The sequence below is a fragment of the Methylobacillus pratensis genome, from assembly GCF_054072455.1.
Genome location: NZ_JBSUSR010000001.1, coordinates 690,345 through 805,687, shown reverse-complemented (window position 1 = coordinate 805,687; position 115,343 = coordinate 690,345). Strand labels below are relative to the sequence as shown.

General features: G+C 56.9%; 108 protein-coding genes. 66 read left to right on the top strand and 42 right to left on the bottom strand.

What is annotated here, in order from left to right:
• The first annotated feature begins 54 nt into the window (after positions 1-54).
• The 6 genes from ACW4YW_RS03650 to ACW4YW_RS03625 all read left to right on the top strand — a co-directional run bounded on the left by ACW4YW_RS03650 (position 55) and on the right by ACW4YW_RS03625 (position 7,357).
• Complete coding sequence (locus tag ACW4YW_RS03650) at positions 55-750, top strand: outer membrane protein assembly factor BamE (RefSeq protein WP_457136313.1); 696 nt, start codon at positions 55-57, stop codon at positions 748-750.
• Positions 751-929: 179 nt separating this feature from the next.
• Positions 930-1,733, top strand: coding sequence for a 4-hydroxy-tetrahydrodipicolinate reductase (gene dapB / locus ACW4YW_RS03645; RefSeq protein WP_457136312.1), 804 nt, complete (start codon positions 930-932; stop codon positions 1,731-1,733).
• Between the two features lie 195 nt (positions 1,734-1,928).
• A complete protein-coding gene (gene carA, locus ACW4YW_RS03640; protein WP_457136311.1) occupies positions 1,929-3,059 on the top strand; it encodes a glutamine-hydrolyzing carbamoyl-phosphate synthase small subunit in 1,131 nt (376 codons plus the stop codon).
• Positions 3,060-3,064: 5 nt separating this feature from the next.
• Positions 3,065-6,271: a carbamoyl-phosphate synthase large subunit gene (gene carB, locus ACW4YW_RS03635; protein ID WP_457136310.1), complete on the top strand. Its 3,207-nt coding sequence runs from the start codon at positions 3,065-3,067 to the stop codon at positions 6,269-6,271.
• Positions 6,272-6,404: 133 nt separating this feature from the next.
• A complete protein-coding gene (gene greA, locus ACW4YW_RS03630; RefSeq protein ID WP_457136309.1) occupies positions 6,405-6,881 on the top strand; it encodes a transcription elongation factor GreA in 477 nt (158 codons plus the stop codon).
• A gap of 20 nt (positions 6,882-6,901) precedes the next feature.
• Entirely contained in the window at positions 6,902-7,357 is a 456-nt protein-coding gene (locus ACW4YW_RS03625; protein ID WP_457136308.1) for a DUF4149 domain-containing protein, read from the top strand.
• A gap of 55 nt (positions 7,358-7,412) precedes the next feature.
• Here the strand turns inward: ACW4YW_RS03625 and ACW4YW_RS03620 are convergent, their stop codons facing one another.
• The gene (locus ACW4YW_RS03620) at positions 7,413-7,709 is read right to left on the bottom strand and encodes a YhbY family RNA-binding protein (RefSeq protein ID WP_457136499.1); all 297 of its coding nucleotides are present in this window, start codon (positions 7,707-7,709) and stop codon (positions 7,413-7,415) included.
• 33 nt (positions 7,710-7,742) lie between these two features.
• Between ACW4YW_RS03620 and rlmE the strand changes: the two genes are divergently transcribed.
• From rlmE to ACW4YW_RS03595, 5 genes are all read left to right on the top strand, one after another.
• The gene (gene rlmE, locus ACW4YW_RS03615) at positions 7,743-8,366 is read left to right on the top strand and encodes a 23S rRNA (uridine(2552)-2'-O)-methyltransferase RlmE (RefSeq protein ID WP_457136307.1); all 624 of its coding nucleotides are present in this window, start codon (positions 7,743-7,745) and stop codon (positions 8,364-8,366) included.
• A gap of 71 nt (positions 8,367-8,437) precedes the next feature.
• The gene (gene ftsH / locus ACW4YW_RS03610; RefSeq protein WP_457136306.1) at positions 8,438-10,330 is read left to right on the top strand and encodes an ATP-dependent zinc metalloprotease FtsH; all 1,893 of its coding nucleotides are present in this window, start codon (positions 8,438-8,440) and stop codon (positions 10,328-10,330) included.
• Between the two features lie 86 nt (positions 10,331-10,416).
• Positions 10,417-11,256: a dihydropteroate synthase gene (folP, locus tag ACW4YW_RS03605; RefSeq protein ID WP_457136305.1), complete on the top strand. Its 840-nt coding sequence runs from the start codon at positions 10,417-10,419 to the stop codon at positions 11,254-11,256.
• Between the two features lie 35 nt (positions 11,257-11,291).
• Entirely contained in the window at positions 11,292-12,653 is a 1,362-nt protein-coding gene (gene glmM / locus ACW4YW_RS03600) for a phosphoglucosamine mutase (protein ID WP_457136304.1), read from the top strand.
• A gap of 181 nt (positions 12,654-12,834) precedes the next feature.
• On the top strand, positions 12,835-13,374 hold the full coding sequence (locus ACW4YW_RS03595) for a phosphatase PAP2 family protein (RefSeq protein WP_457136303.1): 540 nt from the start codon (positions 12,835-12,837) through the stop codon (positions 13,372-13,374).
• Positions 13,375-14,067: 693 nt separating this feature from the next.
• On the opposite strand, the gene ACW4YW_RS03590 is transcribed toward ACW4YW_RS03595, so the two are convergent.
• Positions 14,068-14,901 carry a zinc dependent phospholipase C family protein gene (locus tag ACW4YW_RS03590; protein WP_457136302.1) on the bottom strand — a complete coding sequence of 278 codons (834 nt, stop codon included), beginning with the start codon at positions 14,899-14,901 and terminating at the stop codon, positions 14,068-14,070.
• Between the two features lie 130 nt (positions 14,902-15,031).
• Here ACW4YW_RS03590 and ACW4YW_RS03585 point away from each other — a divergent pair, with 130 nt between their 5' ends.
• The gene (locus ACW4YW_RS03585; RefSeq protein ID WP_457136301.1) at positions 15,032-15,400 is read left to right on the top strand and encodes a diacylglycerol kinase; all 369 of its coding nucleotides are present in this window, start codon (positions 15,032-15,034) and stop codon (positions 15,398-15,400) included.
• Positions 15,401-15,427: 27 nt separating this feature from the next.
• Here ACW4YW_RS03585 and ACW4YW_RS03580 read toward each other — a convergent pair whose 3' ends face one another.
• Positions 15,428-16,129: a hypothetical protein gene (locus ACW4YW_RS03580; protein ID WP_457136300.1), complete on the bottom strand. Its 702-nt coding sequence runs from the start codon at positions 16,127-16,129 to the stop codon at positions 15,428-15,430.
• A 108-nt stretch (positions 16,130-16,237) separates the two neighbouring features.
• Between ACW4YW_RS03580 and ACW4YW_RS03575 the strand changes: the two genes are divergently transcribed.
• Together ACW4YW_RS03575 and ACW4YW_RS03570 are read left to right on the top strand one after the other, a co-directional pair.
• Entirely contained in the window at positions 16,238-17,443 is a 1,206-nt protein-coding gene (locus ACW4YW_RS03575; protein WP_457136299.1) for a glycosyltransferase, read from the top strand.
• A 189-nt stretch (positions 17,444-17,632) separates the two neighbouring features.
• On the top strand, positions 17,633-18,889 hold the full coding sequence (locus tag ACW4YW_RS03570; RefSeq protein WP_457136298.1) for a D-amino acid dehydrogenase: 1,257 nt from the start codon (positions 17,633-17,635) through the stop codon (positions 18,887-18,889).
• A 240-nt stretch (positions 18,890-19,129) separates the two neighbouring features.
• On the opposite strand, the gene ACW4YW_RS03565 is transcribed toward ACW4YW_RS03570, so the two are convergent.
• The 8 genes from ACW4YW_RS03565 to ACW4YW_RS03530 all read right to left on the bottom strand — a co-directional run bounded on the left by ACW4YW_RS03565 (position 19,130) and on the right by ACW4YW_RS03530 (position 28,138).
• Entirely contained in the window at positions 19,130-21,532 is a 2,403-nt protein-coding gene (locus ACW4YW_RS03565; RefSeq protein WP_457136297.1) for a TonB-dependent siderophore receptor, read from the bottom strand.
• 116 nt (positions 21,533-21,648) lie between these two features.
• On the bottom strand, positions 21,649-22,623 hold the full coding sequence (locus ACW4YW_RS03560; RefSeq protein WP_457136296.1) for a FecR family protein: 975 nt from the start codon (positions 22,621-22,623) through the stop codon (positions 21,649-21,651).
• 9 nt (positions 22,624-22,632) lie between these two features.
• Complete coding sequence (locus tag ACW4YW_RS03555) at positions 22,633-23,169, bottom strand: RNA polymerase sigma factor (protein ID WP_457136295.1); 537 nt, start codon at positions 23,167-23,169, stop codon at positions 22,633-22,635.
• A gap of 145 nt (positions 23,170-23,314) precedes the next feature.
• A complete protein-coding gene (gene pstB, locus ACW4YW_RS03550) occupies positions 23,315-24,094 on the bottom strand; it encodes a phosphate ABC transporter ATP-binding protein PstB (RefSeq protein ID WP_457136294.1) in 780 nt (259 codons plus the stop codon).
• Between the two features lie 55 nt (positions 24,095-24,149).
• Entirely contained in the window at positions 24,150-25,088 is a 939-nt protein-coding gene (gene pstA / locus ACW4YW_RS03545; RefSeq protein WP_457136293.1) for a phosphate ABC transporter permease PstA, read from the bottom strand.
• Between the two features lie 2 nt (positions 25,089-25,090).
• Entirely contained in the window at positions 25,091-26,032 is a 942-nt protein-coding gene (pstC, locus tag ACW4YW_RS03540; RefSeq protein WP_457136292.1) for a phosphate ABC transporter permease subunit PstC, read from the bottom strand.
• A gap of 94 nt (positions 26,033-26,126) precedes the next feature.
• Positions 26,127-27,149 carry a PstS family phosphate ABC transporter substrate-binding protein gene (locus ACW4YW_RS03535; protein ID WP_457136291.1) on the bottom strand — a complete coding sequence of 341 codons (1,023 nt, stop codon included), beginning with the start codon at positions 27,147-27,149 and terminating at the stop codon, positions 26,127-26,129.
• 116 nt (positions 27,150-27,265) lie between these two features.
• A complete protein-coding gene (locus tag ACW4YW_RS03530) occupies positions 27,266-28,138 on the bottom strand; it encodes a trypsin-like serine protease (protein WP_457136290.1) in 873 nt (290 codons plus the stop codon).
• A gap of 156 nt (positions 28,139-28,294) precedes the next feature.
• Here ACW4YW_RS03530 and prfB point away from each other — a divergent pair.
• The 3 genes from prfB (at position 28,295) to ACW4YW_RS03515 (ending at position 31,868) form a co-directional block, all read left to right on the top strand.
• Positions 28,295-29,399, top strand: a protein-coding gene (gene prfB, locus ACW4YW_RS03525) for a peptide chain release factor 2 (RefSeq protein ID WP_457136289.1) whose coding sequence is annotated in 2 segments (ribosomal slippage) — positions 28,295-28,375 and positions 28,377-29,399 — 1,104 coding nt in all. Because the reading frame shifts where the segments join, the coding sequence is not laid out codon by codon here.
• 2 nt (positions 29,400-29,401) lie between these two features.
• Positions 29,402-30,931: a lysine--tRNA ligase gene (lysS, locus tag ACW4YW_RS03520; protein WP_457136288.1), complete on the top strand. Its 1,530-nt coding sequence runs from the start codon at positions 29,402-29,404 to the stop codon at positions 30,929-30,931.
• A 379-nt stretch (positions 30,932-31,310) separates the two neighbouring features.
• Entirely contained in the window at positions 31,311-31,868 is a 558-nt protein-coding gene (locus ACW4YW_RS03515) for a bactofilin family protein (protein ID WP_457136287.1), read from the top strand.
• Between the two features lie 68 nt (positions 31,869-31,936).
• Here ACW4YW_RS03515 and ACW4YW_RS03510 read toward each other — a convergent pair whose 3' ends face one another.
• Positions 31,937-33,496, bottom strand: coding sequence for a SulP family inorganic anion transporter (locus tag ACW4YW_RS03510; RefSeq protein ID WP_457136286.1), 1,560 nt, complete (start codon positions 33,494-33,496; stop codon positions 31,937-31,939).
• A gap of 39 nt (positions 33,497-33,535) precedes the next feature.
• Positions 33,536-34,201 (bottom strand): carbonic anhydrase, encoded by a 666-nt coding sequence (locus tag ACW4YW_RS03505; RefSeq protein ID WP_457136285.1) that lies wholly within the window; start codon positions 34,199-34,201, stop codon positions 33,536-33,538.
• A 513-nt stretch (positions 34,202-34,714) separates the two neighbouring features.
• Here ACW4YW_RS03505 and ACW4YW_RS03500 point away from each other — a divergent pair.
• Entirely contained in the window at positions 34,715-36,103 is a 1,389-nt protein-coding gene (locus tag ACW4YW_RS03500; protein WP_457136284.1) for a porin, read from the top strand.
• Positions 36,104-36,205: 102 nt separating this feature from the next.
• Positions 36,206-39,607, top strand: coding sequence for a bifunctional diguanylate cyclase/phosphodiesterase (locus ACW4YW_RS03495; RefSeq protein ID WP_457136283.1), 3,402 nt, complete (start codon positions 36,206-36,208; stop codon positions 39,605-39,607).
• Between the two features lie 18 nt (positions 39,608-39,625).
• Here the strand turns inward: ACW4YW_RS03495 and fdx are convergent, their stop codons facing one another.
• From fdx to ACW4YW_RS03445, 10 genes are all read right to left on the bottom strand, one after another.
• Complete coding sequence (gene fdx / locus ACW4YW_RS03490; protein WP_457136282.1) at positions 39,626-39,967, bottom strand: ISC system 2Fe-2S type ferredoxin; 342 nt, start codon at positions 39,965-39,967, stop codon at positions 39,626-39,628.
• 3 nt (positions 39,968-39,970) lie between these two features.
• Positions 39,971-41,839: a Fe-S protein assembly chaperone HscA gene (gene hscA, locus ACW4YW_RS03485; RefSeq protein ID WP_457136281.1), complete on the bottom strand. Its 1,869-nt coding sequence runs from the start codon at positions 41,837-41,839 to the stop codon at positions 39,971-39,973.
• Between the two features lie 9 nt (positions 41,840-41,848).
• On the bottom strand, positions 41,849-42,382 hold the full coding sequence (gene hscB / locus ACW4YW_RS03480; RefSeq protein ID WP_457136280.1) for a Fe-S protein assembly co-chaperone HscB: 534 nt from the start codon (positions 42,380-42,382) through the stop codon (positions 41,849-41,851).
• Positions 42,383-42,451: 69 nt separating this feature from the next.
• Positions 42,452-42,775: an iron-sulfur cluster assembly protein IscA gene (iscA, locus tag ACW4YW_RS03475; protein ID WP_309564752.1), complete on the bottom strand. Its 324-nt coding sequence runs from the start codon at positions 42,773-42,775 to the stop codon at positions 42,452-42,454.
• A gap of 13 nt (positions 42,776-42,788) precedes the next feature.
• Complete coding sequence (gene iscU / locus ACW4YW_RS03470; RefSeq protein WP_457136279.1) at positions 42,789-43,190, bottom strand: Fe-S cluster assembly scaffold IscU; 402 nt, start codon at positions 43,188-43,190, stop codon at positions 42,789-42,791.
• Positions 43,191-43,304: 114 nt separating this feature from the next.
• A complete protein-coding gene (locus tag ACW4YW_RS03465; RefSeq protein WP_457136278.1) occupies positions 43,305-44,522 on the bottom strand; it encodes an IscS subfamily cysteine desulfurase in 1,218 nt (405 codons plus the stop codon).
• A gap of 11 nt (positions 44,523-44,533) precedes the next feature.
• A complete protein-coding gene (locus ACW4YW_RS03460) occupies positions 44,534-45,679 on the bottom strand; it encodes a cysteine desulfurase family protein (RefSeq protein WP_457136277.1) in 1,146 nt (381 codons plus the stop codon).
• 15 nt (positions 45,680-45,694) lie between these two features.
• A complete protein-coding gene (gene iscR / locus ACW4YW_RS03455; protein WP_457136276.1) occupies positions 45,695-46,165 on the bottom strand; it encodes a Fe-S cluster assembly transcriptional regulator IscR in 471 nt (156 codons plus the stop codon).
• 100 nt (positions 46,166-46,265) lie between these two features.
• Positions 46,266-47,018: a serine O-acetyltransferase gene (gene cysE, locus ACW4YW_RS03450; protein ID WP_457136275.1), complete on the bottom strand. Its 753-nt coding sequence runs from the start codon at positions 47,016-47,018 to the stop codon at positions 46,266-46,268.
• A gap of 41 nt (positions 47,019-47,059) precedes the next feature.
• A complete protein-coding gene (locus ACW4YW_RS03445) occupies positions 47,060-47,812 on the bottom strand; it encodes an RNA methyltransferase (RefSeq protein ID WP_457136274.1) in 753 nt (250 codons plus the stop codon).
• A gap of 119 nt (positions 47,813-47,931) precedes the next feature.
• Here ACW4YW_RS03445 and ACW4YW_RS03440 point away from each other — a divergent pair, with 119 nt between their 5' ends.
• The 3 genes from ACW4YW_RS03440 (at position 47,932) to ACW4YW_RS03430 (ending at position 51,049) form a co-directional block, all read left to right on the top strand.
• The gene (locus ACW4YW_RS03440; RefSeq protein ID WP_457136273.1) at positions 47,932-48,738 is read left to right on the top strand and encodes an inositol monophosphatase family protein; all 807 of its coding nucleotides are present in this window, start codon (positions 47,932-47,934) and stop codon (positions 48,736-48,738) included.
• A gap of 314 nt (positions 48,739-49,052) precedes the next feature.
• Complete coding sequence (locus ACW4YW_RS03435; protein WP_457136272.1) at positions 49,053-50,411, top strand: ATP-binding protein; 1,359 nt, start codon at positions 49,053-49,055, stop codon at positions 50,409-50,411.
• Complete coding sequence (locus ACW4YW_RS03430) at positions 50,408-51,049, top strand: response regulator transcription factor (protein ID WP_309564761.1); 642 nt, start codon at positions 50,408-50,410, stop codon at positions 51,047-51,049. The genes ACW4YW_RS03435 and ACW4YW_RS03430 overlap by 4 nt, the downstream gene beginning before the upstream one ends.
• A 244-nt stretch (positions 51,050-51,293) precedes the next feature.
• Here the strand turns inward: ACW4YW_RS03430 and ACW4YW_RS03425 are convergent, their stop codons facing one another.
• Together ACW4YW_RS03425 and ACW4YW_RS03420 are read right to left on the bottom strand one after the other, a co-directional pair.
• On the bottom strand, positions 51,294-51,932 hold the full coding sequence (locus ACW4YW_RS03425; protein ID WP_309564762.1) for a response regulator transcription factor: 639 nt from the start codon (positions 51,930-51,932) through the stop codon (positions 51,294-51,296).
• Position 51,933: 1 nt separating this feature from the next.
• Positions 51,934-53,274, bottom strand: coding sequence for a histidine kinase (locus ACW4YW_RS03420; RefSeq protein WP_457136271.1), 1,341 nt, complete (start codon positions 53,272-53,274; stop codon positions 51,934-51,936).
• A gap of 328 nt (positions 53,275-53,602) precedes the next feature.
• Here ACW4YW_RS03420 and ACW4YW_RS03415 point away from each other — a divergent pair, with 328 nt between their 5' ends.
• The 3 genes from ACW4YW_RS03415 (at position 53,603) to ACW4YW_RS03405 (ending at position 58,902) form a co-directional block, all read left to right on the top strand.
• Positions 53,603-55,816 carry a TonB-dependent receptor family protein gene (locus ACW4YW_RS03415; RefSeq protein ID WP_457136270.1) on the top strand — a complete coding sequence of 738 codons (2,214 nt, stop codon included), beginning with the start codon at positions 53,603-53,605 and terminating at the stop codon, positions 55,814-55,816.
• 156 nt (positions 55,817-55,972) lie between these two features.
• Positions 55,973-58,543: a DNA mismatch repair protein MutS gene (mutS, locus tag ACW4YW_RS03410; RefSeq protein WP_457136269.1), complete on the top strand. Its 2,571-nt coding sequence runs from the start codon at positions 55,973-55,975 to the stop codon at positions 58,541-58,543.
• A 110-nt stretch (positions 58,544-58,653) separates the two neighbouring features.
• On the top strand, positions 58,654-58,902 hold the full coding sequence (locus tag ACW4YW_RS03405) for a hypothetical protein (protein WP_457136268.1): 249 nt from the start codon (positions 58,654-58,656) through the stop codon (positions 58,900-58,902).
• 106 nt (positions 58,903-59,008) lie between these two features.
• On the opposite strand, the gene ACW4YW_RS03400 is transcribed toward ACW4YW_RS03405, so the two are convergent.
• Together ACW4YW_RS03400 and ACW4YW_RS03395 are read right to left on the bottom strand one after the other, a co-directional pair.
• Complete coding sequence (locus tag ACW4YW_RS03400) at positions 59,009-59,488, bottom strand: FKBP-type peptidyl-prolyl cis-trans isomerase (protein WP_457136267.1); 480 nt, start codon at positions 59,486-59,488, stop codon at positions 59,009-59,011.
• 15 nt (positions 59,489-59,503) lie between these two features.
• Positions 59,504-59,965 (bottom strand): peroxiredoxin, encoded by a 462-nt coding sequence (locus tag ACW4YW_RS03395; protein ID WP_457136266.1) that lies wholly within the window; start codon positions 59,963-59,965, stop codon positions 59,504-59,506.
• Positions 59,966-60,046: 81 nt separating this feature from the next.
• Between ACW4YW_RS03395 and ACW4YW_RS03390 the strand changes: the two genes are divergently transcribed.
• From ACW4YW_RS03390 to ACW4YW_RS03380, 3 genes are all read left to right on the top strand, one after another.
• Complete coding sequence (locus ACW4YW_RS03390) at positions 60,047-61,207, top strand: JmjC domain-containing protein (protein WP_457136265.1); 1,161 nt, start codon at positions 60,047-60,049, stop codon at positions 61,205-61,207.
• A gap of 111 nt (positions 61,208-61,318) precedes the next feature.
• Positions 61,319-62,122: a secretin N-terminal domain-containing protein gene (locus ACW4YW_RS03385; protein WP_457136264.1), complete on the top strand. Its 804-nt coding sequence runs from the start codon at positions 61,319-61,321 to the stop codon at positions 62,120-62,122.
• Between the two features lie 184 nt (positions 62,123-62,306).
• Positions 62,307-62,525: a hypothetical protein gene (locus ACW4YW_RS03380; RefSeq protein WP_407994300.1), complete on the top strand. Its 219-nt coding sequence runs from the start codon at positions 62,307-62,309 to the stop codon at positions 62,523-62,525.
• Between the two features lie 114 nt (positions 62,526-62,639).
• On the opposite strand, the gene ACW4YW_RS03375 is transcribed toward ACW4YW_RS03380, so the two are convergent.
• The 3 genes from ACW4YW_RS03375 to dapA form a co-directional block, all read right to left on the bottom strand.
• Positions 62,640-63,413: an MBL fold metallo-hydrolase gene (locus tag ACW4YW_RS03375; protein ID WP_457136263.1), complete on the bottom strand. Its 774-nt coding sequence runs from the start codon at positions 63,411-63,413 to the stop codon at positions 62,640-62,642.
• A gap of 70 nt (positions 63,414-63,483) precedes the next feature.
• The gene (gene bamC / locus ACW4YW_RS03370) at positions 63,484-64,692 is read right to left on the bottom strand and encodes an outer membrane protein assembly factor BamC (protein ID WP_457136262.1); all 1,209 of its coding nucleotides are present in this window, start codon (positions 64,690-64,692) and stop codon (positions 63,484-63,486) included.
• A gap of 28 nt (positions 64,693-64,720) precedes the next feature.
• Complete coding sequence (gene dapA / locus ACW4YW_RS03365; RefSeq protein ID WP_457136261.1) at positions 64,721-65,593, bottom strand: 4-hydroxy-tetrahydrodipicolinate synthase; 873 nt, start codon at positions 65,591-65,593, stop codon at positions 64,721-64,723.
• Positions 65,594-65,780: 187 nt separating this feature from the next.
• On the opposite strand from dapA, the gene ACW4YW_RS03360 reads away from it, so the two are divergent.
• The gene (locus ACW4YW_RS03360; protein ID WP_457136260.1) at positions 65,781-66,518 is read left to right on the top strand and encodes a hypothetical protein; all 738 of its coding nucleotides are present in this window, start codon (positions 65,781-65,783) and stop codon (positions 66,516-66,518) included.
• Here ACW4YW_RS03360 and ACW4YW_RS03355 read toward each other — a convergent pair.
• From ACW4YW_RS03355 to ACW4YW_RS03340, 4 genes are all read right to left on the bottom strand, one after another.
• Positions 66,506-67,087: a YqiA/YcfP family alpha/beta fold hydrolase gene (locus ACW4YW_RS03355; protein WP_457136259.1), complete on the bottom strand. Its 582-nt coding sequence runs from the start codon at positions 67,085-67,087 to the stop codon at positions 66,506-66,508. The genes ACW4YW_RS03360 and ACW4YW_RS03355 overlap by 13 nt on opposite strands.
• A gap of 16 nt (positions 67,088-67,103) precedes the next feature.
• Complete coding sequence (locus ACW4YW_RS03350; protein WP_457136258.1) at positions 67,104-67,886, bottom strand: TIGR01458 family HAD-type hydrolase; 783 nt, start codon at positions 67,884-67,886, stop codon at positions 67,104-67,106.
• A gap of 111 nt (positions 67,887-67,997) precedes the next feature.
• Entirely contained in the window at positions 67,998-68,774 is a 777-nt protein-coding gene (locus ACW4YW_RS03345; RefSeq protein WP_457136257.1) for an elongation factor-1 alpha, read from the bottom strand.
• A 134-nt stretch (positions 68,775-68,908) separates the two neighbouring features.
• A complete protein-coding gene (locus ACW4YW_RS03340) occupies positions 68,909-69,049 on the bottom strand; it encodes a DUF3149 domain-containing protein (protein WP_309564778.1) in 141 nt (46 codons plus the stop codon).
• Positions 69,050-69,288: 239 nt separating this feature from the next.
• On the opposite strand from ACW4YW_RS03340, the gene ACW4YW_RS03335 reads away from it, so the two are divergent.
• The 7 genes from ACW4YW_RS03335 (at position 69,289) to ACW4YW_RS03305 (ending at position 74,469) form a co-directional block, all read left to right on the top strand.
• Positions 69,289-70,002 (top strand): flagellar brake protein, encoded by a 714-nt coding sequence (locus ACW4YW_RS03335; RefSeq protein WP_457136256.1) that lies wholly within the window; start codon positions 69,289-69,291, stop codon positions 70,000-70,002.
• Positions 70,003-70,143: 141 nt separating this feature from the next.
• On the top strand, positions 70,144-70,677 hold the full coding sequence (locus ACW4YW_RS03330) for an acyloxyacyl hydrolase (protein WP_457136255.1): 534 nt from the start codon (positions 70,144-70,146) through the stop codon (positions 70,675-70,677).
• 75 nt (positions 70,678-70,752) lie between these two features.
• On the top strand, positions 70,753-71,403 hold the full coding sequence (gene rsxB / locus ACW4YW_RS03325) for an electron transport complex subunit RsxB (RefSeq protein ID WP_457136254.1): 651 nt from the start codon (positions 70,753-70,755) through the stop codon (positions 71,401-71,403).
• Complete coding sequence (gene nth / locus ACW4YW_RS03320; RefSeq protein ID WP_457136253.1) at positions 71,400-72,059, top strand: endonuclease III; 660 nt, start codon at positions 71,400-71,402, stop codon at positions 72,057-72,059. Before rsxB ends, nth begins: the two co-directional genes overlap by 4 nt.
• On the top strand, positions 72,056-73,156 hold the full coding sequence (locus ACW4YW_RS03315) for an FIST N-terminal domain-containing protein (RefSeq protein WP_457136252.1): 1,101 nt from the start codon (positions 72,056-72,058) through the stop codon (positions 73,154-73,156). Before nth ends, ACW4YW_RS03315 begins: the two co-directional genes overlap by 4 nt.
• Entirely contained in the window at positions 73,157-74,032 is an 876-nt protein-coding gene (gene thiD / locus ACW4YW_RS03310; RefSeq protein WP_457136251.1) for a bifunctional hydroxymethylpyrimidine kinase/phosphomethylpyrimidine kinase, read from the top strand. It abuts the gene before it with no gap.
• Positions 74,032-74,469, top strand: a complete 438-nt coding sequence (locus ACW4YW_RS03305; RefSeq protein ID WP_457136250.1) for a DUF1841 family protein — start codon at positions 74,032-74,034, stop codon at positions 74,467-74,469. The genes thiD and ACW4YW_RS03305 overlap by 1 nt, the downstream gene beginning before the upstream one ends.
• Positions 74,470-74,508: 39 nt before the next feature.
• On the opposite strand, the gene nadB is transcribed toward ACW4YW_RS03305, so the two are convergent.
• Positions 74,509-76,125 carry an L-aspartate oxidase gene (gene nadB / locus ACW4YW_RS03300; RefSeq protein ID WP_457136249.1) on the bottom strand — a complete coding sequence of 539 codons (1,617 nt, stop codon included), beginning with the start codon at positions 76,123-76,125 and terminating at the stop codon, positions 74,509-74,511.
• 194 nt (positions 76,126-76,319) lie between these two features.
• Between nadB and rpoE the strand changes: the two genes are divergently transcribed.
• From rpoE to era, 9 genes are all read left to right on the top strand, one after another.
• The gene (gene rpoE, locus ACW4YW_RS03295) at positions 76,320-76,937 is read left to right on the top strand and encodes an RNA polymerase sigma factor RpoE (RefSeq protein WP_405029496.1); all 618 of its coding nucleotides are present in this window, start codon (positions 76,320-76,322) and stop codon (positions 76,935-76,937) included.
• Positions 76,937-77,395, top strand: coding sequence for a sigma-E factor negative regulatory protein (locus tag ACW4YW_RS03290; RefSeq protein ID WP_457136248.1), 459 nt, complete (start codon positions 76,937-76,939; stop codon positions 77,393-77,395). The genes rpoE and ACW4YW_RS03290 overlap by 1 nt, the downstream gene beginning before the upstream one ends.
• A gap of 7 nt (positions 77,396-77,402) precedes the next feature.
• Entirely contained in the window at positions 77,403-78,356 is a 954-nt protein-coding gene (locus tag ACW4YW_RS03285; RefSeq protein ID WP_457136247.1) for a MucB/RseB C-terminal domain-containing protein, read from the top strand.
• Between the two features lie 146 nt (positions 78,357-78,502).
• Positions 78,503-79,936 (top strand): DegQ family serine endoprotease, encoded by a 1,434-nt coding sequence (locus ACW4YW_RS03280; RefSeq protein ID WP_457136246.1) that lies wholly within the window; start codon positions 78,503-78,505, stop codon positions 79,934-79,936.
• Between the two features lie 118 nt (positions 79,937-80,054).
• The gene (gene lepA, locus ACW4YW_RS03275) at positions 80,055-81,848 is read left to right on the top strand and encodes a translation elongation factor 4 (protein ID WP_457136245.1); all 1,794 of its coding nucleotides are present in this window, start codon (positions 80,055-80,057) and stop codon (positions 81,846-81,848) included.
• Positions 81,845-82,591: a signal peptidase I gene (gene lepB / locus ACW4YW_RS03270; protein ID WP_457136244.1), complete on the top strand. Its 747-nt coding sequence runs from the start codon at positions 81,845-81,847 to the stop codon at positions 82,589-82,591. Before lepA ends, lepB begins: the two co-directional genes overlap by 4 nt.
• A 31-nt stretch (positions 82,592-82,622) precedes the next feature.
• On the top strand, positions 82,623-82,988 hold the full coding sequence (locus tag ACW4YW_RS03265; RefSeq protein WP_457136243.1) for a DUF4845 domain-containing protein: 366 nt from the start codon (positions 82,623-82,625) through the stop codon (positions 82,986-82,988).
• A 75-nt stretch (positions 82,989-83,063) separates the two neighbouring features.
• Positions 83,064-83,744: a ribonuclease III gene (rnc, locus tag ACW4YW_RS03260; protein ID WP_457136242.1), complete on the top strand. Its 681-nt coding sequence runs from the start codon at positions 83,064-83,066 to the stop codon at positions 83,742-83,744.
• Positions 83,741-84,631 (top strand): GTPase Era, encoded by an 891-nt coding sequence (gene era, locus ACW4YW_RS03255; protein ID WP_457136241.1) that lies wholly within the window; start codon positions 83,741-83,743, stop codon positions 84,629-84,631. The genes rnc and era overlap by 4 nt, the downstream gene beginning before the upstream one ends.
• Here era and pagP read toward each other — a convergent pair.
• Positions 84,628-85,182: a lipid IV(A) palmitoyltransferase PagP gene (gene pagP / locus ACW4YW_RS03250; RefSeq protein ID WP_457136240.1), complete on the bottom strand. Its 555-nt coding sequence runs from the start codon at positions 85,180-85,182 to the stop codon at positions 84,628-84,630. The two genes, era and pagP, sit on opposite strands and share 4 nt — an antisense overlap.
• A gap of 129 nt (positions 85,183-85,311) precedes the next feature.
• On the opposite strand from pagP, the gene recO reads away from it, so the two are divergent.
• The 5 genes from recO to ACW4YW_RS03225 are packed head-to-tail and all read left to right on the top strand — an operon-like array spanning position 85,312 to position 88,893.
• Positions 85,312-86,046: a DNA repair protein RecO gene (gene recO / locus ACW4YW_RS03245; RefSeq protein ID WP_457136239.1), complete on the top strand. Its 735-nt coding sequence runs from the start codon at positions 85,312-85,314 to the stop codon at positions 86,044-86,046.
• Entirely contained in the window at positions 86,040-86,765 is a 726-nt protein-coding gene (gene pdxJ, locus ACW4YW_RS03240; protein ID WP_457136498.1) for a pyridoxine 5'-phosphate synthase, read from the top strand. Before recO ends, pdxJ begins: the two co-directional genes overlap by 7 nt.
• A gap of 21 nt (positions 86,766-86,786) precedes the next feature.
• A complete protein-coding gene (gene acpS, locus ACW4YW_RS03235; RefSeq protein WP_457136238.1) occupies positions 86,787-87,167 on the top strand; it encodes a holo-ACP synthase in 381 nt (126 codons plus the stop codon).
• A 48-nt stretch (positions 87,168-87,215) separates the two neighbouring features.
• Positions 87,216-88,100 (top strand): surface-adhesin E family protein, encoded by an 885-nt coding sequence (locus tag ACW4YW_RS03230; RefSeq protein WP_457136237.1) that lies wholly within the window; start codon positions 87,216-87,218, stop codon positions 88,098-88,100.
• Positions 88,090-88,893: a tRNA threonylcarbamoyladenosine dehydratase gene (locus ACW4YW_RS03225; RefSeq protein WP_457136236.1), complete on the top strand. Its 804-nt coding sequence runs from the start codon at positions 88,090-88,092 to the stop codon at positions 88,891-88,893. Before ACW4YW_RS03230 ends, ACW4YW_RS03225 begins: the two co-directional genes overlap by 11 nt.
• Positions 88,894-88,902: 9 nt before the next feature.
• Here ACW4YW_RS03225 and ACW4YW_RS03220 read toward each other — a convergent pair whose 3' ends face one another.
• From ACW4YW_RS03220 to ACW4YW_RS03205, 4 genes are all read right to left on the bottom strand, one after another.
• Positions 88,903-89,166, bottom strand: a complete 264-nt coding sequence (locus ACW4YW_RS03220) for a hypothetical protein (protein WP_309564798.1) — start codon at positions 89,164-89,166, stop codon at positions 88,903-88,905.
• Positions 89,167-89,283: 117 nt separating this feature from the next.
• Positions 89,284-91,608: a TonB-dependent receptor gene (locus tag ACW4YW_RS03215; protein WP_457136235.1), complete on the bottom strand. Its 2,325-nt coding sequence runs from the start codon at positions 91,606-91,608 to the stop codon at positions 89,284-89,286.
• Between the two features lie 79 nt (positions 91,609-91,687).
• A complete protein-coding gene (locus ACW4YW_RS03210; protein WP_457136234.1) occupies positions 91,688-93,025 on the bottom strand; it encodes an MFS transporter in 1,338 nt (445 codons plus the stop codon).
• The gene (locus ACW4YW_RS03205; protein WP_457136233.1) at positions 93,022-94,353 is read right to left on the bottom strand and encodes an LLM class flavin-dependent oxidoreductase; all 1,332 of its coding nucleotides are present in this window, start codon (positions 94,351-94,353) and stop codon (positions 93,022-93,024) included. Before ACW4YW_RS03205 ends, ACW4YW_RS03210 begins: the two co-directional genes overlap by 4 nt.
• Positions 94,354-94,616: 263 nt before the next feature.
• Between ACW4YW_RS03205 and ACW4YW_RS03200 the strand changes: the two genes are divergently transcribed.
• The gene (locus ACW4YW_RS03200; protein WP_457136232.1) at positions 94,617-95,258 is read left to right on the top strand and encodes a TetR/AcrR family transcriptional regulator; all 642 of its coding nucleotides are present in this window, start codon (positions 94,617-94,619) and stop codon (positions 95,256-95,258) included.
• An 83-nt stretch (positions 95,259-95,341) separates the two neighbouring features.
• Here the strand turns inward: ACW4YW_RS03200 and ACW4YW_RS03195 are convergent, their stop codons facing one another.
• Complete coding sequence (locus ACW4YW_RS03195; protein ID WP_457136231.1) at positions 95,342-97,750, bottom strand: TonB-dependent receptor; 2,409 nt, start codon at positions 97,748-97,750, stop codon at positions 95,342-95,344.
• Positions 97,751-97,937: 187 nt separating this feature from the next.
• Here ACW4YW_RS03195 and htpG point away from each other — a divergent pair, with 187 nt between their 5' ends.
• From htpG to ACW4YW_RS03135, 12 genes are all read left to right on the top strand, one after another.
• Entirely contained in the window at positions 97,938-99,824 is a 1,887-nt protein-coding gene (gene htpG, locus ACW4YW_RS03190) for a molecular chaperone HtpG (RefSeq protein ID WP_457136230.1), read from the top strand.
• Between the two features lie 340 nt (positions 99,825-100,164).
• Positions 100,165-100,782 (top strand): 30S ribosomal protein S4, encoded by a 618-nt coding sequence (rpsD, locus tag ACW4YW_RS03185; RefSeq protein WP_309564805.1) that lies wholly within the window; start codon positions 100,165-100,167, stop codon positions 100,780-100,782.
• Between the two features lie 318 nt (positions 100,783-101,100).
• On the top strand, positions 101,101-101,256 hold the full coding sequence (locus ACW4YW_RS03180) for a hypothetical protein (protein ID WP_457136229.1): 156 nt from the start codon (positions 101,101-101,103) through the stop codon (positions 101,254-101,256).
• A gap of 142 nt (positions 101,257-101,398) precedes the next feature.
• Complete coding sequence (locus ACW4YW_RS03175; RefSeq protein WP_457136228.1) at positions 101,399-102,073, top strand: energy transducer TonB; 675 nt, start codon at positions 101,399-101,401, stop codon at positions 102,071-102,073.
• A 50-nt stretch (positions 102,074-102,123) separates the two neighbouring features.
• Positions 102,124-102,873, top strand: coding sequence for a MotA/TolQ/ExbB proton channel family protein (locus tag ACW4YW_RS03170; RefSeq protein WP_457136227.1), 750 nt, complete (start codon positions 102,124-102,126; stop codon positions 102,871-102,873).
• A complete protein-coding gene (locus ACW4YW_RS03165) occupies positions 102,870-103,295 on the top strand; it encodes an ExbD/TolR family protein (RefSeq protein ID WP_457136226.1) in 426 nt (141 codons plus the stop codon). Before ACW4YW_RS03170 ends, ACW4YW_RS03165 begins: the two co-directional genes overlap by 4 nt.
• Positions 103,296-103,629: 334 nt before the next feature.
• Positions 103,630-106,110: a glycogen/starch/alpha-glucan phosphorylase gene (locus tag ACW4YW_RS03160; protein ID WP_457136225.1), complete on the top strand. Its 2,481-nt coding sequence runs from the start codon at positions 103,630-103,632 to the stop codon at positions 106,108-106,110.
• Between the two features lie 77 nt (positions 106,111-106,187).
• Positions 106,188-106,868, top strand: a complete 681-nt coding sequence (locus ACW4YW_RS03155) for a DUF4197 domain-containing protein (RefSeq protein WP_457136224.1) — start codon at positions 106,188-106,190, stop codon at positions 106,866-106,868.
• Positions 106,869-106,954: 86 nt separating this feature from the next.
• Complete coding sequence (locus ACW4YW_RS03150; RefSeq protein WP_457136223.1) at positions 106,955-107,515, top strand: RBBP9/YdeN family alpha/beta hydrolase; 561 nt, start codon at positions 106,955-106,957, stop codon at positions 107,513-107,515.
• 138 nt (positions 107,516-107,653) lie between these two features.
• Complete coding sequence (locus tag ACW4YW_RS03145; RefSeq protein ID WP_457136222.1) at positions 107,654-108,025, top strand: glyoxalase superfamily protein; 372 nt, start codon at positions 107,654-107,656, stop codon at positions 108,023-108,025.
• A 3-nt stretch (positions 108,026-108,028) separates the two neighbouring features.
• Entirely contained in the window at positions 108,029-108,361 is a 333-nt protein-coding gene (locus ACW4YW_RS03140; protein WP_457136221.1) for a DMT family transporter, read from the top strand.
• A gap of 61 nt (positions 108,362-108,422) precedes the next feature.
• Complete coding sequence (locus ACW4YW_RS03135; RefSeq protein WP_457136220.1) at positions 108,423-108,830, top strand: hypothetical protein; 408 nt, start codon at positions 108,423-108,425, stop codon at positions 108,828-108,830.
• 47 nt (positions 108,831-108,877) lie between these two features.
• Here ACW4YW_RS03135 and ACW4YW_RS03130 read toward each other — a convergent pair whose 3' ends face one another.
• Positions 108,878-110,053, bottom strand: coding sequence for a diguanylate cyclase (locus ACW4YW_RS03130; RefSeq protein WP_457136219.1), 1,176 nt, complete (start codon positions 110,051-110,053; stop codon positions 108,878-108,880).
• A gap of 267 nt (positions 110,054-110,320) precedes the next feature.
• Between ACW4YW_RS03130 and ACW4YW_RS03125 the strand changes: the two genes are divergently transcribed.
• The 3 genes from ACW4YW_RS03125 (at position 110,321) to ACW4YW_RS03115 (ending at position 115,259) form a co-directional block, all read left to right on the top strand.
• A complete protein-coding gene (locus tag ACW4YW_RS03125; RefSeq protein ID WP_457136218.1) occupies positions 110,321-110,830 on the top strand; it encodes a sigma-70 family RNA polymerase sigma factor in 510 nt (169 codons plus the stop codon).
• Positions 110,831-110,866: 36 nt separating this feature from the next.
• Positions 110,867-111,817: a FecR domain-containing protein gene (locus ACW4YW_RS03120; protein ID WP_457136217.1), complete on the top strand. Its 951-nt coding sequence runs from the start codon at positions 110,867-110,869 to the stop codon at positions 111,815-111,817.
• A 178-nt stretch (positions 111,818-111,995) separates the two neighbouring features.
• Positions 111,996-115,259: a TonB-dependent receptor domain-containing protein gene (locus tag ACW4YW_RS03115; protein WP_457136497.1), complete on the top strand. Its 3,264-nt coding sequence runs from the start codon at positions 111,996-111,998 to the stop codon at positions 115,257-115,259.
• The last annotated feature ends 84 nt before the right edge of the window (positions 115,260-115,343 follow it).

Genomic DNA, 115,343 nt, shown 5'->3' with positions numbered 1-115,343 from the left:
GCGCTGCTGTGCGCAGCCTGCAGCTCTGCACTGCCTTCCTTCAAGCCTTACAAGATGGACATCCAGCAAGGCAATGTCGTGACATCGAAGATGATGTTGCAATTGCGGCCTGGCATGACCAAGTCGCAGGTGCGCTTCATCATGGGTTCGCCATTGATCCAGGATAGCTTCCACCGCGACCGCTGGGATTATTTCTACCAGATGCGCAAGGGCGGCAAAGTCATAGAGCAGCGCCGCGTCATCATGGAGTTCGAGAACGATGCCTTGAAGCGTGTGCGCGGCGATGTCGTTCCCGCCTCGCCGGAAGATACCGCGGTGACGGCGGCAACGCCTGCCGCACCCATCGTGGTAGAGCCGAAGGCGCCGGAAAAGAAAGGTATGCTCGATCGCCTGAAATTCTGGAAGAGTGATGACGAGCAGCGCAGCGGAGCCGAATATTACGACATGAAGCCGACCGCCCCGGTCGTGCAGGAAGACCCTGTTGCGCCGAGAAAGGTTGTGCCGGAGCTGGCAGCTCCCGGCGTTGCGCCTGCAGCTGCTCCAGCTACAGTCCAGCCGTCGACACCTCAGTCCGCTACCCAGCCGGCGCCAGCAAAGCCTGCGGCCAAGCCCGCAGTGCAACCTGTCGCCGGTGCAGCTGCGGCAACCCAGCCAACCGTTGATGCGGATGAGGAAGAGGATGATGACGACTTGCCATCTGAGGATGAGCCCGGCTACTTCGAACGCATGCTGGAAAAGATCGGCTTCTAGGTTTGCGGGATAGCTCACTTAAGCTTGCGTGGCAGTTTAGAGTAACTAACAAAACTCTCCTGACGTTGTTGCTCTACCTTGTCGTACTGCTTGTACTGTCTGCGTCAGAGCGCCTAGTCAGGATCGCTTCGCTGAGTTTTGTTAGCCACTCTTAATCAATCAATGAATATGGTTTGAAAATGCAAAAAATCGTCATTGCCGGTTGTTCCGGCCGCATGGGGCATGCCCTGCTCGAAGGAGTGTTTGAGGATGAAGGGCTGAAATTGCATGGCGCGCTCGATCGTGCGGATAGTCCGCAGGTTGGACGCGATGCCGGCGAGCAGTTCGGACGCGAGACCGGCGTCAAGATCACCGCTGATATTGCCGTAGCAATCCAGGGTGCGGACGTACTGGTGGATTTCACCCGTCCGGAACCCAGCCTGGAATACCTCGAAGCCTGTCGCCAGGCAGGTGTAAAGCTGGTGATTGGCACCACTGGCTTCAGTAACGAGCAAAAGCAGCAAATCGAGCGTGCGGCGCACGATGTGGCCATTGTGTTTGCGCCGAACATGAGCGTGGGCGTGACATTGCTGATCAACCTGGTGCAGGCCGCGGCCAAGGTGCTGGACCAGGGCTACGATGTGGAAATCATCGAGGCGCACCACCGCTTCAAGGTGGATGCGCCTTCCGGCACGGCGTTGCGCCTGGGCGAAGCGGCCGCCGAGGCATTGGGCCGCAACTTGGATGAGGCTGCAATCTATGGCCGTCAGGGCGTGACCGGCGAGCGCGATCCTAATACTATCGGTTTTGCCACTGTGCGCGGCGGCGACGTGGTGGGGGATCACACCGTGCTGTTCGCCGGTATCGGCGAGCGCGTGGAACTGACGCACAAGGCATCCAGCCGCGCCACTTTCGCGCTCGGGGCGCTGAGGGCTGCGAAGTTCCTCGCTGACCGTAAGACGGGGCTGTACGACATGCAGGATGTGCTTGGGCTGAAAAAATAATCGATTGGTGCTAGACGGTCATGCGCAATGACCGTGATGTGAAAATTGTTTAAGGCGCGCGTTGAAGACAATGCCGCTTTAGGCTATAATTCTGCAAAAATTAAAGCGGGATGGGCGGGAGCCCGTCCCGCTTTGCACATCCGCTTTCCGTGCTTGTCTTTGTGCGGAATATCAAATAGTTACAAGGAGTTAGAATTGCCGCAAACCCCAGCCGTACTTGTGCTCGCAGACGGGACAGTGTTCAGGGGCATTTCAATCGGTGCCTTGGGTGAGACTGTAGGGGAGGTGGTTTTCAACACCTCCATCACCGGTTATCAGGAAATTCTCACCGACCCATCCTATACCAAGCAAATCGTGACATTGACCTACCCGCATATCGGCAACGTCGGGGTCAATGTGGAGGACGTCGAGTCCGGGCACGTCTATGCAAGCGGCCTCGTCATTCGCGACCTGCCCTTGCTGAGCAGCAGCTGGCGCAGCGAGAAACCCCTGTCAGAATACCTGGCCGAAAACAACGTGGTGGCCATTGCCGATATCGATACCCGCAAACTCACTCGCATCCTGCGTGAAAAAGGCGCGCAGGCAGGCTGTATCATCGCCGGCGAGGTGGACGAGGCGCGCGCGCTGGAGTTGGCGCGCAGCTTCCCTGGCCTGGCCGGCATGGACCTGGCCAAGGTGGTCAGCCGCAAGGACGCCGGCACATTTGATCTGGGCGAATGGAAGCTTGGGGAAGGCTATGCCGCCCAAGATCATGCCAAGTTCAACGTGGTCGCTTTCGACTACGGCGTCAAGCACAACATCCTGCGCATGTTGGTGGAGCGCGGCTGCAAGGTCACCATCCTCCCAGCCCAGGCGACTGCCGAGGAAGCGTTGGCGTTGAATCCCGACGGGATATTCCTTTCCAACGGCCCGGGAGACCCGGAGCCTTGCGATTACGCGATCAAGGCCATCAGCACATTGGTCGATACCGGGGTGCCAGTATTCGGCATCTGCCTGGGGCACCAACTGCTGGCCCTCGCGAGCGGCGCCAAGACCGTCAAGATGAAGTTCGGCCATCACGGCGCCAACCATCCGGTGCAGGACCTGGACGACAAGCGCGTGTTCATCACCAGCCAGAATCATGGCTTTGCGGTCGATCCTGAAAGTCTGCCTGCCAACCTCAAGTCTACCCATGTCTCCTTGTTCGATGGCAGCCTGCAAGGGATCGCCCGTACCGACAAGCCTGCGTTCAGCTTCCAGGGCCATCCGGAAGCCAGCCCGGGCCCTAACGAGATGAGCTACCTGTTTGACCGCTTCATCAACCTGATGGGACAGCAAAAGCAATAAATACCATGGCAAAACGTACCGATATCAAATCCATACTCATCATAGGCGCCGGCCCGATCGTGATCGGCCAGGCCTGTGAATTCGACTATTCCGGCGCCCAGGCATGCAAGGCGTTGCGTGAGGAAGGCTACCGCGTCATCCTGGTCAACTCCAACCCGGCGACCATCATGACCGACCCGGACATGGCGGATGCAACCTACATCGAGCCCGTCACCTGGCAAATCGTCGAGAAGATCATTGCCATCGAGCGCCCGGACGCCTTGCTGCCGACCATGGGCGGGCAGACTGCCTTGAACTGCGCATTGGACCTGGCCAAGCATGGCGTGCTGGAAAAATACAATGTCGAGCTGATCGGCGCTTCCAAGGAAGCCATCGACAAGGCCGAGGACCGCGAGAAGTTCAAGCAGGCCATGACCAAGATCGGCCTGGGCTCCGCCCGCTCAGCAGTGGCGCACAGCATGGAAGAGGCGCTGCAGGTGCAGGCCTCGATCGGTTATCCCGCCATCATCCGCCCGTCGTTCACCATGGGCGGCAGCGGCGGCGGCATTGCCTACAACCGTGAAGAGTTCATCACGATTTGCGAGCGCGGCCTCGAGGCCTCTCCGACCAGCGAGCTGCTGATCGAGGAATCCCTGCTCGGCTGGAAAGAATACGAGATGGAAGTGGTCCGTGACAGCAAGGACAACTGCATCATCATCTGCTCCATCGAGAACCTTGACCCGATGGGCGTGCATACCGGCGACTCGATCACTGTGGCGCCGGCGCAGACCCTGACCGACAAGGAATACCAGATCATGCGCAACGCCTCTCTGGCGGTATTGCGCGAGATCGGCGTGGATACCGGCGGCTCCAATGTGCAGTTCGCGATCAATCCCGACGACGGCCGCATGATCGTGATCGAGATGAACCCGCGCGTGTCGCGCTCATCCGCCTTGGCCTCCAAGGCCACTGGTTTCCCGATTGCCAAGGTGGCAGCCAAGCTTGCGGTTGGTTTTACGCTAGACGAGCTGCGCAACGAGATTACGGGCGGCGCGACACCGGCTTCCTTCGAGCCTTCCATTGATTACGTCGTCACCAAGATCCCGCGTTTCGCGTTCGAGAAATTCCCGCAGGCCGATTCCCGCCTGACGACGCAGATGAAGTCCGTGGGCGAAGTGATGGCGATCGGCCGCACTTTCCAGGAATCGTTCCAGAAGGCCCTGCGCGGCCTTGAAGTGGGCGTGGATGGCTTGGATGAAAAGACTGTCGACCTGGACGAAATTCAGAAGGAACTTGGCGAGCCCGGCCCTGAGCGTATCTGGTATGTGGGCGATGCGTTCCGCGCCGGCCTGACGGTGGACCAGATATTCGACCTTTCCAAGATCGACCGCTGGTTCCTGGTGCAGATTGAGGACATCATCAAGCGCGAGCAGGCGCTCAAGGGCCGCCACCTCGCCGACCTGGATCGCGACGCGCTGTTCCAGCTCAAGCGCCGCGGCTTCTCCGACAAGCGCCTCGCCAGGCTGCTGGGCACAGACCAGCATGCCGTGCGCGCCTACCGCCAGGCATTGAACGTGCGTCCGGTCTACAAGCGCGTGGATACCTGCGCCGCAGAATTCTCGACAGACACCGCCTATATGTACTCCACCTATGAGGAAGAGTGCGAGGCGCAGCCGACCAGCAAGAAGAAGATCATGGTGCTGGGCGGCGGACCAAATCGTATCGGCCAGGGCATCGAGTTCGACTATTGCTGCGTGCATGCCGCCTTCGCGATGCGCGAAGATGGCTATGAGACCATCATGGTCAATTGCAACCCGGAAACCGTTTCCACCGATTACGACACTTCCGACCGCCTCTATTTCGAGCCATTGACGCTGGAAGACGTGCTGGAAATCGTGGCGTTGGAAAAGCCGGAGGGCGTGATCGTGCAGTATGGCGGACAGACTCCGCTCAAACTCGCGCGCGACCTGGAGAAGGCCGGCGTGCCCATCATCGGCACCAGCCCTGATGCGATCGACCGTGCGGAAGACCGCGAGCGCTTCCAGCAGATGCTGCAGGAACTCGACCTGAAGCAGCCGCCCAACCGCACGGCGCGTACGCCTGAAGAGGCGATCCGCCTGGCACAGGAAATCGGCTATCCATTGGTGGTACGTCCTTCTTACGTACTGGGTGGCCGCGCGATGGAAATCGTGCATGAGCAGGCACAGCTCGAGCGCTACATGCGCGAGGCCGTCAAGGTGTCCAACGAGTCCCCGGTATTGCTCGACCGCTTCCTTAACGATGCGCTCGAAGTGGATGTGGATGCGCTTTCCGACGGCGAAGACGTGATCATCGGAGGCATCATGGAGCACGTGGAACAGGCCGGCGTTCACTCAGGCGATTCCGCATGTTCGCTGCCGCCATACAGCTTATCGGCTGCGATGCAGGACGAGTTGCGCGAGCAGACCGTCAAAATGGCAAAGGCGCTGGGCGTAGTCGGTCTCATGAACGTGCAGTTCGCGATTCAGGGCAATACTGTTTACGTGCTAGAAGTTAATCCGCGCGCGTCCCGCACTGTACCGTTCGTATCAAAGGCCTGCGGCCTGCAACTGGCCAAGATCGCAGCGCGCTGCATGACCGGGCGCAAGCTCAAGGAGCAGGGCGTGACCCGCGAGGTCGTGCCGCCTTACTATTCCGTGAAGGAAGCGGTATTCCCATTCATCAAGTTCCCCGGCGTGGATACCATCCTAGGTCCTGAAATGAAATCCACAGGCGAGGTGATGGGCGTGGGCAAGACCTTTGCCGAAGCCTTCGTCAAGTCGCAGCTCGGCTCCGGCACCAAGCTGCCCAAGGGCGGCAAGGCGTTCATCAGCGTACGGCGCGAAGATCGCGAGCGCGTGGTCGAAATCGCACAGGCCCTGGCCGGGCTCGGGTTCCAGCTGGTGGCTACCCGCGGCACTGCCGGCGCGTTGACCGAAGCCGGATTGAGCGTGACGCCGGTGAACAAGGTGGCGGAAGGACGCCCGCACATCGTGGACATGATCAAGAACGGCGAGATTAGCTTTATTGTCAATGTGACCGAGGACAAACGTGCCGTGGCGGACTCCTATGAAATCCGCCGCAGCGCCCTGCAGCAGAAGGTGACCTATTACACCACGCTGGCCGGTGCCAAGGCTGCCTGCATCGGCATGGCTCACATGCAGGAACTGGAAGTGCAGTCCTTGCAAAGCTTGCATAAGCAGCTTCCTAAGTAATAAGATAGTTGCGAACCAGACCACGCCTGTACTTCCAGGTGTGGTTTTTATTTTTATTCACGGCATGCATGCCCGAGGCCCGGCAAGAAATGCTTCGTTATCTTTATCAATGCGGAATTCCAGGGAATAACAAATGAATCAGATTCCAATCACAGTCAAAGGCGCCGAACTGCTCAAGGCGGAACTGCAGCGCCTGCGCAGCGTCGACCGCCCCCAGGTGATCCAGGCGATTGCGGAAGCGCGCGCCCAGGGCGATCTTTCTGAAAATGCGGAGTATGATGCCGCCAAGGAACGTCAAAGTTTTATCGAGGGGCGGATTGCCGAGATCGAGGCCAAGCTGTCGAATGCGATGGTCATCGACCCGGTCACCTTGAATGCGGATGGCCGCTGCGTGTTCGGCGCCACTGTCGAAGTGGAAGATCTCGATAGCGGCGATGTCGCCACCTATCAGATCGTGGGCGATGACGAGGCCGACATCAAGAGCGGTAAGATTTCGATCGGCTCGCCGATTGCGCGGGCATTGATCGGCAAGGTCGAAGGCGATGTCGCCGAAGTGGTGGCCCCGGGCGGCCTGCGTTCCTATGAAGTGCTTAACGTGCAATACATCTAACATCTAAACAAGGCGGCGGTATGAACGTATGGTCTGACCGGTTGGCATTGATCGTCATTACCTTGTGGGTAGGGGCTTTATGGGTGGTGGGCTATGTCGTGGCACCTAGCCTGTTCGGCCAGCTTGCGGCAGACAAGCAGCTGGCCGGCAACCTGGCGGGACGATTGTTTGAGCTGGTAGCCTACATCGGTTTTGCCAGTGCGGCCTATCTGTTGCTGCACCGCTTGCTGCGTTCAGGAGTGTTCGCATTGAAGCAAGGCTTTTTCTGGGCCGTGGTCATCATGCTCCTGATCGCGATCGGCGGGCAGTTAGTCATACAGCCCATGATGGCGGAGTTGAAGGCGCAGGCTCTGCCTTCCGACGTGATGCATAGCGACTTTGCGGACCAGTTCAGCCTGGTGCACGGGATTGCCAGCGTGGGATACCTGATTCAGAGCCTATTGGGGCTGGTGCTGGTTTTCAAGGCGAGGCAATAAGCCAAAGCCGCATGCAAGCCTGGGTGGCCCAGGTTGCGTGCGGCTTCATTGTCTTTTATTTGGGGATCGTGATCCTGGGCTGCTCTGCCTGGCGGTAGATAATGAGCTGCTTGCCGATATGGTGCACGGGAATGGCGCCGGTCTTCTCGCAGATTTCCTGCAGCATGGCTACCCGGGCTGCGCGGTCATCGCCGAATACCTTGATCTTGATCAGTTCATGCGACTTCAGGCTGACTTCAATCTCTTTCAAGACCTGCTCCGACAGGCCGTTATTACCTATCATCACTACAGGATGCAGGTCGTGGCCCAGGCCACGCAAAAAGCTGATTTGTTTGGAATTCAATTGATTTATCTTGTTGATTCGAAAAGGCTCGCAGTTTAGCAGATGAAACGCCGACCTACCAGTAAAGCTTGGTTGCAGGAGCATGTGAATGACGAGTTCGTCAAGCGTGCGCAACGGGATGGCTATCGCGCCCGCGCAGCCTACAAATTGCTAGAGATCGATGAAAAAGACCAGCTGATCAAGCCGGGCATGACGATCGTCGACCTGGGGTCCGCACCCGGAAGCTGGTCGCAAGTGGCAATCCAGCGTCTTGCCGGGCAAGGGCGCGTGATCGCCCTGGATATCCTGGAAATGCCGCCGGTGCCCGGTGTGGAGTTCATCCAGGGGGATTTCCGCGAAGAGGAAATCCTACAGGCCCTGGAAAAAAGCCTGAATGGCAAGCCGGTAGACCTTGTAATTGCAGATATGGCCCCCAATATCAGTGGCATCAGTGACGTGGACCAGGCAAGGGCGGCCTACCTCACCGAGCTTGCACTGGAGTTTAGCCGGGAATGGTTGAAACCGGGGGGCAATTTCCTGGTCAAAGTGTTCATCGGCTCCGGCTTCGACGAGATTGTGCTGGCAATGCGTGAAAGTTTCGAGAAAGTAGTGACGCGCAAACCCAAGGCGTCGCGGGACCGCAGCAGTGAAGTTTATCTTCTGGGCCTGAAGCGCAAGAATGCCTGAATTGTGGGGCATGACGGTGCAAATAGGTTTAGAATAAAGCAGTAAATGTCCATTGAATAAGGATCAGGACTTTGAATAACATCGTAAAGAACGTTGCCATCTGGCTGATTGTGGCCCTGGTGCTCATGACGGTTTTCAACCAGTTCGGCCCCAAGGGTTCTTCCGAGAGCCAGGTGGTGTATTCGCAGTTCATCAATGAGGTGAAAGAGGGCAGGATCGCCAAGGTCACCATCGACGGACGCGTGCTGCGCGGCGTGACCAACGAAGGCCGCAAGTTCAATACCTATGCGCCTTCCGACCCATGGCTGGTGTCCGACTTGCTCAAGAACAACGTGACGGTGGAAGCCAAGCCCGACGAGGAGCCATCCATCCTCATGAGCATCTTCGTGTCATGGTTCCCCATGCTGCTGCTAATCGGCGTCTGGATTTTCTTTATGCGCCAGATGCAGGGCGGCGGCAAGGGCGGTGCGTTCTCGTTCGGCAAGAGCAAGGCGCGCCAGCTCGATGAAAACTCTAACCACACTACTTTCGCGGATGTGGCTGGTTGCGACGAAGCCAAGGAAGAGGTTTCCGAACTTGTGGAATTCCTGCGCGACCCGACCAAGTTCCAGAAGCTGGGCGGACGCATCCCGCGCGGCGTGCTGATGGTGGGCCCTCCAGGGACCGGTAAGACATTGCTTGCCAAAGCCATCGCCGGCGAAGCCAAGGTGCCTTTCTTCACGATTTCCGGTTCCGACTTTGTTGAAATGTTCGTCGGCGTGGGCGCTGCGCGCGTGCGCGACATGTTCGAGCAGGCCAAGAAGAATTCGCCTTGCATCATCTTTATCGATGAAATCGATGCCGTGGGCCGCCATCGCGGTGCGGGCACCGGTGGCGGCAACGACGAGCGCGAACAGACCCTTAACCAGATGTTGGTTGAGATGGACGGTTTCGAGGCCAATTCCGGCGTGATCGTGATCGCTGCGACCAACCGTGCCGATGTGTTGGACAAAGCATTGCTGCGTCCCGGCCGTTTCGACCGCCAGGTGATGGTGGGCCTGCCCGACATCCGCGGCCGTGAGCAAATCCTCAAAGTGCACATGCGCAAGGTGCCTATCGACGCCGACGTCAAGGCCGATATCCTCGCGCGGGGCACGCCGGGCTTCTCGGGCGCCGACCTGGCCAACCTGGTCAATGAGGCGGCGCTGTTCGCTGCGCGCCGCAACAAGCGTACCGTGGACATGCAGGACTTCGAGGATGCCAAGGACAAGATATTCATGGGTCCAGAACGCAAGTCCATGATCATGCGCGAGGAAGAGCGCCGCAATACGGCTTACCATGAATCCGGCCATGCCGTGGTTGCAGCCCTGCTGCCGCACGCCGACCCTGTGCACAAGGTGACCATCATGCCGCGTGGCTGGGCGCTAGGCCTGACCTGGCAATTGCCCGAGCACGACCGCATCAGCAACTACAAGGACAAGATGCTGGAGGAAATCTCCATCCTGTTCGGCGGCCGCATCGCGGAAGAGATCTTCATGAACCAGATGTCGACCGGTGCTTCCAACGACTTCGAGCGCGCCACCAAGATCGCGCGCGACATGGTCACCAAGTACGGCATGTCCGATGTATTGGGCACCATGGTGTACGCAGGCAACGAGCAGGACTCCTTCTTTGGCAGCATGTCGGCCAAGACCGTGTCCGAGGCGACCCAGCAAAAGGTGGATGCGGAAATCCGCCGCATCCTGGACGAGCAATATGCCGTGGCGCGCAAGCTGCTGGAAGACAACCGCGACAAGGTGGAAGTGATGACGGCGGCCTTGCTGGAATGGGAAACCATCGATGCGGAACAAATCCAGGACATCATGGAAGGCAAGCCGCCACGTCCGCCCAAGCCAGCGCCATCCAGCAGCAAGCCTGCCGCAGATAGCGACAATGGCGGCGGCACGACCACAGAGCCAGCGCCACAGCCTGCTGCCAAAGCCTGATTCAGTTCCCGCTTCTAGGCCACATTGACTCGAAAGCAAACACTTCGGGACTTGTGGCCTTTATTGTTTCCGTCTGTTGATGAAATATGCCAATCTGTAACCAATTCATTTGCGGCAAGTACCAGCTTGACCTCACCCGGCCCCATGTCATGGGCATCGTCAATGTCACTCCGGATTCCTTTTCAGACGGCGGGCGCTATGCCTCGACCGAGCTGGCCGTCTCGCATGCCTTACAGCTGGTAGCCGAGGGAGCTGATATTCTCGACATCGGCGGCGAGTCGACCCGGCCCAATGCGACGCCAGTCGGTTTGGAGGAGGAGCTGGAGCGGGTGATTCCCGTGATAGAGCGCCTGGCAAGGGAAGTCGATGTGCCGCTTTCCATTGACACCTATAAGCCGCAAGTGATGCGCGAAGCGGTGAAAGCCGGTGCCGCCATCATCAACGACATTCGCGGCTTGCAGGAGCCTGGCGCATTGCAGGCGGCTGTGGAAGGCAATGCCGGGGTTTGCGTCATGCATATGCAGGGGACGCCGCAGACCATGCAGCAGGACCCGGTCTATCAGGACGTGGTGCAGGAAGTAAAGGCATTCCTGCTGCAACGCCTGCAGGCATGTGCAGCGGCGGGCATCCCTGCCGAACGCATCGTGCTCGACCCGGGCTTCGGTTTCGGCAAGCGCACGGTGCATAATATTGCCCTGCTCAACGGCCTGCCGGATATCCTGGAGCTGGGCCGACCCTTGCTGGTCGGCTTGTCGCGCAAGTCCGTGCTTGGGCAGATCGTCGGTAGTGACGTCGATCAACGGCTGCATGCCAGCCTGGCGGCGTCGGTGATTTCGGCAATGAAGGGCGGCCGTATCGTGCGGGTGCACGACGTGAAGGCCACGGTGGATGCGCTCAAGGTAGTCGATGCCGTCATCAATGCATGAGCGGCGCTGGTAAAAAATTTAACGAGTCATAAAAAATGAGCAGAAAATATTTTGGTACGGATGGTGTGCGCGGCAAGGTGGGGACATTTCCCATCACCCCGGATTTTGTCATGCGTCTGGGTTATGCGGCGGGCCGCGTATTGACACGCATGGACCATCACCTGGCGCCCGGCACCAAGCCGCTGGTGATTATCGGCAAGGATACCCGCATCTCGGGGTATATGTTCGAGACGGCACTGGTCTCCGGCCTGTGCGCAGGCGGCGTCAATGTCCGTATCACCGGGCCGTTGCCGACGCCCGCCATCGCGCATGTGACCCGAGCGCAGCGTGCGCAGGCCGGCATCGTGATTTCGGCATCCCATAACCCGTTTGATGATAACGGCATCAAGTTTTTCTCGGCGCAGGGCACCAAGTTGCCGGACGAGGTAGAACTTGCCATCGAGGCCGAATTGGACCAGCCCATGGAGCTGGTCCCGACGGAGCAGATCGGCCGGGTAAAGCGGATTGACGACGCAGCAGGCCGCTATATCGAGTTCTGCAAGAGCACTTTCCCTAATGCGTTGGATTTGCGCGGGCTGAAGATCGTGCTCGATTGCGCTAACGGGGCGACCTACCATGTGGCCCCTCCGGTATTCCATGAGCTGGGCGCCGAAGTCATCAGCATCGGTACCCAGCCGAATGGCTTGAACATCAACCTGGACGTCGGCTCCACCCATCCGGAGTCCTTGCAGCAGGCCGTGGTAGAGCACCAGACCGACTTAGGCATCGCGTTCGATGGCGACGGCGACCGCGTGGTCATGGTCGACAGCCAAGGCCAACTGCTGGATGGCGACCAGCTGCTCTACATCATCGCCCACCATCGTCATCAACGTGGCCGGTTGGGTGGCGGGGTGGTCGGCACCCTCATGACCAACCTGGCGCTCGAACATGCGCTTGGCAAAGAGGGCATCCCGTTCCAGCGTGCCAAGGTTGGTGACCGCTACGTGCTGGAATTGCTCAATGCCAATGAATGGCAACTGGGCGGGGAAAATTCTGGGCACATCCTCTGTCTGGACAAGCACAGCAGCGGCGATGGCATCATCGCCGCATTGCAGGTGCTGCACGCCTTGCGTGCCTCCGGCCTGACCCTGGCCGACTGGGGCAAGCGCTTGCCGCTCTATCCGCAGGTGCTCATCAACGTCAAGGTCGCGCAACGCATTGACCTGGACGGTAACGCTGCATTGCAGGCTGCTGTTAAAACTGCCGAGGACGCATTAAACGGTAGCGGCCGCGTCTTGCTGCGCGCTTCCGGCACGGAGCCCAAGATCCGCGTCATGGTCGAAGGGCAGGACCGATCTCTGGTGCAGCGCTTGGCTGAGGACATTGCCGCTGTTGTGCGGCAAGCAGCAGGAAACTAAGGCGGCTAAAAAACTCTCCTGGCGTTGTTGCTTGTCTTGCCATACTACTTTTACTGTCCTCGGCAGAGTGCCTAGCCAGGACCAGCTTTGCTGGGTTTTATTAGCCGCTCTAAAAGTGTCTGTCATCATAAATTCAGCGTAGTGACACGGTTTTGTCATGAGGGAGTGCGAATCTGCGCCCATGCATAACCGACCGCTGACAAATTATCTTGAACGTATCTGTGCGCTGGACAGTGCCTTGTGCATCAAGGTCAATCGCAGCAGCCATTATCGTTTGGTGCGCTGGAGTTTCCGTCTGGTGAGCCGTCTGGGTGATGGCATGTTCTGGTATGCCATCATGCTGGGCCTTATCCTCACGCAAGGCGAGGCCGGCATTGCGGCCAGCCTGCATATGATGGTCGTAGGCCTGAGCGGAACGTTGATTTACAAATGGCTCAAGGGCAAGACCCTGCGCCCAAGGCCATATGCTGTGCACCAGGACGTCTGGCTAGCCGGGAAGCCGCTCGATAAGTTCAGCTTCCCCTCGGGCCATACCCTGCATGCCGTGGCATTCAGCATGGTGGCCTTGGCCTATTACCCGGAACTCAGCATGCTGATCTTGCCGTTTGCTGTGCTGGTGGCAATGTCGCGCGTGGTGCTGGGGTTGCATTATCCGAGCGATGTGCTGGCAGGTGCTGCAATTGGCGCCTTGATCGCCTCGATATCTTTCTTTTTCGTCTAGCTGTTTCTATTTCCCTCACATCATTGCAATGGCGAGCGCAGCGAAGCCAAGTGAGGGTTTGACTTGTTTTCCCCGTCTGGCTGCGCCGAGTAGCGCAAATCTGTCTGGAAAATGAGCTTGCGTCTGTCTGAGCGTAGCGAGTTCAGCAAGCGCCCAGACAGATTGAGCCACGCAGGGGACCGGGAGCTTTGCTCCCGGCGCAGACTCCGGGGTCGCCTTTTATTTGGTCCCTTTATTTTGGCGAAGCAAAATAAAGGGGCTCGCTGACAAGCGAAAGACAACGGGTCAATCACCTGTGATAGTGGTCAAGACCATGGTTGCTTAACTTACTATCCAAGCTCCAACCCTCCACCCAATCAAACTCAACGGTTTTTAGTCTGCATCTATGCTGTGATTGCGCGAGGATGGGTTTCGCCTCGCCGGGCGAACCTATTTCTTTTGTTTCGCCAAAAGAAATAGGTGAAAGAAAACGAAGTTTCGGCGGAGCCAAAAGGCGACCCGATTGTCTGCGTCCCTACACTACGTTCCGGGCAACCTGCGTTGCTCGCTTTTAATGGGGACTGGCTGAACTCGCTGCGCTCAAACAGACGCCAGTCCTGTTTCCATTAAAAGCTGTGCTACTCGGCGCAGCCAGACGGGAGGAAAACCAAAGCGACTTGGCTTCGCTGCGCTCGCCCTTGCGGGCAGGTAGGATCAGTAAAAATACTCGATCGGACTATTGAGCCTGCGCTTGAGGTCAGCCAGGCAGCGCTTGCGCCAGCGTTGCATCTGCTCGCTTGGCACGTGGTTGAGCTCCGGCTCCCAGTGCGGCCTGCCGCCTTGCAATAGGGTGCCGATATGACCGAGTGCGCTCTGGGTCCTGGCTATGTAGAAGGCAAAATTGCGGAACAGGCGCTTATCCATGAGCCGCATGCCATGGTAGATCATGCCTGGCAGGCGGGATACGCGCAGCAGACGGTCGGCTTTTCCCAGTCTGGATATGGTGCGCGTGGCTTCAGCCGGACTGCAGTTGAAGTAGGGGGCGATAAAGTGTCCCAAGGTATGCCGATGGTTGAGCAACAGTTGTGCAGGGGTATGCTCCAGTAAAGGGGCCAGGTAGGCATCCATGGCCCATTCCGCGCCAATGTGCGTGATCATGCTGCCTTCCATCCACATGGCTTCATGGGCGGGAACGAAGTGATTGTGCGCGATGACGTCTATGTAGAGGTGGCTGGCGTAGCCGATGGCAATTGCGGTTTCCTCATCGCCGCTGGCATTGGCCAACATTTGATGGGCGTTTTCCCAATAATGGCTGTGGCTGAAGCGCGGCGATACGATGGCGAGGTCCGGCAGGCATGCCCCTGCCATCACCAGTTGCGGGAAGCGGCTGATGGCGCGTTGCAGGCGCGGGTCGAGCAACGGCATTGCCCAGAGCAGCGAGTGGGCGAAGTAGACATGGGTGACCAGGCCCCAGGCCTGGGCGTCCGCACTGTAGCCCACGATTGGCGTGAACCACAGCAATGAAGTCAATATCTTGCCGGTATTCATGCCGTTAATGTGCTGGCTGGCAATGAATGGATTGTGGCAATTCCGTGATGTTATCGTGACAATGGCAGGGGCTGCCGGCAATTTGCTATACTGCCGCGCTCAATCTCCCACATTCTGTTCCGAGGAATTCATGGAAAGTCCGTACAAGGGCAAGACCGGTTTGCGTCGTCTGATCAATGCGTTTGGCTACTCTGTCGACGGGCTTGCGGCTGCTTACCGCAATGAAGACGCGTTCCGCCAGGAAGTGCTCATGGCGGTGATCATGATTCCCTTGGCCATTTACCTTGGCAACGATGCGATTGCCAAGGCGTTGATGATAGGCAGCGTGCTGCTCGTTATCATCGTCGAGTTACTCAACTCGGCGGTCGAGGCGACGGTAGACCGGATTTCGCTGGAAAACCACCAGCTTGCCAAGCGCGCCAAGGATATCGGCAGTGCCGCCGTATTGATTTCCCTAATCAACCTGGTGGTGGTCTGGAGCCTGTTGATCTTCGGCTAAAGTATTTTCGCCAGCCGCAGCCGCGCCTCACCAAAGCGGGGCAGAGAGCAGGCGCAAGCCGATGCTGAGCCAGCGTTCGTCGCTATTGTTGTGCATGCGGTTGCCGTAGGTCGTGTCGATCTGTACCCGGTCCTGTACCAGCCAATAGCGCAAGCCTGCCTGGTAATAGGGACGCGAGCGATGATCTCCATAAGTTTCCGCAATCAGGTCCAATTTGCCTGCGAGCGGGATTTCCGAGCCAAATCCCCAAGTCATGTCAGTCCGGCTTTTTTCCTTGTCGTGCAATGCGCCCAGGTTGGCGTGCAGGATCAACTTGTCGCTGAAGAACGATGCACTGACCGGGACGTAGGCATAGGCGTTGCCCACCATGCTGGAATTGTTGTCCAGCCTGGGATGCTGTGCATAGCCTACGACTAGGCCATAGCCGTAGCTATTGGTTTCCAGCGGCTTGAACAATGCTTTCGCCTGCATCATCAGGTCTGTGTTCTGCGAGGCGCGATCCTCGCGGGTAATAGCCCCGCCGAGCGTCAGCTCCAGGTTCTCCGCCGGGCTGCATCCGGGCAACGCCCAATATTCAGTGCTGTTACGGTTGCGTTTTGCCCATGATTCGAGCTGGCAGCTTTGCGGATCGACAACACGCGCATCGTCGGTAATCATCGGGCGCGCTGCCATGGCGGTTGAGGGCGCCAATAGGGCGAACAATACGAATGAACAGAAAAAATTCCTCATGGCGCAAGTCTAGTCAAAAAATGTGACGAGCGCATGGCAATTCATTGAAGCGTCACAATCCATAGGTATCTTCACCCATATGAGTTTGTTGATACTGGAGCAGGGCGCGTGAAGATATTGTTCATCTCGGATGTGTATTTTCCCCGTGTGAACGGGGTTTCCACCTCGATCCGTACTTTTGTGAGCCAGATGCAGGCGCTGGGCCACGAGGTGCATCTGATCGCGCCGGACTACGGCGTCGCGACGGAAGACGAAGCCTGGATCAAGCGCATTCCTGCTCGCAGCATCTATTTCGACCCGGAAGACAGGGTGATGCGCTACGGTGCCGTACTCAAGCTGCTGCCGGAATTGCGCGACGAGAATTACGATGTCGTGCATATCCATACCCCGTTCGTGGCGCATTATCTCGGCATCAAGCTCGCACGCTTGCTGGACATTCCCTGCCTGGAAACCTACCACACCTTCTTTGAAGACTACATGCACCACTATCTGCCATGGATACCCCAGTCCATGGCCCGCAAGATCGCGATCAGCACGTCACGGCGGCAATGCAATGCGGTCAACGCCGTGATCGCGCCATCGCAGCCCATGCTGGACGCGCTGCGCAGCTATGGCGTCAAGGCCAGCGCAGAGGTGATTCCCACCGGTTTGCAGGAAAAAAGCTTTGAAGAAGCCGACGGCGAGGCTTTCCGCGACCGTTACGGCATTTCGCGCCAGCGGCCCGTGGCCTTGTTCGTGGGCCGGGTCGCCCATGAAAAGAATATCGACTTCCTGTTGCGCATGGCTAACGAGCTACGGCGCCAGCAGCCCGACATGCTGCTGGTCGTTGCCGGGGAAGGGCCGGCGCAAAAACACCTGGAGGACTTGAGTACCGAGCTGGCGCTGGGCGACAACATCAAGTTCATCGGCTACCTGGATCGCAACACCGAACTGAATGCCTGCTACAAGGCGGCGGATGTCTTCGTGTTCGCTTCCAAGACCGAGACGCAAGGCCTGGTGCTGTTGGAAGCGATGGCGCAGGGCGTACCCGTTGTTGCATTGGCCGAGCTGGGCACCAAGTCCATCCTGATAGAAGGCGAGGGCGCGATGATTGCGCCTGAGGATGAGCGTATTTTCGCCTCCAAGGTGTTCAGCCTGTTTGCCAATCCCGGCAAGCGCGCCAAGCTGGGCGAGGCTGCCCTGCATTATGCAGCCAAGCGCTGGACCGCACGCTTGCAGGCCGAGCGCATGCTGCAGTTTTACCAGCGCGTGCAAAGCCGCAGCGCATTTCATGCAATGAACATGGACAACAACCTCAAAGCCCGGGGCGGCTAAGAGCCGCCGACAAAACTCAGTGAAACGATTCTGGCCAGGCGCTCTGTCGACGGCAGTACATGGAGTACGGCAAGGCAGAGCAACAATGCCAGAGGGATTTTGTCAGCCGCTCTAAGAGATAGGCTCTGCCTCGCCCAGGATGCCGGCTTGATGCTAAGCTAGCCTGGTCTGGCATAGTGGGGAGGCAATGTGAGAATGATCGTCCTGGGCAGCGGCGTGATCGGCGTGACGACTGCTTGGTATCTTGCCGAGGCCGGGCATGAAGTCATCGTGCTGGACCGCCAGCCCGGTCCAGCGCTTGAAACCAGCTTTGCCAACGCCGGGCAGGTTTCTCCCGGCTATGCCAGTCCCTGGGCCGCGCCGGGCGTTCCCCTCAAGGCGCTCAAGTGGATGCTGCGCCGTCATGCGCCATTGTTCATCAAGCCGGACGGCTCTTGGCGGCAACTGCGGTGGATGTGGCAGTTGCTGCGGAATTGCACGGCCACGCGTTACGAGCAGAACAAGGCGCGCATGGTGCGCCTGGCCGAATACAGCCGCGATTGCCTGGACCAGCTCCGCGCCGATACCGGTATCGAATATGAAGGCAGGCAGCAAGGCACCTTGCAACTATTCCGTACCCAGGAGCAACTGGATGCTGCGGTGCGGGATATCGAAGTGCTGCGCTTTGCTCACGTACCCTTCGAGCTGCTGCCGAGGTCATTGCTTGCCAAGGCGGAACCTGCACTGGAACATGTCAAGCACAAGCTGACGGGCGGCTTGTGGCTGCCGCGCGATGAAACCGGGGATTGCCAACTGTTCACGGTTCGGCTGGCGGAAATGGCGGCGGCCAAGGGCGTGCAGTTCCGTTACGGACAGGAAATCTCCCGTCTCGATATTGAATCCGGCCATGTCAACGGCGTGATAGCGAGTGGCGAGCGCTTGCAGGCGGATGCTTATGTTGTCGCCTTGTCCGCCTACTCCACCGATTTCCTCAAGGGCGTACTCGATTTGCCCGTTTACCCGGTCAAGGGCTATTCCATCACCGTTCCCATCATTGATGAGGCCTCGGCCCCCGTGTCGACCGTGCTGGATGAAACCTACAAGACCGCCGTCACGCGCTTTGACAACCGTATCCGTGTCGGCGGCATGGCCGAGCTGGTCGGCTTCGACCGCCGCCTCAGTCCCAGGCGGGAAGGCACGTTGAGACTGATCGTCGACGACCTGTTCCCCGGCGCCGCCGACCTGAGCCAGACCAGTTTCTGGACCGGCCTGCGCCCCATGACGCCGGATGGCACGCCGATTGTCGGTGCAACATCTATCCCTAACCTGTATCTGAATACCGGCCACGGCACCCTGGGCTGGACCATGGCCTGCGGCTCGGGGAGGCTGCTGGCTGATCTTATTTCAGGTAGAGAAGCGGATATCCAGCATGATGATTTGGGTTTGCAACGGTATGGCAGTCAGTAATCTTTTTCATTTACCTGCTTGGTAAAGCTATTGTCTATCTTAGCGTCATCTTTTGTCTGATAAGTATGTTCTCCTTCAGAAAGTTAGATGGATGGGATAATATCTAAAGCTTGGATGGTTTTTGCTAGTGCGTTCGGATGTAATACTTCACATAAAACAAAACCTCATCAAGATAGATGAGGTTTTGCAGGGAGGCATGGGTAAAACCAATGCGGTTATTGAAAGTGGTGTAACTAAAAATTAGAAGTCGTATCTCATTCCTAAAGTCACATTTCGCGGTACGCCGTAGAATCCATAACCCGTATTCCCCATGCCCGTGTAGTATTTTTTGTCGAAGATGTTGGTGATGTTAAGTGTCGCCGAAAGATTTTTATTGAATCTGTAGCGTGCCATGGCATCAACCACTACATAGTCATCCTGCACGATCCTGTTATTAAAGGCTGTGTAGTATAAGCCGGTTTTCGATATCCAGCGTGCACCGCCACCGATGGTAAGGCCTTGTAAATCGCCAGAAAAACGGTAGGTATTCCATAGTTTCACGGTATCTAGGGGATGCTCTGGCCTCTGCCGAACACCATCAGCGTTTTCCGATCTCGAATGGCTGTAGCTGGTACTGACATTCCAACCAGGAAGTACCTCACCGGCAATTTCTAGGTCAATGCCTTTGGTTTCCACGCCGTCGATGGCACGATAATAAGGCCTGTCCGGAGAATGGTAGCCAGCCAACTCTGTAGTGTTGTCGCGCTTCACTTGATAAATCGCCACATTGGCATTTAGGCTCCCATCATAAAATTCACCTTTCCAGCCTACTTCATAATTTGAGCCTATCTGGGGTTCGATAACCTTGCGATTGATATCGGTAACATTGTTGGGAATGAAGATGTCGGTATAACTGAAATAGACCGATTGTTCCGGCGTCAGGTCATACACTAGCCCAGCATACGGGGTTACTTCACCAGATTTTCCGTAGCCACTTTCCGCAGAGCCATCCCAATAACTGTAAAATTTGTAGTCAGAGGTACGTGCGCCCAGTATGATGTGAAGCCTGTCGATAGGGTTGAGGCGAAGAGCCCCGTAGTAGCCTCGCTGGATAATATAAAAGTCTTGTATACCTGGAGCATCGTTATTAGTTTCTGACACAACTTCGTGGATGCTGGATAGGTTGGCAGTTGTGTTTGATCCGCCTCCATAACTTTCCCAGTGAGACTTGTAGCGACTAAATTCATAGCCAATGATTGCTTGGTGCTCTCTTCCAAATAGAGAAAAAGGACCTTGCATATTGATGGAAGCGGACTTCTGATTCAACGGGTTGATTTGTTTATTTGTTCGGGTTACAGCAAACTCCCCTGTTTCCTTATTTACGGCGCTGCTTCCGGCCTGGCGCATTTGGATACTGTTTGAAATTTCTCGATCAACATCCATGTAGCCTGCGGCTACGGTCAGTTTCCAGTCATTTGCCAATGTCTGATCGATATTGAAGAAATAATTGGTCGTTTCTAACTCTTGGTTCTTATGTTTGGACGTGACCGTGGTGGAGCGAGAGAAATTGGTCAGTTCACCGTTGCTGTAGAACAATGGCACTCCTTGCCCACCATCGACTTCATATTTCTGGTAGTCGATACCGAATCTAACGGTTGTGCTATCCGTGATATCTGCTTCTGCTACGCCATACAGTACATCTCGCTTCTGGCTGTAATAGTCGGTGAAGGTGTCATTGTCTTGTTTGGCACCGACAAAGCGAGCGCGTACCTTGCCGTTTTCCGTCAGTGGTCCTGACACATCAACTTGACCCCGGTAGTCGTTCCAGCGGCCGATATTGCCTGTGATGCTGGCCTGGAATTCTCTGGTGGGTTTCTTGCGTACCATATTGATCATGCCACTTACATCGCCAGCACCGGTCATCAATCCGGTTGCGCCCCGCACAATTTCGATCTTGTCGTAAATCGACATATCGGCGAGGTTTTGCGTCATATTCTGGGTCTGATTCTCCACATGCGTTGTGAGACCATCAAATTGATACTTCGTAATCTCACGACCGCGCGAATAGATACCGAACCGCTCCGATGCATCGCGGTTGATCGTGATCCCAGGGGTTTGCTCCAGCACCTTGGTAATGCTGGTCAGGTTCTGGTCATCCATGCGTTGACGGGTCACGACGCTGATGGATTGCGGTGTGTCCTTGATCGACAGGTTCATCTTGGTGGCGGTGCTGGTGACGCCGGTGGTGTAGGAGCCGGTGCCTTCGGTAATGCCGTTGCGTTCGCGTGTGCTGCTGACGCTGACCTCGGGCATTACGGCAGGGGAGTTTGCTTTTTCAATGGTGTAGCTGTTGGGGGCGTTGCTGGTTGCGATGAGGCCGCTGCCACTGAGCAGTTGATTGATTGCCTGTTGCGGAGTCAGCTTGCCCTTGATGGCTGGCGCTGTTTTTCCATTGAGCAATTCGCCATTGCTGAAAATCTGGATGCCGGTTTGCCGTGAAAGCTCGTTGATGGCATTTGCCAGCGGCTGCGCCTGGATGTTGATGCTGATGCCCTCATCTGCTGCGATGGTAATGGCGGGTGTCATCCCCAGAAGCGCGCCGGCAAAAACCAGCGCCAGCAGCTGCCTGCCGACGGATGGCCGGAGGTTGAAGTCTGTTTTCATTGTGTTGTGATCCCTAAAAGTTGACGTGATGCAATGGCCGTTGCATGAGGGAAGACACGCCAAGATCAGAAATGGAGACAGGGGAAATGAAAATTGTTTACAGCAATATTTATTGCTTATCGCCTGGCCTTGATTTCTACGTTGTCTGCTTGTGGGGTGAGCGTGACGGGCAGGATGGCAGGCAAGGCGCGGGACAGGGATTGCTGATCGCGAGCGCGGAAGCGGCCGGTCAGGCGCAGGTTTGCGGTTTTCTCATTAGCCAAGGTAAATGGCTGGTGGCGGAAGGCATTGATAGCAGGCAGGGCATCTTCAAGGCTGGCATCATTGAATACCAGCCAGCCGGTGCGCCAGGCGGAAGCATCAGCCGCTTGTACCTTGCTGAGTGAGGTGAGGCCATCATGCTTGATTAGCAGGTGGTCGTTGGCAGTCAGATCGTAAGTCTGTGTATGGTCCTGAGCAAGAGCATCTTGTGGTTGGTGGAAGCGCACATGGCCTTGTTCTACACTGACGGCGATTGAGTTGCCCCAATCACTGACGGTGAAAATGGTGCCGACGACTTCGACATCGCCCAGGCGAGTTTCGACATGGAATGGCCGTTTAGCATTGTGTGTGACCTCGAACCTGGCTTCACCAGTGTTCATTGTGACGATACGCTTTTGGCGATACAGCGTGACGTGCAGGCCAGTTTTGGCGTTGAGCGCAAGCTGGCTACCATCAGGCAGTGTGATTTCCTTCACCTCAGCAATGCCGGTGTGATAATCCGCTTCATAGATGGGCTGATGCCAATACCATATGCCTGCTTTGAGCATGGCTGCGCTACATAATGCGATCACGCCCCAGCCTAGCAGTGATTGACGGGTCTTGCGTCTGCCAGAAGGTTTGCCGAATTGCTCCTGCAATTGCGGGGCAATGGAAGAGAGTGAATGTAACTGGCTGGTAGCTTCTTGGTAGGCAGCTTCATGCTCAGACGATTTGCCGCGCCAAACCTCTAGCTGATGTTGCAGGCGCTGGGCGGTTTCTTCAGGCTCGATCTCGATGCGAGCGAGCAGTGTGAGGGCATGTTTGATCAGGCTGGTGGAAGGCTGAGTCATTATCTTGGTTTACTTGCTGTTGTCCTGAAGTGCTTGGCGGATTTCGGCGAAGATAGTGACGCAATCCAAAGTAGATCGCACGACATGTTTGGCAACGGCAGATTCGGTGATGTTGAGGTGAGCGGCAATTTCTTCGCGGCTGTAGCCATACACACGGAACAACAGGAATACATCCCGCCTGCGGGCAGGCATTTCTTCCAGGTGGTTAATCAGCTTGTTGAGCAATTGACGCTGGGAAACTAGCAATTCGGTGGAGGGTGCGCTGGCATTGACTTCTATATGGCTACGTTCGGTGAGCCATTCCAGCACTATCTTGTCATGCCGGGCCAGGTTGATGCAGATATTGTGTGCTGCCTTGAACAATAGCGCTCGCGGCGATTCTATGACAGGGGCTTCGCCGCTGGCAGGCAATGCGTAGCGGTAAATACGTTCGAAGCTGGTTTGGGCAATGTCTGCGGCATCCTCGGCATTGCCCAGCCTGCCGCGCAAGTAGTTGCGCAGCTCCCGATATGAAGCAAGGAGTTCGGTGACGAGAGGGCTGGACATAATGGGAAGTTGCTAGGCTGCAGCAGGAATGGAAAACGGGAATGGTAGCAGGCATACTGATTTTGAATCAAGAATCATTCTCGATTCGAGTCGCGGCATGAAAAAAGCCGGGAGACCCGGCTTGGAGACGACAACTTGCAAAAGCCTAACCGAACTTGCCGGTGATGTAGTCCTCGGTTTCCTTGCGGCTGGGGTTGGTGAAGATCTTGTCGGTATCGTCGTACTCGATCAGCTCGCCCAGGTACATGTAGGCCGTGTAGTCGGAAACGCGCGCAGCCTGCTGCATGTTGTGGGTCACTACCAGGATGGTGAGCTTGTTGCGCAGCTCGGACATCAGCTCTTCGATGTTGGCGGTGGCGATCGGGTCCAGCGCCGAGGTGGGCTCGTCGAACAGCATGATCTCGGGGTCGGTCGCCAATGCGCGGGCGATACAGAGACGCTGTTGCTGGCCGCCGGAAAGATTGAAGGCCAAGTCGTGCAGGCGGTTCTTGACTTCATCCCACAGGGCGGCGCCCTTGAGCGCCTCTTCCACCTTGTCGTCCACCACGCGCTTGTTACGCTCGCCGCGTACGCGCAGGCCGTAGGCGACGTTTTCGTAGATGGATTTCGGGAACGGGTTGGGCTTCTGGAATACCATGCTGATGCGCATGCGCACTTCGATCGGGTCGACGCCATTGTCGAGGATGTTGGTGTTGTCCGGGTGCATGACGATCTGGCCGTCGTACTTGTTGCCGGGGTAGAGGTCGTGCATGCGGTTGAAGCAGCGCAGGAACGTGGACTTGCCGCAGCCGGATGGGCCGATCAGGGCCGTGATGCGCTTTTCGTACAGCGGCATGGTGATGCCCTTGAGCGCCTTGTGGCCGCTGCTGTAGTAGAAGTTCAGGTTGCGTGATTCGGCTTTGACCGGGCTAGTTGTTGTTACCATGATGTCAATATCCTGATTCTGAATTCGTTCTGTTTTATATGCTGTTCTAGTTGGCTTACCACTTGATGTTCTTGCGGATGCGGTAGCGCAGCCAGATGGCGGTGCCGTTCATGAGCAAGGTCACGACGATGATCAAGGCGCCGGTAGCGGCGGCATTGATATGGAAGGCATGGTCCGGGCGCGATAGCCAGTTGAACATCTGGATCGGCAGCACGGTGAATCCGGATTGCAGCCATTCGAAGTTGATGAAAGGCGCCACATCGCTCACAGGGGATGGCGGCAGGAAGGCGATGAAGGTCAATGCGCCGATCGTGATGATAGGGGCGGTTTCGCCCAGTGCGCGCGCCATGCCGATGATGATGCCGGTCAGGATGCCGCCGGAGGAGTAATGCAGCACATGGTGGAACACCACCTGCCACTTGGTCGCCCCGACGGCATAAGCTGCTTCACGGATGGAAACCGGAATGCCGCGAATGGACTCGCGCGTGGTCACGATGACGATGGGCAGGATGAGCAGGCCCAACGTGAGGCCTGCGGTCAGGATGCTTTCACCAAGATTCAGGCCATAGACAAATAGCCCGAGAGCAAGCAAGCCATAGACAATAGAAGGCACGCCAGCCAGGTTGGTGACGTTGATCTCGATCAAATCGGAGAACCAGTTCTTAGGGGCGTATTCTTCCAGGTAGACACCTGCTGCAACACCCATGGGCACGGCAGAGAAGAAGGTCACCAGCATGACCAGCAACGAGCCTACCCAGGCGGACAGCAGGCCAGCGCTGGCGGCACGGCGCGAAGGGTAATTGGTCAGGAAGTCGAGGTTGAAGCGGGGATAGCCATCTATCACCAAATCGATAAACAAGGTGAGCAGGGTGAGCAGGCCGATCATTAAGGCCAGCAAACCGACAATCGAAAAGATAAAGTCGTTGCGCTTGTGCTTGCGGATCATTGTCCGCACTTCGGCGAGGTTTTCCAGTACGGATGCTTGTGTTGTCATGATCAATATACCTCGCGGAATCTCTTGCGGGTGAGGTGGCCGATGATGTTGAATGTCAGCGTCATCAGCATCAGCACCAGGCCGGCCGCAAAAATACTTTGATAGCCAATACTGCCGTGCGGCAGGTCGCCCATGGCGACTTGTACGATATAGGCCGTAATCGTGGCGGCGCTTTCCATTGGGTTGAATGTGAGGTTTGGTTGTTGGCCAGCCGCTAGCGCTACCACCATGGTTTCACCTACTGCACGCGAGATACCCAGGATATAGGCAGCGATGATGCCGGAGATTGCTGCTGGCGTGACGACGCGGATGGCAGTCTGGAAGCGGGTCGCACCCATGGCATAAGAGCCTTCGCGCATGCTCATCGGTACGGCGCGCATGGCGTCTTCCGCCATGGAGCTGATATATGGAATGATCATGATGCCCATGACGATGCCGGGTCCCAGCATGTTGAAACCAGGTAGTTCAGGGAAGATTTTCTGCAGCAATGGCGTCACGAACAGCAATGCGAAATAACCGAATACCACGGTCGGCACACCAACCAGCAGTTCAAGGATGGGCTTGACGATTTCCCTTGTGCGGTGGGAGGCGAACTCCGAGAGGTAGATCGCGCCTATGGTGCCGAGCGGAATTGCCACGGCCAGCGCAATGGCCGATGTCGTCAAGGTGCCCGAAACCAGCGGCAGAATGCCGTAGTGGGCATTCTCGAATAATGGTGTCCACTCTGTGTCAGTGAGGAAGTCGAACAGTGATACATGTTCAAAGAAAGTGTAAGACTCGTAAAGCAGAATCACGACGATCGAAATGGTGGTGGCAACGGCAGAAAGCGCCGCCAGCATCAGGATAAATTCAATGACCCGCTCCAGGAGGTGACGGCGCACATTCTTGGCCAAGCGGGCACTGATGGGGAGTTCGGCGGGTTTTTGTAACACTTGAGAGACCATGATCACATTGATAATCCGTGCATTGTAACGGAATGCAGTTATGCGGGCGATGTCGGGAAGCCTGAACCTGTCCGGCTCCCCGCTATCGTAAGTATTACTTGATACGCTTCAGCAGGTCGGTGATCTTGACCCCTACTTCAGGCTCGCCACCAAAGCCGGTGCCGACTTTCTGTGCCTTCCAGTGCTCGTTGACGGCTGCATACTCATTCGCAGGCAAGGCAATGTATTTCACTTCCTCGACCAGCTCCTTGCCGTTGGCGAGGTAGAAGTCGATGAACGCCTTGACGTTGGGGTTGTTCTTGGCAGCGGTTGCACTGACATAGATGAACAGCGGACGCGACAATGGCTGGTATGTGCCGTTCATCACGGTTTCACGGGATGGCAGCACTGCGGGTGCGCCAGCCTTGGCCACGATAGGCACTGCCTTCACGCGCTTGCTGTTCTCTTCATAGTAGGCGAAGCCGAAATAGCCGGTGGCGGCGACATCGCTGGCAACGCCCTGCACCAGGACGTTGTCGTCCTCGGAGGCAGTGAAGTCACCGCGGCTGGACTTGGCCTTGCCGACAATCGCCTCGGTGAAGTAGTCGAACGTACCGGAATCGGAACCGGCGCCGAACAGCTTCACGGGAGTGTCAGGCCAGCTTGGGTTGACTTGCTTCCAGGTCTTGACCTTGCCTTGCGCTTCAGGCTCCCACAATTTCTTCAGTTCTTCGACAGTGAAGCTCTTGATGAACGTGTTTTTCGGGTTCACCACTACGGTCAGGGCGTCATAAGCCACTGGCAATTCGATGAATTCGATGCCGGCTGCCTTACAGGCTTCGATTTCCTTGGTGAGGATAGGGCGGGAAGCCTCGGAGATATCGGTTTCGCCGCGGCAGAACTTCTTGAAGCCACCGCCAGTGCCAGAAATGCCCACGGTCACCTTGATGCGCTTGGCTTTCTGGAATTCTTCAGCCACCGCTTCAGTGATCGGGTAAACGGTGCTGGAGCCGTCGATGCGGATAATGTCATTTTTTGCTGGCGCTGCTTCTGCATGGGGCATGGAGAATACAGCGGCAACGAGGGCAGCAACACCTGCTGCCTTCAGTAGCTGGCTTGGAACAAATTGGGATTGCATATAGGCTCCGTAGATTGGTCAATGTTGCCTGGAGCCTCAATATCCAACCTGCCCCGATGACAACCCGGCAAATATAAAGCGTAAATATTTCATATTTGTGACAAATAGGCAAAATGTCATGCTGCCGGGCTTGCCTTGCGATGAGCGCGCCTGGTTTCCGCGAGCGGGTAGGCGAGCAGGGCAAGGCCGAATATCAGCAGCATATAGGAGGCGGGCTCGGGAACGGCGCTGACCTGCGCTGCAGCGGGGTCTGACAATGTGCTGGAGCCGGAAGGCGTGCCTACCCAGTTCAATTTCTGATGGATTGCCTCGTCGGGGTTGGTGGGAGTGTAGAGCAGCATGGTGATGTCCAGCCAATCGTGATAAGCGGCTGGCTGGACATAGCACGACTTGTTGGTACGGCAGATGGCGGAGGCGATGCCGCCCAGGATCAAGTCATCTTGATCATGTGCGCCCAGGAACAGTCCGCTGCCGCTATCCCCGCCTTGTACGATCGCGCTGCCATTGGGCGTGCTGTCGGTGATGATCCAGTGCACGTTGTAGCTGCCGACATGGGCAATATTGTCGACCAGCGTGGTTTCCACATAGCGTCCATTGCCGTTCCCGCTTGCATTGGCCAACGTCACCGTGCCATATGGCGCAATATCCTCGATATAGGCCAGGTTCAGTGCCGTGTAGCTGTCGGCGACAATCGGCGTGGCCAGGTGCAGGAGCGCCAGGTCGTTGCCGGGGAACTGATAGTTGGGAAGCACGAATTTTTCATCGATCACGGCGTCGCCATAACCGGAAGAAAACACCTTGCCTGTCGTGGCCGCATGCCCGGCAGTCAGCACCCAGTTGGGCGCCACCAGTACGCCGTCGGCGCCGCCCACAATTTGCCCTACCATGCCAAAGTCGGTGGTGGGCGTGCTGCCAACCAACGCCAGCGCCGGCTGGGTGAAGGACAGACTGCCGATCAGCATGAGGTACGCAGGATTGGGTGTGCGCATGATGCATCCTAAATTAATATGATGCGTTGAATTCTAGATAAAACCGGTGCCTGAGAATACATGACTGCGGGCATGGGTATTCTGCACGGCAAACAGCGGCCGCCTGGGCATTAATGTATAATTACGCGCTTTGAATTCAGTCAGTTCGGACATTGCATGGAAGCGGAACAACTTAATCTCATCGCCAACCGCCTGGATGACCTTGCGGAGCGTCACCAGGCCCTACGGGGGTATCTTTGACTTCGAAACCAAGCAGCAACGCCTGGAAGAGGTTTCGCAACTTCTAGAAGACCCCAACATCTGGAACGACAATGAGCGTTCGCAAAAACTCGGCAAGGAGCGGCGCGAGCTGGAGTTCGTCGTCAACTCGATCACCGAAGTCGATAACGGCGTGCGCGATAGCCGTGAGCTGTTCGAGATGGCGCGCGAGGAAAACGATGACGACACCCTGATCAGCATCGATGCCGATACGCAGGCGCTGGAAAAAATCGTCGCTGAAATGGAGTTCCGCCGCATGTTCGCCCACCCGATGGACCCGAACAATTGCTTCCTCGACATCCAGGCCGGTTCGGGAGGCACCGAGGCGCAGGACTGGGCCTCCATGCTGTTGCGCATGTATTTGCGCTATTGCGAGAACAAGGGCTTCAAGGTCGAGGTGTTGGAGGAATCCGAGGGCGACGTGGCCGGCATCAAGAGCGCCTCGCTGAAAATCTCCGGTGACTATGCCTATGGCTTCCTGCGCACCGAGAGCGGCGTGCACCGGCTGGTGCGCAAGTCGCCGTTCGATTCCGGCAACCGCCGCCATACCTCGTTCGCCAGCGTGTTCGTCTACCCCGAGGTGGACGATTCCATTGTAGTGGAGATCAACCCGGCTGACCTGCGTATCGACACCTACCGCGCCTCCGGCGCGGGCGGCCAGCACATCAACAAGACCGATTCCGCGGTGCGTATCACCCACTTGCCGACCAATACCGTCGTGCAGTGCCAGAACGACCGTTCGCAACACCGCAACAAGGACGAGGCGATGAACATGCTGAAGGCGCAGCTGTACGCGCTGGAGCTGCGCAAGCGAAACGAAGAGAAACAGGCGATGGAAGACGCCAAGACCGATATCGGTTGGGGACACCAGATCCGTTCCTACGTGCTCGACCAATCGCGCATCAAGGATTTGCGCACCAATGTCGAGGTCGGCAATACCCAGGGGGTGCTGGACGGCGACCTGGATCCGTTTATTTGTGAAAGTTTGAAGCAGGGAGTGTAAGGGTGAGTGACGCACAAAATTCAAAGGCGGCGAATGAAGCAGCCAGCGCGCAGCAGGATGAAAACCATGTGATTGCCGAGCGCCGCGAGAAGCTCAAGGCGATCCGCGAGCAGGGCGTGGCTTTTCCCAATGACTTCAAGCCCGAGCATGCCGCGCAAAGTCTGCATGACAGTTACGATGCCGTCGAAGGCGAAGAGCTGGAGTCCCAGGCGCTGGGCGTGGCGATCGCAGGTCGCATGATGCTCAAGCGCGTCATGGGCAAGGCTAGCTTCGCCACGGTGCAGGACAAGAGCGGCCGCATCCAGGTGTTCGTCACCAGGGAAAATGTCGGCGAAGAAACCTACGATGCCTTCAAGAAGTGGGACCTGGGCGACATCATCGCGGCACGCGGCACCCTGTTCAAGACCAAGACTGGCGAGCTTTCCGTCAAGGTGAGCGAACTGCGTCTGCTGACCAAGTCCCTGCGTCCATTACCGGAAAAATTCCACGGCCTGGCAGACCAGGAAACCAAATACCGCCAGCGCTATGTCGACCTGATCGTGTCCGAGGAAACCCGCAAGACCTTCGTGGCGCGCAGCAAGATCGTGGCGGCGATCCGTGCCTTCATGCTCAGCCACGAGTTCCTGGAAGTGGAGACGCCCATGCTGCATCCGATTCCAGGCGGCGCGGCGGCCAAACCGTTCATCACGCACCACAATGCGCTGGATATGCAGATGTACATGCGCATTGCGCCCGAGCTCTACCTCAAGCGCCTGATCGTCGGCGGCTTCGAGCGCGTGTTCGAGATCAACCGCAATTTCCGCAATGAAGGCCTGAGCGTGCGCCACAACCCGGAATTCACCATGATGGAGTTCTATGCGGCCTATACGGACTACAAGTGGCTGATGGATTTCACCGAGAGCTGTATCCGCGCTGCGGCGATTGCTGCCTGCGGTTCTGCCGTGGTGGAATACCAGGGGCGTGAGCTCGACCTTGGCAAGCCATTCGAACGGCTGACCATTGTCGGCGCGATCCAGAAATACGCGCCGCAATACAGCTTGGAGCAATTGAGCGACCAGGCTTTCCTGCGCCAGGAGCTGAAGAAATTCGGCGTGGAGGCGTTTGCCCACCTGGGCCTGGGCGCCTTGCAGCTGGCCTTGTTTGAAGAGACGGCAGAAAGCCAGCTCTGGAACCCGACCTATATCATCGACTACCCGGTCGAAGTCTCGCCCTTGGCGCGCGCATCCGACACCGATCCTGCGATCACCGAACGGTATGAATTGTTCATCACCGGCCGCGAGATCGCCAACGGCTTCTCGGAACTGAACGACGCGGAAGACCAGGCAGCGCGCTTCCACGCCCAGGTCGCCGCCAAGGAGGCCGGGGATGACGAGGCCATGTATTACGACGCGGACTTTATCCGTGCGCTCGAATACGGCATGCCACCGACAGGCGGGTGCGGCATCGGCATCGACCGCCTGGTGATGCTGTTGACCGATAGCCCCAGCATCCGCGACGTGATTCTGTTCCCGCATATGCGGCCGGAACACTAATCCTGCCAAGGCCGGTCATACCGGCCTTTTTTATTGCTTGCATGGTTCCAAGATTGTTGTCTGTCAGCGACAGACGCTTTTTGTGTAGGACTTAATAACGCTTTCCAGCTGCTGTGGCCGCATGGCTGATATAGCGTTGTTTGACACCTGCATCTCATGCGGCTTTGACCCTGCCATCCCTGATATTGGGATGGTAGAAGCCTGCGGCGTCGTACATCAGCGACATTTTAGGCGGCAATCTCTTGTTGAATATGAATTGATTTTCATAACAATTTGATTATGAATAATTAATACTGTGTGGCATATACCTTGCTGACTGTCGATGGTCTTGGCCTATTGATCAAATAGGCCTGTCCGTCATCAATTGAGAGGTTTATCCATGTTAAACAAACAAGGTCTATTCAACCGCACTTCCACCCCCCAAAGCAGTTCCAGCGTCAATCCTGTTTCTACCCCCTTGAATAGCAAGCCGGAAACTACCTCGGTGCCGTACCAGGCCACGCCCGTCACCAATACGGCTACTTCTGCCTCCAAACCAGAAACTTCGTCGACGGCGGGCGTGCATGCCGATGCCCAGACCGGCAGCCGCCTGATTGTCGGGCCCGACGTCAAGTTGAAAGGAGCCGAGATCCAGGACTGCGACATCCTGGTGGTGGAAGGGCGCGTTGAAGCCACGATGGATAGCCGCGTGATCCAGATCGCGGAGCATGGCGCCTTCTCCGGCAAGGTGGGTATCGATGTGGCCGAGGTGCATGGCAATTTCGAAGGCGAGTTGACGGCGCGCAGCCAGCTGATCATTCATTCCACCGGCCGTGTGAGCGGGAAAATCCGTTATGGCAAGATCCTGATTGAAGAAGGAGGGGAGCTGTCCGGCGATATCGCTTCCCTCTCTGCGGATGAAGGCAGCAGCAAGGTCAAGCGCATCCAGTCTGCATGAGGCAATGATCCCGAGATAATAAAAAAGCCCCTGACGGGGCTTTTTTATTATGTTGGCCAAGCTACTGGTCAAATGCCATTGGCAGCGGCAGCTTCCTTGGCATGGTATTTACCAATCAGGCTATCCCATTCGATGGTGACATTGCCGCCAGTCATCTGGTATTGCTTTTGCCAGCCATTGAGCAACTCGATGCAGGCATGATCGATATATTCGAGATCATCAAACTGCACATGGATATCGCGGCCGGCTTCCAGATGGTCCAGCACGGAAACCAGCTTGGGAATGCCAAGTTGGGTGGCTGAGCCTTTCAGGTGCAGCGTGGTTTGCTTGCTGTTTGGCTGGTGCTCCGCCTTGATGGAGACATGGGAGAACACGTACAGCAGCTTTGCAATCGACAATGCCAGGCCGGTGACGACGCCTGCCAGCAGGTTGAAGCTGACGATGGTGACGATGGTGATGATGTAGATGGCCAGCTCGGCCTTGCCGTAAGCCAGCAGCTCCTTGGCCACCTTGGGATAGGCCAGCTTGTAGCCGGTATACACCAAGACGCCGGCCAGGGTCGCGACCGGGATGTATTCCAATGTGAACAGGAAAATACTGATGAACAGCAACAGCCACAAGCCGTGCATGATGGTGGAAGCGCGGCTGGTGGCGCCTGCTTCGACGTTGGCGCTGGAGCGCACGATCACGCCTGTCATCGGCAATGCGCTGAGGAAGCCGCAAATGGCGTTACCCACGCCTTGCGCCATCAGCTCGCGGTCGTACTTGGTACGAACGCCCTGGTGCATCTGGTCAACCGCGGCGCAAGACAGCAATGACTCCGCACTGGCAATGAAGGCGAGCGACACGACCGCGAGCAGCACGCCGGCTGTCATGGAGGCTTCAACGGTGCTCATCGTCGGGGTGATGATGGTGCCTAGGATGTTCTGCAGGTTGGTCGGGCCGTCGAACAGGTCGGTGAGGTACTTGATGTCGAAGCTGAACAGGTTGGCGACGATCACTGCCAATACCACCCCGATCAATGCGCCTGGAATCAGCTTGAGCCGCGTAGGGGCATAACGTGTCCAAAGCACGATGGCGGCAATGGTGATGATGCCGGTAATCGCGGCGTAAATATTGCCGCCGTGCGATTCGAATGTTTCCAGCAGCCCGTTAGGGATGTCCATCAGGTTCTTGATGCCGCTAGACAGAGGATCGCGGTCCAGCATGATGTGGAATTGCGAACCGATGATCAGTATGCCGATACCGCCCAGCATGCCGTGGATCACCGCAGGCGAGATAGCGCGGAACCATACCCCGAGTTTGAACACGCCGGCGAGTATTTGCACGAAGCCTGCCGCGAGTACGATCACGCCGTAAATGGCCAGGCCGAACTCGGCGACGATATCGGCCACGATCACGACCAGGCCTGCGGCCGGGCCGCTAACGGTCAACGGGGAGCCCGAAATCGACCCGACCACCAGTCCGCCGATAATGCCCGTGATGATGCCGGCTGTCGGCGGTAAGCCTGAGGCAATCGCGATGCCAAGACATAATGGCACTGCCACCAGAAACACCACAATGGAGGCAAAGAAGTCTTTGCTGAGGCTGCCCGCTTTTACTTCAGCCGTATTGGTTTGAGTTGTCATGCTAGTTTGATCCTGAGAAAGAGGTAGTCCCGATTCGGCCTAGTTCTGCACCAAGGGATGGTCTGCGCTGAATATCTGGTAGGTCTCGGGGAAATCCACCTTGGCTGTGGCCAGGTCGTATACGCCGCCGACAATGCCGATTTCGCCTTTGTTCAAGAGCTCTCGCAGGATGTCGCTGGAGTTCCAAATGGTGTCGATCTGGGTCTTGACGTTGAGTTCGCAGACATGGCCGACAAAGGTATCGTTCGAGGATGAGCGGTTTTCCTTGGTCTGCTTTTCAGCTTCGACGGCAGGAAAGATCATCTTGGTGATTTCGCCGATATGGCCGCCGGAGAAACCGTCGCAGGCTGCCTTGACTGCGCCGCAATTGGTGTGGCCAAGCACGACGATCAGCTTGCTGCCTAGGTATTTGCATGAGTATTCCAGGCTGCCAATCGCCTTGCGCGAGGCAATGTTCCCTGCCAGGCGCACGCTGAAAAGATCGCCCAGGCCCTGATCGAAAATCAATTCTGTCGAGGTGCGTGAATCGCTGCAACTGAGGATGGCGGCAAAAGGATGCTGCTTGTCCTTGGTGATGTTCACTACGTTCAGCAAATCACGGTGGGCCGAAATATTCTGGGTGAAGCGTTCGTTGCCTTCCAGCAGGATGGCCATGGCTTCTTGCGGTGACATTTTGTCGCGGTCTTTTAGTGGGTGTTTGTACATGTTTTTACTTCCCCTGCTAAGTTAAAAATTTATCGTATTAATAGATGATGTATGGGTAAACGGTCTTATGAAAGACAGGATCGGAATTATTTTGTTCCGTATAAATATGATTATTATAGGTAAATTTTATTGTTTCTATAAAAAACTTATTGTAAAGAAATGTAAGTTTGTGAAAGGATTTGGCAAAAATTTCATCGCATCATGCAGTTAAACCATGACGGTTTGATGAAAATAATGGAAAGGAAGGCGGTTTTCTAGTTCTTTTTTGATGCCGGAATTTACCTGTATGTCATAAAACTGTCATTTTCAGTACATCATTCAGTCACATTGCAACCACATACTGCACGCCATATCGCCTTGGAAGCCAAGCTCCATCAGCGATAGGCGGTCTTGCCGCCATGAGCAAGTATCTAGTTCTGATACATAGTCCTAAATAAAATTAAGTGCATGGATTGTAAAGTGATTGCGATGACAACAGGGAAAATGGCCCGCAGAGCCTTAGCGACAGCAGTAATGCTGGCAACGACATCAGCCACTGCAATGGCGGATGCGCAGGTGTTGGAGTTGTATGTGGACTCCACGACCAAACAGATTTTCTCCGAACCCGGACCTAACCGGGTGAAAATGGGAACCTTCAAATCAGTTGATAGCACAGCAGAAGCCAAGAGCGAGAACGCTGCCAGCATCGATCTGGTTGAAATGAAGCAGGAGCTGGAGCTGAGGCAAAGAGAGCTGGAGGAAAAGCTCGACAAGATCGCCATGGCGCCTGCGCCAAAGCCATCCAGTTCCGGCAAGAGCTGGGCTGACACCATGAAGGTGCGAGGCTATATGCAGATCCGCAGCAACCCCATCATCGGCGGCGACAAGGAGATTGCCCACCAGGCGGACCGCTCGATTGGGGATAACACCAACTTCCTGATCCGCCGTATGCGCCTGGTTTTCTCCGGGGATATTGGCGAGCGCCTGTCCTATTATATCCAGCCGGATTTTGCCAGCCGTACAGGCGATGGGACTGGCAATATTGCCCAGTTGCGCGACGCCTACGGCGACATCTACTTGACCAAGGACCGGATACACCGTTTGCGTGTCGGCCAATCCAAGATTCCATACGGTTTCGAGAACCTGCAGTCAAGCCAGAACCGTATCGCGCTGGACCGCAACGACGCCGTGAACAGCTGCTGTAAGGATGAGCGCGACCTGGGCGTCTTCTACTACTACACGCCGAAAGACAAGCAGGAGATGTTCAAGTACCTCGTGGACAGCGGCCTGAAAGGCTCGGGCAACTACGGCGTATTCGCCTTCGGCGCCTACAACGGCACCGGCGCCAACCGCTCCGAGAACAACGACAATCTGCATTTGGTCTCGCGTTTCACTTATCCGGTCAAGTTCGAGAATGGACAGATTTTCGAAGCGGGTATCCAGGGGATTTACGGCACCTTCAAGCCGAGCAGGAGCGGCACGGTGGCGGCAGATTCCAAGACCGACGGCTTCAAGGATCAGCGCGTTGGCGTTCACGCTGTGCTGTATCCTCAGCCTTTCGGCCTGCAGGCGGAATGGAACTGGGGCAAGGGACCTTCTCTGAACGACGCGGGCACCATGGTCGAGGAAAAATCGCTCAACGGCGGCTACATCCAGGCCATGTACCGGATCAAGGATTTCTACGGCTACGGCGTCATGATCCCGTTCGTGAAATGGCAGTACTTTGACGGCGCGCAGAAATTCGAGACCAACGCGCCGCAGAACCATGTCAATGACTGGGAAGCCGGTTTCGAGTGGCAGCCTGTGCCGGAAATCGAGTTCACGGCTTATTATTCCAAGCTGGACCGCAACAACCTGGCGACTGCGCCATACTCGAAATACAACACCGATATATTGCGATTCCAGTTGCAATACAACTTCTAAAACCGGTTCAACACACGCTTCAGCCCGCCATGCGCGGGCTTTTTATTTGTTGAAAGATTTTTAACCGCAGTTGTAGGAATTTACTACTACAATGCGTAGATTATGTATATATCAAGTCACCAGTCTGCTCAACGAACCAGGCCGATCCGATATTTGCTGATCTCGGTGGCGATAGCCCTGGGATATTTCCTCCTCGGGCATAGCACCATCCAGCTCGGGACGCCCGCCACCTTTTCCACCTTCATCTGGCCGCCCGCCGGGTTTGCGCTGGCGGTATTGATACTAGGCGGCGCACGCATGCTGCCCGGACTGCTGCTCGGGGTGGTGGCGACACAATATAGTGCCGGACTGCCCTTCGCCGCAGCGCTCTTGGTCGGTGCTGGCGCGCTCGCCGGCGCTGTCGCAGGCTACTACATCCTCAAGCGCTACCTCAGGTTCGAGCCTGCGATGACGCGCCTGCGCGACCTCATGGGGATGGTGCTGGTAGGCGCGGTCTTCAGCCCATTGCTCAGTGCAAGCCTGGGCAGCTTGGTGCTGCAGTTATTCGGCGTCGTGCAGGGTCCGGCCCTGTATGTCACCTGGCTGCAGTGGTGGATGGGGGACGCCCTGGGCATTATCCTGTTGACGCCCGCCATCCTGGCTTGCTTCTACTACGAGCCTATCCGCTGGACCAGGACCAGGATATTGGAAGCCGTCGCTCTGGCCGGCATGCTGCTGGGCTTGTGCTTCCTTGCGTTCAATGACCTCTTGTCCCAGGCAGGGGAACTGGAAGCCAAGGCGTTCCTGGTCTTTCCGTTGGTGATCTGGGCGGCATTGAGCTTTCATCAACGGGGGGCGGCCGTAGCTTCCCTGTTGATCGTCATGACGGCCTTGTGGGGCGGTGGAGGCTACCACGGCTATTTCAGCATGGAAATCAGCAATGCGGCCTTGTTCAATTATTGGATGTTTGCGCTGGTGACCGTGTCGATAGGCGTGGGATTGTCGGGCCTGCATGTGGGGCGCCTGCATGCGGATGAGCAACTCAGGCGGCAACTGGGACTTTACAACGCGTTGAGCAATGCCCAGTCCGATGCCGGCGAAGGCGTGGTGGTGATCGAGGACGGCAAGATCATTTACGCCAACGAGGCCCTATGGAAAATTGGCGGATACGATGCCCGCGACATCCCGATGGGGTCAAACTTCCTCAGCCTGATCCATCCGAGCGACCGCGAGCGCGTGGCGCAGCATTATGCGCAACGCGTCCGCGGCGAATATACGCCGAGCCGTTACGAAGCGATGGCGATCAGCAAGTCGGGCAAGCCGATCCCGATCGAGGTGGCTGCGGCCAACTATCGTGACGGCAGCGAGCGCGTCGTGGTGCTGATTATCGATATCAGCAGCCGCAAGCAGGCGGAGGAGGCCTTGCTGCAAAGCCGCTCGGAGTATCGCGAGCTGGTGGAATCCGTGAAGGCGGTGGTGTGGCGGGCGACGCCGGATGCGGCCTTCACTTTTGTCAGCCAGGAGGCCGAAAGCCTGCTGGGATACCCGATACAGGAATGGACGGGCAATCCCGGTTTCTGGATGCAGACCATGCATCCGGACGACCGGGAGTGGGCGGTCGACTTCTGCGCCCGGGAAACCCTGCAAATCAAGGATCATGTGCTCGAATACCGGATGCTGGCCGCGGATGGCAGGGTAGTCTGGCTGCAGGACATCGTACGCGTCATCCCGGACCGGTTCGGCAAGCCGCAGGAATTGCTCGGCGTGATGCTGGACATTACCGCCCGCAAGGCTGCGGAAGCCAGCCTCAACCTTTCCAAGCAGGTGTTTGACAATACCAGCGAGGCCATCCTGATTGCGGATCGCGACCTCAATATCCTGGAGGTCAACCAGGCCTACCTGGACATGAACGGATATGAGCGCGGGGATTGCATCGGCGTGCGCTTGTCCTTGCTGGATGAACCGGGGGAGGACGGGCAGACGATCGGCAGCCTGGTAGGGAAGCATGGAAAATGGATGGGCGAATTGCTCGCCCACAAAAAGAGCGGCGAATACTACCCGGAATGGGTGTCCATCAGCACCGTGCACGATAGTAACGGCATCTTGCAGAACTACGTCGTGGTGTTGACGGATATCAGCCAGCGCAAGCAATCCGAGGAGCGGCTGCAGTTCCTTGCCACGCACGACGGCCTGACCGGCCTGCCAAACCGTGGACTGTTGCAGGAGCGCACCGAGCTGGCCTTGTTGCGGGCGCAGCGCTATCAGCAGCGGATAGGGGTGCTGTTCATCGATCTCGACCGGTTCAAGATCATCAATGACACGCTGGGCCACCAGGCCGGCGACATGCTGCTGCAGGAGGCTGCGGGCCGGCTGCGGGAATGCTTGCGGCAGACGGATACCATTGCCCGCCAGGGCGGGGACGAGTTTGTGGTATTGGTCGAGGACTTCACCGAGCAGCAATACTTGGCGAACGTAGCGCGCAAGATCATGCATGCGCTGGCGCAGCCGTTCATCCTGATGCAGCAGGAGCTGTACATCAGCGCCAGCATCGGCATCAGCGTCTATCCTGAGGATGGCGTCGATATCTTCTCCCTGCTCAAGAATGCTGACATGGCGATGTACCGCGCCAAGGACGACGGCAAGAACACCTTCCATTTCTATTCCGCGGAAAGCAACGCCAGCAGCGTCAGCCGCCTGACGCTGGAGAACAGCTTGCGCCGCGCGCTGGAACGCAACGAATTCACCTTGCTGTACCAGGCCAAGCTGGACCTGGCCGAACAGGCCATCATCGGTGCGGAAGCCTTGATCCGCTGGCACAGTGCCGAACTCGGCCTGGTCCCCCCACAGGATTTCATCCCGATCGCCGAGGAAACCGGGCTGATTATCGAGATCGGCGAATGGGTGCTGCAGCAGGCATGCCGCGACGCCTACCGCTGGCAGTCGGTTGCCGGTAGGCCGGTACGGGTGGGCGTGAATATTTCCGCGCGGCAGTTCCGCGAGGACAGCCTGCACAAGGCGATCATCAATGCATTGGAGGAGAGCGGCCTCACGCCGGATTGCCTGGAGCTGGAGATCACGGAGAGCATGATCATGCAGAATGCGGAACGCGCCAGCCAGATGCTGCAGCATTTCCGCGACTTGGGCAGCCACGTGTTGATCGATGACTTCGGCACCGGGTATTCATCTCTGGGCTATCTTAAGCATTTTCCCATCGACTCGTTGAAGATCGACCGCTCCTTCGTGCGCGACATCCCGCAGGATAGCGACGATATGGCGATCACGCAGGCCATCATCGCCATGGCGCACAGCCTCAAGATCAATGTGGTGGCCGAGGGGGTGGAAACCCAGGCGCAGCTCGAGTTCCTGCGGAGGCAGGGATGCGACCAGTTGCAGGGGTATATCTTCAGCCGCCCGCTCACCGGGGAGGATTTCCTCGGCATGTTGCGCTTTGACACAGCGCGGCGCGCAGGGCGCACCTATCTCCGTGACCTTCAGCTTCAGGAGCCTGGGCTAGCCGAGGCCTGAGCCCGTAAATGAAACTGGCTAGTGGGGAGGTTCCTTGGCCAGGTTGAGGGAGTAGATCGGTATTTCCACCACGATATCCTCGTCACCGACGATGGCCTGGCAGGAGAGGCGGGAATTGGGTTTCAGCCCCCAGGCCTGGTCCAGCATGTCTTCCTCTATTTCCTCAGGCTCGGATAGCGAGTTGTAACCCTTCTGGATATAGACGTGGCAGGTGGTGCAGGCGCATACGCCGCCACATGCGCTGTCGATGTCGATATCCTGCTTGTGCAGGTTGTGGCAGATCGACCTGTCTGGTTGCGCTTCGAATGTCTTGCCCTCAGGGCAGTATTCCGGATGGGGAAGAACAGTAATTTTTGCCATGGCCTAGAGTTCCAGAGTATTCAGTGATTGCCCGGCAAGCGCCTGCCTGACCGAGGCATCCATGCGGCGCGCGGCAAAGGTCTCCGTCGCGTGATTGAGGGCATCGACGGCCTTGTTGATCGCGTCGCTATCCTCCTGTTGTGAAAAGTTGCGCAGGTTTTCCATTTGCCTGGTGATCTCGGCTCTTTCCTCGTCGTTCAACAGCGTGGCGCCATCCTGGCGCAACGCTGCTTCAATCGCTTCCAGCAGCCTGGCGGAATCTACCCTGGCTTCCTGTAGCGCACGGGCGTGCTTGTCCGCCTCCGCAGAAGTGAATGAGGCTTGCAGCATGCTGGTGATCTGGTCCTCGCTCAGGCCATAGGACGGCTTGACCACGATATTGGCATGGGCGCCGCTGGTCTGTTCCTGCGCCGATACCGACAGTAGCCCGTCGGCGTCGACCTGGAACGTCACGCGAATGCGCGCCGCGCCTGCCGCCATCGGTGGGATGCCGCGCAATTCGAATCTGCCCAGCGAGCGGCAGTCCGTTACCAGCTCGCGCTCCCCTTGCAGGACGTGGATGCTCATGGCCGTCTGGCCGTCCTTGAAGGTGGTGAAATCCTGCGCGCGCGCGATAGGCAAGGTGGAGTTGCGGGGGATGACTTTCTCGACCAGCCCGCCCATGGTTTCCAAACCTAGGGAAAGCGGGATGACATCCAGCAGCAGCAGTTCATCGTCATGCCGGTTGCCCGCGAGGATATTGGCTTGGATGGCCGCCCCGAGCGCGACGACCTGGTCCGGGTCCAGGTTGGTCAAGGGTTCCTGCCCGAAAAAGCCGGTGACGGCCTGGCGTACTTGCGGCATGCGGGTCGCCCCGCCCACGAGCACAATGCCCTTCACGTCCTCCACCGCCAGCGAGGCGTCCCGCAATGCTTTGCGTATCGGGGTCAAGGTGCGGTTGAGCAGTTGCTGGGTGAGGCTGTGGAACTCCGCCTGGCCCAGGGTCAGGTTCACTATTTCGCCATCGCTGAGCACGGCAGTGATATTGGCGCTTGCATGCTCGGTGAGCCATTCCTTGGCTTCCTTGGCTTTGGTCATGAGCAGGCGCGTATCGGCGGGGTTGAGGGGCTGCAGGCGCGCCTGTTCCAATATCCAGCAGAAAATGCGGCGGTCGAAGTCGTCTCCGCCAAGCGCGGAGTCGCCGTTGGTGGACAATACCTCGAAAACGCCCTTGGTCAGGCGCAGGATGGAAACGTCAAAAGTGCCGCCGCCAAGGTCGTAGATGACGTAAATGCCTTCCGACGAGTTATCCAGGCCATAGGCGATGGCGGCCGCCGTCGGTTCGTTCAACAGGCGCAGCACGTTCAACCCGGCAAGGCGGGCGGCATCCTTGGTGGCCTGGCGCTGGGCATCGTCGAAGTAGGCCGGTACTGTGATGACGGCGCCGGTCAGCTCTCCCCCAAGGACCTGCTCGGCACGCGCCTTGAGCGCTTTTAGTATCTCGGCAGAAACCTCGACCGGGCTCTTGATGCCGGCGCGGGTTTCAATTTGCACCATGCCCGGCATTTCAACAAAGCGGTACGGCAGATGGTTGGTATCCCCGATATCACCCAGACCGCGACCGAGAAAGCGCTTGACCGATACGATGGTGTTCTGCGGGTCCTGGCTTTGCTGTAGCTGGGCAGGATAGCCGACCTCGATCTGGCCATCGGCGGTGTAGTGCACGACGGAAGGGAGCAATGCGTGTCCGGCTTCATCAAGCAGGACCGTGCTCAGGCCACTGCGCACCGTCGCGACAAGGGAATTGGTCGTACCCAGGTCTATGCCCACCGCCAGGCGATGCTGGTGCGGCGCCGTGCTCATGCCGGGTTCTGATATCTGTAGTAAAGCCATAGCTTGCCGTTACTCGTCTTCCAGTTTGCTTATCTTATGTTCGACATCGCTGCGTATTTTGTCGACGAAACTCAATTTGCGCACAATGTCAGCGGCTTCCTGCCATGCATGTTGCCGGTCCAATGTATCGGCCAATGTTTGCTCCAGCGTCTTGGCCTGTTCACGCATGTCCTTGAGCAGGGCGTCCAGAGCCGTGACGTCGCCGTCGCCAAACGCTTCTTCCACTGCTTCACGCCACTCCATCTGCAGCATGAGGAAATCGGCAGGCATGGCCGTGTTGCTTTCCTCATCCGTGTCCACGCCTTGCAATTGCAGCAGGTAACGAGCGCGCGACGTTGGATGCTTGAGGGTACGGTAGGCCTCGTTGGCCTGGGTTGCCCACTGCATGGATTGCATGCGCTCGTTGGGCGAGGCCGCCACGAAACGGTCGGGATGCACTTCTGCCTGCAGTTTGCGGTAGTGCTGGTCCAGCAATGCCATATCCAGTGCGAACTGGGCAGGCAGGCCAAAGAGCTCAAAGTGGTTCTGCTGTATATTGAACATAAAGGATGGAGATTGAACAGGAGAGGGCAGCCAGGCTACTGCTGGCCACCAGCGGCAGGGGAAAGCGGGCTATACCGTAAAGCTTTCACCGCAGCCGCATTCGTCCTTCACGTTCGGGTTGTTGAACTTGAAGCCCTCATTGAGGCCTTCCTTGGCAAAATCCAGCTCTGTGCCGTCGATGTAGACCAGGCTTTTCGGGTCGACGATCACCTTGACGTCATGGCTTTCAAACACCAGGTCTTCCGGATGGATGTCGTCAACGAACTCCAGGGTGTAAGCCATGCCGGAACAGCCCGTCGTCTTGACGCCCAGGCGCAGGCCAACGCCTTTGCCGCGGTTGGCAAGGAACTTCTGCACCCGCTTGGCTGCAGTTTCTGTCAGCGAAATTGCCATGCATGGACCTCCTTTAGGCTGCCTGTTCGTCCTTGACGCCCTGCTTGGCCTTGAGGTCCGCCACCGCTGCACGGATGGCGTCTTCTGCCAGCACGGAGCAATGGATCTTGACCGGAGGCAGTGCCAGCTCTTGTGCGATGTCGGAATTCTTGATTTCCATCGCCTGGTCGAGGGACTTGCCCTTGATGAGCTCGGTCACGAGCGAGCTGGAAGCAATCGCGGAGCCGCAGCCGTAAGTCTTGAACTTGGCGTCCTCGATGATGCCCTGCTCGTTGACCTTGATTTGCAGTTTCATCACGTCGCCGCAGGCTGGCGCGCCCACCATGCCGGTGCCGACGGAAGGGTCGCTCTTGTCCAGCGAGCCTACGTTGCGTGGGTTTTCGTAGTGGTCGAGTACTTTGTCTGAATAAGCCATTTTTCTACTCCTCAATGTTGCCAATATGCCGCTGTTACCGCTCGCGGCACCTCGGCAGGTGCATTTATCAATCTTGCCCCCTATGGGGCCAACCAGGCTTGCCCGAAATATTCCTTAATGCGCTGCCCATGCCACGCTATTCAGGTCCACACCTTCCAGGTGCATCTCCCAAAGCGGGGACAATTCGCGGAGCTTGCCGATCTTGCTCTTCATCAATTGCACGGTGTAATCGATATCCTCTTCCGTCGTGAAGCGCCCGATCGAGAAGCGGATGGAACTGTGCGCCAATTCGTCCGAACGACCCAGCGCCCGCAGGACATAAGACGGCTCCAGGCTGGCCGAGGTGCACGCGGAACCGCTGGAAACGGCAATGTCCTTGACCGCCATGATCAACGATTCGCCCTCGACAAAGTTGAAGCTGATGTTCAGGTTGTGGGCGACGCGGTGTTCCAGGTCGCCATTGACGTAGACCTCGTCAATCTCCTCCAATCCCTTGAGCAGCCTGTCGCGCAACTGGCGAATGCGTACGTTCTCGCTATCCATTTCTTCACGAGCGATACGGAAAGCCTCTCCCATGCCGACGATCTGGTGGGTTGCCAGCGTGCCTGAACGCATGCCGCGTTCATGACCACCGCCATGCATCTGCGCCTCGATGCGCACGCGCGGCTTGCGGCGCACGTACAGGGCGCCAATGCCTTTGGGGCCGTAAGTCTTGTGGGCGGAGAAGCTCATGAGGTCCACAGGCAGCTTTTGCAGGTCGATATGCACTTTGCCGGTGGCCTGCGCGGCATCCACGTGGAAAATCACGCCTTGCTCGCGGCAGATATTGCCGATTGCTTCGATATCCTGGATCACGCCGATTTCGTTGTTGACCAGCATGACCGATACCAGCACGGTATCCGGACGCAAGGCCGCCTTGAATTTTTCCAGGTCGACCAGGCCGTTGGGCTCGGGAATCAGGTAGGTCGCTTCGTAGCCCAGGCGCTCAAGCTCACGCACCGTATCGATTACCGCCTTGTGCTCGGTTTGCACCGTGATGATATGTTTGCCCTTCGAGGGGCTGTAGAAATTGGCCGCGCCCTTGATTGCCAGGTTGTTGGATTCGGTCGCGCCTGAAGTCCAGACGATTTCGCGCGGGTCGGCATTCACCAGCTTGGCTACTTCCTCGCGTGCGTTCTCCACGGCCTTTTCCGCTGTCCAGCCGAAGGCATGGCTGCGCGATGCCGGGTTACCGAAGTGTTCGGTAAGGTAGGGGATCATCTTTTCAGCCACCCGTGGATCGATCGGGGTGGTGGCTGAATAATCCAGATAAATTGGCGTGCGTACTGTCATTTTCCGATTTCCTAAACTGCGATAGCAGTTAACTTTCTCAATCTTGCGAGTTCGCGTTCCAGCGCTTGCAGGAAGGCGTTGACCTCATCTATGTCGTTATTCGTGCCCAGGCTGACCCTGATCGCGCCACGAGCGGTATCCGGCTGGACGCCCATGGCCAGCAGGACATGGCTGGGCTCGGTATTGTCGCTGGAACAGGCCGAACCGCTCGCAACCGCAAACCCTTGCTTGTCCAATGCCATCACCAGGGTTTCGCCTTCAATGCCGCTGAATGCAAAAAAGCTGGTGTTGGGCAAACGCTCGGCTCCGGCACCGAAAATAATCGCATCCAGCTTGCGGATGCCTTGCTCCAAATGCTCGCGCAGGAAGGCCAATTCGCTGCGACGGCGTCGCGCTTCCACGGATGCCAGCTCGCAGGCGGCGCCAAAGCCCACGATCGCGGCGATGTTCTCGCTGCCGCTCCTCAAGCCTCTTTCCTGTCCGCCGCCGTAGAGTAACGGCTGGATATCAATCCGCTTGTCCAGGATCAATGCGCCGGCGCCTTGAGGGCCATTGATCTTGTGTGACGACAGGCTCATGGCATGCACATTGAGGCTGCCGAAGTCCACGTCCATCTTGCCTAGCGCCTGCACCGCATCGGTATGCATGTAAGCCTTGTGCTCACGTGCAAGCTCACCCAGGCCGGCAACATCCTGGACCACGCCAGTCTCGTTATTCGCCAGCATGACCGAGACCATGTCGGTCTTATTTTTCAATATGGATTCCAGCGAGGTTTTTTCAACCTGCCCATGCTGGTTGCTGGCAATCCGCTCAAGCTCCCAGCCTTGCCACCTCAGCGCTTCGGCCGGCCGGGATACCGCTGGGTGCTCCAGGCTGCTGACGGCAATCCTGCCTTTGCCCAAGGCATTGGCTACGCCCGTGATGGCAAGGTTGTCAGCTTCGGTGCCGCCGCTGGTGAAGATTACTTGTGAAGGGTGCGCGCCAACGGCATCCGCTACCTGTTCGCGTGCCTGGTCAATGGCATTGCGCGCCGAGCGGCCGTAAATGTGGCGGCTGGTGGCATTGCCTTGCTGTTCCGACAAATATGGCAGCATGGCCTGCAACACCGTGGGGTGAAGGGCTGTGGTGCCATTGTTGTCAAAATAGACCGGGCGCATGTTGCAATCCTTGGCTTAGGCTGCGACCTGTACCTGCGGGCGCGAGGTTTCGCGGCGCACCGTGAAGCGGATTTCCTTGCCTTCGCGCTGAGAGGCCACCAGATCGGCAAGCGCAACGCCAGAGAGGTATTCCAGTATCTTGGCGTTGAGGCTGGACCACAGGTCGTGCGTCATGCAAGGCTTGCCTTCGTGGCAGTTTTCCTTGCCGCCGCACTGGGTGGCGTCGATCAGCTCATCCACGGCTGTGATGATGTCCGATACGGAAATGTCATGGTGGTTTTTGGCCAAGCGATAACCGCCGCCTGGGCCGCGCACGCTCTTTACCAGGCCGTTGCGGCGGAGGCGGCTGAAAAGCTGTTCTAGGTAGGAAAGGGAAATGCCTTGGCGCTCGCTGATGCCAGCAAGGGTGACCGGCTTTTCCTCTTCGTTGAGGGCCAGATCCAGCATCGCAGTCACTGCAAAACGGCCTTTTGTGGTTAATCGCATGTTCAGTTCCTAAAGTTGTTCGGATGGCGCGCCATTACTGGGTTGGCGCGGCTTTTTCACGACGGATTTCTAGACTGGAATTCTAGAATACCTGAACACTTTAGTCAACTATTTTGTTGATGTAGTTCACATCGAAAGCGTGCCCGACTTCGGCATCGGTTTCGATGTCTGCACCGAGTTTTGCCAACTGCTGCTTGACCTCCTGCAGTTGGTTGTCCTGATAGGCGATATGCTCAATGAGGGCATGAATGGCCTTGTTCAAAGGATCGTTCATGTTTTCGCTGACGGCATAGGCTGCAAAGCCGATCTTTTCCGCCATGCTGTCCTGCTGCCGTGGCTGTTCCTGGTCGACGATGCGCGCGGGAATGCCGACGGCGGTGGCATTGTCGGGGATGTCCTTGACGACAACGGCATTCGAGCCGATCTTGGCTTTGGCGCCGATCGTGATCGGGCCGAGCACTTTCGCGCCCGCGCCGATCACGACGCCGTTCAACAATGTGGGATGGCGCTTGCCTTTGTTCCAGGAGGTGCCGCCCAGGGTGACGCCGTGGTACAGGGTACAGTCGTCACCGATCACGGCAGTCTCGCCGATGACCACGCCCATGCCGTGGTCGATGAAGACGCGCCGGCCGATGACGGCGCCAGGATGGATTTCAATGCCGGTGAGCCAGCGTGCGATATAGGAGCTGAGCCTGGCCAGCCAGTAAAGGCGCATCCGCCAGAGCCGGTGCGAGACCCGGTGTATGAGCAGGGCATGTACGCCCGGATAGGTGGTGAGGATTTCCCAGCGCGTGCGGGCGGCAGGATCCCGCTCGAATACAACGCTGATGTCTTCTTTGATTTTGCTGAACATCCTACTATTTTACTCTGAAATTGGATGCAAGCGTTGATGTCTCAAGGGGAAGGCGTTCGTGGCGGATAGGGCGTTTGCGTGGCGCTGAGTATGCCCCGCAGGATGTTGACTTCCTCTTTTTCCAGCCCTGCGCGGCCATACATGCGGCGCAGGCGCTGCATCAGGCGCTTGGGTTGTGCAGGATTCAGAAAGCCGATCTCGACCAGTACCTGCTCCAGGTGTGCGTAGAAACGCTCGACCTCGTCGCTGGTGGCCAATGGGGCGGGTTCGGTGCTGGCTGGTTGCGGATTGTCCAGTGCGGCCATGCGCAGCTCATAGCTGATGACCTGCACGGCTGCGGCAAGATTGAGCGAGGAGTATTCCGGGTTGGCGGGAATCATAGCCAGTAATTGACAATGGTCGAGTTCCGCATTGGAAAGCCCGCTCATTTCCGTGCCGAACACGATGGCGACAGGGGAGTCGTGGGCTGCGTCAATCGCGCGTTGCACGCCCTCATGGGCTGAGACCAACTCATGTGAAAGTTCGCGCCTGCGTGCGCTCATGCCGATGGCAAGCGTTGTGCCATGCAATGCCTCCGCCAAGGTTGCGCATACCTCGGCGTTATCGAGGATGTCAGTAGCGCCCGATGCCATGGCGGTCGCCTCGGTATGAGGGAACGATTTCGGCTTGACCAGCAAGAGCCGTGACAACCCCATGGTCTTCATGGCGCGAGCAGCGGCCCCTATGTTGCCTGGGTGGCTTGTCTGGCAGAGCACGATACGGATTTGTTGCAGCAGGTTGGGTTTGGAGGTCATGGCAATAAAGCTTAAAATATCATTTTAACAGTTTAGGCCTTGTGCTCGAAAAAGCACATTTGCCACTTGTTCTTTAAAACCAGCCCGGCCTGCCGGGACATCGATAACGGAAAGAATCTATGCATTTGTTGAACAATGCGGTCAAGGCCGCCCGCCGTGCAGGCGATATTATCAATCGTGGCTCTTTGGATGTGGGCGCCCTGACGGTGCGCAGCAAGGATTACAACGATTTCGTCAGTGAAATCGACCATGCTGCCGAGGCTGCCATTATTGATGTGCTGAAGAACGCTTATCCTGACCATGGGTTTTTTGGCGAGGAAAGCGGCAAGCAGGACGAGGATGCGGAAAACGTCTGGATCATTGATCCGTTGGACGGCACGACCAATTTCCTGCATGGTTTCCAGCAATATTCCGTTTCGATCGCATTAAGGCAAAAGGGCCAGATCACGCGCGCGGTCATCTACGATCCTAGCCGGAACGATCTGTTTACCGCCATTCGCGGCGGCGGCGCTTTCCTGAACAATAAGCGTATCCGTGTCACCAATCGACCCAAGTTGCAGGATTCCCTGATCGGCACGGGTTTCCCGTTCCGCGACTTCACCCATTTCGAGACTTACCTCGGCATGTTCAAGGACATGGTGAAGAAAACCGCCGGCTTGCGCCGTCCCGGCTCTGCCGCGCTTGACCTGGCTTATGTCGCGGCCGGATGGTTTGACGGTTTCTGGGAAATCGGCCTCTCTACCTGGGATATTGCGGCTGGCGCTTTGCTGGTGCACGAAGCAGGCGGCTTGGTCGGGGATTTCGAGGGCAACGAGGGTTTCCTGGAAAGCGGCAATATCGTCGCAGCCAACCCCAAGGTGTTCGCCCAGATGCTGCAGGTCCTGTCGCCGCATTTGACCGAAGAGTTGAAGACCAAGAAGAAGTAATGTCCAGGGCAACGGATGTTGCCCATTTCAAATCTACATATCCATAAAAGAAAAAAGCCAGCGTGAGTTTTCACGCTGGCATTACACTATGGAGAAGTTGCAAAGAACATGGAGTGAACTCTTAACTTCTGGGACCCATTCTAGAGAGTGAGCGGGCCGGTGGCTGTAGGAATGTGTCACTTGGGTAGGGGGAAATGTTCATTCAAATTTCGTGCTGAATGGATAGGTGTCGGGACTTTTTCCCGTTTCTGTTTTCGGAGAACTGATTTAAATTGCGCAATCACCCGCAACCGCCTGCTCAATCAAGTTCGCCGATGAACCTAAAATTACGTCTCAACCTGATCATTACCCTGCTGTTGGCATCGGTGCTGTTGCTTGCTGCAATCATGATGGTCCATAACGCGCGGGATGACGTACGTGCGGAAGTGCAATCCACCGCTACGCTGGCCATGCACCTGCTGGATGCGGAAATACTGCATTACACCTCCGACTTTGCCTGGCTGCGCGAGACTGATGGCCAAAATTCCAATTCCATGTTCCGGTTGCACAGCCTGGGAAACGTCCGGCACCTGCGCATTGAGTTTTTTGACGCGAACGGGCGCCTGCGGGATAGCAATATTGAAGGCGACAAGCAGGAACCCGCTTCCTGGCTAGTGCGGACCATGGGATTCATTTCCCCGGCCATGCCTGAAATCCGCCGCAAGATTTTTGTCAGCGGCCGCATGATCGGCGAGTTGGTCGTCACCCCCGATCCCAGCTATGAAATCCAGGAAGTGCTCGGCGATATCATGGGGTTGCTGCTGCTCGTGGCGATTTTCTTTGTGGCCGTCAATGCGTTGGTGTATTGGGCGGTGGGACGCGCGATGCGGCCGGTCGACAGCGTAATGACGGCGTTGAACGAGCTGGAGCGCGGCAACCTGAAGGCGCGGTTGCCGGAGTTTGAACTGCCGGAGCTGGCTGGCATCAGCCGCAAGTTCAATGCCATGGCCGAAACGCTTGAAACGAGCATTCACAACAATCATAAGCTCACGCAGCAGATGATCCGTCTGCAGGAGGACGAGCGCAAGAACCTCGCGCGCGACCTACATGATGAAATCGGGCAGTACCTCACGGCCGTGCATGTCGACGCTTCCGCCATCCTCAACGCCAAGAATATCGAAGGGGCCAAGGAAAGCGCCAAAGCCATCAGCGTCGTGGCGCGGCAGATGATGGATATCGTGCATGACATGCTGCAGAGGTTGCGTCCGTCCGGTCTGGATGCGTTCGGGCTCAGCACTGCCGTGACAGACCTGGTGAATACCTGGAAACAGCGTAACCAGCAGGTTGAAGTGCGTTTCGAGATTCCGGAGCGTCTCGACGACGTTCAGGATGAGACGACGGCAATCGCGGTCTACCGCATCGTGCAGGAATGCCTGACCAACGTCACCCGCCATGCGCATGCCAGCCAGGTGGATATACGGATCAGTATCGAGGGTGCTATGCTCAGGATTGCCGTTGAGGATAACGGACGGGGGTTCAATACTGCCCAGTTGCCCTCGGGTTTCGGCCTGGCCGGCATGCGTGAGCGCGTGGAAGGCCTGGGAGGGCGTTTCTCATTGGAAAGCGCTTTGGCTGCCGGCGCGCGCGTCAATGTCGAGCTGCCATTACAAGAATCAGTAGGGGATAAACAATGAGTGTGAATATTCGCGTCATGTTGGTGGACGATCATGAGGTCGTCCGCTCCGGCCTGCGGCGCCTGCTTGAGCAAAATGACGGTGTGGAGGTCATTGCCGAGGCGGACAGCGGGGAACAGGCGTACCAGTTCTATGGCGAGCATGTGCCTGACGTTGTCGTGATGGATATGTCCATGCCCGGTATGGGCGGGCTGGAAGCCTTGCGGCGCATCATTGCGCGCTATCCCCAGGCCCGCGTCATTATTTTTTCCATGCATGAGAATGCCGCATTCGCATCGCAGGCGCTGGGCGCGGGTGCCAGGGCCTATGTTGCCAAGTCCGGCGCGGCGGACGATCTGGTCCAGGCGGTGCGCGAGGTGGCGCAGGGCAAGGGATACCTGAGCCCGGGAATCGCCCAGCAGATTGCGTTGCAGACGCTCTCGGGAAGCGACGACCCGACGCGCCTGTTGTCCGCGCGCGAGTTTGAAGTATTCCGCCTGCTGGCTGCGGGTAAGGGCATAGAGGAGATTTCCACGATCCTCAAGATCAGCCAGAAAACCGTAGCGAATTACCAGACGCTGCTGAAGCAGAAATTAGGCATTACCAGCCCGATCGAACTGGTCCGACTCGCTATCAAGCATGGCGTAATTGAAGGTTGAAGCATGATTCCCGGGTTTTTCGGTATGCCTTCCTGAAAATCGAAAGATTTTGTCATTGTCGGGAATAATTCCTGGTATTTTTGGGGAATTAATGCGGTGGCTGATTCAACCGCTTAGGCATAGGATGCTACTTAACAGCTTGGATTTTTCAGTAAGACGTTTCCCCATCAAGCCTGTTGTTCAACTCCATACCACTAAGGATTTATCAAAACCAGGCTGACACCTGGTTTTTTTTTGCCTTGAATCAATCCCGCTGCTGGGTGATGCCGAAGCGTATCGCCATATGCACCAACTGCCCCGTGGTTTGCACATTGAGCTTCTGCCTTACCTGGGTCTGGATGTTGGCGGCGGTCTTGTAGCCGATGTGTAATTGTTCCGCGATGCCGGTCAAGGAAACGCCTTCGGCAATCCGGCGAAACACTTCGAACTCCCGCGGGGAGAGTTTTTCCAATGGATTTTCGGTAGGCGTGAAGCGGTCCATGGCGAGGTGCTGTGCCAGTTCGTGGCCGATGTAGCGACCACCGCGCAGCACTTGTTTCACGGCCTCCAGCAATACTTCCGGCGCGTCGGTCTTAACGACGTAGCCCTTGGCGCCAGCCTGCATGGCGCGGGCTGCATAGATATTGTCGTTATGCATGCTGAAAATGATCAGGCGGGCATTGCCATCGCGCGCAATGATGCGGTGCAGGGTTTCCAATCCGCCGATCCCGGGCATGTCCAAGTCGAGAATCCCCAGGTCGGGGTGGTGTTCCTGCCAAAGCGTGCAGGCGCGCTCGCCGTTTTCCGCCTCGGCGGTCACCTGGTAGCCCGCGTTTTCCAATAAGGTGCGTAAACCGCTGCGCACTACTGCGTGGTCGTCTGCCAACAGTATTTTCTGAGCCATGTTAATTACTTTCCTGAATCGCCTTGGATGCTGTACTGAAGGGTAGCGTGGCCGAAATGACGACCCCTTTTTCCCTGCTGCGTACGTTAAACACGCCGCCTTCCGCTTCAACGCGCTCGCGCATGCCGGATAGGCCGAAACCGGCCCTGGGCAGGTGAGGGTTGAAGCCAACGCCGTCATCATGAACTTCTATCGTCAATGTGTCGGAAAGAATGCCGCGCGTGCGGATGAGCTTGATCGAGATATGGCTTGCATGCGCATGGCGCGCAATATTGGTGAGCGATTCCTGCACGATGCGGTAGGCCACGATGCTGGTCTTTTCCGGCAGGCTCAAGCAACTCTTGTCCAGCGCCAATTGACATTCGATGGCCGGATGCTGCTTTTTCCACTCGCTGACCAATTGTTCAATCGCCTCAACGAGCCCATGGGCGTCCAATGCCGTAGGCCGCAGGCGGTGGATCAACCCCCGCACCGCTTGCTGGATGTGCTCGACATGCGAGTTGATGCGCGCGGCAAACTCTGCCAACGAATGCTGCTTATCCTTGGGCAGGCTAGCCAGTTCCAGGCGGATGGCGGTAAGGTATTGCCCCATTTCATCATGGACCTCACGCGCGATATTGCGGCGCTCTTCTTCTTGAACCTGCATGGCATGGCGTGCAAGCGCCTGGTTTTCCTTGAGCAGGACAGCCAGTTCACGTTCGGCCAGGTGCTGTTCCGTGATATCGGCAAAAAAACCGTAGATGTTTTTTTCGGAGGTGTGCGGATTGTCCAGGGCGCGTGTCAGCCGGGCCATCACGATCCATGGCGCATTATCGGGACGAGCAACCGTGAGTTCCGGAATGTCCACTTTTTCTGCCGTTTGCAGCTTTTGGCAAAGCTCATCCCAATGCTTGCCAATTGCCTTCTTCAGGTTAAGCGTGGAGGCGCTGTTGCCAGACATCGTGCTGAACGCCTGGTTGCACAGCAAGATATTGCCTTTCATATCGGCAATGAAGTTGCCGCACAAACCTTGGTCGAACAGCGTTTTGAACATGCGCTGGCTTTCTTGTGACGCATGTTCCGCCTCTGCCCGGCGGTTGGCTTCAGAGATCATTTCTCGCATGCGGCGGCGTGAAAACCAGATCGCAACAAAAGCTGCGACGAAAAGCACCAATGGAAACTCGTCCAGCTGCAGTGACTCATGGGCCAGCGCCCAGGCGATGAATTTTTCCGAGAGGTCCAGCTTTGCCGAGAGCAGGAAGACGCTAATGATGACAACGAGGGCAATGACAAAATCACGGGCAGACTGAGAAATGCGTGTCCAGAACGTGATCATAGGGATGGAGTTTTGAGTGGTGCTCATTATCGCGACATTCTGATAGAGATCATTCATTACATGGAAGTGATTTTTTCCTGAAATCGCTTGCTGGACGTGGGTTTGTGAGTTTTTCCCGTTTTTGTGGGTGATTAATTTTTATTTACATTGAAATATTTTCAAAACATATTTGGGATTTATTCCCAATATAATTTGTGATTAATTCCTCTTCTTGGATTGAACCAATCCTTGGAAACTCTCACCTGTCGCCGATTACAAATTTTTACAATTAAAGAAAAACGGTGATATTTATGGAGAAGTGCTGGAAAAACAATGCTATTCCAGCGTTCAAATAATACTGAGAGGGAATTCAAACGTGATTAAAAAACCAATGATGGGGATGGCAGCCTTGATCCTGACTATGCCAGCGTTCGCGGCAGAACAGGCGAGTCAGCAGAATGCCGCTTCCGAGGCGAATGAGGAGAGCATTGTTGCAGACAAGGTCAAGGTAACCAGCATCTTGCCAGATCGCTTGGAGGCGGTGCCTGGCTCTTTCAATGTGGTGGATGAAAAGGAATTGAAGGCTCGGCAGCCATTCAGCGTGCGCGAAGCATTAAACCAAACACCCGGGATTAATATTGTTGGTGAAGACGCCTTTGCGCTGGCGCCTAATATCGGCGTTCGCGGCCTGAATCCCCGCCGTACTTCACGTACTTTGCTTATGGAAGACGGCGTACCTTTGTTCCTGGCGCCTTACGGCGACCCATCGGCCCATTATTCCACACCGCTTGACCGTGTAAGCCGGATCGAAGTGGTGAAAGGCTCCGGGCAGACCCTATACGGCCCTCAGACGGTCGGCGGCATGATCAACTTCGTGACCAAGCCTGTACCAAAAGAATTCCAGGCGAGCGTGATGGCGATTATTGGAAATAACAACTTCAGCGGCGGCCACGTCAATATCGGTACGGGCGGCGACTGGGGTGGCATTATGCTCGACGCAGTCAATCGCAAAGGTGATGGCATCCGCGACAACCATGACTTTGAGATCAATGAACTGACGTTGAAAGGCCAGTTGAACCTGGATGACCGAAATACCTTGATTGCCAAAGTGGGCTGGTATGAAGAAAACTCAAGTATTTCTGAGACTGGTTTAGGCCTTGTTGAATACAACGAGGATAAATATCAGGCGCCTACTGGTAAGCAAGACTATTTTAATCACACTCGTAAGTCATTGCAGTTGCAGCATATTTTTCAAGTGAACGAGAGGGCTAAGTTCAGTACACAGTTCTATTATGTGAACTCTGAGCGCGCATCTTTCCGGCAGATCAATACTCCTGGTGAACTTGATGGTCGTTCAAGGATGGACAGATGTACTGGATTAGGCGTTGCAACCGAGGTTAATTCTGCTACCTGCGGTGGGCGCTGGCGTCCTCGTGAATACGAATATTGGGGTGTTGAACCTCGTCTGGACATTAGCCATAACTTGTTTGGTATCGAAAGTGATGCAGTAATTGGGTTTCGCTATCACAAGGAAGATATCCAGAGAAATCAATACCGTGATAGCAGTCCATTGGCCCAGGATTTAGGTTGGGCGATTGCCAATGGTAGTCATCGTGAAGATATTGCGATTAATGTGGAGGCCAAGTCTTACTATGCGCAAAATACCTTTTATGTTGGCGATTGGTCTTTGACGCCGGGAATTCGGGTGGAGGATATCCGCGTTGCGACTAATATCAAACGTGCAGAGGGGGAAACTCAGAACAATCCCGAGTCATCCTTGACCAACAATCAGACCAAGGTATTGCCTGGATTTGGCGTAGCATGGAACGGGATTACCAATACAACTATTTTTGGTGGTGTCCACAAAGGGTTCGCTCCGCCACGTCCGGATCGAGATTTGATTGTGGATGAAGATAACCCACAGAACTCTGCTGTTGCAGTTAAAGTGAAGCCAGAGGAAAGCACTAATTGGGAGTTTGGTATTCGTTCCAATAACCTGAGGGGTATCGCATATGAGGCCACATTGTTCCATACTCAGTTCGACGAAATTGTGATCAGCAATGGCTTTGGCTCATTCCGTAATGGCGGTGAATCCCAACACACCGGCATAGAATTTGCAGGACGCGTCGATTTCGGGACAATCTACAATACTTCGCACAATTTCTACGTTAGCGGCTCCTATACAAACCTCTTCACTGCTAAGTTTAAGAAGACCAGTCTTGATGACGATATCCGCAGCGGCGATCGCCTTGCCTATGCGCCTAAGCATATCGCCTCTTTAAACTTTGGCTATGAGCACCCAGTTGGTTTCAATGCTCGTATAGGTGTGGATTATGTCAGTGAGCAATATGAGGATGTTACTTTCCGCGAGGGGCGTAGCGAATATAACCAGCTTAGAGGGCTGAGCGGCAAGATTCCTTCCTACACGCTGCTAAACGCATCCGTGAGCTATCGTCCAATAGGCAGCAAGGCTACCTTCTTCGTCAGCGGGCATAACCTGGGTGACAAGGAGTATCTGGCAACACGTGTCGATGGCATGCATGCCGGTCGTCAACGCCAGGTGTTCGGTGGTGTCCGTTACGATTTCTAATCCTTAACCGCATCCTTCCTCTGGCTTTTTGCTGGAGTAGTTGTACTTGCGCCCCGTTATCGGGGCGTTTTTTTGCATGGTGAGCTTGATAGTGGCGGCGTTATAATCAAGGTTTGTAGTGATGTGCTGGCGTTGGCAGGCACGCTTGAACGGGCAATGAATTTGACTACCTCAGACAATATCTTGGAACAACATACGCCGATGATGCGCCAGTATCTCGGCATCAAGGCGCAATATCCCGATATGCTGGTGTTCTATCGCATGGGGGATTTCTACGAATTATTCCATGACGATGCGGAGAAGGCATCGCGTTTGCTTGGCATTACCCTTACCAAGCGCGGCAGCTCCAATGGAGAGCCTATCCGCATGGCGGGCGTGCCTTATCATGCGGCGGAGCAATACCTGGCAAAACTTGCCAAGCTGGGCGAGGCTGTCGCCATTTGCGAACAGGTGGGCGACCCCGCCAAGAGCAAGGGGCCGGTGGAACGCCAGGTCACGCGCATCCTGACGCCGGGCACATTGACCGACGCGGCCTTGCTGGACGACACGCGCGACAATCTGCTGCTTGCCATTTCCCGCGGTGAAGGCGTATTGGGGGTTGCCCGCATCAACCTTGCCTCGGGCCGTTTTGTCCTGAGCGAAATAGCGCCGGGGCTGCTGGCGCAGGAGCTTGAGCGCATCAGTCCGGCTGAAATTCTTTATCCCGATGATTTTTCCCATGTCGCGCTGGAGCAGGTGAAATGTTCCAAGAAGAGGCTGGCGCCTTGGCAGTTCGACCTGGATTCATCGGTCCAGACCCTGACCAAGCAGTTCAGCACCTACGACCTGGACGGCTTCGGCTGCGCCGATATGCAGGCGGCCATCATGGCGGCTGGCGCCTTGCTGGATTACGTCAAGCATACGCAGCGCACCAGCCTGCCGCATATCCAGGGGCTGACGGTAGAGCAGGGCAGCCAGTTCATCCAATTGGATGCCGCGACACGCCGCAACCTGGAAATCGACCAGACCTTGCGCGGAGAACCGTCGCCCACATTGTATTCTTTGCTGAATACCACGGTGACGGCCATGGGTGCGCGTTTGCTGCGTATTTGGCTGCATCATCCCTTGCAGCACCAGCCTGACATCCAGGCGCGCTTGCAGGCGGTGACGGGCTTGCAGGCGCAGTACGATGGCTTGCGTCCATTGTTGCGCAATGTCGGGGATGTGGAGCGCATGACGGCGCGCGTTGCCCTGAAAACGGCGCGTCCTCGCGACTTGTCCGGCTTGCGCGACAGTTTGCAACAACTGCCGCTGTTGCAGCGCGTATTGCGTCCTGAAAGTTCGTTGTTGCTGCAAGCCTTGCAGCAACAGCTGGATGTGCCGCAAGCCGCGTTGGATATGTTGTTGGCGGCCGTCAAGGATGAGCCTGCCGCCGTATTGCGCGAAGGCGGCGTGATTGCCGATGGATTTGATGCAGAATTGGATGAGTTACGGGGCATCCAGAGCAATTGCGGCGAGTTCCTGCTCAAGTTCGAAGCGCAGGAGCGCGAGCGCAGCGGCATCAGCAACCTCAAGGTGGAATATAACAGCGTGCATGGCTTTTACATCGAGATCAGCCGTGCGCAATCCGAGAACGTGCCTGCCGAATACCGCCGCCGCCAGACGCTGAAGAATGTCGAGCGCTATATCACGCCAGAACTGAAGACGTTTGAAGACAAGGTGCTCTCCGCCAATGAGCGTGCCCTGGCGCGTGAAAAAGTGCTGTTCGATGCCTTACTTGAAAACTTGCAGCCTGCGCTGACCGCCTTGCAGCGCAACGCGGAAGCCGTGGCGCAATTGGATGTGTTGGCAACATTTGCCGAGCGTGCGGATGTGTTGAAATATGTCGCGCCCCAATTCAGCAATGAGGCCGGCCTGGATATCGTGGACGGCCGCCATCCGGTAGTGGAGCAGTTGGCGCAGCCGTTCATCGCCAATAGTGTTTCCTTGTCGCCTTACCGCCAGTTATTGTTGATTACCGGGCCCAACATGGGTGGTAAGTCGACTTACATGCGGCAAACAGCGTTGATCGTGCTGCTCGCGCATTGCGGCTGTTTCGTCCCGGCGAAATCGGCGAAGATAGGGCCGATAGACCGGATTTTCACCCGCATCGGCGCTTCGGACGACTTGGCCGGAGGCCGTTCCACCTTCATGGTGGAAATGACCGAGACCGCCAATATCCTGCACAACGCGACAGAGCAAAGCCTGGTATTGCTGGATGAAATCGGGCGCGGCACTTCGACTTTTGACGGCTTGTCCCTGGCATGGGCAGTCGCCAGGCAGCTGTTGGAGAGGAACCGTAGCTATACCTTGTTTGCCACGCACTATTTTGAATTGACCAGAATCAGCGAAGAGTTCAAGCATGCGGCCAATGTGCACCTGGATGCGGTTGAGCACGGCAACGGTATTGTGTTTTTGCATAACGTGGAAGAGGGGCCTGCAAGCCAGAGCTATGGTTTGCAGGTGGCGCAACTGGCGGGCATCCCGCGCTCGGTGGTGAATGCCGCGAAGCGTAAACTGGTGCAGCTCGAGCAAAGCCAGGTGATGCAGCAATCTTCTTCCGGGCAAGGAGATATGTTTGTTGCGGTGGATAGTGCGCCGGAACCCGCCATGCACCCGGCCGTTTCCGAGCTCGAAAGCATTGATCCCGATGGCTTGACGCCAAGGCAGGCGCTGGATGTTTTGTACAAATTGAAAAAATTAATATAAATATCAGCAATAATTCGACATAGTTTTGAAACAACTGCCTGCCACAATGTGAACCGTAGTCCTTACCGGGACTTCGGTTTTGTCAATTTAAGAGATCCCAAAAGGAAGATATGGTTGTCGAGTATTTCATCAAAATAGTGATCCCCGTGGTATTTGCGTCCTTTGTTGCCATGATCGGCTGGTTTGCCGGTGAAAAGCTGGGTGCAATGATTGCTGGCGGAGTTTCCCTTGCCTTGTCGATTGGCTGGACCAGCTACAGCTGGTCATTGTCCGTGAGGCAGTCGCGTATCAATGCGCGCCTGGCCAGACGCAAGCAGGCGCGTGCCAAGAAGGCAGTGCGCAGTGTGTCTTGCGCATAATAGAGTCAAGCGGCTTTTTAGCCGCCACTGGATACGAAAAAGGCAGCCATGAGGCTGCCTTTTTTATTGGACCTGGAACTAGGTTTGGCGTATCAACTAATCGAGCCTAGTGATGGTGGCCACCCGCGCCGTGTACGTGACCGTGCTCTACCTCTTCCTTGCCTGCTTCGCGCACTGCCGTGACGGACGCCTTGAACAGCACCCGTTCACCGGCCCAGGGGTGGTTGCCGTCGACGATGACCTTGCCGTCTTCGATATTGGTGACGGTATACAGCACCACGTCGCCGGTTTCGTCTTCGCCTTCAAATTGCATGCCGACTTTCAATTCCTCGGTAGGGAAGGCGGAAGCAGGCTCTATTTGCACCAGCTCCTCGTCATAGTCGCCGAATGCGTCGGCCGGCTCCAGGGTCAGTTCGATGGAGTCGCCGACAGACTTGCCATGCAGTTCTTCTTCTACTCGCGGGAAAATATTGTCATATCCGCCGTGCAGGTAGCTGACGGGATCCTTGCTGGACTCTAGAATATTCCCATCGCTATCGCGTAGTTCATAAGTGATGGTGACAACAGTGTTCATGGCGATCTGCATGAAAGATCCTTCTTCTTAAAGTGATTTGATAAAGTTGAGTATTTCTGCGGCATGGCCTTTGGCCACCACCCCATATTGTGCCAAGCGTACCACTCCAGTCCGGTCGATGACAAATGTGGAGCGGACTATGCCCATTTTTTTGATGCCGTCCTTCTCCTTTTCCTGCCATACGCCATATTGGCTGCATACCTCGCCATCCTCATCGGATAGCAGTTGTACTGCCAGGCCATGCTTGTCGCGGAAGTTGGCATGGCTCATGCAATCATCCCGGCTAATGCCGATCACGAAGGTGTCATGGCGCTTGAACTCTTCCTCCAGATCGCTGAATTCGATGGCTTGCAATGTGCAACTGGGGGTGTTGTCCTTGGGATAGAAGTAGAGCACCACATTACGGCCACGCAGTGCGGAAAGGCTGATGGTTTCGATATCTGCATCTAGCAGGGAAAAGTCAGGGGCTGGCGTATTGGGCTGCAGCATGGCTTGCTTTGCAGTTGGGAGAGATGGGAAAGATTCTAACCTAATTTCTTGGCAGCGTAAGCAATGCGCTATCATGCGAGCATGAAAAAACAACAAAATTCACATAGCGTTCCGCTTGCCTTGCTTGGCGGCTTGAGCGCGGAGCAATTTCTCGCCGAATACTGGCAGAAAAAGCCTTTGCTGATCCGCCAGGCGATCCCCGGATTCAATGGGCTGCTAAGTCCTGATGAACTGGCGGGGCTGGCTTGCGAGGACGATGTGCAGTCGCGCCTGATTTCATCCAAGCGCGGACGCTGGCATGTGGAGAGCGGGCCGTTCGACGAAAAGCGCTTTGCCAAGCTGCCGGAACGTGACTGGACCCTGCTGGTGCAAGGCGTCAACCATCATTTGCCTGAAGCGGCGGAATTGCTGCAGCAATTCGCTTTCGTGCCTTACGCCAGGCTGGACGACCTCATGGTGAGCTTTGCGCCCGACCAAGGAGGCGTGGGGCCGCATTTCGATTCTTACGACGTGTTCCTGCTGCAGGGCGAAGGCGAGCGTTTGTGGCGGATTAGTGAGCAGGAGGACTTGAGCTTGGTCGAGGGCGCGCCGCTGCGTATCCTGCAAAATTTCAATACCGAGCATGAATGGGTGCTAGGGCCAGGGGATATGCTCTATTTGCCGCCCCACGTCGCGCACTGGGGCATTGCAGTAGGCAACGCGATGACGTATTCCATAGGCTTCCGGGCGCCTTCGGCGCAGGAGCTCGCCAGCGAGTTTCTCAATTATTTGCAGGATAAATTACAAGTGCCCGGAATGTATGCCGACCCGGAATTGCAGCCGCAACCGCATCCGGCGGAGATAGGTGCGCAGATGCTGGACAAGGTCAGCGCGATGCTGGAGCAGATCCGCTGGCAAGCGAGCGATGTATCCAATTTCCTCGGGCGTTACCTTTCCGAGCCCAAGCCGCATATTGTGTTTGACGAAAATGAGGCGTTGGCCTTGAAGCGTTTTGTGCAACAACTCCCCAAGCGCGGCATTGCCTTGTCCGGCAAAAGCCAGATGTTGTTCTGCGACAACCAGTTCTTCATGAACGGCGAGCAACTGGCGGTAACGGCGCGACACCAACCGTTTCTGACGGCATTGGCGGATGGTCGCCGGCTCGAGGCGGCCTGCTTTGATTCCACTATCTTGCAGGATGCTGGCTTGATGCAGCAGCTATATGACTGGTATCTGGCAGGCTATTTGCATTTCATGGAGTGATCGCGTAGCTTACGCAAAAGCAATATGCAGGGTTGGGCGATATATCTGCAGTGAGTGGTGCAGCAAGCGCCACCCGTAAATTGGGAGTATGCATTGACCAGGAATGAAATCATGCGTGCCTTGTTGATGACCATGTGTCTGGTCTGCGCGCCTGTGCAGGCGGCAGGCCTGGATTTCAAGATGATTACGCTGCAGCACCGTTTTCCGCAGGATATCCTGCCCGCGGTACAACAGCTCGTCGGCCCCGAGGGCTCGGTCACCGCGATTGAGCAGCATCTCGTCGTGCGCGCCACAGCGGACAAAATGGACGCGGTCGAGGCCTTGGTCGAGAGGCTGGATACCGTGCAGCGCAACGTACGCATCACGGTTCGCCATGAGGACTATGCCACGCAGGACAATAGCGCGATAGGCGTCGAAGGAAGCGTGAGATACGGCGATGCCGAGATAGGCATCAATGATGCGGCGCAGCGCGAGGGTTTGCGCTTCAATATGGATGACGGCCAATCCGCAACCCGTCGCAGCGGGGAGCAGTTCCTGACCGTGCTCGATGGCGAGCGTGCTTTCATCCAGGTCGGGCAATCCGTGCCTTTTACCCAGCAATGGGTACTGTTGACCACGCAATATGCCAATGTGCAGCAAACCACCGAGTTCCATGACGTCACGACCGGCTTTGCTGTCAGGCCGCGCTATATCGGCAACGAGGTTGAAGTGGAAATCACGCCGCGTATCGCGCGCCTCAACGCGAGGGGCTTCATTGATTTCGAGCAGTTGTCGACCACGGTACGCGCCACGCGGGGGCAGTGGCTGGATATCGGCGGCGTCATGCAGGGAAGGGATGAAGTCAGCCGCGCCATCCTCTCGCAAAGCCAGTTTGCAGAGGGAAAAAACAGCCGTCTGCAAATCAAGGTTGACTGAGGGATTTGCCTCCTGTTTTTTTATTCAGGAAATGGCAGAATATTGTGCTAAATAAGGCTGGTAGCCAAAAAACAGTGGTATTTTTTATCGGAAATGGTAGAATTTTTGGCACTCGGTTGGTTTAAAGGCTTACCGTAACTGGTTTTAAAATTTATTGTCTACACACATCTTTAAGGGATAAAAAATGACACGTTCCGCTCTGCTTGCCGCTCTGCTCGCACTTGCTTTGACCGCTTGTGGTCAAAAGGAAGAAGCACCTGCTGAAGCTCCTGCTGTTGAAGAAGCTGCTCCTGCTGTTGAAGAGGCACCAGCTGAAGCTCCTGCAGAAGAAGCTGCTCCTGCTGTTGAAGAAGCACCAGCTGAAGCTCCTGCAGAAGAAGCACCTGCTGAAGAAGCTAAGTAATTGACAGGCTGGCTTTAATGCCAGCTTCAATTATCTGGATCGAAAAGCCGGCAATGCCGGCTTTTTGTTTTTTTACTGCTCAGCTTTCCTTAAGTTCCTCTAAAGATACTTGCTTCATTTGATTTGACGCCAGTCGAACCCTTCTTGCTGGCTGGCGATCGCTATCCAGTGTTCCTCACAGCCGAGAGTGCGGCTCAATGCGGTATTGACCAGCGCCGGCTGGTTATTCTTCTCGCTCAGGTGCGCAGCCACGATGTGTTGCAGTTTGCTGTTGTCGAGTTTGCCTAGCAGGTCTGCTGCGCTCTCATTGTCCAGATGCCCGAGGCGGCCGCCTACGCGTTGCTTCAGGGAGCGCACGTAAGGGCCGTTGCGCAGCATGTCCAGGTCATGGTTGCATTCGAGAATCAGCGCGTCACAGGCGTTTAGTGTGGTTTCGATGTGCGGGGTTGAAGTGCCTGCGTCGGTGAGAACGCCGAGCTTGTGTTGGCCATCTGTGAACGTGTATTGCACTGGTTCGCGTGCATCGTGCGGCACCGGGTAGGGCTGGACCTGCAAATCACCAATGCTGAATAACTGGTGGCTATCGATGATATGCAGGTCGAACCCGCATTCCTTTGGCATAAGTCTCTGGCTTGTGACGTATGTGCCATGGGTAAGCCACACCGGGATGCGATAGCGGTTGGCGAGTTTGAACACGCCGCCGGTGTGGTCGTCGTGCTCATGGGTGACGAGAATGCCGTCAATCTCTTCCGGCTGCAGGCCTAGCTTGGCGATGCGCCGAATTGCGTCGCGCAAGCCGAAGCCGCAATCCAGCAACAGGCGGGTGGTGCCTTGCTCGATGATCAGGCCGTTGCCTGCGCTGCCGCTGCCGAGTGAAGCAAATCGCATATCAGCAAGTACCGATCGGGGACGGTTGCCGGTTTAATGCAACTAAATCGGCAACGGCCCCTGGCATGAATTATTTGAGTTGCTCGAACAGCAGGTTGATGATGCGGTTTGCCGTACTGGTGCGTTCGCGCTGGCCATCCTTGTCCGTGATGGTGATCAGGGAGTTGCTATCCCCCGAGCTTTCCACCCTGACTTGGTACTGAGTCTCGCCGGACTTGCGCTTTTTGTTGCCGTCCTTGTCGGCCTTGTCGTTGCCCCAGAACTTCAGGGTTTCCAGCAAGCCTTTCTTTTCCTTTGGCAGTTCGTCAATATCGTTGTCCGTGTAGCGGACGTAGAAAATGCCGCTGGAGCGGTCGCGATCCTCGACGATGAAGCCGACGCGGTCCAGCGCCAGCCCGACGCGGCGCCATGCGCGGTCGAACGCGTCATTGGTGCTGAGGCTGAGCGTGCCGTCGCCTTCCTTGTTGATGTTGGCGCGTAATTCAGGAGAGGCGTTGGCGATGATGGTGCGGGACTTCTTCTCCTCGACGCCCAGGCGCACCATGAGCCTGCGTAACAGTTCAGCATCAATGTCTTCCGCGATGGCACGGGACTCTTCTGCGCCTGTGCGCTTGGTCTTGGTCGGGGCATAACCCATTTCCACTTCGCCGGCGATGGTGCGCACCTTGACCTTGCCGTCATCAGGCACATTGCTGACGGCGCGGTGGCTCATGTAGATTTCGGTCGTGCCTTGCTCCACGCCACGGTCGATGCGGGTGCGGAACTTCTGGCGGTTCTGCAGGCTGTTGAGCTTGTCGAGCCAGCCCTGGAATTTCTCCAGATAGGTTTTGTCGCCAGCATCCAGCGAGCTGGGGTCGACCCATTCCGTTTCCATGACGCCAGTTTGCGCGTTCTCTACCTGGACGGCAAAGCCCAGGTCGGTCCAGAACTCGCGAATGACGGGCCAGACTTTTTCCGGCGCGGCGTTCACCACCAGCCAGCGCTGCGCTCCTGCGCGCTCCATGCGGACGCCGTCCGCATTCGGCAATACTTTATCCTGCTCGTTTTCTATCTGGCCGCTTTCATTCAACGACTGGCTGTAGTCGGAATAGTTGGTGGCCGCGCCGGGAATGGCGTAAGCGTCGCTGGCCGAAATGTTGGTCAGGTCGGGCGGTACTTCCAAAGGCCGTGAGCGGCCTGCCGCCTTATAGTCCGAGCTGGTATCAATGAACGGAATGGAGCACCCGCTGACGGTGAGCAATGTAGCCAGTAAAACAGGTTTGATTGTGAATCGATTCATGGTTTCTCTTGACTGAATAACGGTGGCATCAAATGGCAGCTTGCTTCATGGCGCTGCGCAATGTGTCATGGAATTGGGATGATAGTGGCACGAGCGGCAGGCGAATGCCACCCTGGATCAGGCCCATCTGCTGCAACACCCATTTCACCGGGATCGGGTTGGCCTCGACAAACAGTTTCTGATGCAATGCGAACAACTTGGCATTGGCGCTACGGGCGGCCTTGGTGTCGCCTGCCAGGGCCGCAGTGCACATCTCGTGCATCAGCCCGGGGGCGGCATTCGCCGTCACCGAGATAACCCCGTGGCCGCCGAGTAACAACAGCGCCAGGCTGCTGGCGTCATCGCCGCTGTAGATCGCAAATCCTGCCGGTGCGCGCAGGATCAGGTCGGTGCCGCGCTCGATATTGCCCGTGGCGTCCTTGATGCCGACAATGTTCTTGATCGCGGCAAGGCGAAGCACGGTGTCGTTCTGCAGGTCGCAGCCTGTGCGGCCGGGGACGTTATACAAAATCTGCGGGATGTCCACTGCCGCGGCAATCGCCTGGAAGTGCTGATACAGGCCTTCCTGCGTCGGCTTGTTGTAATAGGGGGTGACCAACAGGCATGCATCTGCCCCCAGTTCTTTCGCCTTGCGGGTGAGGGCGATGGCCTCGCTGGTGGAGTTGGCGCCCGTACCGGCGATGACCGGGATGCGGCCAGCGCTGTGCTCGACCGCGGTCTTGATCAGCAGGGCGTGTTCATCGAAGTCGACAGTGGGGGATTCGCCTGTTGTGCCCACCACCACGATGCCATCGGATTTCTGCTCGATATGGTAATCGATGAGTGAGCGTAACGCCTGGATGTCCAGGCTGCCATCATCGAGCATGGGGGTGACGATGGCAACGAGACTGCCTTGCAGCATGGTTATACGACCTGATAATGATTAAACCTGCCCATTTTAACTGAAACTGGGACGATAATAATATGATTTTATGCCCTTTCATGGCTGTAAATCATTGTGAGGAAAGTGATCCGGGACCGCGTGGAAATGTTAAGGGAGGCATTATTTTCTTATAATACCCGCCAATGTTTCCATAAATGACGGATCGATGAAGTCTGACGTAATGTGCAAGCCGGCCGTGGCTGCGGTGGCCGGCCTGTTTTCCATGTTGTCGCATGCCAATGACGCAGCGTTGAGCAGCGAGCAGCCTGCCATTCCCGAGCCCATGCTGTTTGATCTGGTGCGACCACTGGGTTCTCCCAAGGGTGAGCTGGAGGTGAACAACCTGGCGGAACACTCGCTACGTAATGGCGATATCCAGTGGGCGCCGGAAATTGAATATGCGTTTGCCGACGGGTATGCGCTCGAGATTGAGCTGCCGTTCGAGAACTCCTCGCTATCGACTTACAAGCTGGCGTTGCAGGGGACGCTGGATTCGCCCGCCAGTGACCGGATGATCCATGGCTGGCAGGTGATTGCCAAGCGCAAGGCGCATGAGGACGTGTATTCTGCAGATGCCCTGTACTTGCATGGCTATCGCATGAGCCCCAGGTGGAGCACATTCAATATGCTGGGCGTACGGCGCACCGAATTGGGCAGCGACGGTAGGAATGTAGTGCTTTCGAACAACAGCCTGTTTTACAACTATTCCAGCCGGCTTGTATTGGGGCTGGAAGTGAACAATCAGATTGACCACCACATGAAGTGGCGTTACCGCATTACGCCCCAGTTGCACTACAACTTCGACAAGCACCGCACTTTGCAGTTTGGCATCGGGCCTTCGCGCCTAGGCGACGACATGAAGACCGAGTGGCTGGCGTCATGGCGGTTGATTTATGCTTTCTGATGCCGATGCCAAGCAGGCGTAAGCATATCCCGGATGCTGGTGACGATGAGGTCGGTCCGGGCAAAGCGGTGATGGCCTCCGCCGGGCAGGATCAGCTTGGCCTTGCCGGAGAAGTTGGCTACGCTTTCCATGTAGGGAATCAGTTCATCGCCTTGTTCGTGTAGTACCGTCACCCTGGCGGGTTGGCCGTCCAGGCGGTAATCGGCATATTTTGCCAGGTGGGCTTCGGTCAGCCAGCCTTGTTCCTGCGAATAGAAATTCTCCACTTTGCCGAGGTAGCGATGCAGGCTCAATTCAGGATGCATGCAAGGATTGATCAACAAGCAGGGTTGACGATAGCGGCATGCGAACTGATAGGCCCAGAAACCACCGAGCGATGAGCCCGTGAGCAAGACGCCCTGGTCCAGCAACGGCAGGATGGCCTGCTCAAGCTGCATATAGGAAATATCGGGATCCCAGCTGTTGTATTCGGGAATGACGGCCTGGGGAAAGTGTTGCCGCAACAATGATGATTTCTCACTTGCCGGGCTGGAGTTGAAGCCCGGCATGTAAAGAATGTTCAAACGCATATCCTCCTGGGTGGTGTCACTCCTGCAATCCTAACAGTGCGGGCAGGTCGGCGACAGAGTCTATCACCAAGTCTGGCGTGACCGGTGAGGAGGCGAGATATTCCTCGCGGAACTTGCCTGTGCGCACCAGCACGCCGCGGATGCCCGATTTTTGTGCGCCCCCGACATCCGAATCGACATCATCCCCGATCATCAACACCTCCGATGCCGGGAGCTTGAGGTCGGCAAGGGCGATCTGGAAGAACTCGGTCGCAGGCTTGCCGATGATCATGGCCTGGGTACCGGCGGCATATTCCAGCCCGGTGATGAAGCCGCCGATATCCATTTGTAGGCCAGCCTCGGTTTGCCAGAAGCGGTTCTTGTGGATCGCGATCAGCTTCGCGCCGTTCTTGAGGCAGTTGAACACCTCGTTCATGGTGTCGTAGGTCCAGGCCTTGCCGATATCGCCCACGACGATGTATTCCGCCGCGGTGTTGGACTGGCGGAAGTGCGAGAAGTCTTTCTTGACGTCATCGGCCAGCAGGAAGCGGCAGAGCGGGTTGCCGAGTTGCTCGAGATATTTCAATGCGGCCTCGGGCGCGCTGATGATTTCCTCCGGCGCGACATAGAACCCCATGCCGAGGATTTTCTGATGCAGGGAGTAGCGCGACAGGGTGCTGGTATTGGTGACAAAGCGGCAGGCAAGGCCGCGTGTGCGCAACAAGTCCACTGTTTCTATCGCGCCGGGAATCGGGCTGTTGCCTACATGCAGGACGCCATCCAGGTCGAACAGGACGGCGTTGACCGATGAAGTGTCCATATGCTGACCTCCTGGAATATTCATTCATAAGCAAGCAAAGCTTGTGCCGGTACAAAAGACAACGGAGGCTTGAGCCTCCGTTATGCAGTAGTAGCCAGTCTTGAACTACGGTTAATTCTTCAGGTCCGCTTCCCAGGCGTTGCCATAGATCTTGCCGTTGCGCGACAGGATCAGCATTTGGTACATGCTGGTCACCCACATGAACGTGGACGCAATGCTGTAGCCAATGCCGCCAATGATCGTGAGCCAGGCGAACCCAGGATGCAGCTTGGTTAGCCACCACGACAATACGTCGAGGATCAGGAACGCGAACGGGAAGGCAATCGCCAATATCTTTAGGATGCGTGGCACGTTCGCGGCAAAGCTGAAGATAAACGCCATGAGAAAGAAAATGAAGCAGATGCCGAACAAGTGGATATGGGATACACGGGTCAGGCTCTGGATGGTGGCGCCTTCATTCACGGCGGACACTTGTTTTACGCCTTCGTAGGTCCTGTAGTCAGGGATGCCGGGAATCACGCTGTGGCACATCACGCAACGCTCCGCGAATACTCCCTTGAAGTGATTTTCCCATTGGTCCTCGGGCGCGCCGTTGCGTACCCATTTGATGATGTCCAGGCGCACTTCAGGAGGCGCATGCGGTTTCATCGAGCCGTTGAGCTTGCTTTCCAGCTTGCTGCCGCTACGGTCGCCGTAGTAGCTATAGACGATATCATCCTTGGACAGGCCCAGCTTGCCATCCGCCATGCCGTGCGTGAGCATGATCTGCAGGCCGGCCATGCAAAGGCCGACGCCGATCACCAGAAGGTAGCCAATAAACAGGGTCTTGATCGAGGTAGGAAGGTTGGGGAGGTTGAGCCAAGGCAGGCTGGAGGGCGTTTCTTTCATGGCATTCTCGTCTAGCGTTAAAAATACAAGCAACGCAAGCATACCTCAAATTGAGATATAGCACCTAGTTTTAGTAGGGTTATTGCAAATGAAAAGCCTTACTGTCGCAGTAGGGCTTGTGTCGGCGGGATAAGTCAGTGCGATGAGGCGTTTTCCCGCTCTTTGCGGGCGTTCAGTATGCAAAATCCAATCCAATAGCTGATGACGATAATGGTCAGGATGATGGTGCCGATCGATGCAATGCCCACCCACGAACCAAACAGTACTTTAAGCATAGCGGTCTCCTTTTATCGTTGTCGTGGTTAATGACTAAATAACCATAATAATTTTATGGATATGCTACGCTTTTGCCGGAAAGAGTAAAGACCTTTATCAAAAAATGGTTAAATTTTGTGCTGTCCGCATCGGTGTTGCCTTGTCTCGCTATTTGACATCAGCAATAATCCGGCGGATAACATGAGCGGGCAGACCATGGTTTTGCCCGGGACAATAAGCGCAATAAGAACAAGCCATCATGACAACCATTGAGAATCCGCCCGAGGCGGGAAGCGGCGTGCCCGAAACGATCGGGTTTGAGGAACTCAGCCTGCAACCGGGGACCAGGCTGCAGTTGCTGCGGCACCGGGGCCGTACTCCCGTACAATACCTTTCCACCTTTATCGGCATGGAGCGCAATGAATATCTGCTGTTGCGTTTGCCGAAGGCGCAGGGCACCTTCCTGACCTTTTACGACGGGGAGAAAGTTACGGTTCGCGTCTTTTCCGGGATCATGATCAGCAGCTTTGACGCCAGCGTGATCCAGACGATCCATCATCCCTTGAATTGCTTGTGCATTTCCTTCCCCCATGCCATCCAAGTGAAGAAAATCCGCAGGGAAATGCGGATCAAGGTGGATATCGAAGGGCAGCTGGGTTTGGAGGATAGAACTATTCTGCCAGTAAAGTTGACCAATATCAGCGCCACCGGATGCCAGGTTCTGGTTGATCGTGACATCGGCAAGGTTGACGGCCAGGTGGTCTTGAATTGCAACCTCGCCCAATTGCATGACGATGAGACTTCCGCCATTACTCTGGAGGCGAGGGTGCGCAACGTGGTACCGGCAGGTCCGTCAGACGGCGCAAGCTTTCTTGCCGGCCTTGAGTTTGTGGCACTGGAAAGCAACGTGCAATTGCTCGTGCGCCATTATGTCTACGAATGCCTGGTCGATAGACGGCAGAATTTGGTCTAGGCACTAACCAAGGGAAAGGAAACGCATACCGATTTAAATCGCTATAAGGAAATCTGTTTTTTTACATAGAATCGCGTTGGGATACATCTAGAGGTTTCGTAGTCACTTTAACAATGAAGTAACAACCTGCCGGGAGATCTCGTGAAGAAAATTGCATTCGCGTTACTAGCATGCTGTACTCTGAATAACCCTGCCAATGCGGTGGACGGTATTGCGTTCACAGGCGGCCACGGCCCCGATGCCAATATGGCCGCTGTTTCGCTGACCTGGGATTGGGAGAAGCGTTGGTTCACAGAGGGGGATTGGCACCTCGGAGGATATTGGGAGTTGACCGGCACTGCCTGGAAGGGCGACGGGGCATCTCCTGAAAAAGAGCTGTATGCGATCGGTATAGCGCCGGTGTTCCGCTTGCAGCGCTCCGCACCATCAGGGTGGCTCAATCCCTATGCGGAAGCCGGCATAGGGGCCTATCAGTTCTCTGGCCGGCGCGTGCACGGAAGCCTCAGCATGGGAACCCGCTTCGAGTTCGGCAGCCATGTCGGCTTGGGGGTCACGTTCGGCGACCAGCAGCAATATGATCTCAGCTATCGCTTTCAGCATTTCTCCAATGCGGGCATCACCAGCGAGAACCCCGGGGTCAATTTCAACGAAATCCGTTTTGGATATCATTTCTAACTTACCCGGATAAAGCAGATTCATCATATCGGGCGGCGGGTATAATTCTGTTATTCCTTCATGACGGACGACAGAATGATCGAACTTGCAGATCGCATCGACGCCATATTGCCGCAGACGCAATGCACGCAATGTGGATATGCCGGCTGCCGCCCCTATGCAGAAGCGCTCGCCAGGGGGGAGGCCGGCATCAACCAGTGCCCGCCCGGTGGTGAGTCCGGGATTCGTGCGCTGGCGCAGCTGCTCGGTCGGCCTTATGCATCCTTGAACCCGGTTCACGGCGCCATCCGCCCAAAAATGCTGGCCGTCATCGACGAGGCCAGCTGCATCGGGTGCACTTTGTGCATCAAGGCGTGCCCTGTCGATGCCATTCTTGGTATGCACAAGCAAATGCATACCGTCATTGCCGATGAATGCACCGGCTGCGAATTGTGCGTGGCGCCTTGTCCTGTAGAATGCATCGACATGGAGCCACTGGCAAATCAAGTCTGGGATTACACGCAGCCGGCAAGCCATGCGCGCCAGGCGGCCGATGCAGCCCGCCTGCGTTACCATTCGCGTTTGCAGCGTCTCGACCGTCAGGCTTCAGGCCCCATTGCTGCCGCCAGCTCTCGCGAGACTGAGGACCGGCCTTCCAATACCATAGATGCCAAGAAAGCGGCCTTGGCTGCCGCGATGGCGCGAGCCCGTGCCCAGCGGAAAACAGATACCTCTCACAAAGCATGAACGCAGAAAAACGCCAAGAGCTGTTCCGCCGGCTCAGCCTTGCCATTCCCGAACCCACGACTGAGCTCGTGCACGCGAGTACGTTCGAACTGCTGATTGCCGTCATTCTCTCGGCCCAGGCCACAGACAAGGGCGTGAATATCGCGACGGCGAAGCTGTTCCCGGTAGCCAACACGCCCCAGGCGATTCTTGATATGGGCATCGAGGGCCTGGAAGGCTACATCAAGACAATAGGCCTCTATCGCAGCAAGGCCAAGAATGTGATGGCAACCTGCCGCCTGTTGGTGGACCGATATCATGGCGAGGTCCCGGATACGCGCGAGGCATTGGAAAGCCTGCCGGGCGTGGGTCGCAAAACGGCCAACGTGATATTGAACACGGCATTCGGCCAGCCCACCATCGCGGTGGATACGCATATTTTCCGCTTAGGCAACCGCATCGGCCTCGCGCCTGGAAAAACACCGCTCGAGGTGGAAAACAAGCTGATGAAGGTGGTACCCAAGGAATACTTGCACGATGCGCACCACCTGCTGATCCTGCATGGACGCTACGTCTGCGTGGCGCGCAAGCCCAAGTGCGGCGAATGCGTGATTTACGATCTTTGCGAGTTCAAGGCCAAAACGACGCCGACTTCTGCTGCGGTGGAGGCTGTTTGAAGGTTGGGACAGGACTGGCGCGAGGGCGTCAGCCGCTGCCCGGGCTTGCTGCACAGGCGGTCAGGCAAGCGCTGGGCCGGGCAGGGCTCGACATCGCCAATGGGGTGTTGCTGTTCCTGAGCGAGGATTTCGCACAAGACCCGCAACCGGCCTTACGTGCCGCCGCGACGGCGGCGAGCACCACCCAGGTCAGCGGCTGTTCCGCGCCCGGGATTTTTACGCAGGACGAGTGGGTGCTGGACGGTTCCGCTGCTGCAGCGCTGGTACTGGGCGAGGGCGCTGCCGTATCCGTAGCGAGAGGCCAGCAGGACGGCATATTGTTGACGCTGGCTGCGCCGAACGCGTTCAATTTGTCCTGGATGGAATCGCCTGGAATACGCTTTGGCGGGGTGGCGGGGGATGCAACGGGACAAGGCCAGTTTTTGGTCTGGAACAATGGCAAAGCCTCGTCGGCAGGGCATTGTGAACTGGTGCTGGAAGGAGCGGCGGGCGTGGTCGATGTAGCCCATGCCGTCAAGCCGCTTGGCGTGCCGCTACGCATCGCGCAGGCCAGCCGGCATGACTTGCTTGTATTGTCCACTCAATCTGGCTCCCCCCAATCTGCATGGTCGAGCTTGACTGGCGCACTTGATGGTCAAGATGTCGACTATGAGGCGGGGATTCCGTGTCACCGAGTGATGCTGATGCTGGCCGAGGACGAGGCAGGAGTGTCGCGGGGGGAATGCCAGCTAATCCCTATCGTGGGGGCCGATGCCGTTGCGCAATCAGTCACGCTGGCAAAGGAGGCTGTGCCAGGCCATTGGTGCGCCTGGGGGATATCGGATCGTGATGCCGCGCAGCGGCATCTTGCCGCCAAGATTGCCTCCATGGGCATCCGCTTGCGCAATGAGCCCACTTTTGGTTTGATGTTCTCCTGCCTGGCGCGCGGGCCGCATTTTTATGACGGGGTAGACCAGGATCTGGCCCTGTTGAAGCGCTATTATCCCGGCATGCCGGTGATCGGGTTTTACGGCAATGGAGAAATCGCCCCGGTCAATGGCCGCAATGCATTGTGGCAGAACTCCGTCGCGCTGGGATTGTTTACTGCTGAAAGTTGAATGATGAATATATCACCAATGTTGAATGCCGCTGCTACCAACCGTTATCCGCGCGTGCTTTCCATCGCGGGCTCGGATAGCAGCGGCGGCGCAGGCATACAGGCCGACCTCAAGACGTTTTCCGCGCTGGGATGTTACGGCATGACCGCCATTACGGCCCTGACCGCGCAGAATACCCAGGGAGTGCGCGCCATTCATAGCGTGCCGCCCCAAATGCTGCGCGACCAGATCGACGCCGTGGTGGAGGATATCGGCGTCGACGCGGTCAAGATCGGCATGCTGCATTCGCCTGAAGTAGTCATGACCGTGGCGGAAGCGCTGGATGCGCACGGTCTCAAGCAGGTCGTGCTGGACCCGGTCATGGTGGCGGCCAACGGTGCCAAGCTGATTTCGGACGAAGCCATCTCGGTGCTGGTCAACGAGCTTTTCCCCCGTGCGCTCGTCGTCACGCCCAACCTCGATGAAGCCGCATTGCTGCTGGGCCGGCCGCTGACCGGGACCGATGAGCTGGAGCAGGCTGCGCAGGAACTGCTCGGGCAGCGCGCCCATGCCGTCCTGCTCAAGGGCGGCCACCTGCCCGGACATGACGTCCTGGATATCCTGGTGCAAGCCAATGCGGCAGGCCAGGTGACCGAGCTGCACAAGCTGCATTCGCTGCGCATTTCCACCCATAACCTGCATGGCACGGGATGCACCCTGTCATCGGCGGTTGCGGCATACCTTGCATTGGGCTTCAATTTGCCGGATGCGGTGCAGGCCGCGAGGATTTATGTGCGCTCCGCCTTGTATGCCGGTTCGAACGTCAGGACCGGCGCAGGGATCGGGCCGCTGAACCATGGCTTTGCCCCGCAGGCCATGAAGGTGTGGGAGACCTGATGGCTCTGTTCAACCCCAGCCGCGACCAAGTGCGCCAGTTTTTCTTCGATGCCTGGGCCAAGTTCCAACGGCAGCAAGTCTTGACCGATATCGAGACCATGGCCGTCGGCATCGTGCAGGCCCATCCCGAGTACCATCATGTGCTGGATGCGCCAGAGCGGTATCTGGATCAATCCTATTTCCCCGAAATGGGGGAAACCAACCCCTTCCTGCATATGAGCCTGCACCTTTCCGTGCTCGAGCAGGTATCCATAGACCAGCCGCCAGGCATTAACGCTGCCTACCACGCCTTATGGCGCAAGCATGGCGACGCGGTCGAGGCGCAGCATGTACTGATGGATTGCCTGGCAGAGGCTATCTGGCAGGCCCAGCGCACTGGTGCCGGCCTGGATGTGCAAGCTTATACCGCTTGTATCGAGGCCAAGGCGCGAGGGTAGCGCAATAAGCTCCGCAGGATATCCAGCGACAGCTCGGCCTCAGTGATGCTCATGGCCGTGATGGCTGTCCAGCAAACTATAGTAGTTGGACGGTTCCAGCACGGTAGGCACGGCTTCGTCGGCAAGGAAGGGATAGTCCTTGCTGTAGTGCAGGCCGCGGCTTTCCTTGCGTTCCATGGCGCTCTTCACGATAAGTTCGGCAACCTGCAATAGGTTGCGCAATTCGATCAGGTTATTGCTGATGCGGAAATTGCTGTAGAACTCGTGCACTTCGTCGCGCAGCAAATGGATGCGGTGCAATGCGCGCGTCAGCCGCTTGTTGGTGCGGACGATGCCGACATAATTCCACATGGTGCGTCGCAGTTCGCTCCAGTTGTGAGTGATGATGATCTCCTCGTCGGCATCCGTAACGCGGCTTTCGTCCCAATAGGGCAGGGCAACCACCGGCATCGGCGGCTGAGCAAGGATGTCGTGTGCCACGGCCTGGCCGAACACCAGGCATTCCAACAGCGAATTGCTGGCGAGGCGGTTGGCGCCGTGCAGCCCGGTACAGGCCGTCTCTCCAATCGCATACAGCCTGGGAATATCGGTGCGGCCGATATGGTCGGTCATGATGCCGCCGCAACTGTAATGGGCTGCGGGCACGACGGGAATGGGTTCGCGCGTGATGTCGATGCCCAACTCGAAGCAGCGGCGGTAAATTGTGGGAAAATGGGAGAGGATGAAGTCGGCCGGCTTGTGGGATATGTCGAGGTACACACAGTCCAGGCCGCGCTTCTTCATTTCAAAGTCAATCGCACGGGCCACGATGTCGCGGGGCGCGAGTTCGGCGCGCTCGTCATGCCAAGGCATGAAGCGCGTGCCGTCCGGCAGTTTGAGTATGCCGCCTTCGCCCCTCACGGCTTCCGTGATCAGGAACGATTTTGCCTCGGGATGGTAGAGGCAGGTGGGATGGAACTGGATGAATTCCATGTTGGCGATACGACAGCCCGCGCGCCAGGCCATGGCGACGCCGTCGCCTGAGGCCACGTCGGGGTTGGTGGTGTAGAGATAGACCTTGCCCGTTCCCCCTGTCGCCAATATCGTATGCTGCGCTCCTATGGTGAGCACCTTCCCCGTCGTATTGTCCAACACGTAGGCGCCCAGGCAGGCGCTGCCCTCCATGTTCACCTTGCCTGCGGTGATGAGGTCTACCGCGATATGTTCTTCCAATACGGTGATGTTGGGGTGCTGGCGCACTTTCTCGGCCAGGGTTTTCTGGACGGCGTGCCCGGTGGCGTCGGCAGCGTGAATGATGCGCCTATGGCTGTGCCCGCCTTCACGGGTAAGATGGAAGCCGCTATTGTCGTCCTCGCGCGTGAAGGGAACTCCTTCTGCGATCAGCCATTCCACAGTTTCTCGGCCGTGCTCGGCCACCAGGCGGGTGACGGCGGCATCGCATAAACCCGCGCCAGCGATAAGGGTATCTTGAATATGTGCTTCCGTTGAGTCATCATCTGCAAGTACGGCGGCAATCCCGCCCTGCGCCCAGTTGCTGGAACCGTCATTGATGCCGCGCTTGCTGATCAGGCAGACTTTTTTGTCCGCCCCGACCTTGAGCGCGAGCGTGAGGCCGGCCAGACCACTGCCGATGATGAGGACGTCGTATTGCTGCATAAGAACCTAGAATTGGATGAACTTTCGCGAGTGTAGCGCTGTCTGTAGCTCTAAGCTAGTCATGAAAATACAAAGGGAAGGTCATGATCAAGACAAATAATTTCGAGGAATTTTCGCGCATGGGCTTCGTCGATACGGGAGTGCGCGGGTATACTCCGTCTGTCAAGAAAACACAGACAGGGAGCATGGCCGCGATGGCAGTAACCCCGCCGGCGGGCAATCGGGAGTTGGACCAGCAGCTAGTTGAGCGTGCGCAAAGCGGCGACAAGCGCGCATTCGGCTTGCTGGTGGATAAATACCAGCGCAAGCTGGGGCGGTTGCTCTCGCGCTTGATCAGGGACCCTGCCGAGGTCGAGGATGTCGTCCAGGAATCCTTCATCAAGGCTTACCGAGCGCTACCAAGCTTTCGTGGCGACAGTGCGTTCTATACTTGGCTGTACCGCATTGGCATCAACACCGCGAAGAATTACCTTGTCGCAATGGGGCGTAGGCCCCAAGCCACAGGCGATATTGAAATCGAGGATGCTGAGAACTTCGATGACGGTGACGAATTGCGCACCATGGATACGCCTGAAACCGAATTAATGGGTAAGGAAATTGCCCAGACTGTGAACGATACGGTAGCCTCGTTGCCGGAAGAATTGCGCACGGCAATCACCTTGCGCGAAATAGAAGGCCTGAGCTACGAAGAAATTGCCACGATGATGGATTGCCCGATAGGGACGGTACGGTCGCGTATTTTCCGTGCCCGTGAAACGATTGCCCAGAAGTTGCGTCCTTTGCTGGACACCCCCGAAAACAGGAGATGGTAATGAAAAGTCAAATTTCGGCGCTGATGGATGGCGATATAGCGCTTGAGGATGCAGAGTACCTGTATACGACTTTGAAGTCTGGAGGCGAATCCGCCCAGGCGTGGTCTGATTATCATTTGATTGGCGATGCCATGCGCGGCAATCCTGTTTTCAAACCCGACTTTACCGAGCGTCTGATGGCTAGTCTCGAGGACGAGCCTGTATTGCTGGTGCCTGCAGTCAAGCGCAAGCAGGCGCTGCTCAAGAACAGCAAGCTCTGGTCTGTGGCCGCATCCGTCTCCGCCGTCGCGTTTGTCGGCTGGGTGGTATTGCAGCAGCAAGTGCAAAGCGGGCTCGAGGATGACGCGACACCGATGGAAATCGCCCAAAGCCTGCCTTCCGACTACTGGTTGGCGCACCAATCCCAGGCTTCCAACAATTCCGCCTACTATATCCAGCCAGCCAATTACGCGGAGTAGTCGGTAGATGAAGCGTTTCCTGCTGGCGTGTTTGCTGGCAACTCCGTTTGTGGTTGTGCATGCCGAACCCGAAGACCCCTGGCTTGTCCTGCAAAAAGCTGCCCGCGCAGCGCATGACCTGAGCTATAAAGGGGTCTTCATCTACCAGTCGGGCGACAATATCAAGTCGGTCCAGATCACCCATACCAACTCCGGCCAGGGCGAATATGCCCGCATGGTGGTGCTGGACGGTACGCCGCGCGAAATGCTCAGCCAGGGCGGCGACGTGGTCATTTTCAGCTCCAAGAATGAAAAGGTCATCATGGAAAAACGCCGGGCGCACAACCTGTTCCCGGCAGTGCTGCCTGATGACATGGAACTCCTCAAAGCAAGCTACCAGGCCAGGATAGGCGGCACCGAGCGCATTGCCGGCCGCGACGGCCGCGTTGTCTTCCTCGATCCGCGCGATAGCCTGCGTTATGCCTACAAATTCTGGGCGGACCGTGAATATGGCTTGCTGCTCAAGTCGTTGATGCTGAACGATCAAAAGCAAATGCTGGAGCAGATGGCGTTCAGCCAGGTCAATATGATGGAAGAGCAGGGCATGGACTGGTTCCATCCCAATGTCGATCACAACAAGCACTATATTCTCGAGGAAGCCCATGCCCAGCCTGCACAGGAAGCAGCATCAAGCTGGACGGTAGGCACTTTGCCTGCAGGCTACCGCAAGGTCGAGCAGGTCACCCGTCTCGTGCCGGGCAAGAGCGCTCCTGTCACGCAAGTCATTTTCACGGACGGCCTCGCTTCCGTCTCCCTCTTCATTGAACCTTTGTCCAAAGGTATTCGTCCTAAAATCGGCCAGACATCGAAAGGGGCAACCCATTTCTATGCCAATGTCAGCAAGGGGTACCAGATCCTCGTGGTAGGAGAGGTTCCCGCCGCGACGGTGGCGCAGATAGGCAGTGCTGTCAGTTTCAAATAGTCACTGGCTCTGGAGCGCAGCCTTTGGTTGCGGATTGCCTTGCAGCGTGTGTGGCGTGAATATCGTAATGAGTCGTGAATGGTGTGTGAGTTTGCCGCCGGTTGCCTAGGCGGCGTGTGAGTGTGACGTGTTAACGAGGTGAATCAATGTTCAAGAAACTAATTGCCGTTTCAGCAATTTGTTTATCTGTTGGTCTGGCTGCGGCAACACCGGTATTAGCCAAGGAGTTGCCCGATTTTACGGAGTTGGCGGAAAAGCAAGGGGCTGCGGTTGTCAATATCAGCGTAACCCAGGTGATGCAGTCAGGCCCTGGCGGCTCTCCTTTCCAAGGGCTGCCCGAGGACGAGGCGTTGAACGAGTTCTTCCGGCGCTTTGGCATCCCGGGCTTTCCTGGCGTGCCACGCGGGCAGGGTGGTCCGCAGCAGCCCGAATACAAGTCCCAGTCCTTGGGATCTGGTTTCATCATCAGCAACGACGGTTACATCCTGACTAACGCCCATGTGGTTCGCGAAGCGGACGAGGTGATCGTCAAACTCAATGACAAGCGCGAATTCAAGGCCAAGATCGTGGGCGCGGACCGCCGTACCGATGTGGCGTTGCTCAAGATCGAGGCGACCGGCCTGCCCAAGGTGACGATCGGCAATCCGGAGCAGTTGAAGGTGGGCGAATGGGTGGTGGCGATCGGTTCGCCGTTCGGGCTTGAGAGCACCTTGACTGCGGGTGTAGTCAGTGCCAAGGGCCGGGCTTTGCCGCAAGAGAACTTTGTGCCTTTCATCCAGACCGATGTGGCGATCAATCCGGGCAATTCCGGCGGGCCGCTGTTCAACCTCAAGGGCGAGGTGGTCGGCGTCAATTCCCAGATTTACAGTCGTACCGGCGGTTACATGGGCTTGTCGTTCGCCATCCCGATTGACGTGGCGATCGATGTTTCCAACCAGCTGAAGTCTTCCGGCCGAGTGGCACGCGGCTGGCTTGGCATCGGCATCCAGGAGATCACCAAGGACCTGGCCGAGTCCTTCGGGATGAAGAATACCAACGGCGCGCTGGTGGCTGGCGTGGAGAAAGGGAGTCCTGCCGAGAAGGGTGGCCTGGAAGCGGGTGACGTCGTGGTCAAGTTCGACGGCAAGGCGGTCAATGTTTCCTCCGACCTGCCACGCATAGTCGGCGCCACCAAGCCGGGCAAGCAAGTACCGGTGGAAGTCCTGCGCAAGGGAGCCAGCAAGACATTGAGCATTACCCTGGGCGAGATGCCGGCCGACAAGGACGAGGTCGTGCCCGCTTCGCAGCCCAATGCCAAGCCTGAGTCCAACCGCCTGGGCTTGACCTTACGCGAGCTGACGCCACAGCAGCGTCGCAACCTGAACGGCCGCAACGCGCTGATCGTGGTGGATGCGCAAGGCGCTGCGGCGCAGGCAGGCATCCGCCGTGGCGACCTGGTCCTGGCTTTGAACAACACCGAGGTGCAAAGCCTGGAGCAATTCACCAAGCAGGTGAATGCCGTGCAGGCGGGCAAGACGGTCGCGTTGCTGGTGCAGCGGGAAAACAATACCCTGTACGTGCCGGTCAAGATCGGCAAGTAAGGCATGCCAAGTAAATATGCTGAGAGCCGGTATTTGCTGTAAAATCCGACTCTAATTAGTGTGTTGTAAAAGGGCGCTTCGGCGCCCTTCTTTACTTGGCTTAATCTAGAATAACTACATGAAGAATATCCGCAATTTTTCTATCATCGCCCATATCGACCACGGCAAGTCCACATTGGCCGACCGCATCATCCAGTTGTGCGGCGGACTCTCAGACCGTGAAATGGAGGCCCAAGTGCTGGACTCCATGGATATCGAGCGCGAGCGCGGCATTACCATCAAGGCGCAAACAGCCGCGTTGGAATACAAGGCGTTGGATGGGCAGGTCTACAACCTCAACCTGATCGATACGCCGGGCCACGTCGACTTTTCCTATGAGGTCAGCCGTTCCCTCGCTGCCTGCGAGGGTGCATTGCTGGTGGTGGACGCTTCGCAAGGGGTGGAAGCGCAAAGCGTGGCGAACTGTTATACCGCGATCGACCAAGGCGTCGAAGTGGTGCCTGTGCTGAACAAGATCGACCTGCCCGCCGCCGACCCGGAACGGGTGACGCAGGAAATCGAGGACGTGATCGGCGTGGACGCTTCCGAGGCCGTGCGCTGTTCCGCCAAGACCGGCGTCGGCGTGCAGGACGTGCTGGAAACCATGATCGCCAAGATCCCGCCGCCTGTGGGCGATCCGGAAAAACCGCTCAAGGCTTTGATCATCGACTCATGGTTCGACAACTATGTCGGCGTGATCATGCTGGTGCGCGTGGTGGACGGCGTGCTCAAGCCCAAGGACAAGATCCGCATGATGGCGACCAAGGCGACCTATCTCTGCGAGCAGGTCGGCGTGTTCACGCCCAAGTCGCGCCAGCGTCCCTCTCTGTCTGCAGGCGAAGTGGGCTTCATCATCGCCGGCATCAAAGAGCTCACCAGCGCCAAGGTGGGCGATACCATCACTTTGGCCGACAAGCCGGCGAGCGAGGCTTTGCCCGGCTTCAAGGAAGTGCAGCCGCAGGTGTTCGCCGGGCTTTATCCGGTCGAATCCAACCAGTTCGAGGCCTTGCGCGAGGCGTTGGAGAAACTGCGCCTCAACGACGCTTCATTGCAGTTCGAACCGGAGAATTCCAGCGCGCTGGGTTTCGGCTTCCGTTGCGGCTTCCTCGGCCTGTTGCACATGGAAATCGTGCAGGAGCGCCTCGAGCGCGAGTACGACATGGACCTCATCACGACGGCGCCAACCGTTGTGTACGAGTTGCTGCTCAAGACCGGCGAGGTGGTGCAGATCGAGAACCCTTCACGCCTGCCCGAACCATCCCGCATTGCCGAGATCCGCGAACCTATCATTACCATCAATCTGCTGATGCCGCAGGATTATGTCGGCCCGGTGATGACCTTGTGCAACAATAAGCGCGGCGTGCAGCGCAATATGCAGTATATGGGGCGCCAGGTGATGCTGAGCTATGAAATGCCGCTCAACGAAGTGGTGCTGGATTTCTTCGATAAGTTGAAATCCGTGTCGCGCGGCTATGCGTCCATGGACTACGAGTTTCTCGAATTCCGTGCGGCCGATCTGGTCAAGCTCGACATCATGGTCAACGGCGAGCGTGTCGATGCGTTGTCGTTGATTGTGCACCGTTCAAACAGCGTCTACCGCGGCCGAGAGTTGGTATCCAAGATGCGCGAGCTGATCCCGCGCCAGATGTTCGATATCGCCGTACAGGCCTCCATCGGCGCCAACATCATCGCGCGCGAAACCGTGAAGGCCATGCGCAAGAACGTGCTTGCCAAGTGTTACGGCGGCGATATCACGCGCAAGAAGAAGCTCCTCGAGAAGCAGAAGGAGGGCAAGAAGCGCATGAAGCAGGTAGGTAACGTTGAAATTCCACAGGAAGCATTCCTGGCTATTTTGAGGGTTGAAGACAAATGATGTTTGCATTGTTCATGTTGGCGGTGCTGGTCATCACTGGGGTGATCTGGTTGCTGGATAGTCTGTTCTGGCGCAAGAAGCGAGCTGCGGATGCGGCAGACCCCGTGATCGTGGAGTATTCCAAGAGTTTCTTCCCCGTGATCCTGGCCGTGTTCCTGATCCGCTCTTTCATTGTCGAGCCGTTCAAGATTCCCTCCGGTTCCATGATGCCGACGTTGCTGGCGGGCGATTTCATTCTCGTGAACAAGTTTTCCTACGGCTTGCGCGTGCCCATCCTCAACAAGACCTTCTTCGAAGTCGACCATCCGCAGCGCGGGGACGTCTTCGTATTCCACTATCCGCCCGATCCATCGATCGATTACATCAAGCGCGTCATCGGCGTGCCGGGTGACCGCATTGCCTACCGCAACAAGCGCCTGTACGTGAACGGCCAGGCAGTGCAGACCGATTATGTCGACGATTACAAGTATGTTGGCTCCGGCCTCAACATGATCGTGACCAAGCGATATCAGGAGCAACTTGGCGAGGTCAAGCACGATATCCTCATCGAGGAAAACGGCATGGCGTTCGATGGCGAGGTGGAAGTGCCGGCAGGCCATTACTTCGCCATGGGCGACAACCGCGACAACAGCAAGGACAGCCGCGTCTGGGGCTTTGTGCCCGAGGACAACCTGGTCGGCAAGGCATTCTTCATCTGGTGGAATTTTGACGACTTTGGCAGAATTGGCACCAAGATCAAATAAATATCAAGTCAATAGTAAAGGGAGAGCCAGCATGAAGAAACAGCAGGGCATGACATTCCTGAGCCTGGTCGTGGTCATCGCGATAGGCGTGTTTTTTGCAGTGCTGGCGATGAAACTCACGCCTTCCTACATCGAATATTTTGCCGTCAAGAAAGCGATCAGCCGCATTGCCCATGACCCGGCGTTTTCCAGCATGAGCAAGGCCGACATGATTACCGCTTTCCAGAAGAGCGCGACCATAGACGATATCCGCAGCGTCGAAGCCCGGGACCTGACCTTTTTGCGCGATGAAAACGGCAAGACGGCGCTGTCGGTCGATTACCAGGTCGTGGTGCCGTTGTTCTCCAATATCAGCGTCCTGCTCGACTTCGAGGCATCTACCGACAATGCCCGTTGATTTTCAGCCTTGCCCGGGCTGTGTGGCTTGCATGGCTTCTTCAGCGTTGCATTTTCCTCACGGTGGGCTGGCGTTTTGAGCCAGAACAGCCTGGTACGCCGGCTTGCGTACGAATTCAAGGACAAAAACCTGCTGACGCTCGCGCTGACGCACCGCAGCTATTCCGGCAACAATAATGAGCGCCTGGAGTTTCTTGGCGACGGTGTTTTGAATTTCCTGGTGGCGCATCAGTTGTTCCAGCGATTCCCCAAATTGCCCGAGGGCGACCTCAGCCGTTTGCGCGCCCAACTGGTCAAGGAGCAAACCCTGAGCGAGATCGCCACCGGCCTGGATGTCGGCGAGTTCCTCCGCCTGGGCGAAGGCGAGCTCAAGAGCGGCGGCTGGCGGCGCCCCTCCGTGCTGGCCGACGCCATGGAAGCCATCATTGGCGCGGTTTTCCTGGACGGCGGCTATCCGGCGGCCGAGGAGCTGGTGAAACGCTTGTTCCTGCCGCGCATGGAAGGCATAGACCCGAAGGCGATCGGCAAGGATGCCAAGTCCTTGCTGCAGGAATTCCTGCAAGGGCGCAAAATAGACCTGCCCGAATACACTGTGATGGCAACCGAGGGCGAGGCGCATTGCCAGACGTTCCGGGTAAGCTGCCATATCACCAAGTTCCAGATTACTACAGAGGGCAGGGGCTCCAGCCGCCGTGCGGCTGAACAGCAGGCCGCCCAGCTGGCTTACGAGCAACTGCTCGAAAAAGGAAAGAAATGACTTCATCCAACGCTTTTCGTTGCGGCACCGTCGCCATCGTCGGCCGTCCCAACGTGGGCAAGTCCACCTTGCTCAACCATATCCTCGGCCTGAAGCTGAGCATTACGTCACGCAAGGCGCAAACCACGCGGCATCGCCTGCTGGGCATACATACCACTGAAGATACGCAATTCCTGTTTGTGGATACGCCAGGCTTCCAGCAGAAGCATATCAATGCGCTCAATCGCAACCTGAACCGCACCGTCACTCAGGTGCTGAGCGAGGTGGATGTGGTGTTGTTCGTGATCGAGCCCATGCATCTGGGAGATGCGGACCGCAAGGTGCTGCAGCTGCTGCCGAAGAATCAGCCAGCCTTCCTCGTTGTCAACAAGGCCGACCTGATGGGTGACAAGGGGAACCTGTTGCCGTTGATCCAGGATTTCGACCTGGAGTTTCCATTCACCGGCATCATTCCCGTGAGTGCCAAGAAAAATCTGTATCTTGATGAGCTGCTGGCTGCCGTCCGTGAACACCTGCCTGAACAGCCGGCGATTTATGGCGAGGACGAACTGACGGACCGTAACGAGCGCTTCCTGGCGGCAGAAATGCTGCGTGAAAAGATCTTCCGCCTGTTAGGAGACGAAGTGCCGTATTCCGTAGCGGTGGAGATCGAGAAATTCGAGCAGGAAGGCAATTTGCGCCGCATCCACGCCGCCATCATTGTCGACAAGGACAGCCAGAAGCCGATGCTGATCGGCAAGGGCGGCGAGAAGCTCAAGCGCATTTCCACCGAGGCGCGCCAGGATATGGAAAAACTGTTCGGCGGCAAGATCTGGCTCGAGACTTGGGTGAAGGTCAAAGGCGGCTGGGCGGACGACGAGCGCGCCCTGAAGTCCCTCGGGTACTAAAAGCCCACCCTGGACCAGAAGAACAGGATATTGCCGTTGCCCCGGCCGCCCGGTACATAGCTGGTGTTCACCGAGTATTGCCTGTAGTTGAGCGAGGCAATCGGCAGTACGCCGGGGATGGGGAAATTCTTGTAGATATCGGCACGCGAAGTGAGGAATGCCGTGTAGCCGACGCCGGCATGCAATCCCGACCGAGGTCCCATCATCCATTGGTGTCCGTAGCCCAGCATGGGTTGCACATTGCTGTGCGAATCCGAGAACGCCATCATGTAAACGCCCTCCCAATTGCCGGCGGCATTGTAGCGGCTGCGCCCGTAGCCCAAGCCCCAGGTGAATTCGCGGAACGAGTCGATCTTGTCGTTATCGTAGGCAAAGCGCAAGTGGTGAGTCCAAAGCGGGATGTATAGGTCATGATCGCCGTTTTTCCAGGTATCCGAGATGCGCTCGCATGACTTGTCTATCCATGAGTAGTCGGTGTTGCATGCGGCCTCTGCCGCCAATGGGACAAGCAGGGAGCTGCTCATCGCGATGATGCCGTGCCTGATATTCATGAGCTTATACCTTAACCATCTGCTAAAGCTGACAGCAGAGTATGAGGAAAGGTTTCTCCACTGCGCTGATATGGGCGAGGAAACCTGAGATAAAATGCGTGCTGGATCTTAATCTAACATAAAGTTTGCATGGCAATCAGTAACATCCAGCGCCAAGACAATCAGCCTGTTTATGTGCTGCACACCTATCCGTTCAAGGAAACCAGCTTGGTGGTCGAGTTGTTCAGCCGCGAGTTCGGGAGGGTGGCGGCCGTCGCCAAGGGCGCCCGGCGCCCGCGTTCGGCCATGCGCGGCATGCTGCAGGCATTCCAGCCATTGCAGGCGACCTGGTCGGGCAAGGCCGAGCTCAAGAACCTGCACAGTATGGAGTGGGGAGCGGGTTTGCTCCTGCTGCGCGGCGAGGCATTGATGTGCGGCTTCTACCTCAACGAGTTGCTGTTGCGTTTGCTGCCGCGCGAGGATGGGCATGACGCCCTGTTCGACTATTACTGCCAGACCTTGCGCATCCTCACGCAAGACCAGGTGCCGCCCGCAACCACTTTGCGCCGCTTCGAGCTCAAGATGCTGCAGGAGCTGGGCTATGCCGTGCCGCTGGAGCATGATGACGCGGGCAATGCCATCGAGGCCGACTACGTGTATTCCTATGTGGCCGAGCAGGGAGCGGCCCGCACGGGCCAACATGCGGCGCCGGCAAATGGCGTACAATTGTCCGGCAGGACATTGCTCGCCATGGCGCAGGATGACTACAGCGATGCCTTGACCCAGCAGCAAAGCAAGCAGTTGATGCGTACCTTGCTGGCGCATTACCTGGGCGAGAAGCCCTTACATACCCGACAATTACTCATGGATTTGCAGGCATTATGAAACTAGGCGTCAATATCGATCATGTAGCCACCTTGCGCCAGGCGCGCGGCACCCAATATCCCAGCGTCGTGCAGGCAGCCTTGCGTGCCGAGGAGGCCGGGGCGGACAGCATCACCATCCATTTGCGGGAAGACAGGCGCCATATCCAGGATGCGGATGTGTTTGCCTTGCGTCCGTTGTTGCAGACCAAGATGAACCTGGAAATGGCCGTGACCGACGAAATGGTCGGCATCGCGCTCCAAGTCAAACCGCAGGACGTCTGCCTGGTGCCTGAGCGCCGTGAGGAGCGGACGACCGAGGGCGGCCTGGACGTGGCCGGCAACCTGGGCACTATCAAGGCCGCCTGCAAGACGTTGGGGGATGCGGGTATCCGCGTTTCCTTGTTCATCGGCCCTGATCTGGAGCAGGTCGAGGCGGCCAGGGCGGCCGGTGCGCCCGTGATCGAGATTCATACCGGCGCATTTGCCGATGCCAAGACGGATGCCGACAAGCATGCCGAACTGCAGCGTATCCGCATGGCGGTGGACCATGGGTTGGCGCTGGGCCTGACCGTCAATGCCGGGCACGGCCTCAATATCCACAACGTGCATGAGATTGTCGGCATCCCCGGCATCGAAGAGCTCAATATCGGCCATGCGATCGTGGCCCATGCCTTGTTCGTCGGCTGGGAATACGCGGTACGTGAAATGAAGGCGCTGATCGTGCAGAAGGCGAATTAGGCGGTTCGGCCAACATCCAGCATGATTTACGGGATAGGTACCGATATTGTCGAAGTGGTGCGCATAGAGGAATCGCTCAGCCGCTTCGGCGACGCATTCGCCCAGCGCATTCTCAATGCCGCCGAATGGCAGGAATACGAGGCGAGCCGGGTCAAGGCCAGGTTCCTGGCCAAGCGCTTCGCCGCCAAGGAGGCATTTGCCAAGGCGCTGGGCACCGGCATACGCGGCGCTGCCAGCTTCGAGAACATCGGCATCGGGCATGATGAGCTGGGCAAGCCGGAATTCCGGCTTGCGCCCTTGTTGCAGGCGTGGCTGGCGGAAAAGGGAGTTGGCGGCCTGCATTTATCCATCAGCGATGAAAAAGCGCTTGCCGCTGCTTTCGTGGTATTGGAAAAAGCCTGAACGATGCGTAGCCTGTGGTTAGCCTGCCTGCTATTTGCAGGCACTGCGATGAGTGCAGAGCAATGGGAGCTGGCGGGGGAGAGCAGCGTCGGCAAGCACTATGTCGACCAGGCCAGCGTGGTGCGCAATACCGCGGAGCAGAAGTTTACCGTGCAGGCCAAGGTGGAGCAGGCTGATGGCATTTGGGTGACCACTATGCAGGTGGATTGCAGGGCCAAGCGCTTCAGCTACCTCAAAGGGTTCCAACTCAAGGACGGCAAGCAGGTGGTCAGGTTCGACGCTCCGCGTGCGGAAGAGCCGATCAGCCCCGGCTCGCTGCCGGACCAGCTGGAGCAGCGCTATTGCACCGCTCCCGTTGCGGCGCCTTCGTCGGGGGTACCCAGATGGGAAGTGGTCAGCAACAGTAATGCGGGCGAGGTCGCGCTTGACCGTGCTTCCCTGCAAACACTGCCCGGCCAGGTGTTCAGGGTCAACACCCGCGTTAAGCTGTTCAACAAGAATGAACAGACCCTGAGCGCGTTGCAATTCAATTGCGGCGAAGGCACTTTCAGGATATTGCAGGCGCAAAGGCTGCGCGACGGTAAGGCCGAACCCCTGTTCGACAAGGCTCAACCCTTTGCGCCAGTGGGCAAGTCGGCCACGGCGCAGCATCTCGCCAAGGCGATTTGCAGCCCGGCCGCCAAGCCCGCGCGCAACCCGTTCCAGGAAGATGCCTGCAAGGCGACATTGAGCGACTTGCAGGCGCTGGAAGCGCGCGTGCAGGCCGATGTCGACGCCCATGCCCTGTATTGCGACACCATGCAGAGATACCTCGATCAACTCGCGCGCATTGCCGATGATGCGGAGAAAAACCATTGCGCCATCCACGGCCTGGATCAATACCAGCGCGAGATTCGTGCCGTCGGGTGCGAGGAGCCGCCAAGTGGGCGATAGCCGGGATATCGATTGGGAGCGTAGGTTCGGCGGCGTGCGCAGGCTGTATGGCGAGGCCGCGCTGCAACGTTTCCGGCATGCGCATGTCGCCGTGATCGGTATGGGCGGCGTGGGTTCTTGGGGAGTCGAGGCATTGGCGCGCAGCGCGGTAGGCAAGCTGACTTTGGTTGACCTCGACAATATTGCCGAATCCAACGTCAATCGCCAGTTGCATGCTGTCGAGGGCAATTTCGGCCTTGCCAAGGTTACCGCCATGGCGCAGCGCGTGCATGCGATCAACCCGTTGGCCGAGGTGCGCGAGATCGAGGATTTCATTACGCCGGACAACCTCGGTGAGCTTCTGGCTACGCGTTTCGATGCCGTGCTGGACGCGATCGACGATGCAAGGGCCAAGGTGGCATTGGCTGCCTGGTGCCGCAAGCTCGGGATTCCATTGGTGATGGCAGGCGGGGCGGGGGGGCGTGTCGACCCCACACGCATCCGGGTGGCGGACTTGGCAGAGGTGCACGGCGACAGGCTGCTGGCAAAGGTACGCAACCAGTTGCGGCGCGATCACGGTTTCCCGAAAGGCCTGGACGGCAACAAGCCAGGCAGTAAAAAGAAGTTACAGAAATTTGGCATCGCCTGTGTTTATTCCGACGAACCCGTACAGCAGCCGGATGCCAGTTGCAGCGCGGATGCAGGCGGCATCACGGGTCTCAATTGCGCAGGGTACGGCTCCTCGGTCGCCGTCACCGCCCCATGCGGCATGGCCGCTGCGGCGGAAGTGCTCAAGCTATTATTGGCGGGATAGCTTGGATTGTTATCGGGATATGGTGCGCTCGTATTCCGGAAAGTAGCGTGAAATCACGGAGAGGTCGAAGCTGCGCAAAATGCTGGTGTTGGATTCGCGCTCCAGCAGGAACTCGAAAGAGCGCCGGATCAATTCCTCATTGTCAAAGCGTCCCAGGCTGAGTTTTGTCGCGTAGTCTGGCGCCACTGTCACCCGGTGCGTAGTCGCCGAGCTTGCCTCAACGGCTACTTCGAAAGCATGTTCATCCAGTTTGTTGACGGTGATCTTCGCCATCGCAATCCCCTTTGATGAGTAGGGCATAGTGTAGCGTGAAATATGGCTATCTACATAAAAAATCAGCCACCTGCTGCGTAAGCCAGGTGGCTGCTCCCCTTTAGGTATTTTGCCGGGTTAGAAGTCGTAGCGCAGGCTGGCGCCTATGGTGCGTGGTTGTGCTGCGGAGCCCGCGTACATGCCGAAGCCTGAATTGACCAATCCAAGGAAGTAATGCTTGTCGAACAGGTTTTTGGCCCAGATCGAGATATCCCATTGATTGTTTCCATGTGGAATTTTGAATCCGGTGGTCAGGTTGAATACGCCGTAACTGGGAATCTTGGAGTAGGTAGAATTGTTGACGTCGGCATAGGTTTCGGAACGCCAGCCGTAATTGGCAGAGGTGTAATGCTCGACGCTGCCATTGATGTTCCATTGATGAAAGACTCCCGCGTTGGCGGTCCAGCGCGGAGCGCCATTGACGCGATTGCCGGCGATGCTACGGACCCCTCGGCCATAGCCTACCCCATCGAATTCTTCGAATGGGGTGGGAGCGGTACCCCGGTCAAACGTGGCATCAGTATAGGCAGCATTGAAGGTCAAAGCTAAATGGCTGGTGGGCTGAGCCTTGATGTCGAGCTCCACACCCTTGCTGGTCAGGTCACCAACATTTGTCAAAAGTGGCAGATAGGCACCACCGGATTCGGCGGTGGTGACAGCCTGGTAGTCGGAAATCTTGGTCAGGAACAGGTTGGTATTGATATGCAAGCGATTATCGAGCCAACTGGTCTTGAGGCCGAGTTCCAGATTATGTGCTTTTTCAGGGTCAATGCGGAGGGCTTGGCTGCCAAATACCGAACCAGGGGAGGCTACGCTGTTGACATTGAATCCGCCGGATTTCTCACTGGTGGAGTATGTCGCAAAACTCAGGATGTCATCCGTGAAGCGATAGCTTGCGGTAAGCAATCCAGCAATGCTTTCATCCTTGCGCCTCAACGTACCTGAGTCATAAGCGCCAAATAGTTGCGGATGGTAAATAATATTGGACGCAGGTGAAATCAGCTGTTGGTCGACCCGACCTTCTTTTTTCTCTAGCGTGTAACGCAAGCCAGCAGTCAAGTCGAGCTTTTCGGTCGTATGCCAGGTAGCCTGACCAAAGACAGCATAGCTGTCTGTCTTGGCGGTACCTTGGCCTTGTAAGGATGAGTTTCCCGGATAGGTCAAGGATAGAGGTAGCGAAATTGGGCCTGTGCTGTAACCATTGTCACTGTCGATATTCTGGTGATAGTAAAAGGCGCCGACAACATAGTCGTAGACCTCTCCTAGTGGCGAGGCGAGGCGGATTTCCTGTGAATATTGTTCTTCCTTGACTTTGAAGCCGCCGACCAATCCTGGCAGGCGAGTAAAATCAAGATCATTCTCAGGACTGAATTTCCAGTCCCGCCAAGCGGTAATGGACGTCAGCTTATAACCGTTGATATCCCAGTTTGCCTCGGCGGAAAGCGCGTCCTGGTTGACCTTGGAACGTTGCCTGGCGTCAAAGTCCACTTTGTAGTCGTAGGGGCTACGGGCGATGTTCACGGCACCAAGAGATGTAGCATTCTGCGCATACGTCATGCCATTGGGGCGCCAAGGCCCAAAGCTATAGGGGATCAATGTCCCGGTGCTGGAATCCTCTTCATTGTGTTCACCAATCAGGCGCAGGCTGAACGTTTCGCTGGGCTTGATCAATATCTGTCCGCGGACGCCCTGGCGGTTGATCTCGTTCAAGTCCTTGCCGTTGTAAGTGTTCTTGATCCAGCCGTTGTCATGGGTATCGTAGGCGGAAATACGCACAGCCACGTTGTCGCTCAACGGCTGGTTGATCATGGCCTTGAGCTGGCGGTAGCCGCGCTCGCCGCCTGAGACTTCAATGGTGCGTTCTTCCTTGAACACGGGCTGCCTTGAGGTGATGTTGAGCACGCCCGCGGTGGTGTTCTTGCCGAACAATGTGCCTTGCGGGCCGCGCAACAGGTCGATCTGCTCGATGTCGAGCAGGTCGAACACCGCCTGTCCCGGGCGTCCGAGGTAAACGTTGTCGAGGTAGATGCCGACGCTGCCTTCGAGGCCTTCATTGGCGGTGTTGTTGCCGATGCCGCGCACCGCGACGCTGGACTGGCGCGCGTGGATGAATTGCGAGGTAAAGTTGGGCAGCAGCTGTTGCAGGTCTTGCACCTGGTAGATCTTGGTGGTTTCGAGTTGCTCGCCCTTGACGACGCTGATGGGCGCTGGCACATCCTGTTCTTTTTCGGCGCGCCTGCGCGCAGTGACGGTAATGCTGCCCAGCTGGTTTTCCTCACTGGTTTCTGCGGTTTGCTGCCTGGTAGTTGCTTCAGGTTCGTTTTCCTCGGCGTAGGCCGGGTTGAAGGCCGCATGTATCGCCAGTGCAATACTGCTGATGACAAATGGTTTGCTTAATTTCATGGTTGGTTTCCCCTAAATAAATCTGGTGTGCCCGTGGTGGTCAGCGAAATTTGGATACATCGTCGCTTGTCCATGGCGATCAGCCTGCTTCAATCTTGTAATGGCCTACCTTTTGCAGGTCGCGCTGGTAATAGCGCAAGGTGCTGGTGAGCAATATAACCGCTAGCAAGCCGCTGGCGACCGGCAGTATCAACAAGGCATGGCCAAGGCCGTAGTGGTCTGAAAGCAGGCCTGCCAAGTAGGGCCCGGGAACGGAGCCGAGCAAGTGTAGCGTCATGACCGATGCAGTACCAGAAAGTGCGCGGCCGGCGGGGTGCGCCAGTTCCTGGGTCATGCTCAGCGGGCCGGAGCCGCTGACGGCAGCGGAAAAGCACGCCAGCACGATCAGCAGGTACTGCGTCTGGTAGTCGTAACTGCCGCCGAATGCGATGGCATACAGCACGGTGGACAGGGAAATTGCGCTGACCGAGAAATAGATCTTGGCATTGCGTAGGCGGCGCGTCAGCGCATCCATGATCCATCCGCCAAGGGGGATGGCGATGACGCCGACCAGCATCAGGCCGCTGGTCAGCAGCGAGGCGTGCTGCAACGGCAAGCCATGGATGCGGTTGAGATAGGTCGGCAGGAAGAAGACCAGGGGCACCCATTGCAACGTAGCCATGGCGCCGCTGAGATAGGTCAGCAACAGCGATGGCGTGCGGACGATTCCCGACCAGTTGCGGCGTACCACCTGCCAGTGACTGGTTTTTTGTCGGCCCAGTGCAGGCGCTTCAGGCTGGATATTGCGGTAATCGCGGCAGCGATACAGCGCGACCGCGACCAGGATGCCCGGGATTGCCAGCAATCCCAGCGCATGGCGCCAGCCGTAATGCGCTGCGATGAATCCGCCCAGCGCGATGCCCAGCGCCATGCCAATGGGCTGGCTGGCGGAGAAGACGCCCAGGGCCAGTTGCAGCCTGCGGCGCGGGAATGCGGCCGTGATCCAGGCATAGGAGGCGGGGGCGTAGGCGGCTTCTCCAGCCCCCACCAGGGCGCGGCTGGCGGCCAACTGGCCGAAGCTCTGGGCAAATGCGCCGCTGGCGGATGCGAAACCCCAGAATATGCCCATGAGGCTGGCTGTCTTGATGCGGCTCCAGCGGTCGATGGCGATGGATACCGGGAAGGCGAACAGCACCATGCCCAGGGTCAGCAGCGAGCTGAGCAGGCCCGACTGGGCGTCGCTCAGGTCCCATTCCGCCTTGATGTAAGGCAGCAATCCGGCGATGATCAGGCGGTCGGCGAAGTCGAATACCATCAGCAGGCATAGCAGCGAGAACACCCATAGGGTGCCTTGCTTGCCGAAGAGGTAGCGGTCATCCTCAACTTTAGCGATGACAGTGCTGCCTTGGGTTTCCAACGGGACAGTGGCGCGGCTCATTGATATTGGCTCCTGGGGCGTGGCAGCTCTAGGTGTTCGCGCAGTGTGCTGCCCGTATATTCGGTACGGAACAATCCGCGGCGCTGCAATACTGGGATGACTTGCTCCACGAACTCGGAGAGGCCGTGGGGAAAAGTGGCGGGCAGGATATTGAAGCCATCGGCGGCGCCCTGCGTGAACCAGAGCTCCAACTGGTCAGCAATAGTGCTTGCCGTGCCGGTGATGATACGGTGACCGCGTGCGCCGGCGACCTTCTGGTAAAGCTGGCGTATGGTCAGGTTGTCGCGGCGCGCCAGGTCTACCAGCAGCTGCTGGCGGCTTTGCCAGCCTTCTGTATTGGGGAACTCGGGAACCGGGCCATCAATCGAGTATTTGCCGAGGTCGATATTGCCGAGGAAGGCCGACAATAGCGCAATTCCTACGGCAGGGTCGATGAGCGACTGCAACTGCTCATATTTTTCCAGCGCTTCTTCTTCTGTACGGCCAATGATGGGCATGACGCCCGGCATGATGCGCAGGCTGTCGGGCGAGCGTCCGTGTTGCGCCAGCCTATCCTTCAAGCCCTTGTAGAACGCCTGGGCTCCCTCCAGTGATTGCTGCGCGGTGAAGACGATCTCCGCGGTGGCGGCTGCGAGGTTCTGTCCATCCTCCGATGACCCGGCCTGGACAATGACAGGATAGCCCTGCACCGGCCTGGCTGACTGCAGTGGGCCGGACACGGAGAAATATGTGCCCTTGTGGTTGAGGAAGTGCAGTTTGTCCGGGTCGAAGAAATTACCCGACGCCTTGTCGAATAAATAGGGCTCGTCGTCCCAGCTATCCCACAAGCCCTTCACCACATCGACATATTCCCGGGCGCGTTCATAGCGCTCGGTATGGGGAATCTGCGTGCTCAGGCTGAAATTGTTCGCCTCGAAATCGGTGCCCGACGTCACTAGGTTCCAACCCACGCGGCCCTGGCTGATATGGTCGAGTGAGGCAAACAGGCGGGCCAGGTGGTAGGGTTGCAGGTAGCTGGTGGAGACGGTGCTGATGAGGCCGATTTTCTCGGTGCTGCCAGCAATGGCGGACAATAGCGTCAGGGGTTCCCAGAAATAGGTCACGGCGCCTTTGGCGAGCAAGCGTTTGTCTATTTGCGGCAAGCCTAGCGAGTCGGCAAAAAAGATGGCGTCGAATTTCCCACGTTCCGCAATTTTTGCCAGGTTCTTGAGGTGGGCGAGGCTGGTAGCGTCGGCCGGGTTGACGTCCGGATGCCGCCAGGCGGCCAGGTGGTGTCCTACGCTCTGCAGGAACGCGCCCAGCTTTATTTGTCTTTTTTGGGTTGCCATATTGTCCTTGTGTACTTCCAGGCTGCAAAGTGGCGCGAGATACGTCGCTCCATCAATAGCTGTAAAAAAGGTTGCAATTAAGTGAACGGTAACGTTTACTTAATGAAGGCAATCTAACCGATCTTTTTTAGAATGAAAAATACTTATTTGAAATATTGATATTCTGTTTTCGAATAAATGGAGGCGGCAGGCAACAGCAGGGGTGATGCAAGAGTGGCATAATGCATGCCTTGCCAATTGCGAACTCAATTGAATGGAGCAGGATGACTAGCAAAACCATTGTTGGCAGACCTACCAAGGAAGCTTCGGAACAGCTTGGCCAGCATATCTTGGATGTGGCGGCCGGGTCTTTTCGCGATAAAGGCCTGCAAGGCGCCAGTATCGAAGGCATTGCAAAGGCGGCGGGTGTCTCGAAGCTGACAATCTATCGCCAATTTTCCAATAAAAACACTCTGTTTATGGCGGTGATTAACAAATACGTCGCCCAATACATCGCCGTATTGAATGCGGCCATCAACACTAGCAAGCCGCCCAGGCAGGCACTGTTCGACATAGGCTGTGTCATGGCTGAGCAATGGTTTAATCGCGACAACATGAAGTTCAGCCGCATGGTGGTGGCGGAGGTCGACCGTGTCGAAGGGCTGTCCAGCCTGGTAGACCAGGTGACGAACCAGGCGCGCATGCCGATAGAGCGCTATCTCGAGCAGCTCAGGCAGAAAGGGCTGGTGCGCTTTTCCGACGTCAGGGCGGTGACCATCCAGTTCGTGCAGCTATGCGTTCATGGCCATTATTACCTGCTGCGCGATGAGGCGACCTTGCCGGGGCCGGAGGCACGGGTTGAGTTGGTCAGGTCTGCGGTCGATCTCTTCGTTCACGGTTATTTCCTGCCCGAAGTCGCCGTATAGCCGAAGCGGCCAAGCGCGGCCATCACCGCTCAAGTGGCACGATAAGGCAGGGCAACAACGCCGGCAGGATTTTGTGAGCGGCTCTAAAAGTCGTAGCGCAGGCTGGCGCCAATGGTGCGCGGCTGGCCGGCCGAACCGACATAGAGGTTGCTGCCCGCATTGGTGACGCCGAGGAAATAGCGCTTGTCCAATAAATTCTTGGCCCATAGCGACAAATCCCAGCGGTGCTTGCCGCTGGTTACCCGCAAGCCGGTGCTGAAGTTGAGGATGCCGTATCCGGCAATCTTCGAGTATTCCGAGTTGTTGACGTCGCCATAGTTTTCGGAGCGCCAGCTGTATTGCGCATTTGCGTAGTGCTCAAGGTTGTCGCCTGGATTCCAGCGCAGGTGGGCGGCGGTGCTGAATGCCCAGCGCGATGCGCCGTTCACCCGGTTGCCCGCGATGCTGCGCGTGCCTTTGCCGTAACCGCTGTCGCTGGTGCCGCCGGGGCCGTTGAATTCCTCGGCCGGGGTAGGGGCGGTGCCGCGGTCAAAGCTGGCGTCGGTGTAGGCGCCGCTCAGGCTGAGGCTGAGGTGCTGGTTGACCCGGGCACGCAAATCCAGCTCCGCCCCCTTGCTGGTAATGTCGCCTACATTGGTGAGCAGCGCGGTATAGGTGCCGTTGATGGCGGTTCCGGTAATGGTTTGGTAATCCTTGACCTTGGTCAGGAATATGCTGGCATTGGCGACCAGGCGCTGGTTCAGCCAGCTCGACTTGATGCCGAATTCGATGTTGTTGGCTTTTTCCGGGTCTATGTTCAGGGCATCCGTGCCCAGTACCGCGCCAGGCGAAGCCACGCCATTGGTGTTGAAGCCGCCGGATTTCTCGCTGTAGGAGTAGGTGGCGTAGCCAAGCACGCGGTCATTCAGCCAGTAGCTCGCGGTCAGCAGGCTGGAAAGGCTTTCATCCTTCTGGCGTTGCACGCCGGTATCGTAATGGTCGAGCAGGGGAGAGAGGATCGGCGGCAGCGGGGTAATCTGGTTTTGCACCACTCTCGCTTCTTTTTTCTCCACGGTGGCGCGCAGGCCCGCGGTCAGGTCGAGTTTTTCCGTCAGGTGCCAGGTGCCTTGGCCGAAAAGCGCATAGCTGTGGGTTTTGGCGTAGCCGGAACCGGAAAAGGCCGAATTGTCGGGGTAGATGGTGGTCAGCGCGAAGGCGTCCGGCCCGGTGATGTACTGCTCGTGGTTGGAAATGTCCTGATAGTAGTAATAAGCGCCCGCCACATAGTCGAACACGTCGCTCAGGGGCGAGGCCAGGCGTATTTCCTGCGAATATTGCTTGTGGCGGGCATCGACGCCGCCGTTGATCGCAAACAGGTCGGTGCGGTCGAGGTCGTTGTCTGGCTTGAATTGCCATTGCCGCCAGGCGGTGATCGAGGTGAGGGTGTAGCCGTTGAAATGCCAGTTGGCCTCTGCCGAGAGGGCATCCTGGCTGGTGCGGGTGCGCTGCCTGCCGTCCAGCGTGACCTTATAGTCCTTGGGGTCGTAGGCGCGATTGGATGCGCCCTCGCCGTTGGCGTGGGTGATGGCGTCGGTGGCGTTGGAGCCTGGAGTGCCGGCAGGCGTACTATGAGAGTAATCTGGTCGCAGAATTGGTTGTAATGTATCTGGATCAAAACCGTCAAAAATGAAAGTAGTAGGATTGGGCGTCCACGGCCCACGGCTATAAGGCACCAGGGTGCCGGTGCTGGAATCTTCCTCGTTGTGCTCGGCAATCAGGCGCAGGTCGAATGACTCGCTGGGTTGCAGTAGCAATTGGCCGCGTGCGCCGGTGCGGTTGATCTCGTTGAGGTTCTTGCCGTCGTAGGTGTTCTTCACCCAGCCGTCGTCATGGGTTTTGTAGGCGGCAATGCGAAAGGCCACGATCTCGTTGATCGGCTGGTTGAACATGATCTTGTATTGCTCGAAGTCGCGCGACCCATAACTCACTTCCGCCGAATATTCCGGCTTGAAAACCGGCTTGCGGGTGGTGATGTTGAGCACGCCGGCGGTGGTGTTCTTGCCGAACAGCGTACCTTGCGGGCCGCGCAGCAGTTCGGCCTGCTCGATATCCAGCAGGTCGAATACGGCCAGGCCGGGTCGGCCGAGGAATATGTTGTCGAGATAAATGCCGGCGCTGCCTTCCAGCCCCTCGTTGGCCGGGTTGTTGCCTATGCCGCGGATGGCGATGCTGGACTGGCGCGGATGCAGGAATTGCGCCGTGAGGCTGGGCATGAGCTGCGGCAGGTCCTGCAATTGGTAAATCCTGCTGGCTTCCAGTTGTTCGCCCTTGACCACGGATACGGTCGCGGGGACGTCCTGTTCCTTCTCGAGGCGCCGTCTGGCAGTCACGCTGGTGGCTTCGAGTTCCTGGATTTGCTCGGTATCGGCGGAAGGCGGTTCATCATGGGCATGGCTGGGGCTGGACGTGGCGATGAGGGCGAGCATGCTGCCGCCCATGATGCTGTACTTCAAGACTGGAACTCCCTTGTGAGGTTGGCAGGATCGCCATCTCGTTAATGACCACTGTATGGCTTATTTTGATGATTTTTTACGTATTTTATATCTAAATGCCGGCGCTTGATGCCAGGCGCTTGAAATTTGTTAAGCAGTCCTTATATAGGGAGCATTGTCGTTCAACTGCATAACGGGAGTTAGCAAGATGTCCACAGAGACACTACAAAAGGAAACGCTGGGTTTCCAGGCCGAAGTCAAACAGCTGTTGCAATTGATGATTCATTCGCTCTACAGCAACAAGGAAATCGTAGTGCGCGAGCTGATTTCCAATGCCAGCGACGCCGCGGACAAGCTGCGGTTCGAGGCGCTGGCGGATAACAGCCTGTACGGCAATGACAGCGATCTCAAAATCCGCGTCAGCTTTGACAAGGAGGCGCATACCGTCACCATTTCCGACAACGGTATCGGCATGAGCCGCGAGGAAGTGATCCGCAATATCGGCACCATTGCCAAGTCGGGCACCAAGGAATTCTTCCAGTCCCTCACCGGCGACCAGGCCAAGGACGCCAACCTGATCGGCCAGTTCGGCGTCGGCTTCTATTCCGCGTTTATCATTGCCAGCAAAGTGACCCTGACCACCCGCCGTGCCGGCAGCAACGAGGCCGTGCGCTGGGAGTCGAGCGGCGAGGGCGACTACACGCTGGAGCCTGCCGACAAGGAAAGCAGCGGCACCGACATCGTCCTGCACCTGCGCGAGGGCGAAGAAGAGTTTCTCAACGACTGGAAGCTCAAGTCCATCATCCGCAAGTATTCCGACCACATCACCCTGCCCATCGTCATGAAGAAATCCGAATGGAAGGATGGCGAGCAGGTGGCCACCGATGAGGACGAAACCGTGAACAAGGCCTCCGCCTTGTGGGCGCGCAGCAAGGGCGATATTTCCGAAGAGGAGTACCAGGAGTTCTACAAGCATGTCTCGCACGATTTCGAGAATCCGCTGACCTGGAGCCACAACCGCGTGGAAGGCAAGCAGGAATATATTTCCCTACTCTATATCCCATCCAAGGCGCCGTTCGACCTCTATGACCGCGAGCGTCAGCACGGCATCAAGCTCTACGTGAAGCGCGTGTTCATCATGGACGATGCCGAGCAGCTGATGCCGCAATACCTGCGCTTCGTGCGCGGCGTGATCGACAGCGCCGACCTGCCGCTCAACGTTTCGCGCGAAATCCTGCAGCATTCCAAGGACATCGACGCGATCAAGACCGGTTCCGTTAAGCGCGTGCTGGGCCTGCTGGAGGACATCGCCGAGAACAAGCCGGAAGAGTATGCCAAGTTCTGGAACGAATTCGGCCGCGTGCTGAAGGAAGGCCCGGGCGAGGATTTCGCCAACAAGGAAAGGATCGCCGGCCTGCTGCGCTTTGCCAGCACCCATGCCGATAGCGACGAGCAGGTGGTGTCCTTCAAGGACTACATCGGCCGCATGAAGGAAGGCCAGGAAGCCATCTACTACATCACCGCCGATAGTTTTGCCGCGGCGCAGCATAGCCCGCACCTGGAAATTTTCCGCAAGAAGGGCATCGAGGTATTGCTGCTGTCCGACCGGGTGGACGAATGGCTGCTGGGCAGCCTTACCGAGTTCGACGGCAAAAAGCTGCAATCCGTGGCCAAGGGCGACCTCGACCTGGGCAAGCTGGAAGACGAGGCCGAGAAGGAGCAGCAGAAAAAGACCGAGGACGAATACAAGTCCCTGGTCGAGCGTATCCAGTCCACCTTGGGCGACAGCGTGAAGGAAGTCCGCGTCACGCACCGCCTCACCGATTCCCCGGCCTGCCTAGTAGCGGGAGAGAACGACCTATCCGGCAACCTCGAGCGCCTGCTCAAGGCCGCAGGCCAGAAGACGCCGGGCAGCAAGCCTATCCTGGAGATCAACCCGGATCACGGCATCGTGCAGCGCCTGAAGGCGGTGTCGGACGACGCCAAATTTGCAGACTGGTCGCACCTCCTGTTTGACCAGGCCTTGCTGGCGGAAGGCGGCCAACTGGAAGATCCCGCTGCCTTTGTGCGCCGCGTGAATGCCATGCTGGCCTAAATAAGCGGCCAACAAGCTCTCTGTTGCTATGCCTTGCCGTAGTGCTTGCGGCAAGGCGTCTAGCCGGGAGCGGTTTGGAGTCTGGGTAGCCGTTTTTAGTTAACCGGCGAGCCATCGAAAAACCGTCATTGATGCTTGGTCAATGGCGGTTTTTTATTGTATAATCCGCAGCTTCGCGTAAATCCTCGGGCGTATGCGAAGTTTGTAGTGTGCAGGTATGCCATGCCTTGAGGCGTGGTGATAGCGTCGAGCTATCCATCCCGAACATGATTGCCGGGGTGCAGGAAGCTATTTGTCAGGTCAGCCTGATCAATCCAAACTATTGAAGGAGTTTTAAAGAATGTCTAGATTCACCGGCCCACGTCTTAAAGTAATGCGCGCACTTGGTATTGATCTGCCTGGCTTGTCTCGCAAGACCATCGAGGCGCGTCCAACCCCTCCTGGCCAGCACGGCGCCAAGAACACACGTCGCAAGAAGTCCGACTTCGGCGTCAAGCTGCAGGAAAAGCAAAAGCTGCGTTTCAACTACGGTCTGTCCGAAAAGCAACTGCGCCGCCTGGTGGTGGATGCGCGTAAGGGCAAGTCCCCTACCGGCGAAACATTGCTGCAACTGCTGGAGCGCCGCCTGGACAACGTCGTGTTCCGCGCTGGTTTCGCACCGACAATTGCCGCTGCACGCCAACTGGTTTCCCACCGTCACGTCTTGCTGAACGGCAAGTCCGTGAACATCCCGTCCATCCGCTTGCGCGTAGGTGACGAGATTTCCCTGAAGGCCAGCAGCACTAAACTGCCTATCGTGGTAGAAACATTGGCCAACCCGCCTTTAATCCGTCCAGAGTGGATCACTTGGGCAGAGCAGGCTCAGCAAGCCAAGGTTGCCCACTTGCCAGCAGCGGAAGATGTTCCATTCCCTGTTGACGTTCAACAGGTTGTTGAATACTACGCAAACCGTCTGTAATTTCTTCGACGGAATCGAAAAGGCCGCTATTGCGGCCTTTTTTATTTTCTGCGGCAATTTGACGCAGCGTATATGAAAGCTATAAGCAAGAAATAATAAGAATCGTGCTTAATTAGCTGCTAGAATGCGTATTATTCTTGACTGCATATATGAGAATAGTTATCATTTTTCGCTCTTGTTGCAAGGGTAGCCTTGCATCATTGACTGCAACCCCAAACAACGAGCGGGATAACGATGAAGACAGCGAACAATTGTAGGCGTGTAGTGCTTGCTGGAGCTGAAGGATGCAGGGTGTTGTACTGTGAGGAATGTAATGTCATGGAAATTGAAGTCGGTGCGTTGAGTTTGCGCCTGGAAGACCACGCGTTTAACTCATTTGCTGAAATGATTCAGGAAGCGGCGACCCGATTGGCAATATACAGTGCCAACAAATCTCATAGTCAATACACTACCAGCATCAAAAATGTCCATTGAGTCTTCACTTGCACGCCTTTCAAAAGAGCAATATGTTGAGGGGCAATTGAGTCAAAAACCAACTCGCAATTTAGTTCCAAAACGGGTTTTCCGAGAACAAGACACACAGGATTTTTCTGCCAAGGCGCTGATCGCTACCATAGTGATCCATGCAGCCGTGTTTGCCACCTTGATCGCCGTTTCCACCAGGGAGCCTCACCAGGAAGAAGCCGCGCCGCCTATCATGGTGAGCCTGGTGAAAAGTCCGGAACCTATTCCCGAGGTAGCGATTACCGAGCCGGAGCCGCAACCCAAGCCGAAACCACCCGAGCCCAAGCCAAAACCTAAGCCCAAGCCAAAGGTGGTGGACAAGCCTGTTCCGATCGAGGCTCCCCAGCCTGTTGAACAGGTGGAGGAGGTAAAGGAGGAAGTGTCCGAGCCGCAGCCTCAGGAAGTCAAGCAGGCGCCTTCGCAAGCGCCGGTACAGGATAAGCCCGTGGTGGCCGAGAAGATAGAGCCGGTCAAGCCGCCCGAGCCCAAGGACCAGCCTATTCCTGAAGTGGCGATCAGCGGAGTTTCATACTCGCACCAGGAAATTCCTGTTTATCCCGCCATGTCGAGAAGGCTGGGGGAGCAAGGCGTCGTGATGTTGCGCATCCTGATTTCCGAAGCAGGTGTGCCTGAGTCGATCCAGATCGAGACCAGCAGTGGCTCGGAGCGATTGGACAAGGCAGCGCTGGAGGCAACCAAGAAGTCCAGGTTCAACCCGTACAAGCGTAACAACAAGCCGATGAAGGTTTCCGTGATTGCCCCAGTACGGTTCTCCATCTCGGATTAAGCAAGTTCAACCAGGTTAGTCATACTTTAAAATTATAGGATTAATGCAATATGGAAAATGCATACGAATTTAGCAGCTTGGATTTCATTCTGGACGGCGGTCCGGTTTCCATTCTGGTTGCAGTCGTGCTTGTCTTCATGTCGGTAGCAAGCTGGTATCTCATGGTCATCAAGTTCTACCAGGCTTTGACCATCCGTAGCGCTAACCGCGAGTACAACAATAATTTCTGGCAGGCATCCTCGATCGAGTCGGCATTGCGCCACAAGAGCGGCGAAACCATCGTTTCCCGCGTGGCAAACCAGGCAGTGGACGCCGCCGAGCATCACCAGGCCCATGTCGCCAGCAATGTCGAAGAGGCTTGCAACAAGGACGAGTTCATTGCCCGCGCCATGCGCCGTCAGATTTCCACTGAAAGCGAGCGCTTGGATTACGGCCTGACCATGCTGGCGTCGGTAGGCAGCGTGGCACCTTTCGTCGGCTTGTTCGGTACGGTATGGGGTATTTACCACGCCTTGGCGAGCATCAGCCAAAGCGGTCAGGCGACGCTGGACAAGGTGGCCGGCCCGGTTGGCGAAGCCTTGATCATGACCGCGCTCGGCCTGGCTGTGGCGATTCCTGCGGTGCTGGCATACAACGCGCTGGTACGCCGCAACCGCCTGATCCTGGGCGAAGTGGAGGGGTTTGCCAATGACCTGCACATCCTGCTGACCACCGGCGCTCCATTGAACCCTAGCAGCAAGACCACCCCAGGCGCCGCCGCTGTCCGTAGCGGTGCCAAGCTGAAAGAGGTGACGGCATGATGGCAGGCGGCGGAATCGGCGGCGGGGAGGGCAACAGCCGTCCCATGTCCGAGATCAACACCACGCCGCTTGTGGACGTGATGTTGGTGTTGCTAGTGATCTTCATCATCACCGCCCCCTTGCTGACGCATGCGGTGAAGATCGATCTGCCGCAAGCGACGAGCCAGCCGTCCCCGGAGAAGCCGGATATCATCGATGTCGCCATCGATAGCGCAGGCACTATGTACTGGAACGACCAGACCCTTACGCTCGAAGAGCTGAACGTGAAGCTGCACGAGGTTGCCAACAAGGACCCGCAGCCGGAACTGCATATCCGCGCTGACAAGGAGACACGCTACCAAGTGCTGGCCGAGGTCATGGCCTATGCACAGAATGCGGGCGTGCAGAAGCTGGGATTCGTGAGCGATCCCACGCCGAAATAAAACCTGCAGGACTGAAACACTAAAAAGCCGGGCATTCCCGGCTTTTTTGTTTTGCTTCGGCCATATCGCTTTCCTGAGCCAGTAGGGAAGAAGGGAAGATGTTTTCGCAATCGCTGTTCAACTTTTTGCCACTATTGTAGTCTTGTAAAAGAGTTCACCTGTTGTGGGCGTGATGGATTGTCCTGCGCGCAATACTGCTCCTAGAGTGGCCTGATTTTTGCTGGTTGAAAATTAGCGCATCAAGTTCGCAAGAATTTCATGTTGACCATTCAATATGGGTTCCTGCACTCAAGCCAACGGGTGGCATTTTGTAAACTCACACGGAAAGACGCCAATGACCGCTGAAAAAGAACCCAAAAAGCCCAAAGCCTCCACGCCTGTGATTACCACCGAGAAAACCCCGATTGCCCAGGCACTGCAGAACCATTTGATCTTTTCTGCATTCAAGACCAGCGAAGCTTCGACGCCGCGCGACTGGTATGTGGCGACCGGATACACCATCCGCGACCATGTGGTCGAGCGCTGGGTCAAGACCGCTGAAGCGTACAACGCCCAGGACCCGAAACGGGTGTATTACTTCTCGCTGGAGTTCCTGCTTGGGCGCATGATGCAGAATGCTGCACTGAATCTGGGCATCGAGGGCGAGGTGCAGGAGGGCTTGAAGACATTAGGGCACAAGCTGGAGGATGTGGTCGAGCTGGAAAACGATGCTGCGCTGGGCAATGGCGGCCTGGGGCGCCTGGCCGCGTGCTTCCTCGACTCCATGGCGAGCATGGATATCCCGGGTACGGGTTATGGCATCCGCTACGAATATGGCATGTTCCGCCAATCGATCAGCCAGGGGCAGCAGGTGGAGAACCCGGACAACTGGCTGCGCTACGGCAACCTCTGGGAGTTCCAGCGGCCGGAAAGCCAGTATCCGGTGAGGTTCTATGGCAAGGTGGTGGAATTCCCGGCTGCCAAGGGTACGGAATACCATTGGGTGGATGCGGAAAGCGTGCTGGCCATTGCCTACGACATGCCGGTGCCCGGCTACGATACGGAAACCGTGAATACCCTGCGCTTGTGGTCCGCCAAGGCGGCGCGTGAATTCGACCTCGCGCACTTCAATGAGGGCAATTACGAGAAAGCCGTCGAGGAGCGCAATGCCTACGAGAACATTTCCAAGGTGCTGTACCCCAATGACACTTCCGTGCTGGGCAAGGAGCTGCGCCTGAAGCAGCAGTATTTCTTCGTCTCCGCTTCGATTCAGGACATCCTGCGCCGCTTCCTGGCCAAGCATGACGATTGGAGCGTGCTGCCGGACAAGGTGGCGATCCAGCTCAATGACACCCATCCCGCCATTGCGGTGGCCGAGCTGATGTACCAATTGGTGGACGTGCACCACCTCAACTGGAACAAGGCCTGGAAAATCAGCGAAAAGGTGTTTGCCTACACCAACCACACCCTGATGCCGGAAGCGCTAGAGACCTGGCCGGTGGAGATGTTCGGCAGGCTGCTGCCTCGGCACCTCGGCATCATCTATCGCATCAACCATGAGTTCCTGCAGATGGTGAACCACAAGTTCCCAGGCGAGACCGATCTGCTGACGCGCGTTTCCATTATTGATGAAGAGCAAGGGCGCCGCGTGCGCATGGCGCACCTGGCCGTGATCGGCAGCCATACCGTGAACGGGGTGGCTGCATTGCACAGCGAGTTGTTGCGCTCCACCTTGTTCGCCGATTTCAACCGTATCTTCCCGGGGCGCTTCATCAACGTCACCAACGGCATCACGCCGCGGCGCTGGCTCAACCAGTGCAATCCCGGCCTGACCAGTCTGCTGGAAAGCGTCATCGGCAAGGATTTCCACCATGATCTCGACAAGCTGCGCGCGCTGGAACCCTTGGCTGATGATGCCGATTTCCGCAAGGCGTTCCATGCGGTCAAGTATGCCAACAAGCAGCGCCTTGCCAAGCGGATTGAACAGGTAACAGGCGTCAAGCTGAACCCTGCCGCCTTGTTCGACGTGCAAATCAAGCGTATCCACGAATACAAGCGCCAGCTGCTGAATGTGCTGCACATCGTGACCTTGTACAACCGCATCCGCAGCGGGCAGGCCAAGGACGTGACGCCGCGCGCCGTCATTTTTGGCGGCAAGGCGGCGCCTGGCTATTGGCTGGCGAAGCTGATCATCCGCCTGATCAACGACGTGGCCTCCATCGTCAACGAGGACCCTGCCGTGGGAGACAAACTCAAGGTGGTGTTCTACCCGAATTACGAGGTTTCGGCGGCGGAGCTTTTGTTCCCGGGCAGCGACCTTTCCGAGCAGATATCCACTGCTGGCACCGAGGCATCGGGTACCGGCAACATGAAGATGGCGCTGAACGGCGCCCTCACCATCGGCACGCTGGATGGCGCCAATGTGGAAATCCGCGAGGAAGTGGGGGAAGACAATATCTTCATTTTCGGCCTGACGACGGAACAAGTGGCCGAAGTGAAAGCCAACCATTACAACCCATGGGACTATTACCACGGCAATCCCGAGCTGAAGCAGGCGCTGGACATGATCACCAACGGTTTCTTCTCCGTGGATGAGCCCGATCGCTATCATGCGATCGGCGACGCCTTGTTGAACAATGGGGATCAATACCTGCTGTTGGCCGATTACGCGAGCTATATCGAAACCCAGGATGCAGTGGGCAAGCTCTACAAGGACAAGGATGAGTGGAACCGTCGCGCAATACTCAATGTGGCGCGCATCGGCAAGTTCTCCAGCGACCGTACCATTGGCGAATACGTTGAGAAAATCTGGCGCGTCAAACCGGTGCAACATTAAACGGTAATACTGTGCGCATGCTTCGCCGATGAGGTTAAAATGCGGTGAGAACCTCAATTCACCATCTAGGAGGAGCCATGCGACATCTTGTGACTGCATTATCATTCGTTGTTTTTTCCGGCCATGCCGCTGCGCTGGACCTGGGCAGCATTAGCAATGCCGATGCCAGCCAGGGCCTCAAGCAGGCATTGGTGCAAGGCGCCGAGCGCGCGGTCAGCCAGCTAGGGCAGGCAGGGGGCTTCCTCAATAACCCACAGGTCAAGATTCCCCTGCCTGAATCCATGCAGAAGGCCGAGAAGGCCATGCGCATGTTCGGCATGGGCAAGCAGGCGGACGAACTGGTGCTAAAGATGAACCAGGCAGCGGAAGCCGCGGTGCCGGAGGCCAAGACCTTGCTCGTGAATTCGGTCAAGCAGATGAGCGTGCAGGATGCCAAGGATATCCTGACCGGCGGGCAAGACTCCGCCACGCAGTATTTCCGCAAGACCACTTCTGCGCCGATGGCGGAGAAATTCCTGCCCATCGTGAAAAAGGCGACGCAAAACGTCGACTTGGCGCAGCAATACAACAAGTTTGCCGAAATGGGCAGCAAATACGGGCTGGTCAACAAGGACCAGGCGAACATCGAGCAATATGTGACCCAGAAGACACTGGACGGCGTCTATCTCATGATGGCGGAAGAGGAAAAAGCCATCCGCCAGGACCCGATGGGGCAGGCCAGCAACTTGCTCAAGAAGGTGTTCGGCGCTGTCAAATAACCTTGTTTTTACTGTTGTGCTGGGCTTGAGGGAGAACTAAAGCCCAGAAAGTGTTCTAACCACATATTTGCAGTGTGGGGAGGAACATGCAAGCAGGGACTGTCTATATCATCCATGGGTACCAGGCTTCGCCGGAAAGCCACTGGTTTCCATGGATCAAGAACGCATTGGAACAGCAAGGCTTCAAGGTCACGGTGTTGGCGTTGCCTGCGCCCGACCATCCTGATATCGAGCGATGGCTTGATTGCCTGCGCACCCATATTACCCAGCCGGACCAGCATACCTTTTTTATCGGGCACAGCCTGGGTTGCATCACCTTGCTGCGTTATCTAGAGCAGCAGGAGCGGCCAATAGGCGGCATGGCATTGGTCTCGGGATTTGCCGAGCCGTTGAGCTTCCTGCCGGCGCTGGACGCGTTCACCGCGGCGCCGCTGGATGTGGAAAAACTGATCGGGCTGGCGCCTAGGTGCATCGTGCTCGCCGCCCAGGATGACCATATCGTGCCTTACCCCTATTCGTTGCGCCTGGCGGAAAAGCTCGACGCGGATTGGGAGTTGTTTGAACGGGGAGGCCACTTTATGGCGCAAGACGGTTTCACCGAGTTTCCTGCGCTATATGACGCCATTGTCAGCATGCGCGAACAATAGCGGCTAACAAAACATTCCTGGCGTCGTTGCCCTGCCTTTGTCGTACTGTTTGTACTGCGTGCGGCAGAGCGCCTGACCGGGAATGTTGAGCTGAGTTTTGTCAGCCGTACTAAGCCACACTGCAAGAAGGAGGGAGCAATGAAAAAAATCACCCAGCCTGTCGTTCCGGCGGTACGCGTCGCATCCTATGCGCTGAGCAAGCCGTACTATGAAAAACTGGGGTTCCGTGAATTGTGGACGCACCAGTTCGAGCCTGGATTTCCCTTTTTTGCCGCGATTGCCCGTGGCGACATGCAGATATTCCTCACTGAGCATACCGGCGATTGCGCCTTTGGTGCGCTGGTGCATTTTTATGTGGACGACGTCGATGCGGTGCATGAGGAGTTTGTAGAGCAAGGCTTGCACATTACCGAGCCACCCGGCAACGACCTGGGCCCGACCGTGCGCAATATGCTCATGGTCGATCCAGATGGCAACCGGCTGAGCTTCATCACCGTGACGGAACTGTGATAGATGCAGCACTGGACTTACCTGGGGATCGCCATCCTGGCCGAGGTGGTCGCAACCTCGGCGCTCAAGGCCAGCGAAGGCTTTACGCAATGGCTGCCCAGCCTGCTGGTGATCGTCGGCTACGGGCTGGCGTTTTATTTTCTCGCCTTGACGCTGCGCAGCATCCCGGTCGGGGTGGCCTATGCGATCTGGTCGGGGCTGGGCATCGTGCTGGTGTCGGTGATTGCCTTGGTGCTGTATGGGCAGAAACCCGACCTGCCCACCGTGATCGGCATGGTGTTGATCATTACGGGCGTCGTGGTGATGCAGTTGTTTTCCAGGACGGCGGGACATTGATGGACGTTTGCCGCTTGATCGATAAACGGGGCCTTGCCCTTGTGAATGAAAGGAATGGATTGTGGCCGCACCATGGCTGACTGTATTGAAGGTGGTTCCCTGGATCGAGGTGATCCGCAAGGCGCCCGAGATTGCCGAGGGCGCCAGGAAGTTCTGGCAGGCCGTATCCGGCAAGCAGCAACAGCCCGAACCCCAGGTGTACGATGTGCCTTATAGCGAGCTTGGGAGCGATGACGACAAAGAGGCCCGCATCCAGTCGCTGGAAATGCGGATTGCCCAATTGCAGACCCAGATGGTGGAATCCTCGAAACTGCTCAAGACCCTGGCGGACCAGAATGAGCAATTGGTCGCCAAGCTGGAGGACGGCCGCCGCCGCGTTGCAAGGCTATCGAGGATCGTGGTGGTGCTGGTGATCGCCATGCTCGCGTTTGCAGCATGGATTTGGCACCTGCCGCCCTTTGTTGCTTAGCCGCTCCTTGCTGCCAGCCTTTTGTGCTGAAATTACAAGGCCAGGCTTCAAGCCGCTTGCGCCGCCGTGATGCGGTTGCGGCCATGGTGCTTGGATTGGTAGAGCGCTGAGTCGGCTTGTTCCATGAGCTTGTGCAGCGAGCTGCCAAGCTGTTCGCTGGCCGTAACTGCGATGCCGATGCTCAAGGTCACGGCCAGGCCGTCATGCTTCAATTTGTCAGTTGCTTGGGCAAACGCCTTCTGCAGCCGTTCGGCGACATCCCTGGCTTCCTTTTCGCCGCTCGAGGGCAGGATGATGACGAACTCGTCGCCGCCATGGCGCGCAAACAGGTCGGAACTGCGCAATTGGTGATGCACGATGTCCGCGAAGCTGCGCAGCAGTTTATCGCCGAATGCGTGCCCCAGCTGGTCATTGACTTGTTTGAAATGGTCGATGTCCACCAATAGCAAAGCCGTGAACGGATGATCGTCGGAGTGGCGGCGCATGGTATTGTTTTCCACGGCGGCCCTGAGCCCTTCGCGATTGAGCGCGGCTGTGAGCGGGTCCCGCAAGGCGCGGCCGATCCAGTTGCGGTTGATGCGCTCCATGATCATGAGCAACATCGACATGTTCCAGAGCGGGCCGATGCCGGCTGCAAGCAGAATCATCCACATATTGATGCCGCCGGGGGAAAATATCGATTCCCCTCCCAGATGGTGGGTCAGGCCGGCCAATACCCGCATGCCAAAAACCAGGGCCGCCAGCGTGAATATCCCGGAAACCAGGTAGGCCGAGACGATATCCTCCTCGCGTCCAATGCGTTGCGTGATCTTGGCGACGCGCAACGCATAGTACCCGCAGGCGATCGAGCTGAGCGCAGTCCTCTCGCCATAGTAATAGTCCGCGTCCTGCATCAGCAGGAACAACCCGGCCATCAAGCCCAGGAATAGCAAATGCGGCCGCCACGACATATGGCGGTGGTGCAAGCGTTGTGCTGTGGCCATCAGCAGGAAGTAACCGGTGATGGCGAGCATGTTGGCTACGACGATGCTGTAAAAATCGGGAACGATGTCGCGGAAAGTCAGCAGCAGGATGCCCGAGCCCGTGCATAGGTTGCTGATTCCCCAGTATTTCAGCCAGCGGTCGAAACGTCCTGTCATGGCGAGGATGGACAGCACGACACCGGTGGTCGTGGCGAACAAGCCGACTAGGAAATAAATGGTTTTGACATCGAGCTGCAGCATCTCTGCGGGCAATAAGCCTATTGGGAGCAGGTGATTATAGCGGCTTATCCTTGAAAAATCTTAGCGTTCGTCGCGATTGCGTGTTCTATTCAATGCGACAACTGACAATGTGGTTCTTTGATTGGCTGTTTATAGCCAATTGGTGGTTATGTGTGGTTGTTTTCAGCCTAATGAAAAGTCATTTTACTGATTATTTATTTAAAATCATGGTGTTATTGCTTTGGCATTGAAATTGCAGGTAAAAAGTGAATATACCAGGTACACCAAATGCCACAAGATTCACTCTGCAAACAAGGCGTCATCCAGCTGCTGTATCAGGAGCATCATGCATGGCTGCGCGCCTGGATCAACAAAAAGCTCGGCGGCCACAACAGTGCCGCAGACCTCGCGCAGGATACGTTCCTCAGCCTGTTGCTCAAGGCCGAGCTGCCGGTATTGCATGAGCCTCGTGCCTATCTCAGCAGGGTCGCCCATGGCTTGATGGTCGACCACCTGCGCCGCCGAGATTTGGAGCGCGCGTATCTCGAAGCTTTGGCGCAATTTGCGCCTCCCGAGGTCGGCTCCCCTGAAACCAGGGCGATGGTGTTGGAACTGCTGATCAAGCTGGACGTCATGCTGGACGGCCTGCCTGTCAAGGTGCGGACCGCCTTTTTGCTGTTGCAGCTGGAAGGCCTCAGCTACGCTGAAATTGCAAAGCAGCTGGGCGTGACGACCCGCACTGTCGGCAACTATGTCGCCAAAGCCATGCTGCAATGCATGGTGCTGCTCGAAGAGTAATGCGATGGAATCGCAGCGCCGCGTATGAACCCTAGCATGGGAAAGCCAACGCCCGCCATGCAGGCCGCTAGCGTGTGGTACGCCAAGCTGGCCTCAGGCGAAAATAACGAACAGGCGCAACACGCCTGGCGCGCTTGGCTGGACGCTGATCCCGCCCACCGGCAGGCCTGGCAGCAATTGGAGCGCGTGACGCAACACTTCGGACAAGTGCCGCGCGAGGTCGGCATGGCGACACTGCAATTGCCGCCAGTGACAGACCGCCGTCAGGTCATCAAGCACCTGGCCCTGTTCCTGACTTTCAGCGCTACGGGTTTATATGCCTATCGCGAGCGTCCCTGGCGCGGCATGCTGGCAGATGCCAGCACCAAGGTCGGCGAGCAAACCCAGCTTGCCATGGAGGATGGCACCCGACTGCACCTGAATACCGATACCGCCGTCAACGTGCGGTATTCCAGTACCGAGCGGTTGATCGAGCTAGTACAGGGCGAGATATTCATCGAAACCGCGCAAGAACCCACCGGCAATTACCGGCCGTTCAAGGTTCAGACCCGACATGGCGAGGCGACTGCGCTTGGGACCCGCTTCAGCGTGCGCGACTTTTCGCACAAGACCAAGGTCGCCGTGTTTGATGGTGCGGTCGCAATCCGTCCTCATTACTCGACGGATTCGCCGCAACGGATCGATGCCGGGGAATCCATCGAGTTCACCGGCCGCAAGTTCTCGGAAAAGCTCACAGTGCGGGCCACGGACATGGCCTGGATCAATGGCATGATCGTGGTATATGCCATGCGCCTGGAAGACTTCGTCCAGGAGCTGGCACGCTACAAAACCGGCATATTGCGCTGCGATCCCGCTGTGGCCAATTTGAAGATATCAGGCTCTTTCCCGATACGGGACATGGAATCCGTCCTGCAGACATTGGAACGCAGTCTGCCTGTGAGGGCGGAGCGCTTTACCCGGTTCTGGGTCACACTCGTCGCCACATGACGCAGAATAATTAAAAATTTTTAAATATTGCTTTCCGGATTTTCATTTTCATTCGGCATAGCAGCAAAACAAACATTTTGCTGTGAAGCGGGAGGGGAAATTGAAGAACGGATACAGTCACGATCGAGCCCGGCATAAAGCTGCGTTGATCATCACCAATGCGTTGCTGCTGGCGTTCATGGCCTGGCATGGCGCATCAGCCGACGCGGCCGAGCCGCTTAACAAAAGCATCCCGAAACAAGCCTACGATATCCCGGCAGGCGACCTCAGCGATACCCTGCCAAGCTATGCCGCGCAATCAGGCGTATTGCTGGGATTCGATCCCAGACTGACCCAAGGCAAGCGCAGCCCTATGCTGCGCGGCCGATACAACGTCAACGAAGGCTTTGAGGCGCTGCTGAACGGAACCGGGCTGGAGGTCGTGCAGGATGCGCAAGGCCGGTATCAACTGCAGAAAGCCGTTCCTAAAATAGAAGACAGACTTCCTGGCGAAAAGACGTCCTTTAATGTGGATACCGTTGAAGTCCGGGCCAAGCGCTTCTATGAAATCGGCCCCATGCCGGGGCTGGGGCTCGCCAAAGAGCAGATTCCGGGCAATGTGCAAAGCATTAGTGCCCAGGAGATCCGTGACTCGAACGAACTCAGTTTAGCTGGGCTGCTCAATTCCAAGTTGCAGTCGATCAATGTCAATGATTACCAGGGCAATCCCTTCCAGATGGATGTCACCTACCGCGGCTTTACTGCCGGCCCCCAGCTTGGTACGCCGCAAGGCTTGTCTGTATTTTTTGATGGTATCCGGGTGAATGAACCATTTGGCGACGTCGTCAACTGGGACATGATTCCCCTCAATGCGCTGGCCAGCGTCGATGTTTTTCCAGGATCCAACCCAATTTTTGGACTTAATACCCTGGGCGGGGCAATGTCTGTCAGGACCAAGAGCGGTTTTGATGGCGATGTGCTCTCCGCCAAGCTGACAGGCGGTTCTTTCGACCGCAAGCAGTTACAGGTGGAGGCTGGTGGAAGCAATGGAGCCTTGGCCGGCTATGTCGCTGCCAATATTTTCGATGAAAATGGCTGGCGCGATAATTCGCCTTCGCGCGTGAACCAGTTTTTCGGCAAGACGGAATGGCGCAACGATAGGCTGAAACTCGGGCTTTCCTCGCTGTATGTCGGCAATGACCTCGTTGGCAACGGCATGATTCCAAAGGAATTGTATGACGAGAGGCCCGAAAGCGTATTTACTTCCCCAGACGAAACCAAGAACCGGCTGCTGCAATTCCAGATATCGGGTGCCTTTGATGTGTCGGACACGTTCAATATTACGAGCCAGGTATATCATCGCAGGAGCAAGCGCCGGTCCGTCAACGGAGACTTCTACCAGGCTTTCCCTGAGATGGTGGGAACCTACGACTTTGGCAGGGATAGTTCAACGCCGAGCAATAACCTGCCTTTGTGCCAGTATCAGGACTTGGACGGAAACGGAATATGGGATACGACAAACGGCTCGCCCTGGGGCACGCCGCTTCCCCCGATCAATAATCCTACCGATGCCCCTGGCGTATGCAATCCGTCGACCAGGCAGGCGATAGCGGAAGCATTGAAAATGCGTAACGGCGCCAACGGCGACCTTGGCTATGGTGGGAACGGCACCGGCGTCGTTAACGGAACGCCGATTGGGCAGATTGACACGACATCGATTGACCAGATCACCAACGGCGGCGCGCTCCAGTTCAACTGGAACCTGGAGAAGCACAGGTTCATGGCGGGAGCATCGTTCGACTCGGCCTATGCGGATTACAGCAGCGTGTCGCGCTTGGCTCTGATCGACGCTTCGCATCATGTTTATCTCGATCCGGACAATATTTCCCCCGAGTTCTATGCGGCTTCGCATGACATTACCAACAATGCCTTCGATGGAAGCTCGAGAACAGCCAGTCTTTATTTCAGCGAAACCTGGTCTCCGGTGCAGCAATGGAATTTTTCCGCCTCGGCCAGGTATAACAAGACGCATATCACCAACAACCTGAAGTCCCGTACTGCCGCAGGCTTTGCCGAGCTGCACAACCTCAAGGATTTTGCAGCAAACCCTGACATTATTCTGTGCCAGGATCCGGCCAACTGCCCGACCGAGCCCAATGCGACCTCAACAATTACCGATGATGCGCGGGAAAGCGGTTTGAACGGCTATTACCGCCCCAACGGCAATTTCGGAAGCCGTTCCACCTTGGACGGCCATAAGGAAAAATTTTCCTATTACTCTCTCAACCCGTCGCTAGGCGTTACCTATTCGCCGACCATGAACCTCAACATATACGGCAACTGGAGCCAGGGAACGCGGGCGCCTTCCGTCATCGAACTGGGCTGCGCCTACAGCAGCGACCCGGAACTGCAAAGTGCCGGTGCGTGTACCCTGCCGTCCCAGCTTTCTGGCGACCCTTATTTGCCTCAAATCAAATCTACGACCAATGAGCTGGGGATTCGCGGAGTATTTGCCAATAACTGGAAATGGAATTTGAATGTCTATCAGACCGACCTGAAGGACGACATTTATTTCACCAGCCTGTCCTCATCGCGCAATTATTTCGACACGATCGGGGATACGCGCCGCAAGGGACTGGAATTCGGTTTATCGGGAAGCGCAGGGCGTGCCGACTTTTCCTTGAGCTACAGCCTGACTAGCGCTACTTTCGAAAGCCCGTTCCATATGTTCAACCTTTCCAACAGCAGCACCAATTTCGACCCGAACGACGGTGTCGGCCCTGGCATGTATGAATATATCGAGGACGACAACGGCGGCTATCACCTCGCATTCCCCAAGAATCCGGCGTATTACAACAAATATGGGCTATCCAGCTTCCGGCAGTACAAGGTCGAGCCCGGCAGCCGCATGCCTGGCATTCCGCTACATAACCTGAATGCCTCCGTCAATTTCCATATCACCGACCGTTGGGATATCGGCCTGAGCATGATCATGCGCTCGAGCGCCATAGCCCGCGGCAACGAAAACAACGAACACCGAAAAGGCCCTGCCGCACAACAATTGGGGCAGATTGCCGCAAGTTGCTATCCGGCATTCGACCCGGTCACCGGGGATTTCACGGGTTATTTCCAATGTGATGAACAGCCTTCTACCACGGTCGGCCAGCCTTACTATCAAAAAGGTACGACGCCAGGCTTTGCCGTATTCAACCTGACGACCACCTACAAGCTGGACAAGGGCCTGACGCTAGGATTGCGGATTAATAATATTTTCAACCGCGAGTATTACTCCGGCAGCCAGCTTGGAGCCAATCCATTTTCGCCATCCATCAATGGCGCGATTGGTCCCAGCGGGTTCAATTACAACTCAAGGGACTGGCAAAACACCAATTTCGTCGCGCCGGGCGCACCCAGGGCGGCTTGGCTGACATTGACTTATGAGTTCGATCCAGGCAATCGGTAACATTTTAGGTTGGCTGCGAATGGTTATATATAACCATTGTTTGGTTGTTTGTAGCCATTTATTTGCAGCATAAAAAATTATTTT

Bases quoted from the DNA above. Each gene is read 5' to 3' on its own strand.
- ACW4YW_RS03650 (WP_457136313.1), top strand. From the start codon at position 55: ATGGACATCCAGCAAGGCAATGTCGTGACATCGAAGATGATGTTGCAA.
- dapB (WP_457136312.1), top strand. From the start codon at position 930: ATGCAAAAAATCGTCATTGCCGGTTGTTCCGGCCGCATGGGGCATGCC.
- carB (WP_457136310.1), top strand. From the start codon at position 3,065: ATGGCAAAACGTACCGATATCAAATCCATACTCATCATAGGCGCCGGC.
- greA (WP_457136309.1), top strand. From the start codon at position 6,405: ATGAATCAGATTCCAATCACAGTCAAAGGCGCCGAACTGCTCAAGGCG.
- ACW4YW_RS03625 (WP_457136308.1), top strand. From the start codon at position 6,902: ATGAACGTATGGTCTGACCGGTTGGCATTGATCGTCATTACCTTGTGG.
- rlmE (WP_457136307.1), top strand. From the start codon at position 7,743: ATGAAACGCCGACCTACCAGTAAAGCTTGGTTGCAGGAGCATGTGAAT.
- folP (WP_457136305.1), top strand. From the start codon at position 10,417: ATGCCAATCTGTAACCAATTCATTTGCGGCAAGTACCAGCTTGACCTC.
- glmM (WP_457136304.1), top strand. From the start codon at position 11,292: ATGAGCAGAAAATATTTTGGTACGGATGGTGTGCGCGGCAAGGTGGGG.
- ACW4YW_RS03595 (WP_457136303.1), top strand. From the start codon at position 12,835: ATGCATAACCGACCGCTGACAAATTATCTTGAACGTATCTGTGCGCTG.
- ACW4YW_RS03590 (WP_457136302.1), bottom strand. From the start codon at position 14,901: ATGAATACCGGCAAGATATTGACTTCATTGCTGTGGTTCACGCCAATC.
- ACW4YW_RS03585 (WP_457136301.1), top strand. From the start codon at position 15,032: ATGGAAAGTCCGTACAAGGGCAAGACCGGTTTGCGTCGTCTGATCAAT.
- ACW4YW_RS03580 (WP_457136300.1), bottom strand. From the start codon at position 16,129: ATGAGGAATTTTTTCTGTTCATTCGTATTGTTCGCCCTATTGGCGCCC.
- ACW4YW_RS03565 (WP_457136297.1), bottom strand. From the start codon at position 21,532: ATGAAAACAGACTTCAACCTCCGGCCATCCGTCGGCAGGCAGCTGCTG.
- ACW4YW_RS03560 (WP_457136296.1), bottom strand. From the start codon at position 22,623: ATGACTCAGCCTTCCACCAGCCTGATCAAACATGCCCTCACACTGCTC.
- ACW4YW_RS03555 (WP_457136295.1), bottom strand. From the start codon at position 23,169: ATGTCCAGCCCTCTCGTCACCGAACTCCTTGCTTCATATCGGGAGCTG.
- pstB (WP_457136294.1), bottom strand. From the start codon at position 24,094: ATGGTAACAACAACTAGCCCGGTCAAAGCCGAATCACGCAACCTGAAC.
- pstA (WP_457136293.1), bottom strand. From the start codon at position 25,088: ATGACAACACAAGCATCCGTACTGGAAAACCTCGCCGAAGTGCGGACA.
- pstC (WP_457136292.1), bottom strand. From the start codon at position 26,032: ATGGTCTCTCAAGTGTTACAAAAACCCGCCGAACTCCCCATCAGTGCC.
- ACW4YW_RS03535 (WP_457136291.1), bottom strand. From the start codon at position 27,149: ATGCAATCCCAATTTGTTCCAAGCCAGCTACTGAAGGCAGCAGGTGTT.
- ACW4YW_RS03530 (WP_457136290.1), bottom strand. From the start codon at position 28,138: ATGCGCACACCCAATCCTGCGTACCTCATGCTGATCGGCAGTCTGTCC.
- ACW4YW_RS03515 (WP_457136287.1), top strand. From the start codon at position 31,311: ATGTTAAACAAACAAGGTCTATTCAACCGCACTTCCACCCCCCAAAGC.
- ACW4YW_RS03510 (WP_457136286.1), bottom strand. From the start codon at position 33,496: ATGACAACTCAAACCAATACGGCTGAAGTAAAAGCGGGCAGCCTCAGC.
- ACW4YW_RS03505 (WP_457136285.1), bottom strand. From the start codon at position 34,201: ATGTACAAACACCCACTAAAAGACCGCGACAAAATGTCACCGCAAGAA.
- ACW4YW_RS03500 (WP_457136284.1), top strand. From the start codon at position 34,715: ATGCTGGCAACGACATCAGCCACTGCAATGGCGGATGCGCAGGTGTTG.
- ACW4YW_RS03495 (WP_457136283.1), top strand. From the start codon at position 36,206: ATGTATATATCAAGTCACCAGTCTGCTCAACGAACCAGGCCGATCCGA.
- fdx (WP_457136282.1), bottom strand. From the start codon at position 39,967: ATGGCAAAAATTACTGTTCTTCCCCATCCGGAATACTGCCCTGAGGGC.
- hscA (WP_457136281.1), bottom strand. From the start codon at position 41,839: ATGGCTTTACTACAGATATCAGAACCCGGCATGAGCACGGCGCCGCAC.
- hscB (WP_457136280.1), bottom strand. From the start codon at position 42,382: ATGTTCAATATACAGCAGAACCACTTTGAGCTCTTTGGCCTGCCTGCC.
- iscA (WP_309564752.1), bottom strand. From the start codon at position 42,775: ATGGCAATTTCGCTGACAGAAACTGCAGCCAAGCGGGTGCAGAAGTTC.
- iscU (WP_457136279.1), bottom strand. From the start codon at position 43,190: ATGGCTTATTCAGACAAAGTACTCGACCACTACGAAAACCCACGCAAC.
- ACW4YW_RS03465 (WP_457136278.1), bottom strand. From the start codon at position 44,522: ATGACAGTACGCACGCCAATTTATCTGGATTATTCAGCCACCACCCCG.
- ACW4YW_RS03460 (WP_457136277.1), bottom strand. From the start codon at position 45,679: ATGCGCCCGGTCTATTTTGACAACAATGGCACCACAGCCCTTCACCCC.
- iscR (WP_457136276.1), bottom strand. From the start codon at position 46,165: ATGCGATTAACCACAAAAGGCCGTTTTGCAGTGACTGCGATGCTGGAT.
- cysE (WP_457136275.1), bottom strand. From the start codon at position 47,018: ATGTTCAGCAAAATCAAAGAAGACATCAGCGTTGTATTCGAGCGGGAT.
- ACW4YW_RS03445 (WP_457136274.1), bottom strand. From the start codon at position 47,812: ATGACCTCCAAACCCAACCTGCTGCAACAAATCCGTATCGTGCTCTGC.
- ACW4YW_RS03440 (WP_457136273.1), top strand. From the start codon at position 47,932: ATGCATTTGTTGAACAATGCGGTCAAGGCCGCCCGCCGTGCAGGCGAT.
- ACW4YW_RS03435 (WP_457136272.1), top strand. From the start codon at position 49,053: ATGAACCTAAAATTACGTCTCAACCTGATCATTACCCTGCTGTTGGCA.
- ACW4YW_RS03430 (WP_309564761.1), top strand. From the start codon at position 50,408: ATGAGTGTGAATATTCGCGTCATGTTGGTGGACGATCATGAGGTCGTC.
- ACW4YW_RS03425 (WP_309564762.1), bottom strand. From the start codon at position 51,932: ATGGCTCAGAAAATACTGTTGGCAGACGACCACGCAGTAGTGCGCAGC.
- ACW4YW_RS03420 (WP_457136271.1), bottom strand. From the start codon at position 53,274: ATGAGCACCACTCAAAACTCCATCCCTATGATCACGTTCTGGACACGC.
- mutS (WP_457136269.1), top strand. From the start codon at position 55,973: ATGAATTTGACTACCTCAGACAATATCTTGGAACAACATACGCCGATG.
- ACW4YW_RS03405 (WP_457136268.1), top strand. From the start codon at position 58,654: ATGGTTGTCGAGTATTTCATCAAAATAGTGATCCCCGTGGTATTTGCG.
- ACW4YW_RS03400 (WP_457136267.1), bottom strand. From the start codon at position 59,488: ATGCAGATCGCCATGAACACTGTTGTCACCATCACTTATGAACTACGC.
- ACW4YW_RS03395 (WP_457136266.1), bottom strand. From the start codon at position 59,965: ATGCTGCAGCCCAATACGCCAGCCCCTGACTTTTCCCTGCTAGATGCA.
- ACW4YW_RS03390 (WP_457136265.1), top strand. From the start codon at position 60,047: ATGAAAAAACAACAAAATTCACATAGCGTTCCGCTTGCCTTGCTTGGC.
- ACW4YW_RS03385 (WP_457136264.1), top strand. From the start codon at position 61,319: ATGCGTGCCTTGTTGATGACCATGTGTCTGGTCTGCGCGCCTGTGCAG.
- ACW4YW_RS03380 (WP_407994300.1), top strand. From the start codon at position 62,307: ATGACACGTTCCGCTCTGCTTGCCGCTCTGCTCGCACTTGCTTTGACC.
- ACW4YW_RS03375 (WP_457136263.1), bottom strand. From the start codon at position 63,413: ATGCGATTTGCTTCACTCGGCAGCGGCAGCGCAGGCAACGGCCTGATC.
- bamC (WP_457136262.1), bottom strand. From the start codon at position 64,692: ATGAATCGATTCACAATCAAACCTGTTTTACTGGCTACATTGCTCACC.
- dapA (WP_457136261.1), bottom strand. From the start codon at position 65,593: ATGCTGCAAGGCAGTCTCGTTGCCATCGTCACCCCCATGCTCGATGAT.
- ACW4YW_RS03360 (WP_457136260.1), top strand. From the start codon at position 65,781: ATGAAGTCTGACGTAATGTGCAAGCCGGCCGTGGCTGCGGTGGCCGGC.
- ACW4YW_RS03355 (WP_457136259.1), bottom strand. From the start codon at position 67,087: ATGCGTTTGAACATTCTTTACATGCCGGGCTTCAACTCCAGCCCGGCA.
- ACW4YW_RS03350 (WP_457136258.1), bottom strand. From the start codon at position 67,886: ATGGACACTTCATCGGTCAACGCCGTCCTGTTCGACCTGGATGGCGTC.
- ACW4YW_RS03345 (WP_457136257.1), bottom strand. From the start codon at position 68,774: ATGAAAGAAACGCCCTCCAGCCTGCCTTGGCTCAACCTCCCCAACCTT.
- ACW4YW_RS03340 (WP_309564778.1), bottom strand. From the start codon at position 69,049: ATGCTTAAAGTACTGTTTGGTTCGTGGGTGGGCATTGCATCGATCGGC.
- ACW4YW_RS03335 (WP_457136256.1), top strand. From the start codon at position 69,289: ATGACAACCATTGAGAATCCGCCCGAGGCGGGAAGCGGCGTGCCCGAA.
- rsxB (WP_457136254.1), top strand. From the start codon at position 70,753: ATGATCGAACTTGCAGATCGCATCGACGCCATATTGCCGCAGACGCAA.
- nth (WP_457136253.1), top strand. From the start codon at position 71,400: ATGAACGCAGAAAAACGCCAAGAGCTGTTCCGCCGGCTCAGCCTTGCC.
- thiD (WP_457136251.1), top strand. From the start codon at position 73,157: ATGATGAATATATCACCAATGTTGAATGCCGCTGCTACCAACCGTTAT.
- ACW4YW_RS03305 (WP_457136250.1), top strand. From the start codon at position 74,032: ATGGCTCTGTTCAACCCCAGCCGCGACCAAGTGCGCCAGTTTTTCTTC.
- nadB (WP_457136249.1), bottom strand. From the start codon at position 76,125: ATGCAGCAATACGACGTCCTCATCATCGGCAGTGGTCTGGCCGGCCTC.
- rpoE (WP_405029496.1), top strand. From the start codon at position 76,320: ATGGCAGTAACCCCGCCGGCGGGCAATCGGGAGTTGGACCAGCAGCTA.
- ACW4YW_RS03290 (WP_457136248.1), top strand. From the start codon at position 76,937: ATGAAAAGTCAAATTTCGGCGCTGATGGATGGCGATATAGCGCTTGAG.
- ACW4YW_RS03285 (WP_457136247.1), top strand. From the start codon at position 77,403: ATGAAGCGTTTCCTGCTGGCGTGTTTGCTGGCAACTCCGTTTGTGGTT.
- ACW4YW_RS03280 (WP_457136246.1), top strand. From the start codon at position 78,503: ATGTTCAAGAAACTAATTGCCGTTTCAGCAATTTGTTTATCTGTTGGT.
- lepA (WP_457136245.1), top strand. From the start codon at position 80,055: ATGAAGAATATCCGCAATTTTTCTATCATCGCCCATATCGACCACGGC.
- lepB (WP_457136244.1), top strand. From the start codon at position 81,845: ATGATGTTTGCATTGTTCATGTTGGCGGTGCTGGTCATCACTGGGGTG.
- ACW4YW_RS03265 (WP_457136243.1), top strand. From the start codon at position 82,623: ATGAAGAAACAGCAGGGCATGACATTCCTGAGCCTGGTCGTGGTCATC.
- era (WP_457136241.1), top strand. From the start codon at position 83,741: ATGACTTCATCCAACGCTTTTCGTTGCGGCACCGTCGCCATCGTCGGC.
- pagP (WP_457136240.1), bottom strand. From the start codon at position 85,182: ATGAATATCAGGCACGGCATCATCGCGATGAGCAGCTCCCTGCTTGTC.
- recO (WP_457136239.1), top strand. From the start codon at position 85,312: ATGGCAATCAGTAACATCCAGCGCCAAGACAATCAGCCTGTTTATGTG.
- acpS (WP_457136238.1), top strand. From the start codon at position 86,787: ATGATTTACGGGATAGGTACCGATATTGTCGAAGTGGTGCGCATAGAG.
- ACW4YW_RS03230 (WP_457136237.1), top strand. From the start codon at position 87,216: ATGAGTGCAGAGCAATGGGAGCTGGCGGGGGAGAGCAGCGTCGGCAAG.
- ACW4YW_RS03220 (WP_309564798.1), bottom strand. From the start codon at position 89,166: ATGGCGAAGATCACCGTCAACAAACTGGATGAACATGCTTTCGAAGTA.
- ACW4YW_RS03215 (WP_457136235.1), bottom strand. From the start codon at position 91,608: ATGAAATTAAGCAAACCATTTGTCATCAGCAGTATTGCACTGGCGATA.
- ACW4YW_RS03210 (WP_457136234.1), bottom strand. From the start codon at position 93,025: ATGAGCCGCGCCACTGTCCCGTTGGAAACCCAAGGCAGCACTGTCATC.
- ACW4YW_RS03205 (WP_457136233.1), bottom strand. From the start codon at position 94,353: ATGGCAACCCAAAAAAGACAAATAAAGCTGGGCGCGTTCCTGCAGAGC.
- ACW4YW_RS03200 (WP_457136232.1), top strand. From the start codon at position 94,617: ATGACTAGCAAAACCATTGTTGGCAGACCTACCAAGGAAGCTTCGGAA.
- htpG (WP_457136230.1), top strand. From the start codon at position 97,938: ATGTCCACAGAGACACTACAAAAGGAAACGCTGGGTTTCCAGGCCGAA.
- rpsD (WP_309564805.1), top strand. From the start codon at position 100,165: ATGTCTAGATTCACCGGCCCACGTCTTAAAGTAATGCGCGCACTTGGT.
- ACW4YW_RS03180 (WP_457136229.1), top strand. From the start codon at position 101,101: ATGGAAATTGAAGTCGGTGCGTTGAGTTTGCGCCTGGAAGACCACGCG.
- ACW4YW_RS03170 (WP_457136227.1), top strand. From the start codon at position 102,124: ATGGAAAATGCATACGAATTTAGCAGCTTGGATTTCATTCTGGACGGC.
- ACW4YW_RS03165 (WP_457136226.1), top strand. From the start codon at position 102,870: ATGATGGCAGGCGGCGGAATCGGCGGCGGGGAGGGCAACAGCCGTCCC.
- ACW4YW_RS03160 (WP_457136225.1), top strand. From the start codon at position 103,630: ATGACCGCTGAAAAAGAACCCAAAAAGCCCAAAGCCTCCACGCCTGTG.
- ACW4YW_RS03155 (WP_457136224.1), top strand. From the start codon at position 106,188: ATGCGACATCTTGTGACTGCATTATCATTCGTTGTTTTTTCCGGCCAT.
- ACW4YW_RS03150 (WP_457136223.1), top strand. From the start codon at position 106,955: ATGCAAGCAGGGACTGTCTATATCATCCATGGGTACCAGGCTTCGCCG.
- ACW4YW_RS03145 (WP_457136222.1), top strand. From the start codon at position 107,654: ATGAAAAAAATCACCCAGCCTGTCGTTCCGGCGGTACGCGTCGCATCC.
- ACW4YW_RS03140 (WP_457136221.1), top strand. From the start codon at position 108,029: ATGCAGCACTGGACTTACCTGGGGATCGCCATCCTGGCCGAGGTGGTC.
- ACW4YW_RS03130 (WP_457136219.1), bottom strand. From the start codon at position 110,053: ATGCTGCAGCTCGATGTCAAAACCATTTATTTCCTAGTCGGCTTGTTC.
- ACW4YW_RS03125 (WP_457136218.1), top strand. From the start codon at position 110,321: ATGCCACAAGATTCACTCTGCAAACAAGGCGTCATCCAGCTGCTGTAT.
- ACW4YW_RS03120 (WP_457136217.1), top strand. From the start codon at position 110,867: ATGGGAAAGCCAACGCCCGCCATGCAGGCCGCTAGCGTGTGGTACGCC.
- ACW4YW_RS03115 (WP_457136497.1), top strand. From the start codon at position 111,996: ATGGCCTGGCATGGCGCATCAGCCGACGCGGCCGAGCCGCTTAACAAA.